General features: G+C 38.8%; 110 protein-coding genes, 15 tRNA genes and 7 rRNA genes (2 of these 132 cut by a window edge). 94 read left to right on the top strand and 38 right to left on the bottom strand.

Annotated elements, in window-relative coordinates; genetic code table 11:
* Nucleotides 1-82 carry the final stretch of a DUF5389 family protein gene (locus tag AC6H22_RS07290; RefSeq protein ID WP_497515586.1) on the top strand. It extends 230 nt beyond the left edge of the window, so the window shows 82 of its 312 coding nt (coding positions 231-312); its start codon lies beyond the left edge, outside the window; it ends in the stop codon at nt 80-82.
* Between the two features lie 36 nt (nt 83-118).
* Here AC6H22_RS07290 and glmU read toward each other — a convergent pair whose 3' ends face one another.
* The 5 genes from glmU to hflD all read right to left on the bottom strand — a co-directional run bounded on the left by glmU (nt 119) and on the right by hflD (nt 4,844).
* On the bottom strand, nt 119-1,489 hold the full coding sequence (glmU, locus tag AC6H22_RS07285; RefSeq protein ID WP_497515585.1) for a bifunctional UDP-N-acetylglucosamine diphosphorylase/glucosamine-1-phosphate N-acetyltransferase GlmU: 1,371 nt from the start codon (nt 1,487-1,489) through the stop codon (nt 119-121).
* Between the two features lie 155 nt (nt 1,490-1,644).
* Nucleotides 1,645-2,016, bottom strand: coding sequence for a 50S ribosomal protein L7/L12 (gene rplL, locus AC6H22_RS07280; protein ID WP_005626607.1), 372 nt, complete (start codon nt 2,014-2,016; stop codon nt 1,645-1,647).
* 54 nt (nt 2,017-2,070) lie between these two features.
* On the bottom strand, nt 2,071-2,562 hold the full coding sequence (rplJ, locus tag AC6H22_RS07275) for a 50S ribosomal protein L10 (RefSeq protein ID WP_497515584.1): 492 nt from the start codon (nt 2,560-2,562) through the stop codon (nt 2,071-2,073).
* A 271-nt stretch (nt 2,563-2,833) separates the two neighbouring features.
* Complete coding sequence (gene purB / locus AC6H22_RS07270) at nt 2,834-4,204, bottom strand: adenylosuccinate lyase (RefSeq protein ID WP_005626599.1); 1,371 nt, start codon at nt 4,202-4,204, stop codon at nt 2,834-2,836.
* A gap of 22 nt (nt 4,205-4,226) precedes the next feature.
* Nucleotides 4,227-4,844, bottom strand: a complete 618-nt coding sequence (gene hflD / locus AC6H22_RS07265) for a high frequency lysogenization protein HflD (RefSeq protein WP_118817511.1) — start codon at nt 4,842-4,844, stop codon at nt 4,227-4,229.
* A gap of 128 nt (nt 4,845-4,972) precedes the next feature.
* On the opposite strand from hflD, the gene trpS reads away from it, so the two are divergent.
* Both trpS and AC6H22_RS07255 read left to right on the top strand, forming a co-directional pair.
* Nucleotides 4,973-5,977, top strand: coding sequence for a tryptophan--tRNA ligase (trpS, locus tag AC6H22_RS07260; protein WP_005636075.1), 1,005 nt, complete (start codon nt 4,973-4,975; stop codon nt 5,975-5,977).
* Nucleotides 5,978-5,999: 22 nt separating this feature from the next.
* Entirely contained in the window at nt 6,000-6,290 is a 291-nt protein-coding gene (locus AC6H22_RS07255; protein ID WP_118806281.1) for a YfcZ/YiiS family protein, read from the top strand.
* A 48-nt stretch (nt 6,291-6,338) separates the two neighbouring features.
* Here AC6H22_RS07255 and dusA read toward each other — a convergent pair whose 3' ends face one another.
* Both dusA and AC6H22_RS07245 read right to left on the bottom strand, forming a co-directional pair.
* Nucleotides 6,339-7,328 carry a tRNA dihydrouridine(20/20a) synthase DusA gene (dusA, locus tag AC6H22_RS07250; protein WP_118817510.1) on the bottom strand — a complete coding sequence of 330 codons (990 nt, stop codon included), beginning with the start codon at nt 7,326-7,328 and terminating at the stop codon, nt 6,339-6,341.
* Between the two features lie 11 nt (nt 7,329-7,339).
* The gene (locus AC6H22_RS07245) at nt 7,340-8,716 is read right to left on the bottom strand and encodes a chloride channel protein (RefSeq protein WP_497515582.1); all 1,377 of its coding nucleotides are present in this window, start codon (nt 8,714-8,716) and stop codon (nt 7,340-7,342) included.
* 269 nt (nt 8,717-8,985) lie between these two features.
* On the opposite strand from AC6H22_RS07245, the gene rpsL reads away from it, so the two are divergent.
* The 9 genes from rpsL (at nt 8,986) to nusG (ending at nt 18,026) form a co-directional block, all read left to right on the top strand.
* Complete coding sequence (rpsL, locus tag AC6H22_RS07240; RefSeq protein ID WP_005543325.1) at nt 8,986-9,360, top strand: 30S ribosomal protein S12; 375 nt, start codon at nt 8,986-8,988, stop codon at nt 9,358-9,360.
* Nucleotides 9,361-9,517: 157 nt separating this feature from the next.
* Nucleotides 9,518-9,988, top strand: a complete 471-nt coding sequence (rpsG, locus tag AC6H22_RS07235; RefSeq protein WP_005626581.1) for a 30S ribosomal protein S7 — start codon at nt 9,518-9,520, stop codon at nt 9,986-9,988.
* A gap of 83 nt (nt 9,989-10,071) precedes the next feature.
* Nucleotides 10,072-12,174, top strand: coding sequence for an elongation factor G (gene fusA / locus AC6H22_RS07230; RefSeq protein WP_005638535.1), 2,103 nt, complete (start codon nt 10,072-10,074; stop codon nt 12,172-12,174).
* 63 nt (nt 12,175-12,237) lie between these two features.
* On the top strand, nt 12,238-13,422 hold the full coding sequence (gene tuf / locus AC6H22_RS07225; protein WP_005646706.1) for an elongation factor Tu: 1,185 nt from the start codon (nt 12,238-12,240) through the stop codon (nt 13,420-13,422).
* A 232-nt stretch (nt 13,423-13,654) separates the two neighbouring features.
* A complete protein-coding gene (gene tig / locus AC6H22_RS07220) occupies nt 13,655-14,953 on the top strand; it encodes a trigger factor (RefSeq protein WP_005639289.1) in 1,299 nt (432 codons plus the stop codon).
* 96 nt (nt 14,954-15,049) lie between these two features.
* On the top strand, nt 15,050-15,661 hold the full coding sequence (gene clpP / locus AC6H22_RS07215) for an ATP-dependent Clp endopeptidase proteolytic subunit ClpP (RefSeq protein WP_258182720.1): 612 nt from the start codon (nt 15,050-15,052) through the stop codon (nt 15,659-15,661).
* Between the two features lie 8 nt (nt 15,662-15,669).
* Entirely contained in the window at nt 15,670-16,911 is a 1,242-nt protein-coding gene (clpX, locus tag AC6H22_RS07210; RefSeq protein ID WP_005628067.1) for an ATP-dependent protease ATP-binding subunit ClpX, read from the top strand.
* Between the two features lie 139 nt (nt 16,912-17,050).
* A complete protein-coding gene (secE, locus tag AC6H22_RS07205) occupies nt 17,051-17,467 on the top strand; it encodes a preprotein translocase subunit SecE (protein ID WP_005639291.1) in 417 nt (138 codons plus the stop codon).
* 1 nt (nt 17,468) lies between these two features.
* The gene (gene nusG / locus AC6H22_RS07200; RefSeq protein ID WP_005628071.1) at nt 17,469-18,026 is read left to right on the top strand and encodes a transcription termination/antitermination protein NusG; all 558 of its coding nucleotides are present in this window, start codon (nt 17,469-17,471) and stop codon (nt 18,024-18,026) included.
* Nucleotides 18,027-18,214: 188 nt separating this feature from the next.
* On the opposite strand, the gene AC6H22_RS07195 is transcribed toward nusG, so the two are convergent.
* From AC6H22_RS07195 to metN, 3 genes are read right to left on the bottom strand one after another with little or no spacing between them, the layout of a single operon-like run.
* Nucleotides 18,215-19,036, bottom strand: a complete 822-nt coding sequence (locus tag AC6H22_RS07195; RefSeq protein WP_118817561.1) for a MetQ/NlpA family lipoprotein — start codon at nt 19,034-19,036, stop codon at nt 18,215-18,217.
* Between the two features lie 38 nt (nt 19,037-19,074).
* A complete protein-coding gene (locus tag AC6H22_RS07190) occupies nt 19,075-19,764 on the bottom strand; it encodes a methionine ABC transporter permease (RefSeq protein ID WP_118808878.1) in 690 nt (229 codons plus the stop codon).
* Nucleotides 19,754-20,791 carry a methionine ABC transporter ATP-binding protein MetN gene (gene metN, locus AC6H22_RS07185; protein ID WP_497515580.1) on the bottom strand — a complete coding sequence of 346 codons (1,038 nt, stop codon included), beginning with the start codon at nt 20,789-20,791 and terminating at the stop codon, nt 19,754-19,756. Before metN ends, AC6H22_RS07190 begins: the two co-directional genes overlap by 11 nt.
* A gap of 174 nt (nt 20,792-20,965) precedes the next feature.
* Between metN and gmhB the strand changes: the two genes are divergently transcribed.
* From gmhB to murQ, 10 genes are all read left to right on the top strand, one after another.
* Nucleotides 20,966-21,520 (top strand): D-glycero-beta-D-manno-heptose 1,7-bisphosphate 7-phosphatase, encoded by a 555-nt coding sequence (gene gmhB / locus AC6H22_RS07180; protein WP_497515579.1) that lies wholly within the window; start codon nt 20,966-20,968, stop codon nt 21,518-21,520.
* 329 nt (nt 21,521-21,849) lie between these two features.
* Nucleotides 21,850-23,389 (top strand): 16S ribosomal RNA (locus AC6H22_RS07175).
* Between the two features lie 117 nt (nt 23,390-23,506).
* Nucleotides 23,507-23,582 (top strand) — tRNA-Glu (locus AC6H22_RS07170).
* A gap of 269 nt (nt 23,583-23,851) precedes the next feature.
* Nucleotides 23,852-26,750: ribosomal RNA gene (locus tag AC6H22_RS07165) — 23S ribosomal RNA — on the top strand.
* 118 nt (nt 26,751-26,868) lie between these two features.
* Nucleotides 26,869-26,984, top strand: a 5S ribosomal RNA gene (gene rrf / locus AC6H22_RS07160).
* A gap of 46 nt (nt 26,985-27,030) precedes the next feature.
* Nucleotides 27,031-27,146, top strand: a 5S ribosomal RNA gene (rrf, locus tag AC6H22_RS07155).
* Together the 16S, 23S and 5S rRNA genes with 3 tRNA genes alongside form the textbook arrangement of a ribosomal RNA operon.
* 12 nt (nt 27,147-27,158) lie before the next feature.
* Nucleotides 27,159-27,235 (top strand) — tRNA-Asp (locus AC6H22_RS07150).
* A 16-nt stretch (nt 27,236-27,251) separates the two neighbouring features.
* Nucleotides 27,252-27,327: transfer RNA gene (locus AC6H22_RS07145), tRNA-Trp, on the top strand.
* Between the two features lie 134 nt (nt 27,328-27,461).
* Nucleotides 27,462-28,601: an anhydro-N-acetylmuramic acid kinase gene (locus tag AC6H22_RS07140; protein ID WP_046953239.1), complete on the top strand. Its 1,140-nt coding sequence runs from the start codon at nt 27,462-27,464 to the stop codon at nt 28,599-28,601.
* Nucleotides 28,602-28,610: 9 nt separating this feature from the next.
* Nucleotides 28,611-29,522 (top strand): N-acetylmuramic acid 6-phosphate etherase, encoded by a 912-nt coding sequence (murQ, locus tag AC6H22_RS07135; protein WP_005625824.1) that lies wholly within the window; start codon nt 28,611-28,613, stop codon nt 29,520-29,522.
* Between the two features lie 27 nt (nt 29,523-29,549).
* On the opposite strand, the gene AC6H22_RS07130 is transcribed toward murQ, so the two are convergent.
* Both AC6H22_RS07130 and envC read right to left on the bottom strand, forming a co-directional pair.
* Nucleotides 29,550-30,392: a divergent polysaccharide deacetylase family protein gene (locus AC6H22_RS07130; RefSeq protein WP_005625825.1), complete on the bottom strand. Its 843-nt coding sequence runs from the start codon at nt 30,390-30,392 to the stop codon at nt 29,550-29,552.
* Nucleotides 30,392-31,624 carry a murein hydrolase activator EnvC gene (envC, locus tag AC6H22_RS07125; RefSeq protein WP_118817477.1) on the bottom strand — a complete coding sequence of 411 codons (1,233 nt, stop codon included), beginning with the start codon at nt 31,622-31,624 and terminating at the stop codon, nt 30,392-30,394. Before envC ends, AC6H22_RS07130 begins: the two co-directional genes overlap by 1 nt.
* A 175-nt stretch (nt 31,625-31,799) precedes the next feature.
* Between envC and AC6H22_RS07120 the strand changes: the two genes are divergently transcribed.
* Together AC6H22_RS07120 and AC6H22_RS07115 are read left to right on the top strand one after the other, a co-directional pair.
* Complete coding sequence (locus tag AC6H22_RS07120; protein WP_118817478.1) at nt 31,800-32,483, top strand: 2,3-diphosphoglycerate-dependent phosphoglycerate mutase; 684 nt, start codon at nt 31,800-31,802, stop codon at nt 32,481-32,483.
* A 77-nt stretch (nt 32,484-32,560) separates the two neighbouring features.
* Nucleotides 32,561-33,163 carry a hypothetical protein gene (locus AC6H22_RS07115; protein ID WP_046953238.1) on the top strand — a complete coding sequence of 201 codons (603 nt, stop codon included), beginning with the start codon at nt 32,561-32,563 and terminating at the stop codon, nt 33,161-33,163.
* Nucleotides 33,164-33,248: 85 nt separating this feature from the next.
* On the opposite strand, the gene rpmE is transcribed toward AC6H22_RS07115, so the two are convergent.
* Complete coding sequence (gene rpmE / locus AC6H22_RS07110) at nt 33,249-33,461, bottom strand: 50S ribosomal protein L31 (protein ID WP_005625828.1); 213 nt, start codon at nt 33,459-33,461, stop codon at nt 33,249-33,251.
* 175 nt (nt 33,462-33,636) lie between these two features.
* Here rpmE and mutY point away from each other — a divergent pair, with 175 nt between their 5' ends.
* From mutY to AC6H22_RS06985, 25 genes are all read left to right on the top strand, one after another.
* Nucleotides 33,637-34,773 carry an A/G-specific adenine glycosylase gene (mutY, locus tag AC6H22_RS07105; RefSeq protein WP_046953237.1) on the top strand — a complete coding sequence of 379 codons (1,137 nt, stop codon included), beginning with the start codon at nt 33,637-33,639 and terminating at the stop codon, nt 34,771-34,773.
* Nucleotides 34,751-35,023, top strand: coding sequence for an oxidative damage protection protein (locus tag AC6H22_RS07100; RefSeq protein WP_005625838.1), 273 nt, complete (start codon nt 34,751-34,753; stop codon nt 35,021-35,023). Before mutY ends, AC6H22_RS07100 begins: the two co-directional genes overlap by 23 nt.
* A 14-nt stretch (nt 35,024-35,037) precedes the next feature.
* Nucleotides 35,038-36,114 (top strand): membrane-bound lytic murein transglycosylase MltC, encoded by a 1,077-nt coding sequence (mltC, locus tag AC6H22_RS07095; RefSeq protein ID WP_005625839.1) that lies wholly within the window; start codon nt 35,038-35,040, stop codon nt 36,112-36,114.
* A gap of 234 nt (nt 36,115-36,348) precedes the next feature.
* Nucleotides 36,349-36,424, top strand: a tRNA-Phe gene (locus tag AC6H22_RS07090).
* A gap of 2 nt (nt 36,425-36,426) precedes the next feature.
* Nucleotides 36,427-36,502, top strand: a tRNA-Asn gene (locus tag AC6H22_RS07085).
* Nucleotides 36,503-37,448: 946 nt separating this feature from the next.
* Nucleotides 37,449-37,847, top strand: a complete 399-nt coding sequence (gene gpU, locus AC6H22_RS07080; protein ID WP_497515577.1) for a phage tail terminator protein — start codon at nt 37,449-37,451, stop codon at nt 37,845-37,847.
* 9 nt (nt 37,848-37,856) lie between these two features.
* On the top strand, nt 37,857-39,047 hold the full coding sequence (locus AC6H22_RS07075; RefSeq protein ID WP_497515575.1) for a phage major capsid protein: 1,191 nt from the start codon (nt 37,857-37,859) through the stop codon (nt 39,045-39,047).
* Nucleotides 39,048-39,091: 44 nt separating this feature from the next.
* The gene (locus AC6H22_RS07070; RefSeq protein WP_140586271.1) at nt 39,092-39,658 is read left to right on the top strand and encodes an HK97 family phage prohead protease; all 567 of its coding nucleotides are present in this window, start codon (nt 39,092-39,094) and stop codon (nt 39,656-39,658) included.
* Nucleotide 39,659: 1 nt separating this feature from the next.
* Nucleotides 39,660-40,892 (top strand): phage portal protein, encoded by a 1,233-nt coding sequence (locus AC6H22_RS07065; RefSeq protein ID WP_497515574.1) that lies wholly within the window; start codon nt 39,660-39,662, stop codon nt 40,890-40,892.
* Nucleotides 40,876-41,232, top strand: a complete 357-nt coding sequence (locus AC6H22_RS07060; RefSeq protein WP_497515573.1) for a phage head closure protein — start codon at nt 40,876-40,878, stop codon at nt 41,230-41,232. The genes AC6H22_RS07065 and AC6H22_RS07060 overlap by 17 nt, the downstream gene beginning before the upstream one ends.
* Nucleotides 41,219-41,533 carry a head-tail connector protein gene (locus tag AC6H22_RS07055; protein WP_497515572.1) on the top strand — a complete coding sequence of 105 codons (315 nt, stop codon included), beginning with the start codon at nt 41,219-41,221 and terminating at the stop codon, nt 41,531-41,533. The genes AC6H22_RS07060 and AC6H22_RS07055 overlap by 14 nt, the downstream gene beginning before the upstream one ends.
* Before the next feature lie 10 nt (nt 41,534-41,543).
* The gene (locus AC6H22_RS07050; RefSeq protein WP_497515571.1) at nt 41,544-41,900 is read left to right on the top strand and encodes an HNH endonuclease signature motif containing protein; all 357 of its coding nucleotides are present in this window, start codon (nt 41,544-41,546) and stop codon (nt 41,898-41,900) included.
* Between the two features lie 320 nt (nt 41,901-42,220).
* Nucleotides 42,221-42,595 (top strand): phage terminase small subunit P27 family, encoded by a 375-nt coding sequence (locus AC6H22_RS07045; RefSeq protein ID WP_005626376.1) that lies wholly within the window; start codon nt 42,221-42,223, stop codon nt 42,593-42,595.
* A gap of 7 nt (nt 42,596-42,602) precedes the next feature.
* Nucleotides 42,603-44,270 carry a terminase large subunit gene (locus AC6H22_RS07040; RefSeq protein WP_497515570.1) on the top strand — a complete coding sequence of 556 codons (1,668 nt, stop codon included), beginning with the start codon at nt 42,603-42,605 and terminating at the stop codon, nt 44,268-44,270.
* 15 nt (nt 44,271-44,285) lie between these two features.
* Nucleotides 44,286-44,753, top strand: a complete 468-nt coding sequence (locus AC6H22_RS07035) for an HK97-gp10 family putative phage morphogenesis protein (RefSeq protein ID WP_049381870.1) — start codon at nt 44,286-44,288, stop codon at nt 44,751-44,753.
* 268 nt (nt 44,754-45,021) lie between these two features.
* Complete coding sequence (locus AC6H22_RS07030; protein ID WP_497515569.1) at nt 45,022-45,405, top strand: hypothetical protein; 384 nt, start codon at nt 45,022-45,024, stop codon at nt 45,403-45,405.
* A gap of 99 nt (nt 45,406-45,504) precedes the next feature.
* The gene (locus AC6H22_RS07025) at nt 45,505-46,503 is read left to right on the top strand and encodes a hypothetical protein (protein ID WP_497515568.1); all 999 of its coding nucleotides are present in this window, start codon (nt 45,505-45,507) and stop codon (nt 46,501-46,503) included.
* Nucleotides 46,504-46,690: 187 nt separating this feature from the next.
* Nucleotides 46,691-46,894: a helix-turn-helix transcriptional regulator gene (locus tag AC6H22_RS07020; RefSeq protein WP_497515567.1), complete on the top strand. Its 204-nt coding sequence runs from the start codon at nt 46,691-46,693 to the stop codon at nt 46,892-46,894.
* A 94-nt stretch (nt 46,895-46,988) separates the two neighbouring features.
* Nucleotides 46,989-47,576, top strand: coding sequence for a host cell division inhibitor Icd-like protein (locus AC6H22_RS07015; protein ID WP_497515566.1), 588 nt, complete (start codon nt 46,989-46,991; stop codon nt 47,574-47,576).
* Nucleotides 47,569-47,898, top strand: a complete 330-nt coding sequence (locus AC6H22_RS07010) for a hypothetical protein (protein WP_497515565.1) — start codon at nt 47,569-47,571, stop codon at nt 47,896-47,898. The genes AC6H22_RS07015 and AC6H22_RS07010 overlap by 8 nt, the downstream gene beginning before the upstream one ends.
* Nucleotides 47,895-48,095, top strand: a complete 201-nt coding sequence (locus tag AC6H22_RS07005; RefSeq protein WP_497515564.1) for a hypothetical protein — start codon at nt 47,895-47,897, stop codon at nt 48,093-48,095. The genes AC6H22_RS07010 and AC6H22_RS07005 overlap by 4 nt, the downstream gene beginning before the upstream one ends.
* Nucleotides 48,085-48,291 (top strand): hypothetical protein, encoded by a 207-nt coding sequence (locus AC6H22_RS07000; RefSeq protein ID WP_005629564.1) that lies wholly within the window; start codon nt 48,085-48,087, stop codon nt 48,289-48,291. The genes AC6H22_RS07005 and AC6H22_RS07000 overlap by 11 nt, the downstream gene beginning before the upstream one ends.
* Nucleotides 48,278-48,826 carry a hypothetical protein gene (locus tag AC6H22_RS06995; protein WP_497515563.1) on the top strand — a complete coding sequence of 183 codons (549 nt, stop codon included), beginning with the start codon at nt 48,278-48,280 and terminating at the stop codon, nt 48,824-48,826. The genes AC6H22_RS07000 and AC6H22_RS06995 overlap by 14 nt, the downstream gene beginning before the upstream one ends.
* A gap of 1 nt (nt 48,827) precedes the next feature.
* The gene (locus tag AC6H22_RS06990) at nt 48,828-49,271 is read left to right on the top strand and encodes a hypothetical protein (protein WP_497515562.1); all 444 of its coding nucleotides are present in this window, start codon (nt 48,828-48,830) and stop codon (nt 49,269-49,271) included.
* Nucleotides 49,255-51,030, top strand: coding sequence for a DNA primase family protein (locus tag AC6H22_RS06985; protein WP_497515561.1), 1,776 nt, complete (start codon nt 49,255-49,257; stop codon nt 51,028-51,030). Before AC6H22_RS06990 ends, AC6H22_RS06985 begins: the two co-directional genes overlap by 17 nt.
* 191 nt (nt 51,031-51,221) lie before the next feature.
* On the opposite strand, the gene AC6H22_RS06980 is transcribed toward AC6H22_RS06985, so the two are convergent.
* The 8 genes from AC6H22_RS06980 to AC6H22_RS06945 form a co-directional block, all read right to left on the bottom strand.
* Nucleotides 51,222-52,448 carry a tyrosine-type recombinase/integrase gene (locus AC6H22_RS06980; RefSeq protein WP_046953221.1) on the bottom strand — a complete coding sequence of 409 codons (1,227 nt, stop codon included), beginning with the start codon at nt 52,446-52,448 and terminating at the stop codon, nt 51,222-51,224.
* A gap of 187 nt (nt 52,449-52,635) precedes the next feature.
* Nucleotides 52,636-52,721, bottom strand: a tRNA-Leu gene (locus tag AC6H22_RS06975).
* A gap of 25 nt (nt 52,722-52,746) precedes the next feature.
* A complete protein-coding gene (gene secG, locus AC6H22_RS06970; protein ID WP_046939867.1) occupies nt 52,747-53,085 on the bottom strand; it encodes a preprotein translocase subunit SecG in 339 nt (112 codons plus the stop codon).
* Between the two features lie 108 nt (nt 53,086-53,193).
* Nucleotides 53,194-55,149: a DNA topoisomerase III gene (locus AC6H22_RS06965; protein ID WP_046953220.1), complete on the bottom strand. Its 1,956-nt coding sequence runs from the start codon at nt 55,147-55,149 to the stop codon at nt 53,194-53,196.
* 15 nt (nt 55,150-55,164) lie between these two features.
* Entirely contained in the window at nt 55,165-55,767 is a 603-nt protein-coding gene (gene recR / locus AC6H22_RS06960) for a recombination mediator RecR (RefSeq protein WP_005626527.1), read from the bottom strand.
* 62 nt (nt 55,768-55,829) lie between these two features.
* Nucleotides 55,830-56,159: a YbaB/EbfC family nucleoid-associated protein gene (locus AC6H22_RS06955; RefSeq protein ID WP_005629464.1), complete on the bottom strand. Its 330-nt coding sequence runs from the start codon at nt 56,157-56,159 to the stop codon at nt 55,830-55,832.
* Between the two features lie 167 nt (nt 56,160-56,326).
* The gene (locus AC6H22_RS06950; RefSeq protein ID WP_118817493.1) at nt 56,327-57,172 is read right to left on the bottom strand and encodes a 23S rRNA (adenine(2030)-N(6))-methyltransferase RlmJ; all 846 of its coding nucleotides are present in this window, start codon (nt 57,170-57,172) and stop codon (nt 56,327-56,329) included.
* A 73-nt stretch (nt 57,173-57,245) separates the two neighbouring features.
* Nucleotides 57,246-59,846, bottom strand: a complete 2,601-nt coding sequence (locus AC6H22_RS06945; RefSeq protein WP_005626534.1) for a penicillin-binding protein 1A — start codon at nt 59,844-59,846, stop codon at nt 57,246-57,248.
* Nucleotides 59,847-59,944: 98 nt separating this feature from the next.
* Here AC6H22_RS06945 and AC6H22_RS06940 point away from each other — a divergent pair, with 98 nt between their 5' ends.
* The 13 genes from AC6H22_RS06940 to glmS all read left to right on the top strand — a co-directional run bounded on the left by AC6H22_RS06940 (nt 59,945) and on the right by glmS (nt 70,233).
* A complete protein-coding gene (locus AC6H22_RS06940) occupies nt 59,945-60,742 on the top strand; it encodes a type IV pilus biogenesis protein PilM (RefSeq protein ID WP_005626536.1) in 798 nt (265 codons plus the stop codon).
* Nucleotides 60,743-61,252 carry a hypothetical protein gene (locus AC6H22_RS06935; RefSeq protein WP_005626538.1) on the top strand — a complete coding sequence of 170 codons (510 nt, stop codon included), beginning with the start codon at nt 60,743-60,745 and terminating at the stop codon, nt 61,250-61,252.
* Nucleotides 61,249-61,770 (top strand): competence protein ComC, encoded by a 522-nt coding sequence (comC, locus tag AC6H22_RS06930; protein ID WP_005626540.1) that lies wholly within the window; start codon nt 61,249-61,251, stop codon nt 61,768-61,770. The genes AC6H22_RS06935 and comC overlap by 4 nt, the downstream gene beginning before the upstream one ends.
* Nucleotides 61,767-62,180: a pilus assembly protein PilP gene (locus AC6H22_RS06925; protein ID WP_118817494.1), complete on the top strand. Its 414-nt coding sequence runs from the start codon at nt 61,767-61,769 to the stop codon at nt 62,178-62,180. Before comC ends, AC6H22_RS06925 begins: the two co-directional genes overlap by 4 nt.
* Nucleotides 62,181-62,189: 9 nt before the next feature.
* Nucleotides 62,190-63,533, top strand: coding sequence for a type IV pilus secretin PilQ family protein (locus tag AC6H22_RS06920; protein ID WP_005626544.1), 1,344 nt, complete (start codon nt 62,190-62,192; stop codon nt 63,531-63,533).
* Nucleotides 63,530-63,985, top strand: coding sequence for an IS200/IS605 family transposase (gene tnpA / locus AC6H22_RS06915; protein ID WP_497515560.1), 456 nt, complete (start codon nt 63,530-63,532; stop codon nt 63,983-63,985). Before AC6H22_RS06920 ends, tnpA begins: the two co-directional genes overlap by 4 nt.
* A 201-nt stretch (nt 63,986-64,186) precedes the next feature.
* Complete coding sequence (locus AC6H22_RS06910) at nt 64,187-64,873, top strand: ComF family protein (RefSeq protein WP_497515558.1); 687 nt, start codon at nt 64,187-64,189, stop codon at nt 64,871-64,873.
* A gap of 75 nt (nt 64,874-64,948) precedes the next feature.
* A complete protein-coding gene (nfuA, locus tag AC6H22_RS06905; protein WP_005639133.1) occupies nt 64,949-65,545 on the top strand; it encodes a Fe-S biogenesis protein NfuA in 597 nt (198 codons plus the stop codon).
* Nucleotides 65,546-65,613: 68 nt separating this feature from the next.
* Complete coding sequence (gene nudC, locus AC6H22_RS06900; protein ID WP_497515557.1) at nt 65,614-66,411, top strand: NAD(+) diphosphatase; 798 nt, start codon at nt 65,614-65,616, stop codon at nt 66,409-66,411.
* A gap of 32 nt (nt 66,412-66,443) precedes the next feature.
* Nucleotides 66,444-67,034 carry a YjaG family protein gene (locus tag AC6H22_RS06895; RefSeq protein ID WP_118817495.1) on the top strand — a complete coding sequence of 197 codons (591 nt, stop codon included), beginning with the start codon at nt 66,444-66,446 and terminating at the stop codon, nt 67,032-67,034.
* A gap of 137 nt (nt 67,035-67,171) precedes the next feature.
* Nucleotides 67,172-67,444, top strand: a complete 273-nt coding sequence (locus AC6H22_RS06890; protein ID WP_005626557.1) for an HU family DNA-binding protein — start codon at nt 67,172-67,174, stop codon at nt 67,442-67,444.
* Nucleotides 67,445-67,571: 127 nt separating this feature from the next.
* A complete protein-coding gene (locus AC6H22_RS06885) occupies nt 67,572-68,345 on the top strand; it encodes a DeoR/GlpR family DNA-binding transcription regulator (protein ID WP_005626560.1) in 774 nt (257 codons plus the stop codon).
* 55 nt (nt 68,346-68,400) lie between these two features.
* Nucleotides 68,401-70,233, top strand: a complete 1,833-nt coding sequence (gene glmS, locus AC6H22_RS06880; RefSeq protein WP_118817496.1) for a glutamine--fructose-6-phosphate transaminase (isomerizing) — start codon at nt 68,401-68,403, stop codon at nt 70,231-70,233.
* A 178-nt stretch (nt 70,234-70,411) separates the two neighbouring features.
* Here the strand turns inward: glmS and AC6H22_RS06875 are convergent, their stop codons facing one another.
* The gene (locus AC6H22_RS06875) at nt 70,412-71,416 is read right to left on the bottom strand and encodes a transferrin-binding protein-like solute binding protein (RefSeq protein ID WP_497515556.1); all 1,005 of its coding nucleotides are present in this window, start codon (nt 71,414-71,416) and stop codon (nt 70,412-70,414) included.
* Between the two features lie 78 nt (nt 71,417-71,494).
* Here AC6H22_RS06875 and AC6H22_RS06870 point away from each other — a divergent pair, with 78 nt between their 5' ends.
* The gene (locus tag AC6H22_RS06870; protein WP_162790467.1) at nt 71,495-71,644 is read left to right on the top strand and encodes a hypothetical protein; all 150 of its coding nucleotides are present in this window, start codon (nt 71,495-71,497) and stop codon (nt 71,642-71,644) included.
* 144 nt (nt 71,645-71,788) lie between these two features.
* Here AC6H22_RS06870 and lpt6 read toward each other — a convergent pair whose 3' ends face one another.
* The 5 genes from lpt6 to AC6H22_RS06845 all read right to left on the bottom strand — a co-directional run bounded on the left by lpt6 (nt 71,789) and on the right by AC6H22_RS06845 (nt 74,022).
* Nucleotides 71,789-73,444 (bottom strand): phosphoethanolamine transferase Lpt6, encoded by a 1,656-nt coding sequence (gene lpt6, locus AC6H22_RS06865; protein ID WP_118817497.1) that lies wholly within the window; start codon nt 73,442-73,444, stop codon nt 71,789-71,791.
* Between the two features lie 121 nt (nt 73,445-73,565).
* Nucleotides 73,566-73,641 (bottom strand) — tRNA-Val (locus AC6H22_RS06860).
* A gap of 52 nt (nt 73,642-73,693) precedes the next feature.
* A tRNA-Val gene (locus AC6H22_RS06855) sits at nt 73,694-73,769 on the bottom strand.
* Nucleotides 73,770-73,827: 58 nt separating this feature from the next.
* A tRNA-Val gene (locus tag AC6H22_RS06850) sits at nt 73,828-73,903 on the bottom strand.
* A 43-nt stretch (nt 73,904-73,946) separates the two neighbouring features.
* A tRNA-Val gene (locus AC6H22_RS06845) sits at nt 73,947-74,022 on the bottom strand.
* 170 nt (nt 74,023-74,192) lie between these two features.
* On the opposite strand from AC6H22_RS06845, the gene gltX reads away from it, so the two are divergent.
* The 3 genes from gltX (at nt 74,193) to AC6H22_RS06830 (ending at nt 77,229) form a co-directional block, all read left to right on the top strand.
* On the top strand, nt 74,193-75,635 hold the full coding sequence (gene gltX, locus AC6H22_RS06840; protein WP_497515555.1) for a glutamate--tRNA ligase: 1,443 nt from the start codon (nt 74,193-74,195) through the stop codon (nt 75,633-75,635).
* A gap of 80 nt (nt 75,636-75,715) precedes the next feature.
* Nucleotides 75,716-75,791: transfer RNA gene (locus AC6H22_RS06835), tRNA-Ala, on the top strand.
* Nucleotides 75,792-76,029: 238 nt separating this feature from the next.
* Nucleotides 76,030-77,229 (top strand): tyrosine-type recombinase/integrase, encoded by a 1,200-nt coding sequence (locus AC6H22_RS06830; protein ID WP_497515554.1) that lies wholly within the window; start codon nt 76,030-76,032, stop codon nt 77,227-77,229.
* 523 nt (nt 77,230-77,752) lie between these two features.
* Here AC6H22_RS06830 and AC6H22_RS06825 read toward each other — a convergent pair.
* The gene (locus tag AC6H22_RS06825; RefSeq protein ID WP_046949302.1) at nt 77,753-78,151 is read right to left on the bottom strand and encodes a helix-turn-helix domain-containing protein; all 399 of its coding nucleotides are present in this window, start codon (nt 78,149-78,151) and stop codon (nt 77,753-77,755) included.
* Between the two features lie 188 nt (nt 78,152-78,339).
* Between AC6H22_RS06825 and AC6H22_RS06820 the strand changes: the two genes are divergently transcribed.
* Nucleotides 78,340-78,948, top strand: a complete 609-nt coding sequence (locus AC6H22_RS06820) for a hypothetical protein (RefSeq protein WP_046949301.1) — start codon at nt 78,340-78,342, stop codon at nt 78,946-78,948.
* A 24-nt stretch (nt 78,949-78,972) separates the two neighbouring features.
* Nucleotides 78,973-79,896: a hypothetical protein gene (locus AC6H22_RS06815; protein ID WP_497515553.1), complete on the top strand. Its 924-nt coding sequence runs from the start codon at nt 78,973-78,975 to the stop codon at nt 79,894-79,896.
* A gap of 42 nt (nt 79,897-79,938) precedes the next feature.
* Here AC6H22_RS06815 and AC6H22_RS06810 read toward each other — a convergent pair whose 3' ends face one another.
* From AC6H22_RS06810 to AC6H22_RS06800, 3 genes are read right to left on the bottom strand one after another with little or no spacing between them, the layout of a single operon-like run.
* A complete protein-coding gene (locus AC6H22_RS06810) occupies nt 79,939-81,657 on the bottom strand; it encodes a hypothetical protein (RefSeq protein ID WP_497515552.1) in 1,719 nt (572 codons plus the stop codon).
* A 40-nt stretch (nt 81,658-81,697) separates the two neighbouring features.
* Nucleotides 81,698-81,976: a hypothetical protein gene (locus AC6H22_RS06805; RefSeq protein ID WP_010129410.1), complete on the bottom strand. Its 279-nt coding sequence runs from the start codon at nt 81,974-81,976 to the stop codon at nt 81,698-81,700.
* Nucleotides 81,969-82,181, bottom strand: a complete 213-nt coding sequence (locus AC6H22_RS06800; RefSeq protein ID WP_010129411.1) for a helix-turn-helix transcriptional regulator — start codon at nt 82,179-82,181, stop codon at nt 81,969-81,971. The genes AC6H22_RS06805 and AC6H22_RS06800 overlap by 8 nt, the downstream gene beginning before the upstream one ends.
* A 732-nt stretch (nt 82,182-82,913) precedes the next feature.
* On the opposite strand from AC6H22_RS06800, the gene AC6H22_RS06795 reads away from it, so the two are divergent.
* Nucleotides 82,914-84,443, top strand: coding sequence for a catalase (locus tag AC6H22_RS06795; RefSeq protein WP_180372922.1), 1,530 nt, complete (start codon nt 82,914-82,916; stop codon nt 84,441-84,443).
* A gap of 64 nt (nt 84,444-84,507) precedes the next feature.
* On the opposite strand, the gene pyrH is transcribed toward AC6H22_RS06795, so the two are convergent.
* Nucleotides 84,508-85,221, bottom strand: a complete 714-nt coding sequence (pyrH, locus tag AC6H22_RS06790; RefSeq protein WP_005628053.1) for a UMP kinase — start codon at nt 85,219-85,221, stop codon at nt 84,508-84,510.
* 130 nt (nt 85,222-85,351) lie between these two features.
* On the opposite strand from pyrH, the gene AC6H22_RS06785 reads away from it, so the two are divergent.
* From AC6H22_RS06785 to rnhB, 5 genes are all read left to right on the top strand, one after another.
* Nucleotides 85,352-86,911, top strand: coding sequence for a phosphoethanolamine transferase (locus AC6H22_RS06785; RefSeq protein ID WP_497515551.1), 1,560 nt, complete (start codon nt 85,352-85,354; stop codon nt 86,909-86,911).
* A 127-nt stretch (nt 86,912-87,038) separates the two neighbouring features.
* Nucleotides 87,039-87,443, top strand: coding sequence for a 3-hydroxyacyl-ACP dehydratase FabZ (gene fabZ / locus AC6H22_RS06780; protein WP_044233196.1), 405 nt, complete (start codon nt 87,039-87,041; stop codon nt 87,441-87,443).
* A gap of 13 nt (nt 87,444-87,456) precedes the next feature.
* Complete coding sequence (gene lpxA, locus AC6H22_RS06775) at nt 87,457-88,245, top strand: acyl-ACP--UDP-N-acetylglucosamine O-acyltransferase (protein ID WP_005629710.1); 789 nt, start codon at nt 87,457-87,459, stop codon at nt 88,243-88,245.
* 66 nt (nt 88,246-88,311) lie between these two features.
* Nucleotides 88,312-89,484, top strand: coding sequence for a lipid-A-disaccharide synthase (gene lpxB / locus AC6H22_RS06770; protein WP_497515550.1), 1,173 nt, complete (start codon nt 88,312-88,314; stop codon nt 89,482-89,484).
* Entirely contained in the window at nt 89,477-90,070 is a 594-nt protein-coding gene (rnhB, locus tag AC6H22_RS06765) for a ribonuclease HII (protein ID WP_497515549.1), read from the top strand. The genes lpxB and rnhB overlap by 8 nt, the downstream gene beginning before the upstream one ends.
* Nucleotides 90,071-90,293: 223 nt before the next feature.
* Here rnhB and AC6H22_RS06760 read toward each other — a convergent pair whose 3' ends face one another.
* The 4 genes from AC6H22_RS06760 to serB form a co-directional block, all read right to left on the bottom strand.
* Nucleotides 90,294-90,839, bottom strand: coding sequence for a YggT family protein (locus AC6H22_RS06760; RefSeq protein ID WP_118817505.1), 546 nt, complete (start codon nt 90,837-90,839; stop codon nt 90,294-90,296).
* Nucleotides 90,839-91,786, bottom strand: a complete 948-nt coding sequence (gene corA, locus AC6H22_RS06755; RefSeq protein ID WP_005629627.1) for a magnesium/cobalt transporter CorA — start codon at nt 91,784-91,786, stop codon at nt 90,839-90,841. The genes AC6H22_RS06760 and corA overlap by 1 nt, the downstream gene beginning before the upstream one ends.
* A 295-nt stretch (nt 91,787-92,081) precedes the next feature.
* Nucleotides 92,082-92,573, bottom strand: a complete 492-nt coding sequence (locus tag AC6H22_RS06750) for a YajQ family cyclic di-GMP-binding protein (protein WP_005629625.1) — start codon at nt 92,571-92,573, stop codon at nt 92,082-92,084.
* A gap of 17 nt (nt 92,574-92,590) precedes the next feature.
* Nucleotides 92,591-93,535, bottom strand: coding sequence for a phosphoserine phosphatase (gene serB, locus AC6H22_RS06745; RefSeq protein WP_005629623.1), 945 nt, complete (start codon nt 93,533-93,535; stop codon nt 92,591-92,593).
* Nucleotides 93,536-93,591: 56 nt separating this feature from the next.
* On the opposite strand from serB, the gene AC6H22_RS06740 reads away from it, so the two are divergent.
* From AC6H22_RS06740 to AC6H22_RS06730, 3 genes are all read left to right on the top strand, one after another.
* On the top strand, nt 93,592-94,230 hold the full coding sequence (locus AC6H22_RS06740; RefSeq protein ID WP_005629621.1) for a YtjB family periplasmic protein: 639 nt from the start codon (nt 93,592-93,594) through the stop codon (nt 94,228-94,230).
* A 111-nt stretch (nt 94,231-94,341) separates the two neighbouring features.
* Complete coding sequence (gene tkt / locus AC6H22_RS06735) at nt 94,342-96,339, top strand: transketolase (protein ID WP_497515548.1); 1,998 nt, start codon at nt 94,342-94,344, stop codon at nt 96,337-96,339.
* Between the two features lie 300 nt (nt 96,340-96,639).
* Nucleotides 96,640-98,025, top strand: a complete 1,386-nt coding sequence (locus AC6H22_RS06730) for a DASS family sodium-coupled anion symporter (RefSeq protein WP_005629617.1) — start codon at nt 96,640-96,642, stop codon at nt 98,023-98,025.
* Between the two features lie 105 nt (nt 98,026-98,130).
* Here the strand turns inward: AC6H22_RS06730 and folD are convergent, their stop codons facing one another.
* The gene (gene folD / locus AC6H22_RS06725) at nt 98,131-98,979 is read right to left on the bottom strand and encodes a bifunctional methylenetetrahydrofolate dehydrogenase/methenyltetrahydrofolate cyclohydrolase FolD (protein WP_005629614.1); all 849 of its coding nucleotides are present in this window, start codon (nt 98,977-98,979) and stop codon (nt 98,131-98,133) included.
* Between the two features lie 178 nt (nt 98,980-99,157).
* Between folD and AC6H22_RS06720 the strand changes: the two genes are divergently transcribed.
* The 9 genes from AC6H22_RS06720 to htpX all read left to right on the top strand — a co-directional run bounded on the left by AC6H22_RS06720 (nt 99,158) and on the right by htpX (nt 106,634).
* Nucleotides 99,158-99,234 (top strand) — tRNA-Pro (locus AC6H22_RS06720).
* Nucleotides 99,235-99,282: 48 nt separating this feature from the next.
* A tRNA-Arg gene (locus AC6H22_RS06715) sits at nt 99,283-99,359 on the top strand.
* A gap of 110 nt (nt 99,360-99,469) precedes the next feature.
* A complete protein-coding gene (gene rapA / locus AC6H22_RS06710) occupies nt 99,470-102,241 on the top strand; it encodes an RNA polymerase-associated protein RapA (RefSeq protein ID WP_118817507.1) in 2,772 nt (923 codons plus the stop codon).
* Nucleotides 102,242-102,243: 2 nt separating this feature from the next.
* Nucleotides 102,244-102,903, top strand: a complete 660-nt coding sequence (gene rluA, locus AC6H22_RS06705) for a bifunctional tRNA pseudouridine(32) synthase/23S rRNA pseudouridine(746) synthase RluA (protein ID WP_005629608.1) — start codon at nt 102,244-102,246, stop codon at nt 102,901-102,903.
* A gap of 26 nt (nt 102,904-102,929) precedes the next feature.
* A complete protein-coding gene (locus tag AC6H22_RS06700; RefSeq protein WP_005629606.1) occupies nt 102,930-103,508 on the top strand; it encodes a rhomboid family intramembrane serine protease in 579 nt (192 codons plus the stop codon).
* 29 nt (nt 103,509-103,537) lie between these two features.
* Entirely contained in the window at nt 103,538-104,290 is a 753-nt protein-coding gene (locus AC6H22_RS06695) for a DeoR/GlpR family transcriptional regulator (RefSeq protein ID WP_005643940.1), read from the top strand.
* A 127-nt stretch (nt 104,291-104,417) separates the two neighbouring features.
* On the top strand, nt 104,418-105,170 hold the full coding sequence (locus AC6H22_RS06690) for an MlaA family lipoprotein (RefSeq protein ID WP_005629599.1): 753 nt from the start codon (nt 104,418-104,420) through the stop codon (nt 105,168-105,170).
* A 56-nt stretch (nt 105,171-105,226) separates the two neighbouring features.
* Nucleotides 105,227-105,616, top strand: a complete 390-nt coding sequence (locus AC6H22_RS06685) for a RidA family protein (protein ID WP_005629596.1) — start codon at nt 105,227-105,229, stop codon at nt 105,614-105,616.
* Between the two features lie 163 nt (nt 105,617-105,779).
* Nucleotides 105,780-106,634, top strand: coding sequence for a protease HtpX (htpX, locus tag AC6H22_RS06680; protein WP_192885354.1), 855 nt, complete (start codon nt 105,780-105,782; stop codon nt 106,632-106,634).
* 41 nt (nt 106,635-106,675) lie between these two features.
* On the opposite strand, the gene tusA is transcribed toward htpX, so the two are convergent.
* Nucleotides 106,676-106,915 (bottom strand): sulfurtransferase TusA, encoded by a 240-nt coding sequence (gene tusA, locus AC6H22_RS06675; RefSeq protein ID WP_005630802.1) that lies wholly within the window; start codon nt 106,913-106,915, stop codon nt 106,676-106,678.
* Nucleotides 106,916-107,030: 115 nt separating this feature from the next.
* Here tusA and AC6H22_RS06670 point away from each other — a divergent pair, with 115 nt between their 5' ends.
* The 8 genes from AC6H22_RS06670 to def form a co-directional block, all read left to right on the top strand.
* On the top strand, nt 107,031-107,651 hold the full coding sequence (locus AC6H22_RS06670) for a YigZ family protein (protein WP_005629753.1): 621 nt from the start codon (nt 107,031-107,033) through the stop codon (nt 107,649-107,651).
* Nucleotides 107,652-107,653: 2 nt separating this feature from the next.
* Nucleotides 107,654-109,117, top strand: coding sequence for a TrkH family potassium uptake protein (locus tag AC6H22_RS06665; RefSeq protein WP_005629751.1), 1,464 nt, complete (start codon nt 107,654-107,656; stop codon nt 109,115-109,117).
* A gap of 359 nt (nt 109,118-109,476) precedes the next feature.
* Nucleotides 109,477-111,016: ribosomal RNA gene (locus tag AC6H22_RS06660) — 16S ribosomal RNA — on the top strand.
* A gap of 82 nt (nt 111,017-111,098) precedes the next feature.
* Nucleotides 111,099-111,175: transfer RNA gene (locus AC6H22_RS06655), tRNA-Ile, on the top strand.
* A gap of 53 nt (nt 111,176-111,228) precedes the next feature.
* Nucleotides 111,229-111,304: transfer RNA gene (locus AC6H22_RS06650), tRNA-Ala, on the top strand.
* A 307-nt stretch (nt 111,305-111,611) separates the two neighbouring features.
* A 23S ribosomal RNA gene (locus AC6H22_RS06645) occupies nt 111,612-114,510 on the top strand.
* 118 nt (nt 114,511-114,628) lie between these two features.
* A 5S ribosomal RNA gene (rrf, locus tag AC6H22_RS06640) occupies nt 114,629-114,744 on the top strand.
* Nucleotides 114,745-114,925: 181 nt separating this feature from the next.
* Nucleotides 114,926-115,343 carry the 5' portion of a peptide deformylase gene (gene def, locus AC6H22_RS06635; RefSeq protein WP_005627576.1) on the top strand. The gene runs 92 nt beyond the window's last position, so the window shows 418 of its 510 coding nt (coding positions 1-418); it begins with the start codon at nt 114,926-114,928; its stop codon lies off the right edge, out of view.

The following is a 115,343-nucleotide window of genomic DNA, read 5'->3' as shown; positions in this document are numbered from 1 at the left end:
CAAATTGGCTTTTAAATTATTGGTATTAAGTGCGGTCATTTTTTATATAGCTTTAATTACGATTTGTAAAATCGGTTTATAAAAAATCCTACGATAAAACGTAGGATTTTATGCTATTTTATTTTTTCTTTGTTGGTCGTTGCCAATCTTGAATATGGCGTTGAGGAACTCGTGTAATCACTAATTCATTTTCGCCAACATCACGTGTAATTGTTGTCCCAGCACCAATAGTTGCGCCACTTGCGACTTTCACTGGTGCGACTAACTGTGTATCAGATCCCACAAATACATCATCACCGATGATCGTTTTAAATTTATTTGCGCCATCGTAGTTACAGGTGATGACACCCGCACCAATATTACAATTTGAGCCGATTTCTGAATCGCCAACATAGGTTAGGTGATTTACTTTAGAACCTTTACCAACGGTAGATTTTTTAATTTCTACAAAGTTACCGACATGCGTTTCAGCTGCAAGTTCTGCACCTGGGCGTAAACGAGAAAATGGACCAATTGCGGCTTTTTCTCCCACTACAGAATCTTCTAGAACAGAATAGGGTTTTATTTCTACATCATTGCCAATAACAACATTTTTCAATACGCAACCTGCGCCAATTCTTACGCGATCACCGAGTTTTACACTACCTTCGATAATAACATTAACGTCGATTTCCACATCTTTTCCATGCTCTAATGTTCCACGTAGGTCAAAGCGAGCGGGATCGTAGATCATTACTCCTTCAAGTAATAACTTGGAGGCTTGTTTATTTTGGAAATAACGTTCAAGTGCGGCTAATTGTAAGCGATTATTTGCGCCTTCAACTTCCATGACATCTGTTGCTTGTACAGCAACAACTTGGCAATTATCCTGGTTTGCGAGAGCAATAAGATCCGTTAAGTAATATTCGCCTTGAGCATTATTATTGCCTACACGAGCTAGCCATTTTTTGAAACTTGCGCCATCGGATACCATAACGCCAGTATTTACTTCTTTAATATTTAGTTGATCTGCATTTGCATCTTTTTGTTCTACAATTGCCACAACATTCCCATTTTCACGGATAATTCGCCCATAGCCTGTTGGGTTATCTAAATTTACGGTAAGCAATGCAATGCCATTTTCTGGTTTTGTTTTAATTAACTTTTCTAATGTTTCTTTAGTTATTAATGGTGCATCGCCGTAAAGTACAACAATATTTTCGTTATCCTTAAAGAACGGTGCTGCTTGTTGAAGTGCATGTGCAGTACCAAGTTGTTCTGTTTGTAATACCCAATTTACTTGTTCATTTGTAAGATGGGTACGCATTAAGTCTCCACCGTGACCATAGATTAAATGAATATTTTCTGCGCCTAATTGATGAGCAGTATCAATTACATGTTTTACCATTGGTTTACCAGCGATTGTATGTAGAACTTTAGGTAAATCGGAATACATGCGTGTTCCTTTTCCGGCTGCTAAAATTACCGCACTTAATGCTTTTGTAGTCATAGATTTTCTCTTTATTTATCAATAATAGGAGATATTCTATCGTAGAAAGGAGAATATGATAAGTTTTTAAATTAAGGAAGTTGTGGCTTTGTAGATAGGAAAAAACCGATGGCTTCCCATCGGTTTTCTGAATTTTAAAGTGGTTAAAATAGAAATTATTTAACTTCTACTTGTGCACCAGCTTCTTCTAATTCTTTCTTAAGTGCTTCAGCTTCTTCTTTAGAAACACCTTCTTTTAATGCTGCTGGAGCAGATTCAACTAAATCTTTAGCTTCTTTTAAGCCTAAACCAGTTGCACCACGTACTGCTTTGATTACTGCTACTTTGTTAGCACCAGCTGCTGCAAGAATTACGTCGAATTCAGTTTTTTCTTCTGCTGCCGCTGCGCCGCCTGCTGCTGGAGCTGCTGCTACTGCTGCCGCTGCTGAAACACCGAATTTTTCTTCCATCGCTGCGATTAATTCAACGATTTCAGTTACAGTTTTTGAAGCAATCGCTTCAATGATTTGTTCGTTAGTTAATGACATAACAATCAATTCCTAAAATAAATAAAGTTAGATGAAGTAAGAAACGCTTAATGATTAAGCTGCTTCTTGTAATTTGTCGCGTAATGCCGCGAAGGTGCGAGCAAGTTTGCCTGCTGCAGCTTCTTTCATTGTGCCCATTAAACGTGCAATCGCTTCTTCGTAAGTTGGTAATGTTGCCAAGAATTCAACATCTTGGATTTTACCTTCAAAGGCTGCACCTTTAATTTCAAACTTATCGTTTGCTTTAGCAAACTCTTTGAACAAACGAGCAGCTGCGCCCGGGTGTTCGTTAGAGAACGCGATAAGTGTTGGACCTACAAACGTATCTTTTAAGCATTCGTAATCTGTGCCTTCAACTGCGCGACGTAATAAAGTATTACGAACTACACGCATTGTAACGCCAGCTTCACGTGCTGATTTACGTAATTCAGTCATTTTCTCAACAGTTACACCGCGAGAATCCGCGATTACTGCTGAAAGTGCACCTTTGGCTGCTTTATTTACTTCAGCAACAATTGCTTGTTTGTCTTGAAGATTTAATGCCATTGGCTTTTAGCTCCTGAATACACTCCGATTACTCGGAATTAATTTACCTAATCCTAAGACCAGGATGACTTCGGCGCCCAGAAGCAAGAAAAATTCTTATTCTGTTCACCATCTACGTAGGATAATTAAGATTACTCCCCTACGGTCTTGGATGGGGCTTGAATAGGTCAAGCACCAACCAGAAATTTGTTAGACTGACTAACACAGATGCAGAATTATAGAGAAAAGCTATGTTCTTGTAAAGAATATTGTTGGAAAAAGAGCCAAATTCCTATGATAGCTTTTCTACTAATTCCACTGCAGCTCCAATATAAGTAGCGGGCGTTAATTTTTGTAAACGTAATTTTTCTTCTTGTGGAATAGCCAACTTATCAATAAATTCACGCATAGCCTGTTCTGTCACTCGTTTACCTCGCGTTAATTCTTTTAATTTTTCGTAAGGTTTTTCTATTCCATAGCGGCGCATTACGGTTTGAATTGGTTCAGCTAAAACTTCCCAGTTTTGATTGAGTTCTTCTAATAAGTGCGGTTGATTTACTTCAAGTTTACTAATGCCTTTGCGTGTTGAAGCATAAGCGATCAAACAATAACCTAATCCTACGCCTAAATTACGTAATACGGTTGAATCCGTTAAGTCACGTTGCCAGCGAGAAATTGGTAACTTTTGACCTAAATGGGTCATCACTGCATTGGCTAAGCCTAGATTGCCCTCTGAGTTTTCAAAATCAATTGGATTGACTTTATGTGGCATGGTAGAAGAACCAATTTCGCCTGCAATAGTTCGTTGTTTAAAGTGATTTAATGCAATGTATCCCCATAAATCCCGATCAAAATCAATGATAATAGTATTAAAGCGTACTATAGCATCAAAAAATTCAGCGATGTAATCGTGTGGTTCAATTTGTGTGGTATAAGGATTCCATTGAATACCTAATGAAGTGACAAATTCTTCGCTGAATTTATGCCAATCAATATTAGGATATGCCGATAAATGCGCATTGTAGTTACCTACCGCGCCATTGATTTTACCTAAGATTTCCGCGTTTTGGAGTTGTTTAAATTGACGTTTTAGGCGGTAAACGACATTCGCCATTTCTTTGCCCACTGTGCTTGGTGAAGCTGGTTGGCCATGTGTGCGAGAAAGTAGTGGAATCATTTTATATTCTTCTGCAAGACGAGTGATTTCATCAATCAGTTTTTGCCATTCAGGTAAAATCACTTCGTCACGAGCAGTGCTTAACATTAATGCGTGAGAGAGGTTATTAATGTCTTCTGAGGTGCAAGCGAAGTGAATAAATTCGGAAACGTTTACTAGCTCCACTTCATTTTGAATTTTCTCTTTCAGAAAATACTCAACGGCTTTCACATCATGATTAGTTGTGCGTTCAATTTCTTTAATACGCGCCGCATCAGTTTCATTAAAATTAGCCACAATTCCATCTAAAAAAGCATTTGCTTGCGTAGAAAATGGCGGTACTTCGGTAATGTCTGCCTTTGAAGCTAATTTTTGTAACCAACGAACTTCCACAGCTACACGGAATTTCATTAACCCGAATTCGCTAAAAATAGCGCGTAATGGAGTTACTTTATCTTGATAACGACCATCAAGAGGGGAAAGTGCGGTCAGTGTAGAGAGTTGCATAAATGTTTGCTCCAGAATTGTATTAATAAATAGAAGAATAAATCTGTTTTGCGGTGGTAAGTAATTTTTTGCGGAAAAATAAAATTTGCCATTTGGTTCCGCCCATTTGTTTCCACAGCACAGCAGAGCGAATGCCTGCAAGTAAAACTGCACGAATTTTATTTTGTACGACTTCTTGTCGCAAATAATCAGGCGAGCCTAGAATGTGAATTTTTTTGCCCAATGGACTAATAACGTCGCTGTAAATATTTGCCATAATAGATAGCATTGTTCCACTATCGCGAGTGTAATGAATTTCCTGTTCTTTTAGGCGAGAAATTCGATTGCTTAATGTTTGTTTGGCATCAGGGTTTTTTGATAATTTTCCTTCTAATGCCAAAAGGCTTAACCAATAGCGAGTTAAATTTTGATCGCCTTGCGCGTTGAGCTGATGAATTAAGGTTTCTAGACCTAATTTTAAATGACGAACTTCGCCACCAAAAACATCTTCGATTCGTTGTGGTTGGGTAATGAAAAGGCTATTAAGTGCGGTTAAAAATATATCTGAATCAGCTCGGCTTTCTGTTGCAAGTTGATGAACCAATTTTGCTGATTGGCACACGCCAGCAAGGGCAAGAACAATATCGTGGTAGTTTTTCATTAGAAAATATTAGGAAAACGTTTTCGTTAAATATAGCATTTTTAACCTAGCTTTTGAACTCGAACATTAAAAAAGCCTGGAGTTTCTGTTATGATGTGCGAACAGTTTTAAGGTATTAAGGATTGATTATGGCAAAACCAATTGTTTTTAGTGGCGTGCAGCCTTCTGGTGAATTAACTATCGGAAATTATTTGGGCGCGTTGCGCAACTGGGTAAAAATGCAAGAAGATTATGAATGTATTTTCTGCGTAGTTGATTTACATGCGATCACTGTGCGTCAAGATCCTGTTGCCCTTCGCAAAGCAACGCTTGATGTGCTTGCTCTTTATTTGGCGTGTGGAATTGATCCAAATAAAAGTACTATTTTTGTTCAATCTCACGTTCCAGAACACACGCAATTAAGCTGGGTGTTAAACTGCTACACTTATTTTGGTGAAATGAGCCGAATGACTCAATTCAAAGATAAATCAGCGCGTTATGCAGAAAATATTAACGTGGGTTTGTTTGATTATCCTGTGTTAATGGCGGCGGATATTTTACTTTATCAAGCAAAAAGCGTGCCTGTTGGCGATGACCAAAAACAACACTTAGAAATTACGCGTGATATTGCAAACCGCTTTAATGCGCTCTATGGCAATATTTTCACCATTCCTGAAATTTTCATTGGAAAAGCAGGTGCACGTATTATGTCATTGCAAGATCCTGAAAAGAAAATGTCAAAATCAGATGATAACCGCAACAATGTAGTGACACTTTTAGAAGATCCAAAATCTGTGGCGAAGAAAATTAAACGTGCCGTAACGGATTCAGATGAGCCACCTGTTGTTCGTTATGATGTGCAAAATAAAGCGGGTGTATCCAACCTTTTAGATATTCTTTCTGCGGTTACGGATAAGCCTATTGCTGATCTTGAAAAAGAATTTGAAGGTAAAATGTACGGACATTTAAAAACAGCTGTAGCGGATGAAGTATCAACTTTACTTGCTGGTTTACAAGAACGTTTCCATCAATATCGTAATGATGAAGCTTTATTAGATAATATCTTACGACAAGGAGCGGAAAAAGCTCGTGCAAAAGCGCAAGAAACTTTGGCGAAAGTATATGAAGCAGTAGGTTTTGTTGCTGCAAAATAAGCTGAATAAAAGGGATAATATTATGGCGATTCAAACTGAAAAACCGATTGAATGTGTAGGTTGTAATACTTTTGATATGAAATCACTTTTCGATAATCGTGATTGTAGTCAGGTTATTGAATATGTTTATGACAGTGAGAAACAAGCGCAAGAAGCGCTCGTATTTTTTACTCAGAAAGCGCGTGATGTAGAAAGTGAACCTTGTGAAATTCAATCTGAAATTACAAAAGTGGATGATGGCTATTTATTAAAGGCAGATTTCACTTTCTGTTGCCAAGCTGAATTGGTGATTTTTCAAATGCGTATTGCGTAAGAAAAACAGCTGAAAAATAAGCCGCACTTTTGCGGCTTATTTTGTTTTTTAGGATTCGTTTTCTACAAAGCTTAAGGCGGTTTCAACTACTTCAACTCCCGCACCTTGTTTAAACGCATTTTCGCTTAAATAGCGTCGCCATTGACGAGCACCTTTGCAATTTTGGAATGCGCCTAACATATGGCGGACGATATGATTAAGGTGTATGCTTTGGCTAAGTTGTTGCTCAATATAAGGAAGCATTGACTGTACTGCTTCATGAGCGGTAACAATTGGTGCGTTAGGATCAAATAAGGCTTGGTCAATTTGCCCAAGTAAACTTGGATTTTGATAGGCCTCTCGCCCAACCATCACGCCGTCCACATATTGCAAATGTTGCTTCATTTCTTCAATGGTTTTAATCCCACCGTTAATTGCAATAGTTAGATGTGGAAAATCACGTTTTAGTTGATACACCCTAGCATAATCTAATGGCGGAATTTCTCGATTTTCTTTAGGGCTTAATCCTGAAAGCCAAGCTTTTCGTGCGTGGATAATAAATTCTTGGCAACCTTTTCCTTGAACCTTCTCAATAAAATCACATAAAAATTCATAGCTGTCTAATTCATCAATGCCAATACGCGTTTTCACAGTGACTGGAATTTTGACCGCACTTTGCATTTGTTCTACACAGTCTGCTACCAAATCTGCTTTCGCCATTAAGCAAGCGCCAAACATTCCATTTTGTACGCGATCAGAAGGGCATCCTACATTAAGATTAATTTCGTGATAACCTCGTTCCTCAGCAAGTTTTGCACAATATGTGAGTTGTTCAGGATCGCTTCCTCCCAGCTGTAACGCAACGGGATTTTCTTGTAAATCAAAATCCAAGTGGTCATATTTTGCGTGGATAATCGCAGGTGCTGTGACCATTTCAGTGTAAAGTAATGCGTGCTTTGAAAATTGGCGATGAAAATAACGACAATGGCGTGTTGTCCAATCTAACATTGGCGCAACCGAAAAACGGCCGCGGTAAAAGTGCGGTGAATTTTGAGGCATTTTTATTTCTCTTATTCAGCTTTGCTGCGTAATTCTTCGGTTTGGCGAGCTTGCATTTGCTGGCGAAAACGGCCTGCAGCAAAGTGGTAAAATGGTTTTGGGCTAAATTGGCGCGAGATTATGGATGCAATAATGCTGGAAATCAAGAGCCAAATGAGAACGGGTTGTGCGCCTGTCATTTCCATTACAACAACACTGGCAGTAACTGGCGATTGTGTGCCACCAGCTAGAAACGCCGCCATACATAAAATCACCAAAAAACGTTGATCAACCATACCGCCACTGAGATCCCACAGCATTGCACCAATGCCTGCGCCTGTTGTCAGTGAAGGGGTAAAAATACCACCGGCAATACCATTCCAATAAGTGGTCACCGTTGCCAAAAGTTTAAGGATGCCAATTTCAGGATCTATGGCTTGCCCTTCTAAAGCGTGCGCAACAACCTCATAGCCAGTACCATAAGTTTGTCCGTGAGTGTAACTGCCGAGAGCGGCAAGTACTAAACCCAATAATAAAGCAATATAAATAGGATGTTGGCGAACCCAGCTACGCCATTTTTCAGGTGATAATCCAGCGAGACCTTTTGCTAATAATCGTCCGAATATGCCACCTAGAATGCCACAAACCACCCCACAAATTGCAAGCCAAAGATAGAGATAAGAAACAGATGTTACCCCTTGATAACGTGGAAAATAAGGGCTGTTTCCTTGAATCGCGACAAGAATAAAACCAGCAGCTAATACCCCCATCAATACGCGTCGTTCCCAACGTAACATTACTCCACGTCCAAGTTCTTCAATCGCAAATATCACCCCAGCCAAAGGTGCATTAAAGGCAGCAGCAAGCCCACCTGCTGCACCTGTTGCAAGTAATTCATTGGTGCTTAATCCTCTAAACGCTAAATTATGTTTTCTACAATAATTTCCCCACGCAAGCATGACAGCTGCGCCAACTTGTACTGATGGACCTTCACGCCCAACTGATGCACCGATAAGCATAGCCAAAAAGGTAAGAGGAATTTTCCAAATAGTTTGGCTGAATTCAACTAATTTGGTTTTATAGCTACTATGAGGAAGATTAATTGATGCAATGACTTGCGGAATACCGCTTCCTCCTACATAGGGAGTATATTTTTTCGTAAACCAAGTCAGGCAAGCCATGCCTAGGGGTAACACAAACCAAACTGCAATAGGATATTGAGATGACCAATGAGCGTTTAATTCTAGGCCAAGATCAGATAATTTCGCAAAGCAAAATGAAAAGAGTGAGACAAATGTTGCACCTATAATTAGGCAGATAAATTCTAAACTTTTGTGGGAAATTCTGTGTGTTTGGCGTAGCTTTTTATGGAAGAAATAGCGTAAGTGAAATTTGAGCGAGCGTAACATAATGATTGTAATTTAATACTAATTAAGTAGAAATTATAAAACTGTCATTTCGCTGGGGCAATTGGTTTGGCATTTTGAATGAAAAAGTGCGGTGAATTTTGGAAGCGTTTTTTGTACACAACTAAAGATCCTTTCACGGATCTTTGGCGCTGTTTAATTATTGACAACAAACCTCAGAACGATTAGAATTCGCCATCTATTTCTGTATGGAAGTAGATTTTTTGAACAACATTCTATTATTGAATAACATTTAAACTGGAGCTTTTTTAATGGCAACTATCAACCAGCTAGTACGCAAACCGCGTGTGAAAAAGGTTGTAAAAAGCAACGTTCCTGCATTAGAGGCTTGTCCGCAGAAACGTGGTGTATGTACTCGTGTATATACTACAACTCCTAAAAAACCAAACTCAGCGTTACGTAAAGTATGTCGTATCCGCTTAACTAACGGTTTTGAAGTAACTTCTTATATCGGTGGTGAAGGTCACAACCTTCAAGAGCACAGTGTTGTATTAATCCGTGGTGGTCGTGTTAAAGACTTACCGGGTGTGCGTTACCACACAGTACGCGGTGCATTAGACTGCGCAGGCGTTAAAGATCGTAAACAAGGTCGTTCTAAATACGGCGTTAAACGTCCTAAAGCTTAATGGTTCTCCGTTAAGTAAGGCCAAACGTCTAAATTAGCAAAACAATTTAAACCATAAACTCCAGTCAAAAAGCGCTTTGCGCTGCAAATTTTCTCAATGAGAAATATTGCTGATGGGTTTTGGATATCCTGAAGATTAAAATACGGAGAAATTCGCAATGCCACGTCGTCGTAGTGTTGAAGCACGCAAGATTCTTCCAGATCCGAAGTTCGGTTCAGAATTACTTGCAAAATTTATTAATGTAATCATGGTAGACGGTAAAAAATCCGTTGCTGAATCAATCGTTTATGGTGCTTTAGAAACTTTAGCACAACGCACAGGTAAAGAGCCTTTAGAAGCGTTTGAAGTTGCACTTGAAAACGTACGTCCAACTGTTGAGGTTAAATCTCGTCGTGTTGGTGGTTCTACTTACCAAGTACCAGTTGAAGTGCGCCCTGTACGTCGTAACGCACTAGGTATGCGTTGGATCGTTGAAGCAGCACGTAAACGTGGTGATAAATCAATGGCTTTACGCCTTGCAAACGAATTATCTGATGCTTCAGATAATAAAGGGGCAGCAGTGAAAAAACGTGAAGACGTTCACCGCATGGCTGAAGCTAACAAAGCATTTGCTCACTACCGTTGGTAATAAGTTTTTGAATTTAAAGGGCTTCATCATTGATGAAGCCTTACCCTTATATAAACTGATATTAAATAAACAAGGTTATAATAATGGCTCGTACAACCCCTATTGAAAGATATCGTAATATCGGTATCAGTGCGCACATTGATGCGGGTAAAACCACTACTACTGAGCGTATCTTATTCTATACTGGTGTTAGCCACAAAATCGGTGAAGTGCACGATGGTGCAGCAACGATGGACTGGATGGAACAAGAACAAGAGCGTGGTATTACCATTACCTCTGCGGCAACAACTGCATTCTGGTCTGGTATGTCACAACAGTTCCAACAACACCGAATCAACGTTATCGATACTCCAGGACACGTAGACTTTACTGTTGAAGTAGAACGTTCCATGCGTGTTCTTGATGGTGCGGTAATGGTTTACTGTGCGGTTGGTGGTGTTCAACCACAATCTGAAACTGTATGGCGTCAAGCTAACAAATATCAAGTGCCACGTATTGCGTTCGTAAACAAGATGGACCGTACTGGTGCAAATTTCTTACGCGTAGTTGAGCAATTAAAAACTCGTTTAGGTGCTAACGCAGTTCCTCTTCAACTTCCAATTGGTGCAGAAGATAACTTCACAGGTGTCGTTGACCTAATCAAAATGAAAGCGATTAACTGGAATGAAGCAGACCAAGGTATGACTTTCACTTATGAAGATGTGCCTGCAAATATGCAAGCTGACTGTGAGGAATGGCGTCAAAACCTTGTAGAAGCAGCAGCTGAAGCGTCTGAGGAATTAATGGAGAAATACTTAGGCGGTGAAGACTTAACTGAAGAAGAAATTAAGTCTGCATTACGTCAGCGTGTATTAGCAAGTGAAATTATCTTAGTAACCTGTGGTTCTGCGTTCAAAAACAAAGGTGTTCAAGCTATGCTAGATGCCGTTGTTGAATATTTACCAGCGCCAACAGATATTCCAGCTATTAAAGGTATCAATCCAGATGAAACTGAAGGTGAACGTCATGCAAGTGATGAGGAACCATTCTCTTCATTAGCATTTAAAATTGCAACTGACCCGTTCGTAGGTAACTTAACCTTCTTCCGTGTATATTCTGGTGTTATTAATTCTGGTGATACAGTGTTAAACTCTGTACGTCAAAAACGTGAACGTTTTGGTCGTATTGTACAGATGCACGCTAACAAACGTGAAGAAATTAAAGAGGTTCGTGCAGGTGACATTGCAGCTGCTATTGGCTTAAAAGATGTAACTACTGGTGATACATTATGTGCAATTGAAGCACCAATCATCCTTGAGCGTATGGAATTCCCTGAGCCAGTAATTTCTGTAGCGGTAGAACCTAAAACTAAAGCTGACCAAGAAAAAATGGGTCTTGCATTAGGTCGTCTTGCTCAAGAAGACCCTTCATTCCGTGTTCACACTGATGAAGAATCTGGTGAAACCATTATTTCTGGTATGGGTGAGTTACACTTAGATATCATCGTTGACCGTATGAAACGTGAGTTTAAAGTGGAAGCTAACATCGGTAAACCACAAGTATCTTATCGTGAAACTATCCGCACTCGTGTTAATGATGTAGAAGGTAAACATGCAAAACAATCTGGTGGTCGCGGTCAATATGGTCACGTTGTTATTGACTTATATCCATTAGATCCAGAAGGCCCAGGTTACGAATTCGTGAACGAAATCAAAGGTGGTGTAATCCCTGGTGAATACATTCCTGCGGTTGATAAAGGTATCCAAGAACAGCTTAAATCTGGTCCATTAGCGGGCTACCCGGTAGTTGATCTTGGTGTACGTTTACACTTCGGTTCATACCATGATGTGGACTCATCTGAGTTAGCGTTTAAACTTGCTGCATCTTTAGCATTTAAAGCAGCATTCGCAAAAGCAAACCCAGTATTACTTGAGCCGATTATGAAAGTTGAAGTTGAAACTCCACCTGAATATGTTGGTGATGTAATTGGTGACTTAAGCCGTCGTCGTGCTATGGTGAACGGTCAAGAAGCGAATGAGTTCGTTGTTAAGATCGATGCTGAAGTTCCACTTTCAGAAATGTTCGGCTATGCAACAGACTTACGTTCACAAACTCAAGGTCGTGCATCATACTCAATGGAACCGTTAAAATATGCTGAAGCGCCAACAAGTGTTGCAGCTGCAGTAATTGAAGCGCGTAAAAAATAATTTTTGTAAACCAGCGGTATAAAACATGATTTTTTATACCGCACTTCTTAGGAAACATTAGCAATGTCTAAAGAAAAATTTGAACGTACAAAACCGCACGTAAACGTGGGTACAATCGGCCACGTTGACCACGGTAAAACAACTTTAACAGCAGCAATCACAACCGTATTATCTAAACACTACGGTGGTGCAGCTCGCGCATTTGACCAAATTGATAACGCGCCAGAAGAAAAAGCGCGTGGTATCACCATCAACACTTCACACGTTGAATACGATACAGCAACTCGTCACTACGCACACGTTGACTGTCCAGGACACGCCGACTATGTAAAAAACATGATTACTGGTGCGGCACAAATGGATGGTGCTATCTTAGTAGTAGCAGCAACTGATGGTCCAATGCCACAAACTCGTGAGCACATCTTATTAGGTCGCCAAGTAGGTGTTCCATACATCATCGTATTCTTAAACAAATGCGACATGGTAGATGACGAAGAGTTATTAGAATTAGTAGAAATGGAAGTTCGTGAACTTCTATCTCAATATGACTTCCCAGGTGACGATACGCCAATCGTACGTGGTTCTGCATTACAAGCATTAAACGGCGTAGCAGAATGGGAAGAAAAAATCCTTGAATTAGCAAACCACTTAGATACTTACATCCCAGAGCCAGAACGTGCGATTGACCAACCGTTCCTTCTTCCAATCGAAGACGTGTTCTCAATCTCAGGTCGTGGTACTGTAGTAACTGGTCGTGTAGAACGTGGTATCATCCGTACTGGTGATGAAGTAGAAATCGTAGGTATCAAAGATACAGCGAAAACTACTGTAACGGGTGTTGAAATGTTCCGTAAATTACTTGACGAAGGTCGTGCAGGTGAGAACATTGGTGCATTATTACGTGGTACAAAACGTGAAGAAATCGAACGTGGTCAAGTATTAGCGAAACCAGGTTCAATCACACCACACACTGACTTCGAATCAGAAGTGTACGTATTATCAAAAGAAGAAGGTGGTCGTCATACTCCATTCTTCAAAGGTTACCGTCCACAATTCTATTTCCGTACAACTGACGTAACCGGTACTATCGAATTACCAGAAGGCGTGGAAATGGTAATGCCTGGTGATAACATCAAGATGACAGTAAGCTTAATCCACCCAATCGCGATGGACCAAGGTTTACGTTTCGCTATCCGTGAAGGTGGCCGTACAGTAGGTGCTGGTGTTGTAGCGAAAATCATCAAATAATTGATGTATTCTTGAATGTCTTAAAGGCAGAAAGAAGACAAAAGAAAAGTGCGGGGAAAATTCTCCGCACTTTTTGTTTATAGGTGATATTTGAAAGTTATCAAAATGTGATTTTTTAATCAGTATTTTATCGACTGGTTACATTTCTTTCGTTATAATTGAGCGTCTTATTTTATTTAACAAACGTGTTCGGTGTGGATTTTTACCGAGTGCAAATTAATTGAGGTAACAAATGTCATTAAATATTGAAACAACTCAAGGTTTAGAACGCCGTGTAGCGATCACCGTTCCAGCTGAAACTGTATCTAAAGCAGTTCGTGAAGAATTTAAACGTGCATCAAAAAATGTGCGTGTAGATGGTTTCCGTAAAGGCCATGTTCCTGCTCATATTATCGAACAACGTTTCGGTGCATCAATCCGTCAAGATGTATTAAACGATTTATTACCACGTCATTTTTTTGATGCCGTGATTGCAGAAAAGATTAATATTGCAGGTCGTCCAACTTTTGGTATTGAGACTTTTGAAGAAGGTAAAGATTTAGTTTTCACCGCAACTTTTGAAGTTTATCCAGAAGTTAAATTACAAGGTTTAGAGAATATTAAGGTTGAAAAACCAACTGTTGAAATCACAGAAGCTGATATTGATAAAATGGTTGATGTGTTACGTAAACAACAAGCAACTTGGGCAGAAACTGACTCTGCAGCAAAAGCAGATGATCGCGTAACTATTGATTTTGTTGGTTCTGTAGATGGCGGAGAGTTTGAAGGCGGTAAAGCATCTGACTTCGTATTATTTATGGGACAAGGTCGTATGATTCCTGGTTTTGAAGATGGTATCGTAGGCCATAAAGCAGGTGAGCAATTTGATATTAATGTAACTTTCCCTGCTGAATACCATGCAGAAAACTTAAAAGGCAAGGCAGCAAAATTTGCAATCACCTTGAAAAAAGTAGAAAACATGGTGTTACCTGAATTAACAGATGAGTTTGTTGCTAAGTTTGGTCCGAATACTAAATCTGTTGCAGATTTACGTGTAGAAATTCGTAAGAATATGGAACGTGAATTGAAAAATGCATTAGTTTCACGTGTTAAACAACAAGTAATCAATGGATTAATTGATCAAAATCCAATTGAAGTTCCAGCTTCTGCAGTAGAAGAAGAAATTAATGTATTACGCAATCAAGCGGCTCAACGTTTTGGTGGCAATGCACAACAAGCAGCACAGTTACCACGTGAATTATTTGAAGCGGAAGCAACTCGTCGTGTTCAAGTAGGTTTATTATTCTCCGAAGTGATTAAATCTAATGAATTAAAAGCTGATGAAGAACGCGCTAAAGCAATGATTGCAGATATTGCATCAGCTTACGAGCAACCAGCTGAGGTTGTTGAATACTATAGTAAAAATGAAGAGTTAATGAACAATATTCGTAATGTAGTATTAGAAGAACAAGCGGTGGATGCAGTACTTGCTAAAGCACAAGTGACTGAAAAAGTTTCTTCATTTGATGAAATTATGAATCCACAGGCATAATGATTAATTAATATCGTTATGATTGAATAAAAGTGCGGTCGCTCTTTTTAATAAAAGCGACCGCATTTTTATTTGTAGATTATTTAGAGTAAAATAATTAGCAATTTTAGAGAAAAAGGTAAGAAAATGAGTGTAATTCCTATGGTTGTTGAACAGACTTCGCGTGGCGAGCGTTCATACGACATTTATTCCCGTTTATTAAAAGAGCGTGTGATCTTCCTTAGTGGTGAAGTGGAAGATCGTATGGCAAATCTCATTGTGGCACAGCTGCTTTTTTTAGAGTCAGAAGATCCAACTAAAGATATCAATATCTATATCAACTCTCCCGGTGGTTCTGTGACCGCAGGTATGGCTATTTACGACACAATGCAATTTATTAAGCCAGATATTCGTACACTTTGTATCGGTCAGGCATGCTCAATGGGTGCATTCTTGCTTGCTGGCGGAACCGCGGGCAAACGAGCCGCGTTACCAAATGCGCGAGTGATGATTCACCAACCTTTGGGAGGTTTCCGTGGTCAAGCATCCGATATTCAAATTCATGCACAAGAAATTTTGAAAATTAAACACACCTTAAACGATCGTCTAGCATTCCATACTGGGCAAAGTATCGAACGAATTGAGAAAGATACAGATCGTGATAACTTTATGTCAGCTGAAGAAGCAAAAGCGTATGGTTTAGTTGATGAAGTTTTAATTAAACGTTAAGGAAACACATGTCAGACAAAGATAAAGATTTACATTGCTCTTTTTGCGGAAAAGAAAAAAGCGAAGTAGATAAATTAATTGCTGGTACAGACGGCTATATTTGTAATGAGTGTATTGAACTTTGCCATTCAATGCTTGAAGAAAGTAATGATGAAAGTGTAGACGAAAGTGCGGCAGAAAATGAGGAGAAATTACCAACTCCTCACGAAATTCGCGCTCATCTAGATGATTATGTTATTGGCCAAGATTATGCGAAAAAAGTGCTTTCTGTCGCAGTTTACAATCATTATAAACGCTTACGAACTAATCATGAAAATAATGATGTTGAGCTCGGTAAAAGTAATATTTTGCTTATTGGACCAACTGGTAGTGGTAAAACATTGCTTGCTCAAACATTAGCTCGTCGCTTAAATGTGCCGTTTGCGATGGCTGACGCGACAACATTGACTGAGGCTGGCTACGTGGGTGAAGATGTAGAAAATGTCCTACAAAAGCTTTTACAAAACTGTGAGTATAATACTGAAAAAGCGGAGCAAGGCATTATCTATATTGATGAAATCGATAAAATTAGCCGTAAATCGGAAGGCGCATCAATTACTCGAGATGTATCTGGCGAAGGTGTACAACAAGCATTGTTAAAACTCATTGAAGGTACTGTAGCGTCTATTCCACCTCAAGGTGGGCGTAAACATCCGCAGCAAGAAATGGTGAAATTGGACACGTCAAAAATTCTCTTTATCTGCGGAGGTGCATTTGCGGGATTAGATAAAATTATCAGTAAACGTACACAAACAAGTACGAGTATTGGTTTTAGTGCGAAAGTAGAAAAGGATGAAGAAGAAAAGTCTCTTTCTGAATTATTCCGTCAAGTAGAACCAGATGATTTAATGAAGTTCGGTTTAATTCCAGAATTTATTGGGCGTTTACCCATGATTTCTCCACTAAGTGAATTAGATGAAGAGGCTCTTGTACAAATTCTTACACAGCCTAAAAATGCCTTAACTAAACAATATCAAGCTCTATTTGGACTTGAAAATGTGGAGTTAGAATTCACTCCAGAAGCTTTAAAAGCAATGGCGAAGAAAGCGCTTGAAAGAAAAACTGGCGCACGTGGTTTACGTTCTATTGTAGAGGCTGTATTGCTTGATACGATGTATGATTTACCATCTATCGAAAATTTACGTAAAGTAGTCGTGGATGAAAGTACCATTGTCGATAATACTGCTCCAAAATTAGAATATCATTCTTAATAGAAAAGTGCGGTTGTTTTTCCTTATGTTTTCTATTTTGGTTGATGATTTTCAATAGGCAAGGCGAAAAGAAAATGCTACAATCGCACGTTCTTATAACTTTATTCTTATTTTCCTAAGTAAATAACGGATTCAATTTATGGCAACTGAAATTGTTGATAAAAAGAAAAATGCACCAGAGACGGTGGTAGAAGGTAAATCTAAAGGATTAAATACCCTTCTTTGGATTTTAGTCGCGGTCTTTTTTGCGGCGGCTGCAATTGGTAATGTTTATTTCCAAAAAGTATATTCATTACCTATTCGTGTAGTAGGTGTCGTCATTGCGTTAGTGATTGCTTTTGCATTTGCAGCAATTACTAATCAAGGTACAAAAGCTCGTATATTCTTTAAAGATTCAAAAATAGAAGCGCAAAAAGTGGTATGGCCAAGTCGCCAAGAAGCGCGTCAAACTACATTAATCGTAATTGGGGTAACAATCATTGCATCCTTATTTTTTTGGGCGACAGATTCGATTATTGTCACAGTAATTAATTTCTTAACTGATTTGAGATTCTAAAATGACTGAAGAAACAACTGTATCAAAAAAACGTTGGTATGTATTACAGGCGTTTTCTGGTTTTGAAAGCCGAGTGGCTTTAACTTTGCGTGAATACATTAAACAGCAACAAATGGAAGACCAATTTGGTGAAGTGTTAGTTCCAACTGAAGAAGTCGTTGAGAATGTTGCAGGTAAACGCCGTAAAAGCGAACGTAAGTTTTTCCCAGGCTATGTGCTCGTAGAAATGGAAATGAATGATGAAACATGGCACTTGGTGAAAAGTGTTCCGCGTGTTATGGGGTTCATTGGTGGTACACCTGATAAACCAGCGCCAATTTCTAAACGAGAAGCCGATACTATTTTAAACCGTTTAGAACAAACCACAGATAAACCGCGTCACCGCAATGAGTATCATCCTGGTGAAGAAGTTCGTGTGGCTGAAGGTCCATTTGCAGACTTTAATGGTACAGTAGAAGAAGTAGATTATGAAAAAGGTCGCTTAAAAGTTTCTGTATCAATCTTTGGTCGTGCTACACCTGTTGAACTAGAATTTGGTCAAGTAGAAAAAATACATTAATCCTTGATTAAGGATAATTAAAAAAATTACCGCACTTCTATAGTGCGGTTTTTTCATGCCCTGAATTTATCAAGGTATTGTTACTTGTGTGATCTTTAATTTAGGAAATTAATTGGTCGTAGAAGATAAGATATAAAAAATCCCTTGCAGAGCAAGGGATTTAGTAATGAGTTAAAGTGCGATAGAAATTACCAACCTTTTACAACACCATCTTTGAAGTATTTTTTAGCTTCTTGGTAAACTTCTTCTGTTTGGTAAGATTTTACGAAATCTTGAACAGCTTTGCTGTCTTTGTTATCGGTACGAGAAACGATAATATTCACATACGGCGAATCTTTATCTTCTACAAATACACCGTTATCTTGTGCATTTAAGCCCACTTGACCAGCATAAGTATTGTTTACTACAGCTAAATCAACATCGTCTAAAGCGCGTGCCGCAACAGAAGTATCTACTTCAGTGATGTTTAATTTTTTCGGATTTTCAACAATATCTAATACAGTTGAAAGAAGGTTATTTGCATCTTTTAATTTGATTAAACCTTGTTTTTCAAGAAGAATTAATGCACGGCCACGGTTTGTTGGATCGTTAGGAACAACAACTTTAGCACCTTCTTGTAATTCATTCACATTTTTTATTTTTTTAGAATAACCCGCTAATGGATAGACGAAAGTATTACCCACGATGACTAAGTTATTTAAATTTTTCGCTTTTGTATCTTCATCTAAATAAGGTTTATGTTGCATTGCGTTTGCATCTAAATCACCTTTAGATACCGCTTCATTTGGTAATGCGTAGTCATTGAATTCAACGAATTGAACGTCTAAACCATATTTTTCTTTAGCGACTTTTGCTGCAATTTCTGCAACTTGGTGCTCAGGGCCAGACATTACACCGACTTTGATTTTAAGTGGTGCAGCTGCAGCTTCAGGTTTTTTGTCTTCTTTACAGCCTGTTAAAACGAGAGCTGATGCGATTGCAGTGATTGCAAAAAGTTGTTTTAATTTCATAGGATTTCCTTCCTGTTTAAGTTAAGAGTTGTGTTTAATTAACGATGATCCACTTTTTTAGCCAGTGTATCGCCGAGTTTTTGGCTAATCATAACGAATAGCACAATAATAATGGTTGCCACCCAAGTGACATAAGGCATATTGCGATATACGCCGTAGTTGATAGCGAGGCTACCTAAGCCACCGCCGCCTTGCGTCCCCGCCATTGCAGAGTAACCAACTAAAGTGACCAGCGTAAGCGTGATACCATTAATGAGTGTAGGTAGTGCTTCTGGCAAATAGAATTTACATACAATTTGCCATTTGGTTGCCCCCATTGCTTGAGCAGCTTCGGTTAAACCATTTGGAATTTCCATTAATGCATTAGCAGTTAAGCGAGCTACGAATGGCATCGCACAAATACTCAATGGAATAATTGCTGCTGTTGTACCTAATACTGTTCCCACGATGAAACGTGTTACAGGTAATAAGATTAAGAGCAAAATAATAAATGGAATAGAACGCCCAATATTAATAATCGTGTTTAACACAAAATGAGTGCGGTTATTTTGTAAAATCTCATTTTTTCCAGTTAAGAAAGTCCATACGCCAACAGGCACGCCGACTACTACGGCAAGTAAAGTAGATGCAAAGCTGATATAAATAGTTTCATAAGTTGCTGTTGCAACAACACCCCACATTTGAGGTGTTAATTGCTGGCTGAATGTTGCCAAGAAATCATTGAACATAACCAAGCACCTCCACGCGCACGTTGTTTTCCATTAAATAAACTTTGGTTTGCGTAATGGCATCTTCATCGCCTTCTACTTCAGCAATGGTATAACCAAATTTCACGCCTCCAGCATAGTCAATTTGTGAGGTTAAGATACTGAGCTCCACGCCAAATTTTTTTGATGCCTGAGAAAGTAACGGTGCATCGACTGAGCGACCGGTAAACTCAAATTTGATAATTGGATACGCTTTGCTATGTTTCGGCGTATCAGTAAGATTTTCTAAATATTCATCAGGTAGACTGATGTGGAAGGTCGAACGAATAAACTCTTGTGCTAATTCTGTTTTAGGATTTGCAAAAATTTCACCGACAGTACCTTGTTCAACTAGGCGACCTTGATCAATAACAGCAACTTGATCACAAATCTGTTTAACAACTTCCATTTCATGAGTAATCAACAAAATCGTAATACCTAAAGTGCGGTTAATTTCTTTTAATAATTTCAGAATAGATTGCGTAGTAGCAGGATCTAATGCGCTAGTTGCTTCATCACATAATAAAACTTTAGGATCGCTCGCTAAGGCGCGTGCAATGGCTACACGTTGTTTTTGCCCACCAGAAAGATTACTTGGGTAAGCATCACGTTTTTCACTTAAACCAACAAGATCTAAAAGTGCGGTAATTTTTTCTTGGATTTTTGCTTTTGAGTCGCCTTCCAATTCTAAGGGTAATGCCACGTTTTCAAATACGGTACGAGAACTTAGTAAATTGAAATGCTGAAAAATCATTCCGATTTGACGACGAGCACGTACTAACTCGTGATCAGAAAGTCCTGTTAATTCTACGTCATCAACAATAACGGAACCGCTAGTTGGTTTTTCTAATAAATTCACACAGCGAATTAATGTACTTTTTCCTGCACCAGATGCACCAATTACGCCACAAATTTGACCTTTTTCGATGTTTAATGAGACATTATCCAGCGCAGTCAATTTCTTGCTAGGCAGTTCAAAAATCTTCGTTATATTACTTAGCTTAATCATATAAGCCCTTTTTCTTTACTGTTTTAAATCTATTTCGGTATTCTAGACGTCTAGATTGCTATGTCAATATGTCAGATTATCTTTTTTAGACAGATTGGTTATGAGTTATATTTGCTAATTGCTTGGATTAAATAGATAATTTTCGTCAATTTGATACGTATGAAAGGTAAGAGAATGAACAAAGCTATTTTTTTAGATCGCGATGGTACGTTAAATATTGATTACGGTTATGTACACGAAATTGATAACTTTAAATTTGTTGATGGTGCGATTGATGCATTGCGTGAATTAAAGAAAATGGGATATATGTTGGTGTTGGTTACCAATCAATCTGGAATTGCGCGTGGTTATTTTTCTGAGGACCAGTTTTTACAGTTAACAGAATGGATGGATTGGTCATTGGCTGAACAAGATGTGGATTTGGATGGTATTTACTATTGCCCACATCATCCTGAGGGAAAAGGTGAATATAAAGAAGACTGTGATTGCCGAAAACCTAAATCTGGAATGTTATTGCAAGCGATCAAAGAATTAAAGATCGATCCTACGCAATCTATTATGGTTGGAGATAAAGTTGAAGATCTAAAAGCGGGAATTGGCGCAAAGGTGAAAATGAACGTATTAGTTCGTACAGGTAAACCAGTAACAGAGGAAGGCGAGAAAGTAGCTGATTATGTGTTAGATTCTATTGTTGATCTTCCTAGAATTTTAAAACGATTAAAAAAATAGCTCAAAATATCTATATTTTGCTCTAATCGCTTGCGCTTTAATCAAAAGATCATTTTTTTAAATATTTTTACAAAAAGTACTTGCAAGGGTTTTGAAAATCCCTATAATGCACCGCACACAATGACGCACTGTTGTGAAGTATTTAAGTTTCCACGTGCGTCGTTGTTTTTTGCTCTTTAACAATGTATCAGACAATCTGTGTGGGCACTTGTTGATTGACTTGTTTTAAAATATTTTTAATTTTGAAGTCTTAATAGGTGCTAACTAGAAATTCATTATACTTTTTAAGTAGTGACATTTTATGTCAGCAGTATTGAGCGATTGAACTTGAATTGAAGAGTTTGATCATGGCTCAGATTGAACGCTGGCGGCAGGCTTAACACATGCAAGTCGAACGGTAGCAGGAGAAAGCTTGCTTTCTTGCTGACGAGTGGCGGACGGGTGAGTAATGCTTGGGAATCTGGCTTATGGAGGGGGATAACTACGGGAAACTGTAGCTAATACCGCGTAATATCGAAAGATTAAAGTGTGGGACCTTCGGGCCACATGCCATAAGATGAGCCCAAGTGGGATTAGGTAGTTGGTGGGGTAAAGGCCTACCAAGCCGACGATCTCTAGCTGGTCTGAGAGGATGACCAGCCACACTGGAACTGAGACACGGTCCAGACTCCTACGGGAGGCAGCAGTGGGGAATATTGCGCAATGGGGGGAACCCTGACGCAGCCATGCCGCGTGAATGAAGAAGGCCTTCGGGTTGTAAAGTTCTTTCGGTATTGAGGAAGGGATGTGTGCTAATAGTAGACATCATTGACGTTAAATACAGAAGAAGCACCGGCTAACTCCGTGCCAGCAGCCGCGGTAATACGGAGGGTGCGAGCGTTAATCGGAATAACTGGGCGTAAAGGGCACGCAGGCGGTTATTTAAGTGAGGTGTGAAAGCCCCGGGCTTAACCTGGGAATTGCATTTCAGACTGGGTAACTAGAGTACTTTAGGGAGGGGTAGAATTCCACGTGTAGCGGTGAAATGCGTAGAGATGTGGAGGAATACCGAAGGCGAAGGCAGCCCCTTGGGAATGTACTGACGCTCATGTGCGAAAGCGTGGGGAGCAAACAGGATTAGATACCCTGGTAGTCCACGCTGTAAACGCTGTCGATTTGGGGATTGGGCTTAAAGCTTGGTGCCCGTAGCTAACGTGATAAATCGACCGCCTGGGGAGTACGGCCGCAAGGTTAAAACTCAAATGAATTGACGGGGGCCCGCACAAGCGGTGGAGCATGTGGTTTAATTCGATGCAACGCGAAGAACCTTACCTACTCTTGACATCCATGGAATCCTGTAGAGATACGGGAGTGCCTTCGGGAACCATGAGACAGGTGCTGCATGGCTGTCGTCAGCTCGTGTTGTGAAATGTTGGGTTAAGTCCCGCAACGAGCGCAACCCTTATCCTTTGTTGCCAGCGATTTGGTCGGGAACTCAAAGGAGACTGCCAGTGATAAACTGGAGGAAGGTGGGGATGACGTCAAGTCATCATGGCCCTTACGAGTAGGGCTACACACGTGCTACAATGGCGTATACAGAGGGTGGCGAAACTGCGAGGTGGAGCGAATCTCAGAAAGTACGTCTAAGTCCGGATTGGAGTCTGCAACTCGACTCCATGAAGTCGGAATCGCTAGTAATCGCGAATCAGAATGTCGCGGTGAATACGTTCCCGGGCCTTGTACACACCGCCCGTCACACCATGGGAGTGGGTTGTACCAGAAGTAGATAGCTTAACCTTTTGGAGGGCGTTTACCACGGTATGATTCATGACTGGGGTGAAGTCGTAACAAGGTAACCGTAGGGGAACCTGCGGTTGGATCACCTCCTTACCAAAGACGAGAGACAGCGAGTGCTCACACAGATTGGCTGATTGTTGTAGACAAGATTTGAAACGAAGCGAAAGCAACGTTGAAAGATAAGAATAAGATAGAGTATCTTTAATTGATGTCCCCATCGTCTAGAGGCCTAGGACATCGCCCTTTCACGGCGGTAACCGGGGTTCGAATCCCCGTGGGGACGCCAATTAAAGATAACTTTGTTAGATTATCTTACTGTTCTTTAAAAAATTGGAAACAAGCTGAAAACAAGAGATTTTCGAGAGAAAGTCTGAGTAGGCAAGGCAGGAAAGTGAAAGAGGGAACTGAAAAGGGAAATCTAAAAATAAAACCTGTTTTGCATAAAATCTTGATTGAACAAAAGCAATCAAGTGTTTAGTTGAATGAAGATACGCATCAAATTGACCGCACTTTCAAGTGAAAACTTAAAGTGATTGAAAACATTTGAGGTTGTATAGTTAAGTGACTAAGCGTACAAGGTGGATGCCTTGGCAATCAGAGGCGAAGAAGGACGTGCTAATCTGCGAAAAGCTTGGATGAGTCGATAAGAGGCGTTTAATCCAAGATATCCGAATGGGGAAACCCAGTAGATGAAGAATCTACTATCACTTACTGAATACATAGGTAGGTGAGGCAAACCGGGAGAACTGAAACATCTAAGTACCCCGAGGAAAAGAAATCAACCGAGATTTCGTCAGTAGCGGCGAGCGAAAGCGAAAGAGCCTGTTAATGATAGCAGCAGAGATAGAGGAATAAGCTGGGAAGCTTAGCGACACAGGGTGATAGCCCCGTACTCGACATCCAGGCTGTGGTACTAAGTTAACGATAAGTAGGGCGGGACACGTGATATCCTGTTTGAAGATGGGGGGACCATCCTCCAAGGCTAAATACTCCTGATTGACCGATAGTGAACCAGTACTGTGAAGGAAAGGCGAAAAGAACCCCGGTGAGGGGAGTGAAATAGAACCTGAAACCTTGTACGTACAAGCAGTGGGAGCCTGAAAGGGTGACTGCGTACCTTTTGTATAATGGGTCAGCGACTTATATTTTGTAGCGAGGTTAACCGAATAGGGGAGCCGAAGGGAAACCGAGTCTTAACTGGGCGTCTAGTTGCAAGGTATAGACCCGAAACCCGGTGATCTAGCCATGGGCAGGTTGAAGGTTGGGTAACACTAACTGGAGGACCGAACCGACTAATGTTGAAAAATTAGCGGATGACTTGTGGCTGGGGGTGAAAGGCCAATCAAACCGGGAGATAGCTGGTTCTCCCCGAAATCTATTTAGGTAGAGCCTTGAGCGGACACCTTTGGGGGTAGAGCACTGTTTCGGCTAGGGGTCCATCCCGGATTACCAACCCGATGCAAACTACGAATACCAAAGAGTGATACTCAGGAGACACACGGCGGGTGCTAACGTCCGTCGTGGAGAGGGAAACAACCCAGACCGCCAGCTAAGGTCCCAAAGTCTATATTAAGTGGGAAACGAAGTGGGAAGGCTTAGACAGCTAGGATGTTGGCTTAGAAGCAGCCATCATTTAAAGAAAGCGTAATAGCTCACTAGTCGAGTCGGCCTGCGCGGAAGATGTAACGGGGCTCAAATATAGCACCGAAGCTGCGGCATCAGACGTAAGTCTGTTGGGTAGGGGAGCGTTCTGTAAGCGGATGAAGGTGGCTCGAGAGGGCTGCTGGACGTATCAGAAGTGCGAATGCTGACATAAGTAACGATAAAACGGGTGAAAAACCCGTTCGCCGGAAGACCAAGGGTTCCTGTCCAACGTTAATCGGGGCAGGGTGAGTCGGCCCCTAAGGCGAGGCTGAAAAGCGTAGTCGATGGGAAACAGGTTAATATTCCTGTACTTGGATAAACTGCGATGTGGGGACGGAGCAGGTTAGGTTATCGCACTGTTGGATATGTGCGTTTAAGTTGGTAGGTGGGAAGTTTAGGCAAATCCGGACTTCTATTAAACACTGAGAGATGATGACGAGGCTCTACGGAGCTGAAGTAACCGATACCACACTTCCAGGAAAAGCCACTAAGCTTCAGGTTTATCTAAACCGTACTGAAAACCGACACAGGTGGTCAGGTAGAGAATACTCAGGCGCTTGAGAGAACTCGGGTGAAGGAACTAGGCAAAATAGCACCGTAACTTCGGGAGAAGGTGCGCCGGCGTAGATTGTAGTCCCTCGCGGGCGAAGGTTGAACCGGTCGAAGATACCAGCTGGCTGCAACTGTTTATTAAAAACACAGCACTCTGCAAACACGAAAGTGGACGTATAGGGTGTGATGCCTGCCCGGTGCTGGAAGGTTAATTGATGGTGTAATCGAAAGAGAAGCTCCTGATCGAAGCCCCAGTAAACGGCGGCCGTAACTATAACGGTCCTAAGGTAGCGAAATTCCTTGTCGGGTAAGTTCCGACCTGCACGAATGGCATAATGATGGCCAGGCTGTCTCCACCCGAGACTCAGTGAAATTGAAATCGCCGTGAAGATGCGGTGTACCCGCGGCTAGACGGAAAGACCCCGTGAACCTTTACTATAGCTTGACACTGAACATTGAATTTTGATGTGTAGGATAGGTGGGAGACTTAGAAGTAGTCACGCCAGTGATTATGGAGTCGTCCTTGAAATACCACCCTTTAACGTTTGATGTTCTAACGAAGATTGCGGAACGCGGTCTCGGACAGTGTCTGGTGGGTAGTTTGACTGGGGCGGTCTCCTCCCAAAGAGTAACGGAGGAGCACGAAGGTTTGCTAATCACGGTCGGACATCGTGAGGTTAGTGCAATGGTATAAGCAAGCTTAACTGCGAGACAGACAAGTCGAGCAGGTACGAAAGTAGGTCATAGTGATCCGGTGGTTCTGAATGGAAGGGCCATCGCTCAACGGATAAAAGGTACTCCGGGGATAACAGGCTGATACCGCCCAAGAGTTCATATCGACGGCGGTGTTTGGCACCTCGATGTCGGCTCATCACATCCTGGGGCTGAAGTAGGTCCCAAGGGTATGGCTGTTCGCCATTTAAAGTGGTACGCGAGCTGGGTTTAGAACGTCGTGAGACAGTTCGGTCCCTATCTGCCGTGGGCGTTGGAGAATTGGTTGGGGCTGCTCCTAGTACGAGAGGACCGGAGTGGACGCACCACTGGTGTTCCGGTTGTGTCGCCAGACGCATTGCCGGGTAGCTAAGTGCGGAAGAGATAAGTGCTGAAAGCATCTAAGCACGAAACTTGCCAAGAGATGAGTTCTCCCAGATTATAAATCTGTAAGGGTTGTTTAAGACTAAGACGTAGATAGGTGCGGTGTGTAAGTGTAGTGATACATTGAGCTAACGCATACTAATTGCCCGAGAGGCTTAACTATACAACGCTCAAGTGTTTTTGGAAAACAGAGTGAAAGAAAAAGAAATTAACTAAACGTTCAGCTTGTGGCCAATGAAGAACATAGATAGAATTTAAAATAAACGTTATCAAAGAATTATCCTGGCGGCGATAGTGCGGTGGAACCACCTGACACCATACCGAACTCAGAAGTGAAACGCTGTAATGCCGATGGTAGTGTGGGGCTTCCCCATGTGAGAGTAGGGCACCGCCAGGTTTATTTTTTTAGTTTATTCATTGAGTAAATTAAAAAAATAAAAATTTTTGGCAGAGATAGTGCAATAGATCCACCTGATACCATACCGAACTCAGAAGTGAAATGTTGTAACGCTGATGGTAGTGTGGGGTATCCCCATGTGAGAGTAAGGCACTGCCAATTACTACATTTAGCGGAGTGGTAGTTCAGCTGGTTAGAATACCTGCCTGTCACGCAGGGGGTCGCGGGTTCGAGTCCCGTCCATTCCGCCAATTTATTCATACCAATAGGGGCGTAGTTCAATTGGTAGAGCACCGGTCTCCAAAACCGGGTGTTGGGAGTTCGAGCCTCTCCGCCCCTGCCATTAAAATATTCTTTTCGATTAATCATAAAATATCTTTATACTCATACCTTTTTCATATTATTTAATAATTCTTTTTATTTTTCTTTTTGAATTAGATATATAATTATCAAATTTTAAATATAAAAATAATTAGTATGAAACCTCAATATTATCTTGGCATGATGTCTGGAACTAGTCTAGATGGAGTAGATATTGTTCTCGCTGATTTTTCTCTAGAGCCTCGACTTATCTTATCTGATTTTTTTCCCATGCCAGAAAATTTACGTCATAAATTAACCAAACTCATTCAAGCTGGTGAAACAACTCTACAAAATTTAGGCGAACTCGATCATGAGCTTGCTTTATTGTATTGCGATTGTGTAAATACTTTTCTACAAAAATATAATCTTATTCCAAGCCAAATTGAAGCTATTGGTTGTCATGGGCAGACTGTATGGCATTCTCCTGCTTCAGCATTTCCTTTCACGATGCAACTAGGCGATATGAATTTATTGGCAGCGAAAACGGGAATATCTGTTATTGGTGATTTTCGTCGTAAAGATATGGCTTTAGGCGGACAAGGGGCTCCTCTTGTACCCGCTTTCCACAAAGCTGTATTCTCAAATCCTAATTTTGCCACAGTTGTTTTAAATATTGGTGGGATTAGTAATGTTTCCATATTGTTTCCTAATCAACCTGTAATTGGCTTTGATACGGGGCCAGGTAATACATTATTAGATCAATGGATAGAAAAACACCAAGGTCTTCGCTATGACAAAAATGGTGATTGGGCTTCAAAAGGTAAAGTGAATCAAGTTCTGCTTAATGAATTATTAAATGAACCTTTTTTCTCTTTATCAGCCCCAAAAAGTACAGGGAGAGAATTATTTAATTTTGATTGGTTAATTGGCAAAATAGAAAAAACATCTGAAAAACTTACCGAGCTTTGCTCCAAAATCACATTATCCCCAGAAGATGTGCAAGCGACGCTTGTTGAATTGACGGTAACAAGCATTGTTAATGCACTAAATCAACTTCAAACAGATTTACCAAAACGTTTACTAGTATGTGGCGGCGGTGCAAAGAATAGCTTAATTATGCGTGGATTGCATGATAATTTACTCGATTGGCAGGTTGGTACAACGACAGAGCAAGGTTTTAATATTGATTATGTAGAGGCCGCTGCTTTTGCTTGGTTGGCTTATTGTCGAATGAACAATTTACCAGCAAACCTGCCTAGCGTAACTGGCGCAAAAAGTGCGGTTAGTTTGGGGGCTATTTTTCCTAAAGACTAAGGTCAAAATATGAATGACATTATATTAAAAAGTTTATCCACGTTAATTACGGAACAACGAAATCCGAACTCAGTTGATATTGATCGTCAAAGTGCTTTAGATATTGTTCGATTAATGAATAAGGAAGATAAACAAGTTCCTTTAGCTATTGAAGCATGTTTGCCAGAGATTTCGTTAGCGGTAGATAAAATCGTTCATGCTTTTAAACAGGGCGGGCGTCTAGTATATATTGGGGCTGGGACGAGCGGTCGTCTCGGCGTATTGGATGCGTCAGAATGCCCCCCGACATTTGGTGTGTCTTCGGAAATGGTCAAAGGTATTATTGCGGGGGGCGGACATGCTATCCGCCATCCCGTAGAAGGGGCGGAAGACAATACGAAAGCTGTACTTGAGGATCTACAAAGCATAAATTTTTCAAAAAATGATGTATTAGTAGGCATCGCTGCAAGTGGCCGGACACCCTATGTTATTGCAGGTCTTCGGTACGCTAAATCTATTGGTGCTTTGACAATTTCTATTGCGAGCAATCCAAAATCAGCGATGGCTGAGATAGCCAATATTGCGATAGAGACTATTGTTGGTCCTGAAATATTGACGGGTTCTAGCCGCTTAAAATCTGGCACAGCACAAAAAATGGTACTGAATATGCTGACTACGGCAAGTATGATTTTATTGGGTAAATGTTACGAAAATTTGATGGTCGATGTACAAGCCAGTAATGAAAAGCTTAAAGCACGCGCTGTGCGTATTGTGATGCAAGCAACAGATTGCGATAAAGTGCTCGCTGAGCAGACATTAATTGAAGCAGAGCAAAATGCCAAGCTTGCAATTATGATGATTTTAAGTAATTTATCAAAATTAGAGGCGAAGGCATTATTAGAAAGACATCAAGGTAAATTAAGAAATGCACTTTCTAAATAACAATCCGCACGTTTTACGTGCGGATTGTTATTTTGGAATTCCACGTAGTAATCCTACGGGCTTAAAAGGTTCCATTGAAGTTGGCGCAGGCATTTCTGTAAATAATAAAATAAATGGTTTAGGCGGGATTACTTTTTCATTACGCCATAAATTGCCCATTCCGACAAGTTGGATATCTGCTGGTAAATTGTTAAGACCTGCTTGTAACACCGCTATTGTATTTGGACGAGGATGTCCTATCGCAATCGCGGTACCATGTTTCCTTGCATATTGAATTGCAGCTTGAAATTGATGTTGAACGTCAGCTAGTTCGTTACTATCATCTAAAAATACGTGGCGATCTAATGAACGAACCCCTTGTTCTTTTGCTATTTTTCCAGCTACAGATTTTCCTATTGTTCGACTATCTAAAAAGAATAAATGTTTTTCTTGAAGTGCGGTCATTAAATAAGTCATTAATTGGGGATCGGCTGTAGCTGCACTACCCATATGATTATTCATGCCAATTGCATCATTCACGATATTTTTGGCTGTATTTACCCGATCATTGACCTGTGCTGAAGACATTCCTAAATGTAGTCCTCCATCCTCTATTTTCACCGCACTCATAGGTTGCATCGGCATATGAATTAAAATGTCTCGGCCTTGAGATTTGGCTTCTTGATTACGTGCTCGAGCATGAGGCGCAGCAGGAATAATGGCGACGGAAATTTCACGCGGCATTGCAAAAATAGCAGCATCTTCTTTGAGATGATAGCCGACATCATCAATAACAATAGCAAGTTTATTTTGCGCAAGGGAGATGGAAGTATAAAGTGCGATAGAAAAAACGATGAAATTTTTCACCGCACTTTTTATGAGAAGTTTCATTAACGAATCCATCCAGTTGGATTCACTGGTGTGCCTTTTCGGCTAATTCCAAAATAGAGTGCGGAACGCGAAATTTCACCAGTATTGCCCACTTGAGCAATAGTTTGTCCCGCAGAAACAAGTTGACCAACTTTTACCAATACGGCTTGATTAAAACCATATAAACTTAAGTCGGTTTCACCATGTTTGACGATGACCATATAACCGTAGCCATTCAAATACCCAGCTAAAATGACACGTCCAGCTGCAATGGCTTTGACTGCAGTTCCAGATGAGGCACCAATAACCATACCTTTCCAACGAACTTCACCTGCCTGAATAGTTCCAAAATTATGTAAAGTTGGCCCTGAAACTGGTGCTGAATATTGTTTTTTGGCAATCCCTAAACCACTTGTACTGTTAAGCAATTGACGTTCTTGTGCTGTCGGTTGATAAGGTTTTGAAGTCCGTTTTTCTTCAGCTTGTTGTCGCTGTGAAAGCGCGTCACGCTCTCTTTTTTCTTGTTCTAAAGCCGCTTTTTCTGCACGTTGAATTTCTTGACGGAGCACTTGTTCATTAGCCTTTAGGCTATCCAATTTATTTTGATCTCTCGCCAAATTCTTATTAAGTTCATTTAGCATAGATTGACGTTCTTGTTGTGATTTTTGTAATTCTTGTTGCTGTTTTTTTTGCGTTAAAAGTTGATCTCGATGATTTTTTTGCTGACCTAAAATTGATTCTTTTTGGGATACAATTTGAGCTTGTGTTGCTTTTAAACTATCAATTATTTCTATTCGAACTTGGTTTAAATGTTGATAGTACACTTTCATGCGTTCTGCTTTTTCCGCATTTTTAGAAAACATTCTTTCAATGACGGAAGGATTTAAACCTGATCGATAAATCATATCCATTTGTTTCGCTAAGCGTGATTTTTGTTCAGATTCTTGTTTTTCCAATTGTTTGAGTTGTTTATCTGAGTCAGAAATTTGCTTACGAATTTCTTTCAAGCTTATTTCTGTTTCATGCAGTTCACCCACGACAGCATTAATTTTACTTTCATGGTTTTTCAAATTAGCTTGTAACTTAGCTTGCACGCGTTTTTGTTCAGCAATTTTAGATTCTTGTTGCTTAATTTGCTTTTGAATCTGGTTAAGATCGGAGGCATGGCTTATTGGGGAAAAAATCAACAAACCGCAGCTAAAAAGTGCGGTGAAAAATGGCGATATTTTTTTGTTTAATCCCGAATACAGCATAATTTTTCCTAAATTCTTAAAATCGCACAAATCTTATCATATTTGTTAAAAGGCGAAAAAGTTTAGCCTCTATTTTTTGCTAAAGATCAGGAAAACTCGCCTTTCTGCTTTTAAACATACTCAATTTTTGCTATAAAGTGTGAGTTATCTTTTACTTAAATTTTAGGAGATTCTTATGGAATTAGTATTTATCCGTCACGGTTTTAGTGAATGGAATGCGAAAAACTTGTTCACTGGCTGGCGTGATGTAAATTTAACAGAACGTGGTGTAGAAGAAGCAAAAGTAGCGGGCAAAAAATTATTAGATGCTGGCTATGAGTTTGATATCGCATTTACATCTGTGCTAACTCGTGCAATCAAAACTTGTAACATCGTATTAGAAGAATCCCATCAATTATGGATTCCTCAAGTGAAAAACTGGCGTTTAAATGAACGTCATTATGGTGCTTTACAAGGTTTAGATAAAAAAGCGACTGCGGAACAATACGGTGACGAACAAGTTCATATTTGGCGTCGTTCTTATGACATTTCTCCACCAGATCTAGATCCACAAGATCCAAATTCTGCACACAATGACCGTCGTTACGCAAATATTCCATCCGACGTAGTGCCAAATGCAGAAAACTTAAAAATTACTTTAGAGCGTGCACTTCCATTCTGGGAAGACCAAATTGCACCAGCAATGCTTTCTGGCAAACGTGTTTTAGTTGTTGCTCACGGTAACTCACTCCGTGCGTTGGCAAAACATATTATCGGTATTTCTGATGCTGAAATTATGGATTTTGAAATTCCAACAGGTCAACCTTTAGTATTAAAACTAGATGATAAATTAAATTACGTAGAACATTACTACCTTTAATTTATCGCTTTACTTTTTTAATTTAACATTCAAAGTGCGGTTAATTTTAACCGCACTTTACGTTTAAGGAGACATGAATGAGAAAATTGATAACGTTCATTTTGGTGTGGTTGCCATTTTTTACAACATCAGTTACTGCAGCACCAGTACATAAAAATCAAATAAATAAAAAAATTGTAGTAACCAAATCTTTAGATAAAAAACAACAAACTAAAAAAACAAAAGAAACTAAATTAGTTCTAACCAAGAAAATGAGTACTAAAAATAAAAAACAAGCTGTGAAATTGACAGACAAAAAGCCTAAAGCTTTGGTAAAGGAAATTAGTTCGAAACCTAAGACATCTATTGAGAAAAAACCGACAACAGTTGTTTCAGCAAAACATAAAAAAGCTATAAAGGAGAAATCAGTTTATAAGCCCGTGATCGTACCACAGTGTAATGATTTTTCTGTGTCAAAAGTGCTATCTGATGCATTTAAGCAGCAAGGCGATTCAACCAAAACCAGCATGATGGTGAAACAAATTCTTCAAGCAAGAGAAACGCAATTTTATCCACAAAAAGGCATTCGAAGCTGCCATGCTTTAGTAGTGACGGATGGAAAAAGTTATCAAACAGATTACAGCATTATTTTGAATGATAAAGGCTTTTTCGTTCAGGTTGAGAATGCGATGAGTTTGTAAACTAGTTTGTTGAAATGAGCAACATTTTATCTTATTGATAAAACAAAACCCCGCAAATTGGCGGGGTTTTTTAAACAAGTCCAAATTATTTTGTGCTTGGAATTTTGAAACGGCTGTTGAAACGCTCAACACGACCACCAGTATCAACAACACGTTGTTTACCAGTGTAGAATGGGTGGCAGTTACCACATACATCAAGATTGATGTCTTTACCTAAAGTTGAACGAGTTTTGATCACATTACCACAAGAACAGGTTGCTGTGATTTCTTTATATTCAGGATGAATACCTTGTTTCATAGAAAACCTCAAAATGAAGCCACGCCGCTATAAGAACTTTCTCCTCACACCGCGTGAGTTAATAATACGCCATAATTGGCACCAAATAGATCGCGGATTATACTGAAAAAATACAGATAAACAAGCCCTATTTTCGTGTAAAATCATTCGGATTTTTAATCCGCACTTTTCTTTTATGTTAGCAAAATCTTCAAGTAACGCACCTTTTGCACAATCGGTGCTGAAATGGTATGACAAATTTGGCCGCAAACATTTGCCGTGGCAACAAGATAAAACGCTTTATGGTGTGTGGCTTTCTGAGGTGATGTTACAACAAACACAAGTCGCGACAGTCATTCCTTATTTTGAGCGATTTATTAAAACATTTCCAAATATCACCGCACTTGCCAATGCTTCGCAAGACGAAGTTTTGCATTTATGGTCTGGTTTAGGCTATTACGCTCGGGCGCGTAATTTGCATAAGGCTGCTCAGAAAGTGCGGGATGAATTTAATGGAAATTTCCCAACAAATTTTGACCAGGTTTGGGCGTTACCAGGCGTGGGGCGCTCGACAGCTGGGGCCGTTTTATCTTCCGTATTAAATCAGCCTTATCCAATTTTAGACGGCAACGTAAAGCGAGTGTTAGCTCGCTATTTTACTGTTGAAGGGTGGCCTGGTGAGAAAAAAGTAGAAAATCATTTGTGGACGTTGACGGAACAGGTTACACCCATAGATCGTGTGGCGGATTTTAATCAAGCTATGATGGATATTGGCGCGATGGTATGTACGCGAACCAAACCAAAATGTGAGCTTTGCCCATTAAATTTGGAGTGCTTAGCTTATCAAAATCATAGTTGGGAAACGTTTCCTGCCAAAAAGCCTAAAAAAGATATGCCTGAAAAAGACACTTATTTTTTGATTTTATCTAAAAATGGCAAAGTGTGCTTAGAGCAGCGAGAAAACTCGGGGTTATGGGGCGGATTATTTTGTTTTCCACAATTTGAAGATAAAGCTTCGTTACTTAATTTTTTAGCGCAAGAAAAAGTCAGCTATTATCAAGAATGGCCAGCTTTTCGTCATACCTTTAGCCATTTTCATTTAGATATCCATCCTATTTATGCAGAAATGGACGGTGGAATTAATATTGAGCAAGTGAATTTAGATTGGCGCAAAATCATGGAAAGCCCAAAAGAATATCAATCAAATCTATCAAGTGTGGTCAAATATTGGTATGATCCGCAAAATCCTGAACAGATCGGGCTGGCTCAGCCTGTGAAGAATCTTTTAATACAATTTGCAAGGAATTATTATGGCAAGAATGGTCTTTTGTGAGTATCTCAAACAAGAAGCGGAAGGTTTAGATTTCCAACTTTATCCTGGAGAACTAGGTAAACGAATTTTTGATTCAGTGAGTAAGAAAGCTTGGGGCGAATGGATTAAGAAACAGACAATGTTAGTGAATGAGAAAAAACTTAATATGATGAATGCGGAACACCGTAAATTATTAGAACAAGAAATGGTAAATTTTTTGTTTGAGGGTAAAGATGTTCATATTGAAGGTTATGTTCCTCCATCAAATTAATTGGCTGTTATACAATGAAAAAGTATTTAGTATTAGCGTTATTACCGCTTTTGTATGCTTGTAGCGATTCGTTGAATCGTGGAGGCATGAATTATGATGAGTCCTTTGCAAAAGACACGCAAGGCTTAGATATTCTCACAGGGCAATTCTCGCATAATATTGACCGCATTTGGGGCGTCAATGAATTGTTAGTAGCTAGTCGAAAAGATTACGTGAAATATACAGATTCTTTTTATACGCGTAGCCACGTGAGTTTTGATGAAGGTAATATCGTTATTGAAACCCAGCAAGATCTAAATCGTTTACATAATGCTATTGTCCATACCTTATTAATGGGGGCGGATGCAAAAGGTATCGATTTATTTGCATCTGGCGATGTGCCGATTAGCTCTCGCCCATTCCTTTTAGGACAGGTTGTGGATCATCAAGGGCAACAAATTGCGAATCAAGTTATTGCAAGTAATTTCGCCACTTACTTGATTCAAAATAAATTACAAACTCGTCGATTACAAAACGGGCATACTGTGCAATTTGTTGCGATTCCAATGATTGCCAATCACGTAGAAGTTCGTGCACAGAAATATTTACCATTAGTTCGTAAAGCGGCTGAACGTTATGGTATTGATGAAAGTTTGATCTTAGGTATTATGCAAACAGAATCGAGTTTTAACCCATATGCGATTAGCTATGCAAATGCTATTGGATTAATGCAAGTCGTGCCTAATACGGCAGGTCGAGATGTGTTTGCAATGAAAGGAAAGGGCGGTCAACCATCAACTCGTTATTTATATGACCCTGCGAATAATATTGATGCTGGCGTATCTTATTTATGGATTTTACAAAATCAATATTTAGATGGAATTACGAATCCAACCTCAAAACGTTTTGCAATGATTTCTGCTTATAATAGCGGTGCGGGTGCTGTATTACGTGTTTTTGATAATGATAAGGATATGGCGATTTACAAAATAAACCAAATGTATCCAGAGCAAGTTTATCGCATTCTAACGACAGCTCACCCATCATCACAGGCTCGCAATTATTTGTTGAAAGTTGATAAGGCACAGAAAAAATTCCGTGTCAGACGATAATTGAATTTTTCAGATAATCAAAAATGCTCGTTGGGAAATACCATCGAGCATTTTTTATAATAAGTGCGGTTTATTTTAAAATAATTTTATTATTTCGTTGTTTTAATAAACATATTGATGATTAACTATTCAAACGCAACGTTTTTTTGTATTTTTTTAAATTTAGGTGTTGACCGAATCCCGAAAAAATAGTTTAATACGCTCCGTTGTCAGGCAGTAGCCAATAACGATAACGCCTCGATAGCTCAGTCGGTAGAGCAGGGGATTGAAAATCCCCGTGTCGGTGGTTCGATTCCGCCTCGAGGCACCATTTCCTCCTTAGTTCAGTCGGTAGAACGGTGGACTGTTAATCCATATGTCGCAGGTTCGAGTCCCGCAGGAGGAGCCAAATTCAGAAAAGTCGCTAAAGAAATTTAGCGGCTTTTTGCTATCTCTTGTTACAGCACATAAATCATTTTCCCATTTAAAACGGAAGTTATTAAGCATTAGAATTAATTCTCTTTCTTCCCATCCCTTTGTTTTTTATCTTCTTTCTTTTGTATTTACATTGATGATTTAAATTAATAAAGAAAAACGTTCATATGGACCTTGTGTACATTTATAAGGATTAGATCTTGTTATAGCAGGGACAATTTCTTCGATACGTTGTACTGCTTGTAATAATGAAATAAGGCCTTTGGATGGCATTCAAGGAAAACTCTTTGCTATATCTAATAATACAGGTTTTATCTTCTATAGTTTGTCGTTCTTGATATTGAATCCTGGAGAGCGTATTGTGATGGAATATGAGACGGGAAATAAGATAAATCCAATAATAGTAGATAAAACAAAACCCAGCGATTAGTCGCGGGGTTACGTTCAGTCAAATGGTGCCTGGGCGAGAAGTGAATTTGTTATATAAGATATTGATTTAAAATAAGTTTATTTTGGTTCATTTATTTTTGGTTACTATTTTGGTTACTAAGGCAAAATCTGATAAATCACAGTATATTAAAAAAACTTTTTATATTTTAGTCTCCACTTCTCCACTTCTCTTAAAAAATATTAAAAAAAAACTTATTTATTATATATTTATAAAAGTGGACACTATTTTTTTAAGTCTCCACTAGTATCCACTAGTCTCCACTTATAAAAAAATAGATAAATTCCTATCTTAAATTATCTTTTCAAACCCAAAATTACCTAAAAAATCACTGAATAAAATATTTTACTCAACGCATCTAAACGCATCTAAACTATTGAAATTTAAGGTGTTTACTTTATATTTTTTGTATATATATTGTTCTATGGGCTTTTTATAAGCCCTCTTAATTAAGAACAAATAAGGGTAAAAAATGCTTATACATGAAAAAATTAGAGATGAAGTAATTGAAAGATTAAAACCTGCTCTTTCAAGCCAAGTTAAACGTTTTTATAGCGGCCGCATCCTTGGGTTAAATCCTTCTGAACAATGTCCTGCTATTTCCGTTTATTTAGAAGATATTAGTTTAGATCAAACTTGCCTTTGTGATAGTGAATTAAATGCAACACTCAATATTGCTATTTATTTAAAACCTCACTCTGGCGAAGATGAATTAGATAATATTGCAGAGTTAATTCGAAATACTATTTATAACAGCGAATTAAAATCTGTTCTTAATATTTCATTAAAGAGTTATGACTATAACTATGATGAAGAGCAAGCTGCATGGATTTCATCAGTTCTTCAGTTTGCTATCAACTATAATGAATAAGGATTAATTATGTTTAAAAAATTGATCGAGTTACGCCAACAAAAGGCAGAAAAAGTCGCAGAAATGCGTGCAATGCTTGATAAAGCAGAAAAAGAAAATCGTTCATTGGATGAAACTGAATCAGTAGATTTTGATAAATTGAAAGATTTAGTGAAACAATTGAGTGATGAAATCAGTAAATACGAAACCGTAGCAGATGAAGAACGTAATCTTGGTGCGCAATCTAACCCATTAGAAACCCGCAGCACGAAACAATTTTCAAATGATGAATTGCGCCATTACATTAAAACTGGTGAACTTCGCAATTTAACTACGGCTAATGGTGAAGATGGCGGCTATTCAGTCATTCCTCAATTAGATAAAGAGGTCATGAAACGCTTAACTGACGATAGCGTCATGCGCCAGCTTTGTAATGTCGTTCGCTTGCCTATCGGTGCGAAAGAATACAAAAAATTAGTATCTGCTGGCGGTGCAACCGTTGAACATGGCACAGAAGGCACAGCACGCAACGGCACAGCAACCCCGAAACTGCATGAAGTAACCATTGCTTTAAATTCAATCTATGCTTATCCAAAAACTACTCAAGAGATTTTGGACTTCTCAAGCGTTGATGTTTTAGGTTGGCTCACTGATGAAATTTCTGAAACCTTCACTGAAACAGAAGAGGTAGATTTAACCTCTGGTGATGGTAACAAAAAATCAAAAGGTTTATTAACCTACGAACGCACAACTGAAAATGATAAAGTGCGCCCATTCGGCAAACTTCAAAAAATCGAAGTGGCGGGTGCGGCAAACATTGAGGCAGACACTTTAATCGATGCGTTCTATACCCTTCACAGTAAATACCGCAAAAATGCCGTATGGGTGATGTCATCAACCATTGCAGCAGCATTACAAAAACTCAAAAACAAAAACGGCGATTACATTTGGCGCGATGGTTTAACAACCGATGCCCCCGCTACATTATTAGGCCGTCCAGTTTACTTCTTAGAGACAATGCCGACTGGTGGTGCAAATCAAGCGGTGATTGCTTTTGGTGATTTCAAACGAGGTTACTTCATTGTCGATCATGAAACAGGCGTGCGAACTCGACCAGACAACTTAACCGAGCCAGGATTCTATAAAGTCCACACCGATAAATATTTGGGTGGTGGCGTGGTAGATTTCAACGCAATTAAAGTGATTGAGACAACGGCATAAATCATAGAGGGGCGAAAGCCCCTTTTTTGCTTAATAGGTGAAAAATGAAGAAAGAATTTGAAATCCGCTCTGCAACCATTGCGACCGATGAAGAGAATCAAAAGCTCGTGGGTTATGCGGTCAAATGGAACAGCCCTTCACAAGTGCTTTACTGTGATTTTGTAGAATCCTTTGCGCCTAAAGCATTCAGTGAAAGTTTAGCCAGTGGCGAAGATGTTCGAGCCCTCTTTGAACACGACTACACCAAGTTACTCGGTCGCACCAGTGCGGGAACATTAAAGCTAGAAGAAGATTCAATCGGCTTGCGCTTTGAACTCACCCCGCCCAATACAACCATTGGGAAAGATTTATTGGTGAGCGTCTCGCGTGGTGATATTACAGGCATGTCCTTTGGATTTAGAGCCAGTCAAGAAGAATGGGATTTTGATGTAGAGCCTTGCCAACGAACCGTACAAAAAGCCGAACTCTTTGAAGTTACCGTAACAAGCATTCCCGCCTATCCTGAAAGTAGCGTAGAAATTGCTAAGCGTTCGATGGTCGCGGCCAAAGAAAAAACACAAGATAACACTACCGCACTTTTGAAACAGTGGCTTGATGTGATGGAGGCTTAATATGTGGAATCCTTTTAGACGAAAAGAGCAACGTAGCGAGCCAACCACAATCGAAGAGCTTTTATCTTACATGGGCGTAAACAATACAGGTGCGGGCGAATTTGTCAGTCCACAAACTGCAGAATCGTTACCCGCAGTAATGAATGCCGTTACCGTCATTTCGGAGGCGGTCGCATCAATGCCTTGTTATCTATACGCACTAAAAGAAGATGGCCGAGAAAGAATCTATCGTCATCCTGTTGAATATCTTCTTAATGAAATGCCAAACCGCAGCCAAACACCGTATCAATTCAAAAATACGATGATGCGCCATTGTTTGCTAAATGGTAACGCTTATGCCGTGATTGAGTGGAATAACAAAGGCGAACCAATAAGCCTTACTCCCTATCAACCCAGTGCGGTAAATATCTTCCGTAAAGTAACGGGTGAATATATTTATCAAATCACTGACTTAAACGGGATAACAAAAAACTATCTTCAAGATGAGATTTTGCATTTACGCCATAGTTCTATTGATGGATTTATGGGGCGTTCTCCGATAACAGTTTGCCGTGAAACGGTCGGATTAGGTTTAGCTCAACAACGCCATGGCGCAGCCATTATGAAAAATGGATTGATGGCAAGCGGGCTTATTTCAACAGCAGAATGGTTAGATGATGCAAAAGCACAGAAAGCCGTGAAAGCTCTTGAGCGTTACAAGGGGGCAAAGAATGCAGGTAAAACCCCTATTCTTGAAGGCTCAATGGAATATAAACAATTAGGCATGACAAACCAAGATGCAGAATGGTTAGCCAGTCGCACGTTCACCATTTCCGATATAGCCAGAATCTACAATATTAGCCCAATTTTCTTACAAGATTATTCGAATAGTAGCTATGCGAATTTCAGTGAGGCAAGCCGCGCATTTCTTTCTCAAACCTTGCGCCCTTGGCTTACTAACTTTGAGCAACAACTCAAAGATGCTTTGATGATTGATTTAGGCAGCAACACCAATAAACGTTACTTAATCGAATTTGATACAAGCGACTTATTGCGCACCAGTCAAAGCGAACGTTTCAGTAGTTATGATGTAGCAATCAAAGCGGGTGTAATGTCTCCAAATGAAGTTCGCCGCCGTGAAGGTTTACCGCCTTATGAAGGTGGAGATGAATTTAGCCAGGCTTGGAAACAAACCGTAGAAGTTAAACACGGTGATGAACAAGAACAGGGGGCAAACAATGGTAATGATGCTTAAAGCGGGGAAATATAACAAGGTCATCACCATTGAGGCGAGAAACTATCCCCGAGAGCGAGAAATTAATCTACACGGTGAACACAAAGCATTTTGGAAACATATTGCAACCGTCCGCGCCAGTGTAGAGCCATTGCAAGGGCGAGAGTATTTTAGCGGCCCATTTCAAATGGGTGAAAGCATCATCCGCATTCGTATTCGCTACATTGAGGGCATTACAAACAAAATGCGGATTAAATACGGTAAACGACTATTTGATATTTATTCGGTGATTGACAGTATGGAATCACACCGAGAATTGCAGTTAATGTGTAAAGAGGGCGAGGCTTATGGCGAATATTAATTTAACCCTAGATGACATCAAAGCGCATTTAAATCTCGATCATGATTTAGATGATGAGTTACTAGAAACTTATAAGGTCGCGACATTGGAAGTATGCCAAAAGCATATAGGCAAAACCTTTGGTGATGAAGAAACAGAAAATACCATTCCGTTTACGCCATCAATTAAAGTCGGCTGCTTAATGTATATCGCCTACCTTTACACAAACAGAGAGGCTATAACAGATTTAGCCAATCTTAAACAAGCACCCATGACGATTTCCGCATTATGGGAAGTCTATAGAGAGCCTTGCGCTTACTAAGGGTATAGCTATGCCATATCAACCATTAAAACGTTGTAGTTATCCAGGATGCAGAAACAAAGTGAAGTCGGGCAGATGTGAAGAGCATAAGCCAAAAGACAACCGACCAAGCAGTTGCTCACGCGGTTACGACCATAAGTGGAGCAAATACCGAGCGCAATACTTAAAGCATCACCCTCTTTGTGTGATGTGCTTAGAGAAAGGCATCTACACGCCCGCTACAGTGATAGACCATATCAAGCCAGTTGAGAACGGACAAGCCGACCCGCTATTTTGGGTTGAATCTAACCATCAATCTTTATGCCGTGATTGCCATAGCTATAAAACACGAGTGATAGACCAACGCGGATTTGGTGCGAAGAAGTAAACCGTTTTGATATCGAAACAATTGAAGTATGAACATATGTACACAGTTGAGGCGTTTCGATATCGCAACACCTGAATTATGGTGATATATCCACAGTTGAGTTATGGTCATATGGTAACAACTGAGCTAACCAATCCAAATTTGGATTGGTATAAATTTTGAACAAAATCCAACTTTGGACTTTGCTTTAAATTAAATGATTACAAAAAGACAATTTGAACAGGTGGGGGGAGTTTTTGAAAGAAAGTGGCAAGCCTAAAGAACCGCCCGCCCCCTTTAATTTTTATGCACAGCAATTTTTTTGAAAATAAGGAAACACAATGACAGCCAAAAAGAAGAATTTACACACCCCGCCAAGTTTTTTAGATCCGATTGCTAAATCAGTATGGAAAGAGCGCATCCCTCAACTTCTTGAACGTGGCGATATTCAAGATGCCGATTTAATTCACCTTGAGTTATATTGCGTGAACTATTCTCTTTTCCGTGCAGCCGTTGAAGATATTCACAAAAATGGCTTTTCAATCGTCAATAGCCAAGGCACACAGTCAAGAAATCCCGCATTATCCGCGAAAGCTGATGCAGAAAAAGTGATGGTGAAAATGTCCTCACTGTTAGGCTTTGATCCAGTTAGCCGTAGAAAAAATCCTGTTGAAGTTGATTCAACCGATATGATTGATGAAATCCTCACAATGTAGGCTAAATATGGCAATCTGGCACGAATACGCAGAGAAAATTCAATCAGGTGAAATAGTGGCTTGTAAGAAGATAAAACAAGCCGTAGCGCGTTATTTTAACGATTTAAACAACCCCGATTATTTCTTTGATCAAAGTGCGGTAGAAAAATTTATCGCTTTCTCGAAACTATGCCCACACGTTAAAGGACACTTGCGCGGCGAGTCTATTATTCTTTCAGATTGGCAAGTTTTTCTCTTTGCTAACATTCTCGGCTTTAAACGAAAAGATACAGGATTAAGAAAATATCGCTCTGCTTACGTTCAAGTGGCAAGAAAAAATGCAAAATCAACGGTAGCAGCCGTTTTAGCCAATTGGTTTTTAGTGATGGAAGGCGGCCAACAAGATATATACACGGCAGCCGTGAGCCGAGACCAAGCCCGAATCGTTTTTGATGATGCACGTCAAATGTGCTTACTTTCGCCTTTACTGAAAAAACGGCTCAATATTCAACAGCACAAACTTATCAACCCGAAGAACAACAGTATCATGCGACCATTGGCCGCTAAATCTTCAACCATTGAAGGCACAAACCCTAGTTTAGCGATTGTTGATGAATATCACCTACACACAGATAACAGCGTATATAGCGCGTTAGAGCTAGGACAAGGCGCACGCCCAGAAGGTTTACTCTTTGCCATAACAACGGCTGGCAGTAACGTGATTTCGGCTTGCAAACAGCATTATGATTATTGCGCTCAAATCCTTGAAGGGAATGAGCAGAACGATAGCTTGTTCGTATTGATTTTTGAACTAGACGAAGAAAACGAAATCGACAAGCAAGAGAACTGGATAAAAGCCAATCCCAATATTGGTAAATCCATTCCTTACCTTGATTTTGAGAACACTATCAAGAAAGCGAGGGGAATTCCTTCCGAATGGGTGGAAATGCTCACTAAGCGATTCAATGTATGGTGCCAAGGCACAACCCCGTGGCTAGGCGAAGGAAACTGGGCGCAATGCGAACGGCAGTACACGGAAAGCGATTTACTTCACCAAGATTGCTATTTAGGGCTGGATTTATCTAGCACCAATGACTTAACCAGCCTTTGCTATACCTTTCCACAAGGGAAGAAAGTGCGGTTGGTTACTCGACATTATATCCCCGAATTTCAACTTAATAACGTGGCAAATAAAAACCGTGCAATGTATCGAAACTGGGTGCGTAGTGGCTGGCTGATTGCAACAGAAGGCGACTGTATCGACTATGACAAAATCAGAGATGATATTTTGAAAGATGCGCAACGTTTTAATATTAAGATGATTGGCTTTGACGTATGGAATGCCACTCACCTACGCACACAATTACAAACGGCAGGTCTTGAGGTTGAACCATTCCCGCAAACCTATCAACGATTTAGCCCAGTGGCGAAAAGTGCAGAAGTGCTAATCAATAGACAGATGATAGAACATCATGGCGATCCAGTGCTTACCTGGGCGCTATCCAATGTGGTGATGGAAACCGATGCCAACGCCAACATTAAACCGAACAAGAAGAAAGCCGCAAACAAAATCGACCCAGCCGTAGCCTTTCTGATGTCTTTCGGCACTTATCAACTTGAATATGGTGATTTGATTTTCGAGCTTTCAGATGAACACAAACACGCATTAGAACAATTTAATGGTATTGATTTATAACTACAGAGGGAAACTATGGCAGTTCAAATAAAAGGCTTAAAAGAACTTGAGCAAAACTTAAAAAAACTAAATAAGGATATAAATAAAGTCGCTGCAAAAGCAATTAGAAAAGGACTAAATAGCGCGGCCAAATCGATTGAAAAAACAATCAAGCCGAATGTTCCAACATTGAAGAGTAGCACTAATTTCCGACAAAAAGGAACAATTAAAAACAACGTTCGACATAAAACAAGGGTAGCCAAAGATGGCCTAAGCGGCATCACTGCAATTCGAGTTATGCGAACAAACGGCCGTAGAATGGCGAAAATTGGGGAAAATACAAAAGATAAATCAGATCCGTTTTACTGGTGGATGGTTGAATATGGCACAGTAAAAATGAAAGGTCGCCATTATATGGAAAAAGGTTTTAAATCTGGTGAGGCACAGGCTCTAAGAATCGCAAAAGAAGTTGCAGAAGAAGAATTAAAAAAAGCGTTCAAATAATAGAAAAGCCCGACATTTCACAATGTTGGGCTATTTTGTCTAAAAACTTACATGCAGGACGATGATTAGGCATTCCACTCCTTAAAGTTTGCGGCAAACTTCCGAAAAAGTAAGCCGCTCACGTTTAGAAGACTTTGAAAATATTTCTAAATTCAAAGCGAGACTATTATAAAATTTTTCTGATGAACAAAAAATAGCCGTAGCTTAACGCATCTAAACTTTGATAAAATAGAACAAGAAATAAACAGAGAAACAAGGGGGGAAAAGTATGATTAAATCCGTTTTATCCGCATTTGGTTCATTTGTATTTTCTGCTTTAGATTTTTTGTTATTTTTGGCTATATTGCTTTTTGTTGGCTTGTTGGTTTTCATCTTTTGGCCAATATTAAAATGGCCTTTACTGGCTTTTCTAATAGGCGCTATCGCCTTCTTTTGTTATCTAATATACAAGATAAAAGAGAAACCAAAACCGCTAGAACAAGACGAAATATTATCCAGCTGGGCGGAACAGGAATTGCAACGCCCTATCATCCAACGGATTTTACAAAAACAAGAGGAAAATAAACCGTTCATTAGCGGAACAATAACGCATATTGGAAATGACGGAAAAGAAACTCGATTAGGCAATATCACTATCAATTTAAAGGAATAATTAATCAAATAAAGCGCATCTAGGCTGATCCCCGAAAGCAAAGCACCTTACTTTGTTGATGCGCTCCTACCACTAAGGGCAAATGCGAAAGGGGCGTTTATGCTAAATTTACCACCAAGAAAAGAATATACACTAAATCAAGCCTTAGAGTATCTAAGAAAATTTCATAATGAGGATAGAATAGATAAGGAAGATTTGCTTTATCACGCTAAGGAAGGAAATTTAAAAACTGTAGTTTTTATAAATGGTGGACGGGATTTTTACAATTCTGTCAGGGGAGACTATTTCACTATTTCAAGGATAAATAAAAAAGAATTAACTGAATTATGGTTATTAGATAACGATGTAAAAATTATAGAAAATAACAATTTAAATGTAGAAAAAGAGATTCATCTTAGCACCGTTTATGCTCTGGTAAATGAATATTTAGTTACTTGGTTTGCTATACCTAAAACTAAAAGAATGACAAAATATCCACTACAAAATATTTTAATAGGTAAAAATGTAGATGATGATTTAAGAAAACTAAATCCTATTAATGAGTTTGAGTTTGGTGGGTATTTTAGAGTTGATCCAAGTGATTATGGAGAAGATTTACAAGAGATCTTGGATTCTAACGTTATTTATAAGAAGGGATATAATGAATTTGAAATAACCGAGCATAGTAATGTTTATTTTAGTTTTATGTTGTCTCCGGAAAATACGTATTGTGAACTACCTATAAGTATTGATGACATTTTAATTTTACATGATGACTTAATGGATTTCGTTGGATTAGATAGTAGATTAACTAATGATCCTAAAAAAGAAATTGAAAAATTAAAAAAAGAGATTGAAGAAAAGCAAAAGATAATAGACTCTCTTAGCTTAATAAACCCAAAAGGTAGAATAAGTTCTCCTCAAAAGCAACTATTCGCTTTATTGGTGAAAAGATGTTATTCAGACATAAAAAGTAGAAATAAATTGTTTGATGTAATTAATGCAGATCTAAAATCCTTAGAAATTAGAAATGACGATATTTCTGCTGATACTTTTTACAAGTTAATTGATGAATCAAACGATATTATAAAAGCAATTTTCCCGCCTAAAAAGTCATAATTTTCTATAAAAGCCTCTTAATCTTTCGATTTAAGAAGCTTTTTCTTTCGATTTAAGCCATTTTTTCTTATTAAGAATCTAATCAATTGAATTAAAACACAAATTTTCAAAAAATACCTATCGTTCGAACAACCCAATGGAATAGGACGCTATTCCACAGTGTTAAACAAACGATAGGTATTTTTTTATGAATCTAAATTTAAATCCAAACCAAAAACTAATCTCTGGTGAAATCGCTTGCAATATTGTTGGCTTTGGTCGCACCAAGCTCAACTTGCTTGTAAAAGCCAAGAAATTCCCTCAACCAATCCGCTTTTCACAAAACTTTGTTCGTTGGGATTTAGAAGAAGTGAATCAATGGATTGAAGAACAGAAGGCTGCACGTGCTTAATCATTGGTTAATAGAAAAGAAAAACGCCATAGCAAGGAAAAAAGAACTATGGCGTAACAATTTAGAAACGATTCTAATTTAAGGAGGTAACCATATGGGTGGTTACAAAACTATTTTATCAGAAATCTTTATAAAAAACACTTTACAAAGTGCGGTGAAATTTGGCATTATTTTCTCGCAATCAGAAAAAGTGATTGCCAGCCGTGGAAAGCTGAACTATTTACTACTGGCGAACGATAGCACGCCATTAAACCGTGCTTTTTTTGTTCGTGACATTCGCACACCAAAAGAATATGCGGATTTTGTTTTCAATCTAAATCCGATCATTCTCTCAATGGTAGAGCGTAATGAGCCGTCTTTGACGGGCTGTTTTCCAGTAGAAACAGTTTTCCACCTTGTTACGTTCTACCGCCCGACCGTGGAAAGTCTAGCGGTAGTTCCTGAAAATTTACTACTGGAACTTACGCAAATGTATCAATTCATTTTTGCGCTTATTCGCGCACCTCAAATCAAAATCAGACTTCTTGCCGATAATGAACAACAAGCACGCTCACGTTTTACCGATGGCGACACCTTGTTATTCGTTGGCAGAATCAACCAAAACCCACTCAAAAACAACCGCACTTTAGCGGTACTTCCTACCCTTTCTGTATCTACTGAAATGGAGGTGGCACATGCTTAGTTATGGCACTATTCAAATGGCATTAAATGACGTAGTTGCTCGTGATGATATTGATGAAATGGAGCTTATAAAGTTACGTACAGAAAGCGAAACGCTTTGCGAAACTATTGAGTTAGGACTAATGGAATTAGGCGATATGGTAAGCCGTTTAGGGTATTTTGCTGATTCTAAGCAGGATTTTGATAATCAAGCGATGAGCAATGACAATGTAAAACATATCGGAGCATTAATTCAAGCCAACGCATATTTTCTAAACACATTGCGCAATGTATCAACAGAAGCCACCTATCACCTTAACGGTGGAAATAAGGGGGCGAAATGATGAGTAACACTAAATTCCCTTACACCCTTGTTTTCACCTATGACAATGGCGACCAATTCATAGCGGGCGAATATGGCACGCTTAGAGAGGCGTTACAGGCAAAAATCAGATGTAAGCACGAAATAGGCCAAGCCGATATTTTAGGTCGAGTGTTAGAAGTTATCTCGGTTTTGAAAGGGGAAGACAATGAAAGCTAAAAAAATCAAAGCATTCAAAGCACCATATACACCGACACCCGAGCAGTTAGAGAAATCTTATAAACGGATTAAACAATTCTTAGCCTTTGCAGAAGATTATCTACACTCTGGACACTACAAAGGATTGGCGGCATCAATCGAACAAATCAAGAAAGCAGCAACAATTAGAAAGGTGGCACAACATGAAACCAAGTAACCCAATGCAACAACTTCAACAATGGAAAGCGAACAACGGCAAAAGTAACAAGCTCAAAAATGAGCTCGTTAAAAGTGCGGTTAAAAGTGCCAACCAGCCCAATTCTGGACTGGTTAAAAATCTGCAAGGCGAGACCAAAAACAAATATCAAGGGAAACTCTACGCGAATCCATTAGCCTTTAACTTCGCCCAGCTTACGCGCCAATTCAAGCTGATTTTAGATAGCAACCGTAAATGTTTAGAAGTCTATCCTGATGACTTCCATCACAAAATCAAGTTTAGAGATGAACTTACTGATTTAGTGGTGAGATTAAAAACAGGCGGAAAGTTATTTAATGAAATGGTTAAGTCGCAAGGTGCAAAACTTAGCTCAAATAACCAAGAAACAATCAGAAACTTTAATCAAGCTAATGACTACTTAATCCATAAGTTCGGTGAAGTGATAAAACAGATTGAGCAGTTACAAGCTGAACATGTTAATTCTGTGGTTTTACTCAAAAATGAGAAAAACTTAATCGTTAGCGAGGGTAAATAAGATGGATATGAATCAAAAACTAGACTATTCGAAATTAAGTGCTCTCGAATTAAAATCGATCGCAATGAGTTATCGAAATATGCTTGAAAATAAAGGTGAAACCTTTCATTCGTCTTTACCTTATTTAAGTGGAGCAATAGAAGTATTAGCTGAGGAATTGGCTGATTGTCCAGCAATGAATATTGATGAATTAAAGATTCTTCATGATGAACTCTTAATGGTCAATAAGCATTTATTACAAATGGCACCGAAACCACCTTCATCTAATCCAGAAGAAAAAGTAGCAACTTTAACTAATGATGAGATTATTGATGGATTGCTGAAAAATAGCATAGCGCTCTCTTTAGTTAAAACCTTTAAATACTTTCAAGAGGTGATTGCTGACCGTATCAATGCTATTGAAAACGGAGTGATTAAAGGGGTGAATAATGGCACGATTAATTAATGCACCGCACCTTGCGGATCAAATTCATGAACCTTACTCTGATATTTTTATTCTTGCTGGGCGTAAAGCCTGGCGAGCATGGGATAACGGAAAGGGTGAAGAATGGCTCTTGTTATGTTCTTTAATTTACGGATTAGATAGAAATATAAAACCAGTTATTCTTGGAGAAGACCAGTTAGAGAGTATTTCATCTATCCGCATAGTCAAAGAAGATCAACAATTAGTAAACCTTGTTCAATATGGTGAGCTGTCAAAAGCTGAAATAACGGCTATTTGTAAAAACTTAGCTAAAAACTCTGATGCGATAGAAGTCAAACTTCTTGATGCTGCAGCGCAGACTAAAGAAGATTTAAGTGGTTATATTCAACTCTTACGTAATGATCAAGAGACTGCAGACTTCGCAGAGAAAATAGTACCGCCAGAGAAAGTGAAAGATAGCGATTGGGCAGATAAAAAAGCACGCGCACTTTCTAAATATCTAGGCTTTGATTTTGGATATATACCGCTCACAAAAGAAACGCTAACTTATAATGGCATAAGTTGGGATCGATACGATGAGGGCAACTTAATCAGTGGTGCAGTTCGTTTTTTTGAAGAAAACAATCTTAGATATAACGCCAATTCAATTGAATTGACAGTAAAGACGTTGAAGATTCAATCTACGATACTAGGCTCACCAAAACAAGGTTTATTAGCCTTTAAGAATGGGGTTCTAGATAGAAAAACGTTGGAATTTTCAGAACATTCTAAAGAAAACTGGCTTTTATCGCATATTCCTCATGATTATATTAATGAGAGACAACCAACACCCAATTTTGATAAGTGGCTTGACTGGGTAAGTGATGGTAACCAATCAAAACAAAATGCAATTTTGGCCGCGTTCTATATGATTCTCACCAATCGTTATAACTGGCAAATGTATCTAGAAGTTACAGGGCATGGCGGAAGTGGGAAATCAGTCTTTGCTAAATTAGCTAAAATGTTAGTTGGTGAACAAAATATTAGTGCTGCATCTTTAGAAGATTTTGAAGACCCTAAAGAAATGGATGGATTCGAGGATAAACTACTATTAATTTGTTCTGAACAACAAGCATATGGCGGAAAAGGTTCTGGATTAAAACGCGTAACAGGTGGCGATGATGTTCGAATAGATAAAAAATATATATCTAGATTCACCACCGTCATTCCCGCGGTTATCTTGGTAGTGAATAATGAGCCAACAAAATTTACTGATAGAACTGGTGCGATAGAGAGACGGAGAGTTATTTTTTCTTTTGATAAAATCATCCCAGAAAAAGATAGAGATCCTGATTTGATGGACAAAATAGCAAGTGAAATCAGTGCTATCATTTACAAGATAATCCACTCCTTTAAGCATCCATTAGATGCAAAGCAACTTCTAGAGCAGCAACAAAAAAGTGATGAGGCGTTAAAGATTAAAATCAATTCCGACCATATCACTTTATTTTGTAGTTATTTCTACACTACAGAAGAAGAGAATGGGCTTGGGATCGGTAACGCAAAGATGCGCAACCGTTTTAGAACTCACCTTTATCCTGCTTATTTAGAATTTGTCGATGCGATAAACCATGAATACCCGATAAGTTATAACAACTTTACGAGTGCAATCAAACAAGGGTTGATTCAAAATAGAAACCCGATTGCTTTCAAGAGTAAAAAGTCTACAGGTGGAGTATTTAAAACAAATGTTCACTTCAAAAACTTTGATGAGTTTTTTAATGAATATTTACAAAAATAATAAAATTGAGGGCGAAAGCCCTCTTTTTGGTTAATTAAAGAGGGGAAGCAGTGGAGAGGTGGATACGTGGAGACACACTGATTTTCAAGTATCCACTCACCCAACTATATGATTTAAAACAATAAAATGTGAAAAAATGGATAGTGGAGGCAAAAAATCAAAAAATAAACTTTTTTTTAAAAAAATACTAATTATAAATTCAAGTTCATTCCGCAAGATTCACAATAATCACCGATAAGCTGCATTATGGGTTTTCTTTCTTCTAAATAATTATATCGGTTGTAAGTATTTTCTAAGTCGTCCCCACCTTCTAATAAATGAGAGAGAATAGTTTCAGATACATTGCGTTCAACTTTATGAGAGGCTAAGAATGTTTTAATAAACGCACGGATGCCGTGAGCAGTTAATTTATCTTTATAGCCGATACGTTTTAGAGCAACATTTACGGTTGCTTTATTCATGGGTTGATTTTTTGATGAGCGGCCAGCAAAAACAAAAGAGCTATTTTCTGAAAACAGTTTCATCACTTCTAAAAGCTGAATTGCTTGTGAAGATAAAGGCACGGTATGCGGTCGTTTTTTATCTGCTTGTCCTTTCATTTTTTCTTTGGGGATATTCCATAACTTGTTATCAAAATCAATTTCTGACCATTCCGCATTTACCGCCTCTTTTGGTCGTAATGCCGTTAAGAATGACCAACAAATTAATAAATAGGTTTTTTTCCCTATACGAGCATTTTCTAAGTCTTGGAATAATTTTGAGAGTTCATCAAGTTTAATAGTGGGATGTGGCGTAGATGATTTTATATAGAAGTTTTTCACGGCCAATCTGCAGTTATGGCTTTCGATGATACCTTTTGTTATCGCATGATCCATAATTGCTCCGACAAGCTGGTGGATTTTTTTGAGTGTGTTACTTCTATCTGCTATTTTTTCATAAATGCTAACTAACTCTTTTACTTTTATTTCTGATACATGCTTATCGCCAATATAAGGGAAGATATGATTTTTCAATCGTTCCCAATTCTTTTCTCGTGTTTCTGGATTTTTAGCTTTTTCTTTGTAGATACCATTAAAGTAACTTTCTGCAACAGAATGGAACGTATCTTTTAAACGGTTTTCATATTCTTGTTGGATGCGTATTTTTTCTTCTTGTGGATCGATACCTTTAGCAAGTAACGCACGATATTCTTCACGTTTAGCACGGGCATCTGCTAACGATAATTCTGGATAACCGCCTAAGGCCATTTTTGTTCTTTTCCCGGTGAGTGGTCTAGCGTAGTTAAATCGCCAGCTTTTAGAACCACTAGGTAAGATTAGCAGCAATAAGCCCTCACCATCAGATAGGGTATATTCTTTCTCTTTTGGTTTAGCATTTTTGATTTCAGTCGGAGATAAAGGTTTTACTATTCTGGCCATCTTGTAATTTCACTGATAAGGTTTTAGTAACCATTATAAGTTTTGGTTACTATTTTGGTTACTAAAATTTGCGATTAAAGACAATTAGAAACGATTAGATATGAGGGGTGAAAGTGCTATAAACCCTTGTGAAACCTGGATAAAACAAAACCCCGCGATTAGTTTCGCGGGGCTTTGTTTAGTCAAATGGTGCTCTGGGCGAGACTTGAACTCGCACGACCTGTGGTCACTACCCCCTCAAGATAGCGTGTCTACCAATTCCACCACCAGAGCGTTAATTTTTTATGCTAATCCTATTTTATTGTGGGATGTCGCTATTTTTATTGTCTTTCGCTGGAGCTGCTTGTTGTTGAACTTGCTCGGCAGCTTGTGATAAATCGTCAAAAGCACCTTTTTGAATATTGCCTTTATGTGAATTCATGTTACCTAAAACAAGAGCAATAACAAAAAATGCGGTTGCTAAAATCGCGCTAGTACGTGTTAAAAAGTTACCTGCACCAGCAGAGCCAAACATTGTACCTGATGCGCCACCACCAAAAGATGCGCCAGCGTTCGCTCCTTTACCTTGTTGAACGAGAATAAACCCGATCAAGGCAATCGCGACAACAACATAAATAAATAAAAGAACTTGATACATTTTTTCTCTCTAATTTGCAATTTTGCAAGAAAACTGGTCGTGAATGTTATAGAAAATTCAATTTTCTCGCAAGTGCTTTGCATAAAAAAAATATTAATTGGTTTAACTTTAATCAGTTTGACCGTTTGATTTACTCGATTTTTTTACCGCACTTTTAGGTTTCGCTCTATCGGATTTAATCATTTTAATGCGGCTTAATTGTCTTAATGCATTAAGATCTACAAAACGGACTAAATCAGGCAACATTTGATTCAAGTTATGCATAAATTGCTGATAGGTTGCTTGTTTTTGACTAATGTCTGTGAGTTGCGATTCCCAATGAGCCGTCATGTCTGGTTGGGTGGCAATATCTGGTAATGCCTGAATTAAAATTCTTCCTGTTTCCGTGCTATGAATATTTCGCCCTTTTTTCGTTAAAAAACCGCGTTTAAAAAGTAATTCAATGATGCCAGCGCGAGTAGCCTCTGTGCCCAATCCATCGGTTTCTCGCAGGATTTTTTTTAGATCTTTATCCTGTACAAACCGTGCAATCCCCGTCATTGCTGAAAGTAAGGTTGCATCGGTGAAAGGCTTTGGTGGCTGAGTTTTTTTACTCATCACTTCTCCTCGTTCACAATGCAAAATTTGTCCTTTCTTTACTATTGGTAATAAGGGTTCTTGATTTTCTGTTTCGTCTTCTTTGCCTAACAATTCTTTCCACCCAGCCGTTTGTAAATTTCGCGCTTGAGCTATAAAAGTACCTCCGGAGATATTTAATGTGATTTTGCTTTTACGATATTCTGCGTCAGGACAAAATTGCATTAAATATTGGCGAGCGATAAGGTTGTAAATATTACGTTCTTCTTGTGTTAGATTTACTGGGCGATTTTTGGCAGTCGGAATGATTGCATGGTGAGCCTCTACTTTTTTATCATTCCAACAGCGATTTTTTTGTTCTGTTGAAATAACATTTGGTAAGCGTTGATAAGCTTCACAATGGGTTGAAATTGCATTTAGTACATTGTGTCGTTCGGCAAAATGTTCTTCGGGCAAATAGCGACAATCAGAACGCGGATAAGTAATTAAACGATGAGTTTCATATAGGCGTTGGCACGTATCTAATACGGCTTGAGCGGACATGCCGAATCGCTTTGCTGCATCAATTTGTAACGCAGAAAGGGAATAAGGCAAGGGCGCCGTTTCTTTTTCACGAACGTCTTTGTATTCGGTTACTTCTGCAGGTTGATTTGTAATACGTTTTACAACGTTTTCTGCTAATCCTTTAGAGAGCACCCTGCCGTCATCATCTTGGTAATCTTCACAAGCTTTGCTAGGTTGCCATAAGGCACTAAAAAGTGCGGTTGATTTCTCCTGAGTTTTTTCTTCTTTATTCTCTGGATTAATCCAAGCTAGTACTTCAAAAAAGTCTTTGGGTTGGAAGTGTTCAATTTCCAAATCTCGACGTACAATTAAGCCTAACACTGGGGTTTGCACTCGCCCAACCGAAAGCACGCCATCATAGCCAGTTTGTCTGCCACGAATGGTATAGGCTCTGGTCATATTAATGCCATAAAGCCAATCGGCGCGAGCTCGTGCGAGTGCTGAGGTAGCAAGAGGAATAAAGTTACGGTTGGATTGTAATTTTTTAACCGCTTTTTCTACCGCACTTGGATTTAGGTCGCTAATCAAGCAGCGTAAAATTTTATCGCGTTTTTCGGCAGATAAATTGGCATAACTGAACACTTCATCTACAAGTAATTGTCCTTCTCTATCAGGGTCTCCTGCATTAATGAGTGTATCAGCTTGATGGATTAGTTTTTCTACCACGGAAAGTTGTTTTTTTACTTCTTTTCGCGGTAAAAGTTGCCATTTTTCTGGAATGATTGGGAGATGTTCTAAACGCCATTGTTTGAATTTAGGATCATAGGCATCGGGTTCTGCTTGCTCGAGCAAATGCCCTACACACCAAGTTACCACATCATTATCGCCACATTTAATAAAACCATCCCCACGTTGATGGGGCTTTGGGAGCACGTCAGCAATAGCGCGGGCTAAGCTTGGTTTTTCGGCGATAAATAAACGCATAATGGTATGAGAAGATTAGTCGATTTGACGACGACCAAGAAAAGAGTGAGTAAGCGTTGTGCCGTCCACAGTTTCCAGTTCACCACCGACAGGAATACCATGAGCGATACGACTCACTTTGATATTATGTTGGCGGCACATCTCAGCGATGTAGTTTGCTGTTGCGTCGCCTTCCACTGTTGGGTTTGTAGCAAGAATCACTTCGTGGAAAGATTCTTCTACTAAACGTTTTTGCAGTAAATCTAAGCCAATTTCACGAGGTCCAATGCCATCAAGTGGTGATAAGTGTCCCATTAAAACAAAATAACGTCCTGAAAATTGCCCCGTTTGCTCAATCGCTTGAATATCTGCTGGCATTTCAACGACACAAAGCAAACCTGAGTTTTGACGGCGTGGATTATTGCAAATGTTGCAAGTGTCTTCTTCCGTAAAGTCTCGACATTGTGAACAATGGCCAATTTTAGACATGGCTTCTGTGAGTGCTCGCGCTAAATTCATTCCACCGCTACGATTACGCTGTAAAAGATGATAAGCCATACGTTGCGCAGATTTAGGCCCTACGCCAGGAAGACAACGTAAGTTTTCAATAAGATGTTCTAAAAGTGGGCTGCTTTGCATAGTGATTTAATGAGAGGAAACTGAGAGATGACGCGAGAATCTTATATTCACGCGCCTAATAATTAAAACGGAAACTTCATTCCCGGAGGTAATGGCATTCCAGCGGTAACCGATGCCATTTTTTCTTTTTGTAATTCTTCTGCACGACGTACCGCATCGTTAAAAGCGGCCGCGATTAAATCTTCTAACATTTCTTTATCGTCTTCCATTAAAGACGGATCAATGTCAATGCGACGGCAGTTATGTGCACCATTAATTGTGATTTTCACTAAACCTGCACCAGATTCACCCGTTACTTCTAGTTGCGCGATTTCTTCCTGCATTTTTTGCATTTTTTCTTGCATTTGTTGGGCTTGTTTCATTAAGCCGCCTAAACCGCCTTTTCCAAACATAATGTTATCCTTTATTAAGTCAAAATTGCGTGCATTCTAGCGAAAAAATGGGCTTTTGGGAACAGTGGGGTTAATGATTTGGGGTATTTAAAATCTCAGAAAATTTCACCGCACTTTTGAAGTAAAGTGCGGTGAAATTTAGTAGGGTTTAGAATGGGAAGAGATGGTTATTCTGGTGTAATCCATTCGACAATCCAGCTTCCTGTACCTTCTGGAACTAATGTTTTTGTGAGATAAGGCAAAATTTCTTTCATTTGGGTTTCTAATGTCCAAGGTGGATTAATTACCACCATACCGCTTGCCGTCATACCTCGTTGATCGCTATCAGGGCGAACAGCGAGCTCAATTTTTAGAATTTTTCTAATCCCCGTTGCTTCTAATCCCTTAAAAATACGTTTAGTTTGTTGACGTAATACAACAGGATACCAAATCGCGTAGGTACCAGTGGCAAAACGCTTATAGCCTTCTTCAACGGCTTTGACAACAAGATCATAATCTTCTTTTAATTCATAGGGCGGATCGATTAGCACCAAGCCACGGCGTTCTTTTGGAGGTAGCGTTGCTTTGACTTGTTGAAAGCCATTGTCACATTTTACGGTGACATTTTTGTAGTCGCTAAAATTATTTCGAAGGATTGGATAATCGCTAGGATGAAGTTCAGTCAATAGTGCGCGATCTTGTGGGCGCAACAATTCAGCAGTAATTAACGGTGAGCCAGCGTAATAACGTAGTTCTTTGCCACCATAATTGAGTTTTTTGATTATTTCTACATAACGTGCAACATCTTCGGGTAAGTCTGTTTGATCCCACAGACGTCCAATACCTTCTTTATATTCCCCTGTTTTTTCTGATTCGTTTGAGGATAAACGATAACGACCTACACCAGAGTGTGTATCCAAATAAAAAAAGCCTTTTTCTTTAAGTTTAAGGTTTTCCAAAATAAGCATTAAGACGATATGTTTTAAGACATCAGCATGATTGCCCGCATGGAATGAGTGACGATAACTCAGCATAATATATCCTTTGTTTAATAGCGAAGGCGAGCCAATTGACTCGCCTGATTATGCACTTAAAGTGCGGTCATTTTTAGAAGAGTTCTTCTGGTTGTGCAGCAGGCGTTGGCGTATTACCTTCATTATTTAAGCGTTGCTGTAACTCTGTAGGAACATAATAACCACGCTCTTGCATTTCCGAAAGATAGGTACGTGTCGGTTCAGTACCTATAATAAAATATTCTTTGCGCCCACCAGCTGGAGAAAGCAAACCAGTCATAGTATCAATACTTTTTTCCATAATTTTGGGTGGTAACGGTAATTTACGTTCTGGTTTGTCGCTCAATGCTGTTTTCATATAAGCGACCCAAGCTGGCATTGCAGTTTTTGCACCTGCTTCTCCACGCCCAAGTACACGTTTGTTATCATCAAACCCGACATAAGTTGTGGTTACTAAGTTTGCACCAAATCCTGCATACCAGGCTACTTTTGAACTGTTGGTGGTACCGGTTTTACCGCCTATATCGCTACGTTTAATGGTTTGTGCGATACGCCAGCTAGTTCCTTTCCAGTCTAAACCTTGTTCACCATAAATCGCAGTATTTAAGGCACTACGAATTAAAAATGCTAATTCTCCACTGATTACTCGAGGGGCATATTCAGTTTTAGATGAACCATTTTTTGCATCCGCCATTAAATCAATCGCATCTTCTTTAAGTGCTGTGACATTTGACTGTAATTCTGGCAGTTCAGGTACAGTTTCAGGTTGTTGATCAACTTCTTCACCGTTTGTACTGTCATCTGATGGTTTTAAGGCATTTTCGCCTAAAGGAATATTCGCAAAGCCGTTGATTTTGTCTTTCGTTTCACCATAAACAACAGGGAGATCATTACACTCAATACAAGCAATTTTAGGGTTTGCAACAAATAGATCTTTACCCGTGTTATCTTGAATTTTTTCAATGATATAAGGTTCAATGAGGAAGCCTCCATTATCAAACACCGCATAAGCTCTAGCCATTTCTAATGGTGTGAAAGAGGCTGCGCCAAGCGCTAAGGCTTCACTTGCAAAATATTGATCACGTTTAAAACCAAAACGTTGTAAAAATTCTGCTGTGAAATCAATACCTGCCGTCTGGATAGCACGAATAGCAATCATATTTTTGGATTGACCTAATCCTACGCGTAACCGCATTGGACCATCGTAACGATCAGGTGAGTTTTTTGGTTGCCACAATTTTTGTCCTGGTTTTTGAATAGAAATTGGGCTGTCTTGTAATACGCTAGAAAGCGTTAAGCCTTTTTCTAATGCTGCAGCGTAAATAAATGGTTTGATAGAAGAACCCACTTGAACTAAGGATTGTGTCGCACGGTTGAACTTACTTTGTTCATAGCTAAAGCCACCAACAATGGCTTCAATCGCACCATTATCTGAGTTAAGAGATACTAACGCAGAGTTAGCTGCTGGAATTTGTCCTAATTGCCATTCACCATTAGTGCGTTGACGAATCCAAATTTGCTCACCTACTTTTACGGGATTACTTCTACCAGTCCAACGCATTGCATTAGTGGAGAGCGTTATTTTTTCACCTGATGCTAATAATAGATCCGCATCACCTTTTGCCATTCCAACCACTGCTGCTGGAATAAATGGGTTAGAATCTGGCAATTTACGTAAAAACGCTAGAATACGCTCATCATCCCAAGCAGCTTCATTTTTTTGCCATAAAGGCGCCCCACCACGATACCCACGACGCATATCGTAATCAATTAAGTTGTTACGTACGGCTTTTTGAGCTTCCGCTTGGTCTTTTGAAAGTACAGTGGTAAATACTTTATAACCACTGGTGTAGGCATTTTCTTCACCAAAACGGCGAACCATTTCTTGGCGTACCATTTCAGTGACATAATCCGCACGAAATTCAAATTTTGCACCATGATAACTCGCGATGATTGGCTCTTTTAATGCGGCATCATATTCTTCTTTGCTGATGTATTTTTCATCTAACATTCGGCCTAGCACCACATTGCGGCGTTCTTCAGAACGTTTTAAAGAATAAAGCGGATTCATGGTTGAAGGTGCTTTTGGTAAGCCTGCGATAATGGCCATTTCTGATAAGGTCAATTCATTTAATGATTTACCGAAATAGGTTTGCGCAGCCGCTGCAACACCATAAGAACGATAGCCTAAAAAGATTTTATTTAAATAAAGCTCTAAGATTTCTTGTTTGGTGAGGGTATTTTCAATTTCCACCGCAAGTACTGCTTCACGAGCTTTACGAATTATAGTTTTTTCTGGAGTTAAGAAAAAGTTACGCGCTAATTGTTGGGTGATCGTACTTGCACCTTGTGATGCGCCACCATTATTCACTGCAACAAATAACGCACGTGCAATGCCGATAGGGTCTAATCCGTGATGATCGTAAAAACGACTGTCTTCCGTCGCTAAAAATGCATCAATTAAGCGTTGTGGCACATCGGCTAATTTTACTGGAATACGGCGTTGCTCACCCACTTCACCAATTAATTTACCGTCGGCCGTATAAATCTGCATTGGCTGTTGTAATTCAACGGTTTTTAATGCTTCGACTGAGGGCAATTCAGATTTTAGGTGGAAATACAGCATTCCGCCTGCTACTAAACCTAAAATACATAAAGTTAATAGGGTGCTAAATATTAATTTTGCGATCCGCATCGTAAAATTCTCGCTTCGTTAATGAATATTCTTGTCAAGAGACCTATGATTTGGCTGCTAAGTATAAAAGATTCAGCCTTTAAAGAATAGGAAAGAATATGCAATTCTCTCGGAAAAATCACCGCACTTTACAAATTGGTATTCACCGTAAACAAGGTAATTTTGATTTTGTGTGGCTTGATGAACTTGAAGAGCCACAATGTTATCAAGCCTCTATCAATGATAGTGATTTAAAAAATCGTTTTTTGCAACATTTAAAAACTCAATCTCAAGGGAAAACCTTTTCTTTGCAGTTTGTGGCAAGTATTTCTGCTCACTTGACTTGGTCGAAAGTATTAATGTTGCCGCAAATATTAAATGCACAAGAATGTCATCAACAATGTAAATTTGTGATTGAGAAAGAGCTGCCTATTCCTTTGGATGAATTGTGGTTTGATTATATTTCTACTTCGTTAAAACAAGGTTTTCGTTTAGAGATTACGGCAATTCGAGAGGCAAATGCTCAAACTTATTTACAAGATTTTCAGCCATTTAAAATTAATGTGTTAGATGTTGTTCCTCATAGTATCCTGCGTGCATTTCAGTATTTGTTGAATGAACAAGTGCGGTCAGAAAATACCTTATTTTTATTTCAAGAAGATGACTATTGTTTGGCGATTTGTGAAAGATCTCAGCAATCGCAAATTTTACAATCTCACGAAAATTTGACCGCACTTTATGAGCAATTTACCGAACGTTTTGAAGGGCAAATTGAACGAATTTTAGTTTATCAAATTCCTTCAAGTCATACGCCAGTACCAGAAAACTGGCAGCGAGTGGAAACGGATTTACCTTTTATCGCGCTTGGCAATGCGCTGTGGCAAAAAGATTTACATCAACAAAAAGTGAGTAGCTAAATGTCGATGAATTTATTGCCTTGGCGTACTTATCAACATCAAAAGCGTTTACGTCGTTTAGCTTTTTATATCGCTTTATTTATCTTGCTTGCTATTAATTTAATGTTGGCTTTTAGCAATTTGATTGAACAACAGCAACAAAATTTGCAGGCGCAGCAAAAGTCTTTTGAACAACTTAATCAACAGCTTCATAAAACTACCATACAAATTGAACAGTTACGCAGTGCGGTGCAAGTTGGTGAAGTTTTGCAATCTCTCACGAATGGGCAAGTTCAACATAGTTTGCAACGATTAAGTGAATTGCCTCTTCAGAAAGGAGAGTTAAACCGATTTAAACAAGATGGTCATAACTTAAGTTTGGAAGGTCGAGCGCAAGATCAAATGGAATTTGAGTCGGTACATCAATTTTTAAAGAAACATTTCCCCAATGTGAAATTAAGTCAAGTTCAGCCTGAGCAACATACATTGTTTTTTCGCTTTGATGTGGAAGAAGTTGGAGAAGATAAGTGAAAGCCTTTTTTAACGATCCTTTTACTCCTTTTGGAAAATGGCTAAGTCAGCCTTTTTATGTGCATGGTTTAACCTTTTTATTGCTATTAAGTGCGGTGACTTTTCGCCCCATTTTAGATTATATCGAGGGGAGCTCACGTTTCCATGAAACCGAAAATGAGCTAGCGGGGAAACGTTCAGAATTGTTGCATCAACAGAAAATTTTAACTTCTTTACAGCAGCAGTCGGAAAGTCGAAAACTGTCTCCAGAACTGGCTGCACAAATTATGCCGTTGAATAAACAAATTCAACGTTTAGCTGCGCGTAACGGTTTATCTCAGCATTTACGTTGGGAAATGGGGCTGCAGCCTATTTTGCATTTACAGCTTACTGGGCATTTTGAAAAAACGAAGATATTTTTAACCGCACTTTTAGCTAATACGTCACAGCTTTCTGTAAGCCAGTTGCAATTTATGAAACCCGAAGACAGCCCATTGCAAACCGAGATCATTTTTCAGCTAGATAAGGAGGCAAAATGAAGTATTGGTTTTACCTAATTACATTATTTTTTATGAATTGCAGTTGGGGACAAGATCCTTTTGATAAAACACAGCGTAACCGTTCTCAGTTTGATAACGCACAAACAGTAATGGAGCAGACAGAAATAATTTCCTCAGATGTACCTAATAATCTATGCGGAGCGGATGAAAATCGCCAAGCATCTGAAATTCCTTTGAACGCTTTAAAATTAGTGGGGGTAGTGATTTCTAAAGATAAAGCGTTTGCGTTATTTCAGGATCAGGATTTGCAAATTTACAGCGTTTTAGAGGGCGTTGATGTAGCTCAAGAAGGATATGTTGTAACAAAAATTAATCAAAATAAAGTTCAATTTATGCGTAAGTCTGGTGCTCAATGTGATAGCACAGAACAGAAAGAATTAAGTTTTTAAAGGAATATTATGAAGAAATATCTTTTAAAGTGCGGTTGTTTTTTAGTGTATTTTTGTTTGCCATTAATCGTTTTTGCTAATCCTAAAACAGATAACGAACGTTTTTTTATTCGTTTATCGCAAGCGCCTTTAGCCCAAACACTGGAGCAATTAGCTTTTCAACATGATGTCAATTTAGTGATGGATGAGACGCTAGAAGGCAATATTTCGTTGAAATTAGATAATATTGATATGCCACGTTTGCTACAAATAATCGCTAAAAGTAAGAAGCTTACTTTGAATAAAGATGAGGGTATTTACTATCTGAATGGAGGATTATCAGGCAAAGGTCAAGTTGCAGGAAATCTTACTACAAATGAACCGCACTTAGTGAGTCACACGGTTAAACTCCATTTTGCTAAAGCCTCTGAGTTAATGAAATCTTTAACCACAGGAAGTGGCTCTTTGCTTTCTCCTGCGGGGAGCATTACCTTTGATGATCGCAGTAATTTACTCGTTATTCAGGATGAGCCTCGTTCTGTGCAAAATATCAAAAAACTAATTTCTGAAATGGATAAACCTATTGAGCAGATCGCTATTGAAGCGCGCATTGTGACAATTACGGATGAAAGTTTGAAAGAACTTGGCGTTCGGTGGGGGATTTTTAATCCAACGGAAAATGCGGGGCGTGTAGCTGGTAGTTTAGCCGGTAATGGTTTTGAAAATATTGCGGATAATCTTAATGTAAATTTTGCGACAACGACAACACCTGCTGGCTCGATAGCATTACAAGTCGCGAAAATTAATGGTCGATTGCTTGATTTAGAATTAAGCGCTTTAGAGCGTGAAAATAATGTAGAAATTATCGCTAGTCCTCGCTTACTCACTACCAATAAGAAAAGTGCGAGCATTAAACAGGGGACAGAAATTCCTTATGTTGTGAGTAATACTCGTAACGATACGCAATCTGTCGAATTTCGTGAGGCAGTGCTTGGTTTGGAAGTGACACCACATATTTCTAAAGATAACAATATTTTGCTTGATTTATTAGTGAGCCAAAACTCACCAGGTTCTCGTGTCGCTTATGGACAAAATGAGGTGGTTTCTATTGATAAGCAAGAAATTAATACTCAGGTTTTTGCCAAAGATGGGGAAACCATTGTGCTTGGAGGTGTGTTCCACGATACGATCACAAAAAGCGAAGATAAAGTGCCAGTACTTGGCGATATACCAGGCATTAAACGATTGTTTAGTAAAGAAAGTGAACGACATCAAAAACGTGAGCTCGTGATTTTCGTGACGCCGCATATTTTAAAAGCTGGAGAAACGTTAGAGGCGTTGAAACAAAAAAGTGAGGGGAAAAAGTTACAATGAGTTACTGCCGTTTGTTTTATCACATTGTTTTTAGGACAAAAGGCAGTGTTTATGCCATTAATGAAGAAAATGAGAGAATTCTCTATGATTACATTTGGGGATTTGTTAAAGCGCACCAATCTATACTTCATCGAATTAATGGTATGCCAGATCATCTACATTTATTTGTTGAATTACATCAAACGATTTCAGTAGCTGAATTTGTTCGTAAATTAAAAAAATCGACACACCGTTTTTTAGATGAAAATAAATCATTATTTCCAGAATTTACGGCTTGGTCAGTAGGATTTTGTGCATTAACTTATAGTGACAGGGATAAATATCAACTTATTAATTATATTAAGAATCAAAAACAGCATCACAAAGAAACCCATTTCAATGATGAAATGAGGAGCCTATTTCAACGTGAAGGAATTGATTTTAACGTAGAATGGTTTGAGAGAAATGTTTAGCTGTTTTGGGAAACACTTACATCTACCCTAGGTTTGTAAGCCGTGGGTAAGTATACCCACGGTTAGTGATAGTAATCGTAGTTCCCCTTTGGGGAACACCTATACCTACCCCAACGGGGTAGTATTGTAATTAGCCTAGGGTATACCTATCCTAGGTTACTAAACCGACCCTAAGTCGCCGTAATCACTAATAAGGATCAAATGAACTTCTTCAATTTTCGCTGTATCCACTGTCGTGGCAATCTTCATATCGCAAAAAATGGACTATGTTCATGTTGCCAAAAACAAATTAAATCTTTTCCTTATTGTGGTCATTGTGGTGCAGAATTGCAATATTATGCGCAGCATTGTGGTAATTGCCTTAAACAAGAACCTAGTTGGGATAAGATAGTCATTATTGGGCATTATATTGAACCACTTTCTGTATTGATTCACCGTTTTAAATTTCAAAATCAATTTTGGATTGACCGCACTTTGGCTCGGCTTTTATATCTTGCGGTGCGTGATGCTAAGCGAACACATCAACTTAAATTGCCAGAAGCAATCATTCCAGTGCCTTTATATCATTTTCGTCAGTGGCGACGAGGTTATAATCAGGCAGATTTATTATCTCGGCAATTAAGTCGTTGGCTAGATATTCCTAATTTGAACAATACCGTAAAGCGCGTGAGACATACCCATACTCAACGTGGTTTGAGTGCAAAAGATCGTCGTCAGAATTTAAAAAATGCCTTTTCTCTTGCTGTTTCAAAAAATGAATTTCCTTATCGTCGTGTCGCGCTGGTGGATGATGTGATTACTACCGGCTCTACACTCAATGAAATCTCGAAATTGTTGCGAAAATTAGGTGTGGAGGAGATACAAGTGTGGGGGCTGGCGCGTGCTTAATATAAAGCACTGGAAAAAAAAGCGCGATGGGCGTATTATTCCTGATACTTTCTCTCAAGTATTTAGGACATAATTATGGAACAAGCAACCCAGCAAATCGCTATTTCTGATGCCGCACAAGCACATTTTCGAAAACTTTTAGACACGCAAGAAGAAGGAACGAATATTCGTATTTTCGTGGTTAATCCAGGCACGCCTAACGCGGAATGTGGCGTATCTTATTGCCCACCGAATGCCGTAGAAGAAAGTGATTTTGAAATGAAATATGACACTTTTTCTGCATTTATTGATGAGGTCAGCCTGCCTTTCTTAGAAGAAGCAGAAATTGATTATGTTACCGAAGAACTTGGTGCGCAACTTACCTTAAAAGCACCAAATGCCAAAATGCGTAAGGTGGCTGATGATGCGCCATTAATTGAACGTGTTGAATATGTGATACAAACTCAAATTAATCCACAGCTTGCAAATCATGGTGGACGCATAACCTTAATTGAAATTACTGAAGATGGTTACGCAATTTTACAATTTGGTGGTGGCTGTAATGGTTGCTCAATGGTGGACGTTACGTTAAAAGATGGCGTAGAAAAACAACTTATTAGCCTATTCCCTAATGAATTAAAAGGTGCAAAAGATGTAACCGAACATCAGCGTGGAGAGCACTCTTATTATTAGTGAGTGGTAAAAAGAAGATTTATAATAACCGCACTTTTGAAAGTGCGGTTATTTTTATGGAGTAAAAAATGAAAACACTTCATCCAGATGATTTTGGTTATTGGTTGCTTACTCAAGGTTCGAATCTTTATTTGCTGAATAATGAGTTGCCTTGTGATACGGCTAAAACCCTTGGAATAGAAGAATTGCAGGCAATGCAAATCGGTGAATGGAAAAATCATCCGTTATGGCTTGTGGCTGAGCAAGAAAGTGATGAACGAGAATATGTAAGTTTGCGTGGATTACTTTCACTGCCAGAGGATGAATTCCATGTATTAAGCCGAGGTGTGGAAATTAATCATTTCCTAAAAACTCATAAATTCTGTGGAAAGTGCGGCCATAAAACACAACAAATTCAAGAAGAACTCGCTGTGCAATGTACTCACTGTGGGTATCGCACTTATCCTGTAATTTGCCCATCCATTATTGTTGCAGTTCGACGTGGCAAAGAAATATTGCTTGCTAATCACAAGCGTCATTATCACCCGAACGGAGGAATGTATACCACTCTTGCAGGCTTTGTAGAGGTTGGTGAAACATTTGAACAAGCAGTGCGGAGAGAGGTTTTTGAAGAAACTGGGATTTCGATAAAAAACATTCGTTATTTGGGTAGCCAACCTTGGGCATTTCCGAATTCTCAAATGGTCGGTTTTCTGGCTGATTATGATAGCGGTGAAATTACTTTGCAGGAAAATGAAATTCATGATGCGCAGTGGTTTTCTTATGATCAACCCTTGCCAGAATTACCGCCAACAGGTACTATCGCTCGCAAATTAATTTATGTGACGCTTGAACTCTGTAAAGCGGAACATAAATGCGATTCATAAATATTCCAACTCTTACGAATTAAGGAAATAAGATGCGAAACCCGATTCATAAACGTTTAGAAAACTTAGAAAGTTGGCAACATCTTACTTTTATGGTTACTTTATGTGAACGTATGGCACCAAATTTTAAATTGTTCTGTCAAATGAACGAGCTTAGCGCTGAAACCAAAACGTATCAAAATATTCTTAATTTGGTGTGGGAATATTTAACGGTTAAAGATGCGAAGATCAACTTTGAAAATCAGTTAGAGAAATTGGAAACGATTATTCCTGATGTGAATGATTTCGAGAGTTTTGGTGTTGTGCCAGCGTTAGATGCTTGTCAGGCTTTAGCTGAAATTTTACATGCTATTATCGCGGGTGAAACATTAGAAAGAGCGGTGGAAATTAGCTTAATTTCTTTAGGAACGGTAACGAGTTTATTGGAAACTGAAACGGGGCGAGATTGGTCGGAAAGTGAACTTAAAGAAAGTGAAGATATTCAAGCTGAACTCGATGTGCAATGGCAGATTTATCGTTTACTTAAAGAATGTGAAAAACGTGATATTGAATTAATTTTAGATTTAAAAAATGAGATCCGATCCGAGGGGATATCTAATATTGGTATAGAATTTCATCAATAACGTGAGATTCGTCACAAATTTTATAAATCTTTCTTTTAATTAAGAGAAAGTTAGATTATCCTTTGCACAGCTTTTGCGGCTGGTCCGCTGGCGTATTTTAAAGAGTCAAATTTTTATTTAACAGAAGGTACAAATTTATGAACAAAACAGATTTAATTGATGCAATTGCAAGTGCTGCAGAATTAAACAAGAAACAAGCTAAAGCTGCGTTAGAAGCTACTTTAGACGCGATTACTGCAAGCCTCAAAAAAGGTGAACCTGTACAATTAATCGGTTTCGGTACATTCAAAGTAAATGCACGTGCTGCGCGTACTGGTCGTAACCCACAAACTGGTGCTGAAATCCAAATCGCAGCATCTAAAGTACCAGCATTTGTATCTGGTAAAGCATTAAAAGATGCAATCAAATAATTAATATTTGAATGATTTTAAACCCTGCCAATAAGCAGGGTTTTTTGTTACCTAAAATTTACTTTACAAAATAATATTATTTACATAAACTTTCGAATCGAAATTTATTGCATTTAAGGATAGCTTTATGAAAAAAAGTAGCCAGCCTCGTAATACTAAACAACGTCGCCATACAATTATGCAACTTTTGCAAGAACAAGGTGAGGTGAGTGTAGAACAGCTCGTGCAGCTTTTTGATATATCTGAAGTGACTATTCGTAAAGACTTAAGTGCGCTAGAAACAAATGGTTTTTTATTGCGTAAATACGGTGGCGCAATTTTAATGCCGAAAGAAATTATTGATGAAAACGAAAATTATGAACTTACGAAGCGAAAGTTTGTCATAGCGAAAGCCGCCGCCGAACGTATTCGTGATCATAACCGTATTATCGTAGATAGTGGAAGTACTACGGCGGCTCTGATTAAGCAACTTAACTTAAAACAAGGCTTAGTTGTAATGACGAATTCACTTTCGGTAGCAACAGAATTGAGAGCATTAGAAAATGAGCCAACGTTGCTGATGACTGGTGGAACTTGGGATACTCGTTCGGAATCGTTTCAAGGAAAAGTAGCTGAACAGGTGCTACGTTCTTACGATTTCGATCAACTTTTTATTGGTGCCGATGGCATTGATTTAGCGCGAGGTTCTACGACTTTTAATGAACTTGTAGGATTAAGCCAGGTGATGGCGGAAGTTTCTCGCGAAGTCGTTGTGATGGTGGAATCTCAGAAAATTGGTCGAAAAATGCCAAATTTAGAATTAACTTGGCAACAAATTGATGTGCTTATTACTGATACAGGATTGTCAGAACAAGATAAACAAGCCATTTTAGCTCATGGCGTAGAAGTAATTTGCGTATAAAGTGCGGTTAAAAAAGTAGACGTATTTTTTATTTAATTAACAATAAGGAAAACTTATGTGTGGTATTGTCGGCGCGGTAGCGCAACGTGATGTAGCGGAAATCTTAATTAATGGTTTACATCGTTTGGAATATCGTGGTTATGATTCTGCAGGCGTTGCAGTGGTAAATGAACATCATGAATTACAACGCGTGCGCTGCTTAGGTAAAGTTAAAGCATTAGATGAGGCTGTATCGGAGAAACCATTGATTGGTGGTACAGGCATTGCGCATACGCGTTGGGCGACGCATGGTGAACCATCAGAAACCAATGCTCACCCCCATGCGTCAGGCACTTTTGCTGTAGTACATAACGGTATTATTGAAAATCATGAGGAACTTCGAGAATTATTAAAATCTCGTGGTTATGTATTTTTATCGCAAACCGATACTGAAGTGATTGCTCACCTCGTTGAGTGGGAAATGCGTAGCACAGATTCACTTTTAGAAGCTGTGAAAAAAGCAGTAAAGCAACTTACTGGCGCATATGGTATGGTGGTAATGGACAGCCGTCATCCTGAACATTTAGTGGCGGCTCGTTCTGGTAGTCCGCTAGTGATTGGCTTAGGTATTGGTGAAAATTTCTTAGCTTCAGATCAACTTGCGCTTTTAAGTGTTACCCGCCGTTTTATCTTTTTAGAAGAAGGGGATATTGCAGAAATTACACGTCGTACAGTTGATATTTATGATACTTACGGCAATAAAGTTGAGCGTGAAATTCACGAATCTAATCTTGAAAATGACGCGACAGAGAAAGGTAAATTCCGCCATTTTATGCAGAAAGAAATTTACGAACAGCCAACCGCACTTATCAATACAATGGAAGGACGTATCAATCATGAAAATGTGATTGTCGATTCAATTGGCAATGGTGCAAAAGGCATTTTAGAAAAAGTTGAGCATATTCAAATTGTTGCTTGTGGTACATCTTATAATGCAGGTATGGTGGCGCGTTATTGGTTTGAATCTTTGGCTGGCGTGAGCTGTGATGTTGAAATTGCATCAGAGTTTCGTTATCGCAAATTTGTTACCCGTCCAAATAGCTTATTGATTACACTTTCTCAATCTGGCGAAACAGCCGATACTTTAGCTGCACTTCGTTTAGCGAAAGAAAAGGGCTACATGGCGGCATTAACAATTTGTAATGTTGCTGGCTCTTCGCTAGTACGCGAATCAGATCTTGCATTTATGACTCGTGCCGGTGTTGAAGTTGGGGTGGCATCAACAAAAGCATTTACGACACAGCTCGCTGCGTTATTAATGTTGGTGACGGCACTTGGTAAAGTTAAAGATCATATTTCTGCAGAAAAAGAGCAAGAGATTATCAAAGCAATGCAATCTTTACCTGCGGAAATCGAAAAAGCGTTAGCATTTGATACCGAAATTGAAGCATTAGCTGAGGATTTTGCTGAAAAACATCATGCACTTTTCTTAGGTCGTGGTGCATTTTATCCAATTGCAGTAGAGGCCTCTTTGAAATTGAAAGAGATTTCTTATATTCATGCGGAAGCGTATGCGGCGGGAGAATTGAAGCATGGTCCATTAGCGTTGATTGATGCCGACATGCCAGTAATTGTTGTGGCGCCAAATAATGAATTATTAGAGAAAGTAAAATCGAACATTGAAGAGGTTCGTGCTCGTGGCGGTCAATTATACGTATTTGCCGATAAAGAAGCAGGCTTTACACCAAGTGAAGGAATGAAAATCATCACGATGCCAAAAGTCAATGATATCGTTGCACCGATTTTTTATACCATCCCAATGCAGTTGCTTTCTTATCATGTGGCTTTAATTAAAGGTACTGACGTAGATCAACCTCGTAACTTAGCGAAGTCTGTTACCGTAGAATAAAGTGCGGTTGATTTTAAGATAAGTTTAAAGCACGGACTTAACGCCCGTGCTTTGCTATTTTAGTTAAACAAAAAGGATTAGGTTTGTAAACTATAAAACCTAATCCTTGAATTGAATGGATATAACCTTGTTGGGGCAAGGTTATATTTCCTTTTTATGATTTATAAATTACTGACTGTTATTTTTTAATCCCACCAAATGCACCACGGGATTTATCTGCTTCATTAGTAAATAAACCTGTCATTTCTTGGGCATTTTCACCGAAGAAACCGCCTTGAGTTTTAATACCATTCACTTCACCCGCAAAACTGTTTCCAGTGATTTTACCACCAAAGTTCATTTCTGGTACGAAATTAGGTTTTTCTTTGATATTAATATCAATAACTTTGTTAGCAAAATCTGCTGTAGCAGTCATTCCAGTTCTTTGACTATCATCCCCATCTTTCTTATAAGCAGCACCGCCATCGTACTCTACTTTGCCTGCTGTCGGGATTTGTGCTAGTGCTGTTGGATTTCCTTGAGCGTAGAAATATTGATTATCAGTTAAATTATGAAAATATGTACCAAATGCACTAGACTGAAAATCAGAATTACTTAAAATACTCTGCCCCTCTTTTACCATATGATATGGGTCACGGTATTCATCGTCCCAGCCATCTGGATCTATATTAGCTCTTCTAACAACAGGCACATACACAAATCTACCGTCTTTATCTCTAATTGCTAGATCACGAATGTCATTTGTTAATGCAGAATTTAACTCATTTTTCTCAAGATTTATTGTACCACCAGAAATAGTATCTTTCATTTCCCCACTAATACCACCGAAAACTTTATCACTTAGAGGAATACGGGCTTTTTCATCAGCTTGTAAATTTTCAAGTTTTTTTAATCTCTCTTCGGCAGCTTTTAGAGCCTCTTCAGCGGCTTTTTTCTCTGCTTCAGCCGCTTTTTTCTCTTCTTCAGTTTGCTGACCGTTTGCCTTTGCTGTATTAATTGCGGTTTCAGCCTTCTTAACCGCCTCTTCAGCTTTCTTATTAGCAGCAGAAATTCTTTGATTTAATTCATTCTCTGTTTGACGAATTTGATCCGAATTATCTGAACCACCTTTTGAACTAGAAGAACAAGCACTTAATGCGAGAGCACAAGAAAGTGCAATGATTGAAAGTTTGATTTTACTCATAGGGAAAGCTCCTCACTATTTTATTTGCTATACTAAATTAACGTACGATATATAAAATAAGGCGCTGGCGTTTATAATATGCTTAATCGTAAATACCATACTTGGGATACTTTACGCGGTATTAATAAAATCAGTACAACTGACTCTGTAGATACAGAAGGAAAAGGATTAGAGCGTTTTTATGCCCCTGGCCGTAATTTTGCAGGCTCTGTTGAAATTCGTTTTTAATCACTTTTACATGTGATAATAAGAGGATGTTATATATGCTCTGACTTCTAAAAAGTTAGACTATTAAATTAAGGACTAAGCTATGAAGATTAAAGAGCTTAGTCCTTTATTTTAGGGATAGATCAACATTAGCCTTTTATTTAGCTATTTTGCAATTTTTAAGGTTTGATAGAGATAATGACGATAGTCGTTCACGAATTCAGGATTAGAAGAATCTTCCAATTTTCCGTGACTTAATTTACACATTGCTATATTCGCTTTCATAAATTCATCTTCTGCTGATAATCCAGCTACATTCATCAAGACGCCTCCAGCAAAAGCGAGATCTAAAAAACGTTGCTCTTGCTTAAATTGACTCGCACAATTACTTCTTACAACAAATTGGGTCACATAATCAGGCTGTGCATAATCCCCTTTCTTCGGAGGGATAACATTATCAAATGCCACTTGGTGATCACCGAAATAACCTAGAACAAAAGGCTTTTTACGTTCATGTAAATAGTTATTCATTCCTTCAATCGCATCATTCAATGCGACAATACGTTGAGTATAGTCATTCAATGCAGAAATACTTTTAGCCCCTAAATTAGGCATTTGAAGATTAAATGTATTTTCCATGCCCAATTCATATGGACCATGTTCTCGCATAGTCAACACATAAACAAACATCGGCTGATCTACATTTTCTAACGCTGGATGCTGTTTTTCCAAAATCATTCGGGTGTACTTCATCATTTCTTCACTACTAATATCCCAAAGATTTTTACTGATAGGCGCAGGATAACCAAGATCTTGCGGCTGTAACATCAAATCAAAACCGAAATGATCATAAGCGGATTTCGCATTGTAATTACCTTTTGTAAAAGGAGATAAGGCAACACAAAAATATCCTTGTGCTTTTAGATTTTTCACTAAACCTGATTGTAAATGCGGCACAACAGAATAAAAAACGCCACTTGCTAACGCGCCAAAATCAGTCGAAGGCACACCAGCTAAAAAAGCAAATTCTGATTTCCACGTTGCGCCAGCAAAAGTATGTACACGCAACGGTGAAGCAAATACCGTATCATTTTGGGGTTCAAACATGGAAAGTGGTGGAATAGATTGCTGACTAAAAGCAAATTGATGAGGGTTCAGCGTAGATTCCATTAATGTCACTACAATATCGGGTTTTGTTTCAGATAGGTTGTTTGTATCAGATGAAAGTGCGGTCATTTTTTCAATAAAATTTTGGCTATTACCTTCAAAATTTGGCACTTTGAAAAAAATACCGCGGCAAGACATTGGTAAATTTAAAAATACATCACGACCATCATCAGGCAAAGAATCTAACCAAACTTGCACCGCACTTGGCTTTTTAGAATAATGCCACATCAAGCTAAAGCTAACGATAAATAATAACGCCCCAATGGTATTACCTAATCCCCCTAAAGACTCTACATCATTAAAACCAAAAATCGCATAACCTAATAACGCAAGTAGTCCAATAACGCCAAATAACGCACCTTTATAATGAATTAAGGTTTCCCAATTTCGCCAATCTACCACAAGAAAGAAATCTGAAATTAGCAAAGGCTGTTTGTAATAATGAATTTTTAAACGGTGAAACAACATCAGCACCACAAAAAGCACAGATGAAAAATTTAAAGCACGTTGCCATTGGCTGGAAACCATAAGCATGCTGCCAAATAAAAAAGTAAAAAGCGTAATAGCAAAGAAATAAGTCCAACGATAATGGGAGTTTACAATAAAAATTACTGCCGCAATCGTGAATAAAGCTAAGAAAATATAAGCGATCATGAATTTTCCCTATGATGCATAACAGACTAAAATGAGACATGACAATGTCTGCGCACTTTATCACGTAAACGTAATAGATTGAACGGTAAAAGAAAATTATTTGGATAATTTGAAAATAAAGTGGTGGGCGATACCGGTCTCGAACCAGTGACCCCCTCCTTGTAAGGGAGGTGCTCTCCCAACTGAGCTAATCGCCCGATAATATTAAGGTAAAACCCTAAATTTTCGGTTTATTTAAACACTTTTAAGTGGTGGGCGATACCGGTCTCGAACCAGTGACCCCCTCCTTGTAAGGGAGGTGCTCTCCCAACTGAGCTAATCGCCCACTAGAAAGCGTTTAAATGTAAAGGGAAAGTTTGAGCGGAAAGGACACTTTAGAAAAGTGGTGGGCGATACCGGTCTCGAACCAGTGACCCCCTCCTTGTAAGGGAGGTGCTCTCCCAACTGAGCTAATCGCCCGCTTGGTCAAACTTAGCAACATCAAGAACACTTTTTAGAGAAGTGGTGGGCGATACCGGTCTCGAACCAGTGACCCCCTCCTTGTAAGGGAGGTGCTCTCCCAACTGAGCTAATCGCCCTTAATGTTGTGGGTTGGCATTATAGGGAGAATGCATTTTCAGTCAATACCTTTTTATTAAATTTTGTTTAATTGTCGTAAAAATAAGCATAAAATCCGCTTTTTTATTTAGAAGTAAAACAAGTCGTAGTAGAATAACGACTAATATTTTATTGAAGATAGGTTATAAAAATGAAACTAGATGCTCCTTTTAATTTAGACCCAAATGTAAAAGTGCGTACTCGTTTTGCTCCTAGTCCTACAGGTTATTTACATGTAGGTGGCGCACGTACCGCACTTTATTCTTGGTTATACGCAAAACATAATAACGGCGAATTTGTATTACGAATTGAAGACACTGATTTAGAGCGTTCAACACCAGAAGCAACGGCTGCCATTATTGAAGGCATGGAATGGTTAAATCTTCCGTGGGAACATGGCCCTTATTACCAAACTAAACGCTTTGATCGTTACAACCAAGTGATCGATGAAATGATTGAACAAGGCTTAGCATATCGTTGCTACTGTACTAAAGATCGCTTAGAAGAACTTCGTCATACTCAAGAACAAAATAAAGAAAAACCACGTTATGACCGTCACTGCTTACACGATCACAGCCATTCACCTGATGAACCCCACGTTGTACGTTTTAAAAATCCAACTGAAGGATCTGTAGTATTCGATGATGCCGTACGTGGCCGTATTGAAATCAGCAACAATGAGCTTGATGATCTTATTATTCGTCGCACAGACGGTTCACCAACTTATAACTTCTGTGTAGTCGTGGATGACTGGGACATGGGCATCACTCATGTGGTACGTGGCGAAGATCATATCAATAACACGCCACGTCAAATCAATATTTTAAAAGCGATTGGTGCTCCAATTCCAACCTACGCACACGTTTCCATGATTAATGGAGATGATGGTCAAAAACTCTCTAAACGACATGGTGCAGTGAGCGTAATGCAATATCGTGATGATGGTTACTTACCGGAAGCTTTAATCAACTATCTTGTGCGTTTAGGCTGGGGACATGGCGACCAAGAAATTTTCAGTCGCGAAGAAATGATCAACTATTTCGAATTAGATCACGTTAGCAAATCAGCTAGCGCATTTAATACCGAAAAATTACAGTGGTTAAATCAACATTATATCCGTGAATTACCGCCAGAATATGTGGCTAAACACCTCGAATGGCATTACAAAGATCAAGGCATTGATATAACTAATGGTCCAGTATTAACTGAAATTGTCTCCATGCTTGCGGAACGTTGCAAAACTTTAAAAGAAATGGCTAGTTCAAGCCGCTACTTCTTTGAAGAATTTGAAACCTTTGATGAAGCCGCAGCAAAAAAACATTTCAAAGGCAATGCTGCTGAAGCGCTTGCAAAAGTGAAAGAAAAATTAACCGCACTTTCTAGCTGGGATTTACATTCTACTCACGAAGCGATTGAGCAAACGGCTGCTGAACTAGAAGTGGGCATGGGTAAAGTTGGCATGCCATTACGTGTCGCTGTGACAGGTTCTGGTCAATCTCCATCAATGGATGTTACCCTAGTCGGTATCGGCAGAGATCGTGTACTTACACGTATTCAGCGCGCTATTGATTTTATTAATGCACAAAATGCTTAATATTTAATCGGATAACAAACACATAATAAAATCGTATTGACAGCCACATAGTCAAATTTTATCATGTCGCTGTCTTTTATGGGGATATAGCTCAGTTGGGAGAGCGCTTGAATGGCATTCAAGAGGTCGTCGGTTCGATCCCGATTATCTCCACCAAATTCTAATTCTATATAGTATGATATAGTCCGATAAAGCCTTGATATATAATGTATCAAGGCTTTTTTGTTGTTCTAATAAGTCCGATAGAAACTGACCAAATCCACAAATTTTAGTAACACTAATAGTAACACCATGGTATGATAGACTCATATAGTGTTACTAAATTACTTATAACTCAATGATTTATAAAATAAATTTCTAATATTTTAGTGTTACTTCATTTTGGAGGTATCTAATGGCAAGAAGAGCTTCTCCCTTAACAGATACGGAGATAAAAAAAGCTAAGCCAAAAGAAAAAGAGTATAGCTTATGTGATGGTTATGGGCTTTTATTAAGAATTAAGCCTAACGGCTCTAAATTATGGCTATTTAATTATATACGACCTATTCTTGGTACAAGGACTAATTTAGGGCTAGGTACATATCCGATAGTTAGCTTAGCTGAAGCTAGAATGTTAAGAGATGACTGTCGTAAATTATTAGCTCAACAAATTGATCCTAAAAAACATAGAGAAGAACTAGAAAGAAAGCAGCTTATGGATACTCAAAGTTCCTTTGAGAAAGTTGCAGAACTTTGGAAAGAGAAAAAAAGTTCAGAAGTTGAAGAGAAAACGATCAATAAATATTGGCGAAACTTAGAGCTTCATCTTTTTCCTTTGATAGGTCGATATTCTATTAAAGAAATTAAGCCTTCTTTAGTAGTCCAAATGTTAAAGAAAGTGGAGGAAAATGGATCTCCAGATATGGTTCATAGACTATGCGGTCATCTAAATGAAATCTTAAATTTTGCGGTTAATAGTGGGTTAATTGAAAGTAATACTTGCCTAAAAATTAGCTCTACATTCAAGTCTGTTCGTCAAAGAAATAACCCTAGAATAAGTATTGAAGAAATTCCTACCCTTATAAAATCAATACATAGTGCTAAGATTGAAAAGAAAACTCAATTATTAATCTTATTTCAATTATTAACAATGGTTAGACCTAATGAAGCAAGTAACGCTTCATGGAGCGAATTTGATTTTGATAAAAAAGAATGGAATATTCCTGCTGAAAGAATGAAAGTGAGGTTTCCACATACAGTACCATTATCATCCCAAGTAATGGCTTTGATAGAACAGCTAAGACCAATGACGGGTCATAATAAATATTTGTTTACTCATAGAAGTGATTTAAAGAAAACAATGAGTTCATCTACTGTTAATATGGCACTAAAAAGGATGGGTTACAAAGATAAACAGACTGCACACGGATTAAGGGGATTGGCTAGAACTTTTTTAGCAGAACAAGGCGTTCAACATGAGCATGCTGAAGCTTGTCTAGCACATAAAACAGGAAGCCAAGTTAGCCTAGCTTATAATCATGCTAATTATTTGGAGAAAAGAAGGGATATTATGCAAATGTGGGGAGATTATATTGAGAAATGTTCTCAATCTTAAATTTTTTAGGAGAAATTACCATTAAACGGAGTTGTTTTTTTTTGACCTGCCTCTATTAATAATAAAAAAAACAACTAAATTTATTTATAAATTAGTTAAAAACACTTAATGAGTATCTATCTTGATAGATATGATTACTTACCTATGTAAAAGCTACAAATACAAATTGTAGCTTTTACTATATATTAAGATCTCTTATCTACGTTTATTTTTGAAGAAGATTATCATTATAGATCTATATAGAGAGCTAAGGCTGATGATGAGAATCATCAGCCCTTGATCTATAATTTTTATTAATTAATAGAATTCTAATAATATGGGATCTTAAAAATAGGAAATCACTTAGATATAGAATATATAGTCAATATAATGCGAGAGACGCTTATAGCAGCAAAGATAAAAAAACTCGTAGGGTAACTCATCTTGTCAGAAATAATGCTGATAGCAGTGATTTAGATAGGTTATACAGCGTTTTTTGATACTTAAATAAATTTAGATAAAATAAGTATATTATAGATAGTGTCTATTTTGATTTAAGCAAAGAAATAATCTCTTTCAATGCTGAAATCTCGCTATCTTTTTGTTCAATCACTAGATCTCTTTGTTTCAATAGCTCATCTTTATGTGAAATAGTTAGCTTTAATAGATCGATTTCTGATGTCAAATTCTCATTTGAACCGTAGTAGTTAGTATTATGATCATTCATAAAGAACAGTACATTCTTATCATCATTTTTGATTAGTTCTAAAACATCAATATTAAAGATATTGGCAATTTGCTCCAATTTATGAAGATTGAGCTTAGTTTCTCCACGTTCAATTTTTGCATAGCCGTTCTTAGACATGTTCATTTTCTCAGCCATATCTTCTTGAGACCAATTTCTCGTTTCTCTAATTGTTCTAATTTTGTCATTTACACTCATAAAAAAACCTTTTACTCCACCAACAAAAAGTGGCTCGCTTATACCCTATTTGTTGGTGGAATGCAACAAATTATAAAATAGAATGCTGAAAATTAGCATAACTTCATGCAAAATCAAGTGTTTTTCTTCATATAGGTAGAACTACTTAAATTTTATCAAATTAATATTATCTAATTTTGGGAGAAAGAATGAAAGATTTTAATATTCCTAAGACTATTTTGTCTATATTTATTCCTTTCTTATTTTTTAACCGTGCATATGCAGAAAATAAATATGATGGTTATACTACTCAAGAATGCATAGCTTCTAATTTAAGTAAGGTTGAAGAAGAAAAATGTTTTAATCAAGCAAGTTATTCATCGAGTGAAGAAAATAGTTCAAGTATTGAGATGCAAACTACTGGGAATATGGCTCAAGATTCCGCTTTATTTGAAAAGTCAGATTACCTTACTAAAGGTGCAAATATTGTAAGATTATATGAATTAGCCAAACTGATTTATATAGAACAATTAGTAAATGGAAATACATTAGTTACTCTAACAAATACAGGTTATGTTTCAAATGGAGACAAAGCATTCAAATATTTAGAACAGCATGGAGTAAAAAATAAATGGATAGCTCAACTAGTTGTAGTAATTATGTTTAATGCTATTAAAATCTCAGAGCAATATCAGCAAGATCCATTATGGTCTAAACGAGAGTTTTATTATAATTTGATTCTTCCAATTTTAGATAAGTTAATGTTTAATGAATTACAAGATAGAGGATTTGAACCCTCTGATTATATTAATCAATAATTCTTTTAATAAAAGGTGTTAAATATGAAAAAAGCATATACTATCCCACTATTATTATCTGCACTGATAATTAGTGCTTGTAAACAAGAGACTCCAAATTGTTCTAGTAATGATGCTAAAAAAGTTGTTTTTGATATTGTTAAGGAAGAATTAAGTAATCCAAATACATCTTCTTGGGTAAGAGTTTATGATAAAATCTCCTTCAAGTTAAATGATATTAGAACAAATAAGCATGATAAAGAGTTAGATAACTATCTATGTGTAGCTAATTTGGAAGGAAAGATAAGTGAGCAAGATATTCAATCTGTTTTAAATGATATAAGAAATGAGCAACAAGCTGAATATGAAAAAACAGAAATAATGCTAAAAAATGCATTTAATGAATTTTCATTAAAAATGGATAAAAGAGAAAAAGAACAGCTATCTAAATTAGAAAATGAGTATTCTAGTAAAAAGAACAGTCTTTCTTCAGATAAAAATAAAGCTATTTCTGATTCAGAACAAAAATTACTAGAAAATGAAAATCATTATAAAAGAATGTCTAGCCAAATCGAATTAGATGCTAAAAACTATAAAAGAGCAGGAGCAAGTGATAAAGAAGTGTCTGAGTCTTTAGAACGTAACAAAAAGGAACTTTCTAATAATTACAATCATCATAAAAATAGATTCAATCAAGAAAGGGATGATAAGGTTAAGAATATTGAAGATAATCTTAGTATTTTAGAAGAATCTTACCCTCAAGATATTAATAGAGTAAAAATTTATTATCAACAAGAAAGGGATAAATATTTATCTGAAACTAAAGAACATTTAGATAAAATGGTTAGAGAACATGAACAAGCAATAGAAGCTTATAGAAATCAATATAACAGTGGTATAAAAGCACCTATACGTTATAAAATTGAAAGTAGTGATAATGGAAAAGATTTTTATGTAACTATTCAATAAAAAATAAAGCCTAATAGATAAACTCCCTATTAGGCTTTTATTTTATAAAGTTAAATGTATATTAAGGTATTCCATGAGGGCATTTTGAAGTGGTATAACATCTCTCCTAGATTTAAATTTATGATCAACAATATCATTTAATTCTTTAAGGCTAGTTTTAATTTCCATAATTTCATTTTTTAAATCTAAAATATTCATTTTACAAATGAAGTTTTTTACTTTTTTTAGTGTATTTTTATTCAATTCAGTTTCCATTATACTTAAGATTCTTCTCATTGTAGCCATCCTTTTAAAATCACTATCTTCTATATTCAATATACTATTAATACTTTCTTCAAATGAATCGTATCCATATAATAATTTCTCATTATAATTGTAGAAAAATGCTATAGATACTGACTTTCCTATTCTTGCTTGAGTTCTAAAAATTGCTTGAACTATTTCTGATTTTACTAGATCTTTAGATTCTATTTTAGTATTTAATACTTCAGAAAGTCTCTCTGCATGAAATGAATTATTAAACCACTCACCAAAAAATATTATTGAATCATATTTTATATACTCATTTGTAGCTCTACACTTTCCTGAATTATAATGAATAACCTCATATTTATCTCGCAAATCTTTACTAATATTTTCTTTAATGAAGTTAGGTAGATTCTCTATATGAAATGTATTATTCCATGTAATAACAAGATGTTTATTTCCATTATTCATAGAAATATATTTCTCAAGTTTTCTTATGTCTTCAATAATATCTTTTTTATGTTTCTCATTACTTTTTCTTGTCCTTCGTGTTGATAACAATGTATCATAATAAATATTATTATTTATAACTACTTTACTTTGATTGTATCTTTCTACATTCCAATTATTACCACCTTCAAATAAAAATTCTGCTGTGGCATCTAAAATAATTAATTTTGTATCTTCATCTATAAAGTCATTAATATCTTGGTGTATGATAATATCTGATGATATATCTGTATTAGATAGATCTCCTAAAGATACTATAAGTTTATTGAATAGCCAGCTAACTCTTTCATGATATAGTTTTTCATTTTTTATATCAGGTAAATCATTAAATAATTCATTAAATATATTTTTGTCAAAATTTATTATATTCTTAATTGTCTCCTTATTTAGCCTTATCTCTTTTCCGTATATCAACTCTCTCTTATAAAGTTCTACTAATAATTTCTCATGTTTTACTACTATATCCGTATAAGGGGTCTGGAATTCATCAAAGATAACTAATTCTCTCTTTGTTATCTCTTTCTTTATGGGATCATCATAGTTAATAAATATATTGCTTGATTCATATAAAGCCCTCCAGTTATTAGTTACTACTATTCTATATTTTGACAAAGCATAAATATTACATTCTAATTCTTTTAATGTATCGCTTCCTTTATAAATTCCACAAATGGACTGTTTAGGATTTAATGCTTTAACATCAAATACAAGCCTTTTAATTTCTTCATTTGTTTTTACAATAATCAAAGTAGACTTATCAGTATTAGCACAAAGAACCTTTAAATTTGTGGTTTTCCCTGAGCCGCAACCCCAAGCTAAGACTTGCCTATTTGAATAGCTATCTATGCTATTCTTAAGTTTGTAACTGCTATCATCTACTTTATCTAGTAAATAGTTACGCCTAGAAAGTAGATAATTATTATCATCTACATTGTAATCAATCTCATTATTTTTTAATCTCCATCCCTTCCATTTATCTGGAAAACTTACATTTTCTTTCTTCATAATAATCTCCATAAAAAAGCCACTAAATAGTGGCTTGGATTTAAATTTTTAGCATATAGATATTATCTATTTCAGTTCTTTTTAAATAATCTACTTTTATCAATTCATTTATAGCTTTAATGAATAAATCTCTTTTTAAGTTAAAAACAGATTCCGAATTGAAAGTAGTTAATGTTATTTCTTTATTTTCATTTTTACTTTTTATGATTAATGTGTATAAGACATTTCTAGCATTGCTAGTTAACTTCTTAAAACGTTTCTCTAATGGCAATTTCCTATTAATAATTGAAAAAATCTTATCATCTACTGTTTTAAGCATAGATCACCTCATTTAGGTTTTTAATGTTGTTTAAGTACCGATTTACATCAGATTCAAAGTAGCCTACGGAGTTAGCTCCTAGGCTAACTTTTTTGGGAAAATTAGGCTTATAATAAGCAGAACTTTTATCCTGCCAAGTGTAGAATGTACTTTTAGATATTCCTAATATCGTTAAAAATTCTTTTACCCTGATTATTCTATCCATGGTAAACCCCCTATATATAAAAAGGGTATTACTCTTTAGTTAGTAATACCCTTATATTATTGCGTTTAAAAAAATGATCTGTAATATCACTTTTGATAAGGCGTATAGCCTCTATTTCATATATTAATGAGAAATCCTTACTGTTGTATGGTCTAACTAAAATCAACTTGAGACCATCCTATACTTCCTCCAGATTGCTTGCAAGCATTTTTTGAACAAATTTTCTGCTTTCCAACATAGGAAACTTATCTTATTCATTCTCATATATAACTAATGTTTTCATTAAGAAAATTTTTAAAAATTTCTGTCTAAAAAATAGTCGAATAATACTATTTTACTTTTTTAGATATTTTCCTATTGTTGTGCTACCATTAACTCACAAGGTAGCATACCAGTGCTTTAATTATTATAGATAATCTATCACTTCATTTTTTAGTAACACTAATAGTAACACTGAACACAAGCTCAACAAATAAAGTTATTATAAATAAAAGACTTATATTACTAGTTCAAGTGAGATTATCACCAGCTTATAAGAAAGCCTTGGAATTTTAAATTTCAAGGCTTTTTTGTTGCATAATAAAACCAATAAAAATACATCTAATCTCAAAACCTTGTTACCTTGCATAGTTTTTTTTGATTGATTTGATAGATTTCAATCGTTAAAACCTTTCTGTATTATGTTTACGAAATTTATTTCAACCCTACTTATTTCATACATACAAGGAGTTAATAATGAGTTCTCAATGCCCTTTTTCGCATTTATCGTCTACTAACCTAACTATGGGAAATGGCGCCCCTGTTGCAGACAATCAAAACAGTTTAACTGCAGGTCCGCGTGGTCCATTACTTTCACAAGATTTATGGCTTAACGAAAAATTAGCTGATTTCGTACGCGAAGTTATTCCAGAGCGCCGTATGCACGCAAAAGGTTCTGGTGCATTTGGTACCTTTACTGTCACACACGATATTACGAAATATACGCGTGCAAAAATCTTCAGTGAAGTGGGCAAAAAAACAGAAATGTTCGCACGCTTTACCACTGTTGCAGGTGAACGTGGTGCAGCTGATGCTGAACGTGATATTCGCGGTTTTGCATTAAAATTCTATACCGAAGAAGGTAACTGGGACTTAGTGGGTAACAATACCCCAGTGTTCTTCTTACGTGATCCACGTAAATTCCCAGACTTAAACAAAGCGGTAAAACGTGATCCTCGCACTAATATGCGTTCAGCCACTAACAACTGGGATTTTTGGACATTATTACCTGAGGCATTACACCAAGTAACCGTTGTAATGAGTGATCGTGGTATTCCTGCAAGCTATCGTCATATGCATGGCTATGGTTCACATACTTACAGTTTCTGGAATGAAGCGGGCGAACGTTTCTGGGTAAAATTCCATTTCCATACTCAACAAGGTATTAAAAACTTAACCGATGCGGAAGCGGCAGCAGTTATCGCAAATGATCGTGAAAGCCATCAACGCGATTTATATGAAGCAATCGAGCGTGGTGATTTCCCTAAATGGACATTATATGTACAAATTATGCCTGAAGCAGATGCAGAAAAAGTACCTTATCATCCATTCGACTTAACCAAAGTATGGCCGAAAAAAGATTATCCGTTAATTGAAGTGGGTGAATTTGAACTTAACCGTAACCCAGAAAACTTCTTTGCTGATGTAGAACAATCTGCATTTGCACCAAGTAATTTAGTTCCAGGTATCGGCGCAAGCCCAGATAAAATGTTACAAGCTCGTTTATTCAACTATGCGGATGCACAACGTTACCGTTTAGGCGTGAACTATCGTCAAATTCCAGTAAACCGTCCACGTTGCCCAGTTCATAGTAACCAACGTGATGGCCAAGGCCGTGTAGATGGCAACTACGGCAGTTTACCGCACTACGAGCCAAACAGCTTCAGCCAATGGCAACAACAACCAGATTTTGCTGAGCCACCACTTCGTATCAATGGCGATGCGGCACATTGGGATTATCGCAACGACGATAACGATTACTTCAGCCAACCGCGTGCATTATTTAACTTAATGAATCCAGAGCAAAAACAAGCATTGTTCAACAATACTGCAGCTGCAATGGGTGATGCACCGGAATTCATCAAATACCGTCATATCCGTAACTGTCACTGGTGTGATCCTGCATATGGTGAAGGCGTTGCAAAAGCATTGGGCTTAACAGTTGAAGATGCATTAAAAGCACGTGAAACTGACCCAGCATTAGGTCAAGGCGGATTGTTATAATCTCTAGGCTGTAGCCAAACAAAAACGGTAGGAATTTTCCTACCGTTTTACTTTTCAACATTCACTAACAAATAGTGGTGCCTTCCTCGGTGCCTGTCACTACTTGACGTAATGCACCAGGTTTACCCATATTGAATACTCGGATCGGCATGCCATGATCGCGAGCTAAAGTAAACGCCGCTAAGTCCATCACTTGTAATTCTTTATCGATCACTTCTGCATAACTTAAATTTTTATAAAGTTTTGCATCAGGATTTTTCGCAGGATCACAATCATATACACCATCAACTTTAGTCGCTTTCAACACAACATCAGCTTCAATTTCAATACCACGCAAACAAGCAGCAGAATCAGTGGTAAAGAATGGACTTCCTGTTCCCGCAGAGAAAATGACTACGCGTTTTTCACGTAACATTTTGATTGCTTCAGACCAGTTATAAGTATCGCAAATACCATTTAATTGGAAAGCGGACATTAATTTTGCATTCACATCAGCACGGAATAAAGAATCACGCATTGCCAAACCATTCATCACCGTAGCAAGCATTCCCATATGGTCGCCCACCACGCGATTCATCCCAGCTTTTGCTAGTTTTGCGCCACGGAATAAGTTTCCACCACCAAGAACGACACCTACTTCCACGCCCATTTCCACTAATTCTTTAATTTCAACAGCCATACGATCGAGAATCGCAGGATCGATACCAAAACCATCTTCTCCTTGTAATGCTTCACCGCTTAATTTCAATAAAATACGTTTATAAATTGGTTGGCTCATTGTTTTTTCCTTCTGGCTTAAAAAATTGGCTTATTCTATAAAATAACCACTCAAGAGTGAAGAAGTTAAATATGGAAATTCTGAGTGAAAGGTGGATAATAGCGACATTTTCTTTTCAGGGAAGACAATTATGAACACGAAAAAAACAAGCCAAATTTTGCCCGCACTTTTTGCGGTGATTTGTGCCGCATTAGCAGGTTATTTTATTTTAATCGGTTCTGGAATGTTTACAGAACCAAGTGTGGCCCTTATTCTGCTTGCGACAACAACTATTCTCTTATTAAGCAGCAGTAAAAAATCCTTCTATTTTATTTTGCTACCGCTTGCATTACTGCATGCTTTTTATACGCCTACAGGGCTAAATTTTGGCCCTCCAAGCTACCAATATATCGCCTCGCTTTTCGCGACAGATATGTTGGAAACGAAGGAATTTCTATTGCAAATCCCAGTGAGTAGTTACTTAATTGCTTTCGCTATTCCTATTTTGATTTTTCTTCAATACAAAAGTGCGGTGAAATTTGACATAAAATTTTATCGTAATAAAACATTTATTGCCTTGGCGACATTGCTCTTTGCCTACAACATGCCGCTTGCTGAACCGATTAAAGAAACCGTAAGTTCCACATTAAAAATTGTGGATGAAGTGCAAAAACTAAAACAAATGTCCCAATCTGATAACTGGGGAAAATCAACATTAGAAAATTCACGCTATGATGATTATGTGATTGTTCTTGGTGAGAGTGCGCGGAAAGATTATCACAATGCCTATGGGTATCCGATTGAAAATACGCCATTTATGTCTAGCGCTAAAGGCACATTGATTGATGGTTTTCGTTCTGCAGGTACCAATACAGTCGCCTCACTTCGACTTATGTTAACCCTTCCTAACAAAGAAAAATGGGAACCCAATTACAGCTTGAGTTTAGTGGATCTCATCAAATCTGCAGGCGTGAAAACTTATTGGCTTTCTAATCAAGGTATGCTCGGTGAATTCGATACGCCAGTTTCATCTCTTGCCTCAAAATCTGATGAAACCTTTTTCTTAAAAAAAGGCGGAAGCTTTAATTCTACTAACTTTAGTGATTTTGATTTATTACCCAAATTCACCCAAGTACTAGAAGATCCTGTTCAAGGAAAACGTTTTATTGTGTTGCATATTTATGGCTCACATCCAATGGCTTGCGACCGTGTCGAAGATTATCCAAAAATCTTTGACGATAAAGATCTTAATCCGAGATATGGTTACTTAAATTGCTATGTGTCGTCTATTAAGAAAACTGATGAATTTTTAAAACGTGTATATGATCAGCTTGCAGAAAACGCGAAGAAAAATCACCGCACTTTCTCAATGATTTATTTCTCAGATCACGGCTTGTGCCACCAACAAGATGAAAAAAACAATATACTCTTGTTCAATCAAAACTGTTTCAGTCGAGAACACCATAATATTCCGTTATTCAAAATTTCGTCGGATGACACCGAACGCAAAGAATATAAGGTGTTTAAATCTGGGTTGAATTTCTTAGAAGGAATCGCAAATTGGATAGGAATTAAAAATCCTCAATTAACGCAAACAGAAGATTTATTTTCTAACGAATCGGATAAAAATGACTTTGGATTGCAAAAACGAATTGATGAAAAATATCGTAAAGATGACGATCCTGCCATTGATATTCGTCCTAAACACTAGGCTATATTGAGTGCGTTTTATTTTTAGCCGTAAATATCGTATAATCCGAGAGATTTTATTTGTTTATTTTTTGTAAGGTGTCAACGTGTCAGAACAACAACCAAGAGTGATCGAATCAAAAGAAATTATGACTTTATTACCACATCGCTATCCATTTTTATTAGTAGATCGCGTATTGGATTTTAAAGAAGGCGAATGGTTAAAAGCGATTAAAAATATTAGCGTCAATGAGCCTTGTTTCACAGGTCACTTCCCTGGCGAACCTATTTTACCGGGCGTTTTAATTTTAGAAGCTTTGGCACAGGCAATGGGCATTTTAGCCTTTAAAACTCACGAATTAAAAGGCGGTGAACTATTCTATTTCGCAGGTATTGATGAAGCGCGCTTTAAACGCCCGGTGTTACCTGGAGATCAAATGGAATTAAACGTTCAAGTGATTAAAGAACGCCGCGGCATCACTGCATTTACTGGTGTTGCAACTGTAAACGGTGAAATTGCTTGTGAAGCAAAACTAATGTGCGCTCGTCGTTAATTAAGGGGTAAATATGATCCACCCAAATGCAAAAATCCATCCTACAGCCTTAGTTGAAGAAGGCGCAGTTATTGGTGACGGTGTTGTTATCGGGCCTTTCTGTATTGTTGAAGGCACCGTTGAAATTAAAGCTCGCACTGTATTGAAATCTCATGTTGTTGTACGTGGCGATACGGTTATTGGCGAAGATAACGAAATTTATCAATTCGCTAGCATTGGTGAAGTGAACCAAGATTTAAAATATAACGGCGAAGCAACCAAAACGATTATTGGTAATGGCAACCGAATCCGTGAACATGTGACAATCCATCGTGGAACCATCCAAGGCGGTGGCGTAACCTCTATTGGCAATAACAATTTATTAATGGTGAATGTTCACGTTGCACATGATTGCCAAATTAAAAACAACTGTATTTTGGCAAACAATGCAACGCTTGCAGGTCACGTAGAATTAGATGATTTCGTCATTGTTGGTGGCATGTCAGCCATTCACCAATTTGTGATCGTTGGCGCACACGTCATGTTAGGAGGCGGTTCTATGGTAAGCCAAGATGTACCTCCTTACGTTATGGCACAAGGCAACCACGCCCGTCCATTTGGTGTAAACTTAGAAGGTTTAAAACGTCGTGGTTTTGATAAACCAACCATGCACGCAATCCGTAACGTTTATAAAATGATCTATCGTAGTGGCAAAACGCTCGAAGAAGTGTTACCAGAAATTGAGCAAATTGCAGAAACCGATTCAGCGATCAGTTTCTTCGTTGAATTTTTCAAACGTTCAACTCGCGGTATTATTCGTTAATAAAGTATCTCTGTATCCAACCGCACTTTGCACGCCAAAGTGCGGTTATTTTTTAGGATAAATTTGATGAACAAAACAAATCCAACCATTGCTCTTGTTGCAGGAGAAGTATCTGGTGATATTCTCGGTGCTGGTTTAATTCGCCAGCTCAAAGCTCATTATCCTAATGCTCGCTTTATTGGCATTGCAGGTCCAAGAATGTTAGCTGAAGGTTGTGAGACGCTTGTCGATATGGAAGAACTTTCAGTCATGGGCTTGGCTGAAGTTTTGAAACATCTCCCACGTCTGTTGAAAATTCGCAAAAATGTCATTCAAACTATGTTGCAAGAAAAACCTGATGTTTACATCGGCATTGATGCGCCTGATTTTAATTTGGATGTAGAACTCAAGCTCAAAGCAAACGGAATTAAAACTATTCATTACGTGAGCCCCTCTGTATGGGCATGGCGTCAAAATCGCATTCACAAAATTGCCAAAGCGACTCACCAAGTTCTTGCCTTTTTGCCTTTTGAGAAAGCTTTTTACGATAAATTTAACGTACCTTGCCGCTTTATTGGACACACAATGGCAGATGCTATTCCGCTCAAACCAAACCGTGCCGAAGCCTGCCAAATGCTACAGATTGATCCCGCACAACGCTATTTAGCTATCCTAGTTGGAAGCCGTGGTTCAGAAGTGGAATTTCTGGCTGAGCCTTTCTTGAAAACTGCTTTATTGTTAAAAGAACAATTTCCTGATTTACAATTCCTCGTGCCTTTAGTGAACGAAAAACGACGAATTCAATTTGAAGCCATTAAAGCTAAAATTGCGCCAAATCTAGATATGCATTTAATTGATGGCAATGCACGACAAGCAATGATCGTAGCTGATGCAACATTGCTTGCTTCAGGAACAGCAGCACTTGAAGCAATGCTTTGTAAATCACCCATGGTGGTTGGCTATCGAATGAAACCACTGACCTATTTCTTAGCAAAACGTTTAGTGAAAACCGATTATATTTCTTTACCAAACTTGCTTGCGAATGAAATGCTCGTTCCTGAAATGATTCAAGAAGAATGCACGCCAGAATTGCTCGCTGAAAAACTATCTGCTTATCTTTCTAATGATGAAAGTGCGGTAAAAAATCGCCATGTTTTAATTCAGCACTTCACGGATTTACACCAAAAAATTCAATGCAATGCCGATAAGCAAGCGGCCCAAGCAGTCATTGATTTATTAGAAGGAAAAGAAAATGTTTGAATATCCACAAGGCTATGAATTGATCGCTGGCGTTGATGAAGTTGGGCGAGGTCCTCTAGTTGGGGCGGTTGTCACGGCTGCTGTCATTTTAGATCCGAATAACCCAATTGAAGGCCTCGCTGATTCTAAAAAACTTTCTGAGAAAAAACGTTTAGCCCTTTCTGAAGAAATTAAAGAAAAAGCCCTTGCTTGGGCATTAGGACGAGCAGAAGCTAACGAAATTGACGAGATCAATATTCTACAAGCCTCCTTGCTGGCAATGACTCGAGCAGTAAAATCTTTAAAAATTCAACCGCACTTTGTGTTGGTTGATGGCAATAAGATCCCAAAAGATTTAGATATTCCAGCGCAAGCCGTCGTAAAAGGTGATAGCCTTGTAGCGGAAATCAGTGCAGCCTCTATTTTGGCGAAAGTAGCACGAGACCAAGAAATGGAAGAATTAGACAAGCAATATCCAGAATACGCTTTTGCCCATCATAAAGGCTATCCGACCAAATTACATTTGGAAAAATTAGCTGAACTTGGCGCGTTACCGCAACATCGTCGTAGCTTTGCCCCAGTGAAAAAAGCGCTAGAAAATCGTTAGAATTTTAATCGAGAAATTCTTTTATTTTATTAGGCTATAAACGAAATATTGTTCTCTTTTTATTAGGTTGATCCACCGTAACGTCTTGTTTTAGTAAATTATCGGTAATACTATGAGTTAAACTAAACGATATCAGAAATGGAAAGCTAATCTTTAATGCTCTTACGATTTTCACTATTTTGAGGATAAAATTGATAACCTATTATTTACAGCCTATTAATCTCTAACCAGCAATCATCCAAAGTCCACCTAACATATCAAGCATTAGGTTATTTAAGAACAATAAGATAAATACGATGACCATAGGGGAAAAATCAATCATCCCTAATGTTGGTAAGAATCGACGGATAGGTTTTAAAAGAGGTTCTGAGAGTTGATAAAACGCATAAATCACAGGACTATTTCCACGATTAAACCAACTTAAAACCGCCCCAATAAAAAGCACATAAAAAATTGCTAAACCAATGCTTTTCAATACAGTTAACACACCCAATACTAAGAGTACATTTACTGATAAACCAAAATAAATAATACCTTTCAACATACCGATAATAAATACTAACAGTAAAGCAGAAGTATCGATATTTTTAACAGTAGGCGCAATTTTACGTAGAGGTTTTAATACTGGATCAGTCATTTTTACTGCAAATGTTGAAACAGGGTTGTAATAATCCACTCGAGCAAACTGTAACCAAGCTCGTAAGATCAATACAAGTGCGTAAAGATTAATAATTGACCCGATAAATAATGCGGTTTGGGATAATTCCATCATAGCCATCCTTTTCTTCTGAAATAAATATATGGTGTCAATGCGGCTGCGATCATTAATCCAATTGCCATTGGATAACCATATTTAAAATGTAATTCAGGCATAAAATCAAAGTTCATACCATAAGTGGATGCAACTAATGTTGCAGGAAGGAACATCACAGAAACAACTGAGAAAAATTTCATAATTTTGTTCTGTTCAATATTGATGTAACCCATTGCAGCTTGCATTAAAAAGTTTACTTTTTGGAACAAGGATTCATTATGCGGCTGTAAAGATTCAATATCTCGTAAGATTTCTCGTGCTTGTTCTAATTGATTAGTTGGTAAGCGCGTTTTGCGAACCAAGAAACCTAGTGCGCGTTGAGTATCCATCAAGCACAAACGAACTTTTGAGCTCGTATCTTCTTGTTCCGTGAGTGTATTTAATGCCTCATCAAAGGCTTCATCTTGTTTCCCGTTTAAAATAACGCGACTCAACTCTTCCAAATCTGCATAAACGTTTTCAATCACGTCCGCTAATTGCTCAATTTTCGTTTCAAATAAATCCAGTAAAACTTCATAAGAATTACATTCTAACAAGCGCTGGCTACGTGAACGCATACGATATAAACGGAATGCTGGTAGCTCGCGATCACGCAACGTAAATAAACGGCCATCACGAATAGTAAAAGCGACGCTCGCTAAATCAGCATAATTGTCTTCATCTTCGCAATAAAAAAATGAGTGAAGGTGTAAACCATCTTCGTCTTCAAAGAAACGGGCGGAAGCTTCAATATCTTCCAATTCTAGAAAAGATGCTAAGCTTTGACCTAAGCCTTCTTGTAGCATTTCACGTTCTTCGCCTGTTGGCTCAAGTAAATCAAGCCAAATGGCAGTATTGAGATCAGTTTGGTCTTCGTCAATGCGAACCAAGCGGGAATCATTGATAGCAAACGCGTTGATCATTTCATACTCCTTATAGGATTATGAACAGCTAACAGTGAACAAATTAAAGAAGAAACGAAAGTGCGGTGAAAAATCGCAAAGTTTTCGTTAAGAGATGCCGAAACAACGGTAAATTTACCGGCGAACGCGCGCCGATAATAAAAAGGCGGGCGTCTAGAGCGATATTCGGTATCGACTATGACTGTCCAAAGTGTGTGTCCTTCTCGTTAAAAAATCGGGCGAATGTTACGCTTGAAAGCGGTGTTCGTCAAGTTTTATCAAAAAACTATGGCAACATTTCGCCCTTATTTGAAAACTAATCTCTAAAATTATTAAATTGGAATGGTTGGCCTAATTCAGCGCCTTTAACAAGTTGAATGACTGCCTGTAAGTCATCGCGTGACTTACCTGTCACACGCACTTGCTCACCTTGAATTTGAGTTTGAACTTTGATTTTAGAATCTTTTACTAATTTAGTAATTTTCTTCGCCATCTCCGTTTCAATACCCTGTTTAAGTTTAATCTCTTTACTATAAAGTTTACCATGGTGTTCGCTTTCTGCTGGAATATCTAAAGAACTGTGCTCAATACCACGTTTAATACAAGATCCAATTAAAATCTCAATTAATTGTTCAAGTTGGAAATCAGATTCTGTGGTGATTTTAATCGTTTCATTTTTTTCATTTAATTCAATTACCGCTTCTACACCACGAAAATCATAACGCGTGCTAAGTACACGGTTGGCATTTTCCACTGCATTACGGACTTCGTGTAAAGTGATTTCAGAAACAATATCAAAAGATGGCATAGTCTTCTCCCATTTTATTAAATTCGATCATTGGCACTTAAAAGGCATAAAAGTGCGGTTAAGTCGGCGAAGTTTACCACAATTTGCGCTTGTTGTTGCACTTTAGGTTTAGCATGGAACGCAACACCTAGCCCAGCCACATTCATCATTGCCAAGTCATTTGCCCCGTCACCAATAGCAATAGAATATTGTGAATCAATACTGTATTCCTCTAACAAATGTTGTAATGTTTTAGCTTTGTATTGGGCATCAACCACATCACCTTTAACTAAGCCTGTGAGTTTTCCATCTTCAATATCAAATTGATTTGATGCAGCAAAATCAAGCTGTAATAAGGCTTTCAAATAATCCGCAAAATAAGTAAATCCGCCTGAAGCAATTGCGGTTTTCCAACCATATTTCTGTAAGGTTTGGATCGTTTCAACTAATCCAGGCATTAGCGGTAAATTCTCTCTAACTTGCTGTAAGATACTTTCTGGCGCACCTTTTAATGTACCCACTCGACGACGCAAACTTTGTTCGAAATCTAATTCACCTCTCATTGCACTTTCCGTAATCGCAGAAACAAGTTCGCCTACTCCCGCTAATTTCGCAATTTCATCAATACACTCAATTTGAATAGCGGTAGAATCCATATCCATCACCAACAACCCAGCTTGAGACAATTTAGGGCTAAAACCTAATTTAGCTATATCTACTTCAACGTCATGAGCAAAGTTAACAAACTCAGCAAACCATTGACCTTTCAATAAAACAACAATATTTTGCTCTACCATCCAAACATCAAAAATCTGAAAATTTTGACCGCACTTTTGTTGAAATTTTTCCAGATTAGTTATGTCCAACTTTGTGCCGTATAAGATAAAAGGCTCTCCGTTCTGTATAGGTTCCTCATTAACTAAAAGTGCGGTAGGAAATTGTGGGTATTTTTGAGTAATGCTTTCGAAACGTTGAATTTGCATAAAAATCCTGTAAATTGTGGCGACTGAAAAGATTTTAACCGATGTGAGTTGAAAAAGTGCAAATAATTAAAGAAAAACTAATCAAATCAACCATGCTTGCAACGATTATTGTGCTAATCCTAACTGCACTTGGCGTTATCTTATTTGGTGTAAAACAATTTAAGCTGAGTTCACAATTTGCTAGCGTAAACCAAGTGGCAAACATCTCACATATTTTGGTTCGTCAACAAGCCAATTTATTTTCAGTTTTACTGACAAACAATGCCAAAACAGAGCAATTAACGGACAATCTTGATCAAATAGTCAAAGAAGACTTTATTTTAGATGCCAGCTTATATGATGGCGAAGGAAAATTACTGGCTCAAAGTCGCGAGACTCGTAATTCACCCGATGAAAATAACCAACAAATTGTAGAGCCACTTTACGCCCAAAGTGGCATTAAAGGATTTTTACGTGTCACCATTGATGCGCAATATACGCAATCTAACCAATCAAAAATTAATCAAATCTTTCACCAATTATATGGTGAGCTCATTATTATCTTTTTACTTGGCGCGGTGATGGCAAGCTCTATTCATTATTTTTTAAGTCACTATCGACGGGCTTATCGCAAACACAAAGAGAAAAAAAGTGCGGTAAATTTGAAAGTAAAATCGAGTAGCACGCGTTTTCACCAGCGTCGCCGTAGAATTTGATTATTGTCACAAACTATTAAATTGAGTGCGGATTTTTGCTAAATTTCCTTCAGAAATAAGGTAGAATGCGCAAGATTATTTTTTCAAAGCGAATTATAACAGGAGAACAAAATGGCAACTCGTAGACAATTAGCCAATGCAATTCGTTTCTTATCAATGGATGCAGTACAAAAAGCAAAATCAGGCCACCCAGGTGCACCAATGGGAATGGCGGATATCGCTGAAGTATTATGGCGTGATTTCTTAAAACATAACCCAAACAATCCTAAATGGGCTGATCGCGACCGTTTTGTGCTTTCTAACGGCCACGGTTCAATGTTGATTTATAGCTTATTACATTTAACAGGCTACGATCTTTCTATCGAAGATTTAAAACAATTCCGTCAATTACATTCTAAAACGCCTGGCCATCCAGAATATGGTTATGCACCAGGTGTTGAAACCACAACTGGTCCGTTAGGTCAAGGTATCACCAATGCTGTAGGTATGGCGATTGCTGAGAAAACCTTAGCGGGTCAATTTAACCGTGAAGGCCATGAAATCGTAGACCACCACACTTATGTGTTCTTAGGTGATGGCTGTTTAATGGAAGGGATTTCTCACGAAGCTTGCTCTTTAGCCGGCACATTAGGCCTTGGTAAATTAATCGCATTCTACGATGACAATAACATTTCGATTGATGGTCATGTAGATGGTTGGTTCAGCGATGATACCGCAGCTCGTTTTGAAGCTTATGGCTGGCAAGTGATCCGCAATGTGGATGGTCACGATGCAGAACAAATTCGTGCAGCGACTATTCTTGCTCAAGCAGAAAAAGAAAAACCAACGTTGATTATTTGTAAAACGATCATTGGTTTTGGTTCACCAAATAAATCTGGCTCTCACGATTGTCACGGTGCACCATTAGGTGATGAAGAAATCGCATTAACCCGTAAAGCACTAGGCTGGGAATATGGTCCATTTGAAATTCCGGCTGAATACTATGCTGAATGGTCTGCGAAAGAAAAAGGCGCTGCAGCAGAAAAATCTTGGGAAGAAAAATTTGCCGCTTATGCTAAAGCATATCCAGAACTTGCGGCAGAATTTACACGTCGTGTAAACGGTGAATTACCAGCAAATTGGGCAGCAGAATCTAAAGAGTTCATTGAAAAATTACAAGCAAATCCTGCAAGCATTGCAAGCCGTAAAGCATCACAAAATGCCATTGAAGCTTATGCACATGTGTTACCTGAATTTTTAGGTGGCTCAGCAGACTTAGCAAGCTCTAACTTAACGTTATGGAGCGGTTCTAAACCAATTCGTGCACACGAAAACGTAGGTGGTAACTACCTTAACTATGGTGTGCGTGAGTTCGGTATGTCAGCGATCATGAATGGTATTGCTTTACATGGTGGTTTCATTCCTTACGGTGCAACCTTCTTAATGTTCTACGAATATGCACACAATGCGGTGCGTATGGCAGCATTAATGAAGCAACGCGCTTTATTCGTTTATACTCATGACTCTATCGGCTTAGGTGAAGATGGTCCAACTCACCAACCCGTTGAGCAAACCGCATCATTACGCTTAATTCCAAATCTTGAAACATGGCGTCCGTGTGACCAGGTGGAATCAGCTATCGCATGGCAACAAGCTGTTGAACGCCAAGATGGTCCAAGTGCGTTGATCTTTACCCGTCAAAACTTAGCCCAAATGGACCGCACTTCTGCACAATTAGATGCGGTTAAACGTGGTGCTTATGTGTTAAAAGACTGTGATGGCACACCTGAGTTAATCTTCATTGCAACAGGTTCTGAAGTAGAATTAGCGGTGAAAGCGGCTGAAGCATTAAGTGCAGAAGGTAAAAAAGTACGTGTCGTCTCTATGCCAAGCACTAACCGTTTCGATAAACAAGATGCAGCGTACCGCGAAAGTGTATTACCAGCAGCTGTAACCAAACGTGTTGCGATTGAAGCGGGTATTGCCGACTTCTGGTATAAATACGTTGGCTTTGAAGGTCGCGTGGTAGGTATGAATAGCTTCGGTGAATCAGCACCTGCGGATCAATTATTCAAACTCTTTGGTTTCACCGTGGATAACGTGGTAGCAAAAGCAAAAGAGATTTTATAATTCTCTCATGATCAAAAGCGGTTAGCTAAAACTGAGCTGCCCCTAAAAAGTTAGATTGTTGAATTAAGGACTGAGTTCTGTAAGCCACAGAGCTTAGTCCTTTTAGTTTAGTCATAAAGAATCTGAACTCTAATCAGTAGGTCGCTTTGTCAAACTTTTAGGAGGTATAAAAAATAACCGCACTTTTTTTATCGAAATTTATTGCACTAGATCACATTTCTGAAAATTGAGCATTGCAACTTATTAACATTCATTTAACATTGTAGTCCGTTCGAGTTAGAACACTAACGGAGGAGCTTTATGACTGAGATGAAATCTTTCAAAAATCATAAAAATGGCATTATTTTTATTTTAGATATAGTGCTGTTTTTTGTGTTATTAAACGTGCTACCTTATGAGCCAAAGGCTAGTGCTGGTTTAGCGTTATTGGCTTTTGTCGCAGTGCTTTGGTTAACCGAGGCATTACATGTTACGGTTACCGCATTATTGGTGCCATTATTAGCGATTGCGCTAGATTTAGTGAGTACTAAGCAAGCTTTAGTGGCTTTTGCTGATCCTACGATCTTTTTATTCTTTGGTGGCTTTTCTTTGGCTACAGCCTTGCATATTCAAAAACTTGATAAAATGATTGCTAATAAGATTATGGCATTAGCGCGTGGTAATTTATTTATTGCCATTATTTATCTCTTTTTGATTACAGCCTTCCTTTCTATGTGGATGAGTAACACGGCAACTGCAGCCATGATGTTACCCCTCGCAATGGGAATTTTAAGCCAACTTGATCGTGAGAAAGAACATAATACTTATGTATTTGTGTTGTTAGGGATAGCTTATAGTGCATCAATTGGTGGTATGGGAACCTTGGTGGGCAGTCCACCGAATGCGATTGTAGCAAGTAACTTGCATTTAACTTTTGCAGATTGGTTATGGTATGGTTTACCAATAATGATTATTTTGTTACCACTGATGATTGGTACACTTTACATTATTTTTAAGCCAAAACTTCATATTAATTTTGAGCAATCTTTTGAAAGCATTGAAATGAATTCAGTGCGTGTATTAACGCTTGTTATTTTTGTTGTAATTGCTTTAACTTGGGTATTTAGTGGGCAAATTAATCCGCTTATTTCAGGCTTACTTGGTTTGCAGAAAAATATTGCGAGCTTCGATAGTGTTGTCGCTTTATTAGCAGCTATTGTGATTTGTTCTACGGGCATTGCAAGCTGGAAACAAATTCAAGAAAGTACCGATTGGGGCGTATTAATGCTTTTCGGTGGTGGATTAACATTAAGTGCAGTATTGAAGGATTCCGGAGCAAGCAAGATTTTAGCTGATAGCATTGTCTTTATGATTGAAGGACAACATTTCTATCTTATTGGCTTGTTAGTTGCTACATTCATTATTTTCTTAACTGAATTTACCTCTAATACAGCAAGTGCGGCACTACTCGTACCAATCTTTATTTCTATCGCCCAATCATTGGGTATGCCAGAAATTGGTTTAGCATTAATTATTGGTCTTGGTGCATCTTGTGCTTTCATGCTACCAGTTGCAACGCCACCAAATGCTATTGTATTCGGTTCTGGTCAAGTGAAACAAAGTGAAATGGTAAAAGCTGGTTTCGTATTGAATTTGGTGTGTATTATTGTGATTTCGACTGTAGGCTATATGTTCTGGTTGAACTAATTTAGATTTGATTATTTACAGAATTCTTTAGTGATTAAAATAAATGGGTTAAAGCTAATCAGGCTTTAACCCATTTTTCTTGTGATAGGATTCTTTTATACAAAGCTATTTGTTGTGTTCATAAGCGTAAAGCGTATTGCTCATTAACATTGCAACGGTCATTGGCCCAACACCGCCAGGAACGGGGGTAATATATGCCGCTTTTTCGGCTGCTTTGTCAAACTCTACATCGCCTACTAATTTTCCATCTAGGCGGTTAATTCCGACATCAATGACTACCGCACTTTCTTTGATCCAATCTCCGGGGATCAAATTCGGCTTACCTACCGCGACGACAAGTATATCTGCTTGGCGAACATGGCTTTCTAAATCGTTGGTAAATCGATGAGTTACTGTGACGGTTGCGCCTGCCAATAATAATTCTAAAGACATTGGGCGGCCGACAATATTGGATGCGCCTACAATTACTGCGTGTTTGCCATGTAAGTCAATGCCCGTTGTTTCTAATAGTTTCATTATGCCATAAGGGGTGCAGGCACGTAAAGTTGGAATGCGTTGGCATAAAAGCCCAACATTGTAAGGATGGAAACCATCTACATCTTTTGTTGGGTCGATGCGTTCAATTATTGCTTCCGTGTTAATTTGTTTGGGTAACGGTAGCTGTACCAAAATACCATCAATATTTTTATCTGCATTAAGCTGGTCAATAACTGCTAACAATTTCTCTTGCGTGGTGGTATCTGGCAGATCATAAGATTTAGAGATAATGCCAATTTCTTCACAGCTTTTACGTTTATTACCGACATAGATTTGCGAAGCAGGATCGGCACCCACGAGAATGACTGCAAGCCCAGGCGCGCGTTTTCCTTGCTTAATGTAATGGGTGATTTTATCTGCCACATCGGCTTTAATTTTTTTTGAAAGTGCGGTACCAGAGATGATTTGTGCGGTCATTGGGCTGTCCTTTTGAATGATGGGAAAGAAAGCGTTTGCTATTTTAGCGGACAATGATTTTTTTACAACGAAAAAGGGGGCATTTTTCCTAAAGTGGAATAATTTTGAACAATTAAATTAAAAAATCAAAAAATTAATTGACTGAGATAAAAACAAACCTATAATTGACTGCACTCGTCGGCGAGTAGCGCAGCTTGGTAGCGCAACTGGTTTGGGACCAGTGGGTCGTAGGTTCAAATCCTATCTCGCCGACCACTTCTTTTATATTGTCTTGAAATTCCGTACAAAAGAAATCCTTTGAATGCGCCCTTAGCTCAGCTGGATAGAGCAACGCCCTTCTAAGGCGTGGGTCAAAGGTTCGAATCCTTTAGGGCGTGCCATTTATTTCTTCAATCCATTTTTTATTCTCTTTTATTAATTTCTTTTGCTATTTAAGCAAGCTACAATACGCCCCCAAATTTTATCAATAAAAATCAGAAAGAGAATTATTATGCCCTTTGCTATTGGTCAGCGCTGGTTGAGTGAAAGTGAAAACGCTTTAGGATTAGGTATCATTACCGCATTAGATCAAAGAACTGTCACGATTTATTTCCCTGCGGCGGATGAAACGCGTATATATGCTGCTGCACAAGCGCCTTTAAGCCGAATTGTATTTAGCAAAGGTGAAACATTATCCCATCAAGCAGGCTGGCAAGGTAAGATTTTAGACGTTCAAAATATGAACGGTTTGCTATTTTATTTAGTTAAAAATCCACAAGGTGAAGATGTCATTGTGCAAGAACGCGATATTTCATCGATTATTTCTTTTAGCCAAGCGAAAGAGCGTCTGTTTTCAGCGCAAATTGATCGTAGCAGTCATTTTGCATTGCGTTATCGCACGCTTTGTCATCAACAAGCACAATTTAAATCGTCATTGCGTGGTCTACGCGGAACGCGTGCGGGTTTAATTCCTCATCAGCTTCATATTGCCGCTGAAGTCGGTAATCGAGTTAATCCTCGCGTGTTGTTGGCGGATGAGGTTGGTTTAGGGAAAACCATTGAAGCAGGAATGATTTTGCAGAATCAACTTTTTGCTGAGAAAGTGCAACGTGTTCTTATTATCGTGCCAGAAACGTTGCAACATCAATGGCTGGTAGAAATGCTTCGTCGTTTTAATTTGCATTTTGCACTTTTTGATGAAGAACGTTGCAACGATTTTGATCTTGATGCCGTTAATCCGTTTACAACTGAAAGCTTAATTATTTGTTCGCTGAATTGGTTAGAAATTCATCTAAACCGAGTGGAGCAGGCGCTCAATGCTCAATTTGATTGCTTAATTGTGGACGAAGCACATCATTTGGTGTGGTCTGAAACCTCGCCAAGTACTGCTTATTTATTAGTTGAACAGCTTGCTCGTATCATTCCATCCGTCTTGTTACTCACTGCAACTCCAGAACAACTTGGGCAAGAAAGTCATTTTGCTCGTTTGCGCTTACTGGATCCAGAACGTTTCTTTGATTATCAAACCTTTGTGAAAGAGCAGGAACACTACCAACCTGTGGTTAATGCCGTTGAATCTTTGCTGGCAAATAAGGTATTAAGTGCGGTAGAAAAAAATCATATTTCTGATTTGTTGCTTGAACAAGATGTTGAGCCACTTTTTAAAGCGATTGCATCAAATAATGATGAAGAACAACATCGTGCCCGCCAGGAACTGATCCAAGCCTTAATTGATCGTCATGGCACGGGGCGAATGTTATTCCGCAATACACGTCAAGGCGTGAAAGGTTTTCCGCAACGTGTTTACCACCAAATTACACTCTCTGAAGAGAATGATAAAATTGATTGGCTGATTGATTTCCTCAAACTACATCGCGATGAAAAAATTTTTGTGATTTGTCAGACTGCGGCCATGGCGATTCAGTTAGAACAAATTTTACGTGAACGTGAGGCGATTCGTGCCGCAGTGTTCCACGAAAAAATGTCGATTATTGAACGAGATAGAGCTGCGGCTTATTTTGCGGATTTAGAAACCGGCGCGCAGGTTTTACTCAGTTCGAGTATCGGCTCGGAAGGGCGTAACTTCCAATTCGCAGCAAATTTAGTGTTATTTGATTTACCGACAAATCCTGATTTATTGGAACAATGTATTGGCCGATTAGATCGTATTGGACAAAAACGTGATGTACAAATTTATGTGCCTTGTGCGAAAGATTCGCCTCAAAGTCGTTTGGCTCGTTGGTACAATGAGGGATTGAATGCTTTTGAACAAACTTGTCCAATGGGAATGGCATTATTTTCTCAGTTTGCCGATGAGTTGGAAAAAGTGCGGTCAAATTTTACCGCACTTTCAGAGAATGAATTTTTTGAATTATTAAAACAAACTAAAACAGCACGGGAAAAACTCAAGATTGAGTTAGAAAAAGGTCGCGATCGTTTATTAGAGCTAAATTCTCATGGCGGTGAGCAAGCACAAGCGTTAGCGGATCAAATTGCTGATGAAGATAATTCGCCTGAGCTTGTAAATTTTGCCTTAAAATTGTTTGATATTATTGGCGTAGAGCAAGAAGATCTTGGGGCTAATAGTATTGTAATTAGTCCAACTGGGACAATGCTTGTGCCTGATTTTCCGGGTTTAAAAGAAGAAGGTGTGACGGTTACCTTTGATCGAGAACTTGCCCTTGCTCGTGAAGAAATGGAATTCTTGACTTGGGATCATCCTATGATTCGTCAGGGTATTGATCTTGTTGCTTCTGGTGATATTGGCAAAGCCGCAATGGCATTGCTTGTAAATAAACAACTGCCCGCTGGAACCTTATTAATTGAATTGATTTACGTGGTGGAAAGCCAATCGCCAAAAGGGTTACAGCTTAATCGTTTCTTGCCGCCAACGCCTATTCGTCTGCTGCTTGATAACAAAGGAAATAACATTGGTGAGCAAGTTGCTTTTGAAACATTGCATAGCAAATTGAAACCACTTGGTAAAAATATTGCTAATCAAATGGTGAAAATGGCACGGGCCAATATTGAAGCCTTGATCACGCGAGGCGATCAACTCGTAAAATCTTTAGCTGAACTGATTATTTCTGAGGCTAAAAATCAAGCAGATCAACAATTAAGCGCAGAAATTAACCGTTTACAGGCTTTGCGAGCCGTGAATAAAAATATTCGCCAAAGCGAAATTGATATTTTGGAACAACAACGAACACAATCACTGGATGAGCTTTCTAAAGCAAATTGGCGTTTGGATTGCTTGCGTGTCATTGTGACGAACAAGGAATAAAAATGGCATTGATTGAATACAATCCGCCTCTTGAACCTTATTTAGATATTATTTATCAAGATAATCATTTGTGCGTGGTGAACAAACCTAGCGGTTTGCTTTCCGTGCCGGGCAATCAACCACAATATTACGATAGTACAATGAGTCGAGTGAAAGAAAAATTCGGTTTTTGTGAGCCAGCTCATCGTTTGGATATGGCAACGAGCGGTATTATTGTGTTTGCTTTAAGTAAGGCGGCGGATCGTGAATTAAAACGTCAATTTCGCGAACGTGAACCAAAAAAACATTATCAAGCGATTGTTTGGGGACATTTGGAGAAAGATTATGGCGAGGTAAATTTGCCAATGATTTGTGATTGGGAAAATCGACCTCGCCAACGTTTGGATTTCGTTTTAGGAAAAAGAGCGGTCACAAAATTCGAAGTTTTAGCACGTTTGCCCAATAACAGTACTCGCGTGAAACTGACGCCCGTGACAGGCAGATCTCATCAATTACGCTTGCACATGTTAGCATTGGGGCATCCAATTCTAGGCGATAAATTTTACTCTCATCCTCAGGCTAAAGCTATGTCGCCAAGATTATGTTTGCACGCAGAAGAATTGACGATTACCCACCCCATTACTGGGGAAATAATGACCTTTAATGCAAAGTCAGATTTTTAAATTTGCGTAGAAACTTGAGATCACGAATGAAAAACTTTTTAGCTCAACAGGGAAAAATCACGCTAATTCTCACCGCACTTTGCGCGCTTATTTATATTGCTCAACAGCTGGGTTTTGAAGACGATATTATGTATTTGATGCATTACCCCGCTTACGAAGAGCAAGATAGCGAAGCGTGGCGTTATATCTCACATACACTGGTACATTTATCTAATTTGCATATTTTGTTTAATTTGTCTTGGTTTTTTATTTTCGGTGGAATGATTGAGCGCACTTTTGGTTCGGTCAAATTATTGATGTTGTATGTTGTAGCTTCCGCTATAACAGGGTATGTGCAAAATTATGTGTCTGGCCCCGGTTTCTTTGGGCTTTCTGGTGTTGTATATGCGGTTCTAGGTTATGTATTTATACGTGATAAATTGAATCATCATTTATTTGATTTGCCAGAAGGTTTTTTCACAATGTTATTAGTGGGGATCGCATTAGGTTTTGTTAGCCCATTATTTGGTGTTGAAATGGGAAATGCAGCGCATATTTCAGGCTTGATTGTCGGCTTGATTTGGGGATTTATCGATAGCAAATTACGTAAAAATTCGCTACAGTAGGTGTATTCAATTTGGATAAAGGGTTTTCTATGAAGCAGTCGTTACGGCATCAACAAATTATTAAACTGGTGGAACAATCCGGCTATTTAAGCACGGAAGAATTGGTTGCTGCCTTAGATGTTAGCCCTCAAACAATTCGCCGTGATTTGAATATTTTGGCAGAGTTAGATTTAATTCGTCGCCATCATGGTGGCGCGGCATCGCCATCTTCTGCAGAAAATTCTGATTATGTGGATCGTAAACAATTCTTTTCATTACAAAAAAATAATATTGCACAGGAAGTTGCGAAGTTGATTCCTAACGGCGCATCGTTGTTTATTGATATTGGTACCACGCCTGAGGCTGTCGCCAATGCATTGCTTGGCCACGAAAAACTCCGAATTGTGACGAACAATCTGAATGCCGCTCATCTTTTACGCCAAAATGAAAGTTTTGATATTGTCATGGCGGGCGGATCATTACGAATGGATGGTGGAATTATCGGCGAAGCTACAGTGAATTTTATTTCTCAATTTCGCCTAGATTTCGGGATTTTAGGGATTAGCGCGATTGATGCTGATGGTTCATTATTGGATTATGATTACCACGAAGTACAAGTCAAGAGAGCGATTATTGAAAGTTCACGTCAGACCTTATTAGTGACCGATCACTCTAAATTTACGCGCCAAGCGATTGTTCGATTGGGTGAATTAAGTGATGTGGAATATTTGTTTACGGATGATGTTCCTGAAGGAATTGTTAATTATCTGAAAGGTCAGAAAACGAAATTAGTTTTATGTTAGGAATGAGAAAGTGCGGTAAAAATAATGGTTTTTTACCGCACTTTTTATATGTTTTATAGGCAATATTTATTTTGTTGTTACTTGGCAAATTAGGTAGAATAAGCCCACATTTATATAAGGATTCAAAATGAAAATAAAGACGATTTTGACCGCACTTTTCGGCGTAATTGTGCTGACAGGTTGTGCAAATAAGAACGACACAAAACAAGCGAGTGAGCGTAATGATACCCTTGAAGGGTTCAATCGAACCATGTGGAAATTTAACTATAACGTTATGGATCGCTATGTGTTAGAACCCGCTGCAAAAGGTTGGAATAACTATGTGCCTAAGCCTATTTCTTCAGGTCTTGCTGGCATTGCAAATAACCTTGATGAGCCAGTAAGCTTTGTGAACCGCTTAATTGAAGGTGAACCGAAAAAAGCATTTGTTCACTTTAATCGCTTTTGGATTAACACTGTATTTGGTCTAGGTGGCTTTATTGATTTTGCGAGCGCAAGCAAAGAGCTGCGCGTAGATAATCAACGTGGATTTGGGGAAACTTTAGGTAGCTACGGCGTAGATGCTGGGACTTATATTGTGCTACCGATTTATAATGCAACAACGCCACGCCAATTAACGGGCGCGGTGGTTGATGCGGCTTATATGTATCCATTCTGGGAATGGGTGGGTGGTCCGTGGTCGTTAGTGAAATATGGTGTGCAAGCGGTGGATGCCCGTGCGAAAAATATCGATAACGCGGAGTTGTTACGCCAAGCACAAGATCCATATGTAACCTTTAGAGAAGCGTATTACCAAAATTTACAATTTAAAGTGAGTGATGGCAAATCAACAGAAAATAAAGAATCGCTTTCTGATGACGTGCTAAAAGAAATTGATTAATAAACGAAAAAGTGCTGTGAAAAATAACCGCACTTTTATCAACCAAGGAGAAAATGATGACTCAAATTATTCATACTGAAAAAGCACCGTCAGCTATCGGCCCTTATGTTCAAGCGGTTGATCTTGGCAATTTAGTTTTAACCTCAGGGCAAATTCCCGTGAATCCTGCAACAGGCGAAGTGCCCGCTGACATCGTTGCACAAGCACGTCAATCTTTAGAAAATGTGAAAGCGATTATTGAGAAAGCGGGTTTAACCGCTGCAGATATTGTAAAAACGACTGTTTTTGTGAAAGATCTTAATGATTTTGCAGCGGTTAATGCAGAATACGAACGTTTCTTTAAAGAAAATAATCACCCTAACTTCCCTGCTCGTTCTTGCGTAGAAGTTGCACGTTTACCAAAAGATGTAGGATTAGAAATTGAAGCGATTGCTGTAAGAAAATAATTTTCTGTTTGGTAATTTCTGCTTAAAAGTGCGGTCATAAACTCGCATGTTTTTGACCGCGCTTTTTGTTTGTATGCTGATAACAAAAATTTTACATTACACCTTGAATTTTTTGTGAATTTTCCCCACTAAGGAAATACTAACCCTAACTTTGAGAGAACACATTATGATGCGTATTCTTCTTTTCTTGGCAACCAATATGGCTGTAATGCTGGTATTAGGTATTATTTTAAGTGTGACTGGTATTGCTGGAAATAGCACCGGCGGCATTTTAATTATGGCGTTGCTATTTGGTTTTGTTGGTTCATTAATTTCATTATTCCTGTCTAAAACGATGGCATTACGTTCTGTAGATGGAGAAGTGATTACTCAACCTCGTAATCAAACTGAACATTGGTTAATTGATACCGTTAGTCGCCAAGCACAGAAAGCAGGTATTCCCATGCCAGACGTGGCAATTTATCATTCACCCGATGTGAATGCTTTTGCGACAGGCGCGACGAAAAGCAATTCTTTGGTGGCAGTAAGCACTGGATTATTAAACAACATGACTGAGGCTGAAGCTGAAGCTGTTTTAGCGCACGAAATTTCCCATATTTCCAATGGGGATATGGTGACTATGGCGTTATTACAAGGCGTATTGAATACTTTCGTGATTTTCTTATCGCGCGTTATTGCAACAGCGGTAGCAAGTTCGCGTAACAATAATGGAGAGGAAACGCGCAGTTCAGGTATTTATTTCTTGGTTTCGATGGTATTGGAAATGCTCTTTGGTGTGCTTGCGAGTATTATCGCAATGTGGTTCTCCCGTTACCGCGAATTCCGTGCAGATGCTGGTTCAGCAAGTTTAGTAGGCAAAGAAAAAATGATTATGGCACTGCAACGTTTGCAACAACTTCACGAACCACAAAATCTCGAAGGGTCTTTAAATGCCTTTATGATTAATGGAAAACGAAGTGAACTCTTTATGAGCCATCCGCCACTCGAAAAGCGTATTGAAGCCTTACGCAATCTTTAATAATTACAAAAAATCGGCCGCACTTTAATGCGGCCGATTTTTTATTTTCCTTTTTTCACCCAATATTTGAACGGCGGTTTTTCCACCTCACTTTGCAGTAATGTGTGATCCATAAATTGACAGAAACTTGGAATATCTCTTGTTGTTGCAGGATCGTCAGCAATAATCAAAAGTATTTCTCCATCGTTAAGATGACGAATATTTTTACGAACAAGCATGACAGGTTCTGGGCAACGTAATCCTAAAGTATCTAGGGTTTGTGTGACGGAAATTTCAGACATATTCTTTTTTCTTTTGAAAAACAGAGCCATATCATACCGCACTTACGGCAAAATTTCGACAAATCCCAGTCATCAGTGATAGACTAGTGCTATTGAAATTACCTTGAAAAAATAAATGGCGGAATACCTCGTTCCTAAAAGAGCGGTTGTTTTTGAAGAAGAAATTAAGAAAAGCCGTTTTATTACTTATTTACAGCATACCGAAGGTTTAGAAGATGCAAGAGCTTTTTGGGCAAAGATTAAACAAGAACATCCAAATGCTCGGCATCATTGTTGGGCTGCCGTAGCAGGCAAGCCAACAGATTCTCTACAACTTGGTTTTTCTGATGATGGCGAACCTGCTGGAACGGCAGGAAAGCCAATGTTGAGTGCATTGCAAGGTAGTCAATTAGGTGAAATTAGTGCGGTGGTAGTTCGCTATTATGGTGGTATTTTGCTTGGAACAGGCGGATTAGTTCGTGCTTACGGTAATGGCGTACAACAAGCGTTAAAGCTGATTGAAAGCGAAATTAAAGTTGAACGAACCCCTTTCAAACTTGATTGTGATTATGGCCAGCTAAATTTAGTCCAACAACTTTGTGAAAAATATCAGGTTGAGATTTTATCTCAAGATTTTCAGGCAAATATTCATTTGATTTTAGGTATTAGTGAAAAAACAGTCGATGTTTTTTCTTCAGAATTAACGGAAAAGTCTGCGGGCAGATTAGTCATCCAACTTTTAGAAACAGGCGAATAATAGTGCATATTTTATCGATTATCCGAATTATTGGTATTCTTGTGATGTGTTTTTCTGGCACGATGCTGATTCCAGCATTTGTCGCACTGATTTATGGCGATGGTGGCGGTAAGGCATTTATGCAGGCTTTTATGTTGAGTTTGACGGCGGGCACATTGCTTTGGTGGCCATGCCATCACCATAAACAAGAATTACGATCCCGTGATGGTTTTTTGATTGTTGTGGCTTTTTGGTTTGTACTTGGCGGCTTGGCTACTTTGCCGCTTCTATTGTTTGATGCACCACACTTAACGGTGGCGTCCGCTGTATTTGAGGCTTTTTCGGGCCTAACGACGACAGGTGCCACCGTGATGACTGGATTGGATAATTTACCAAAAGCAATTTTGTTTTACCGACAGTTTTTACAATGGCTTGGTGGGATGGGGATCATTGTATTAGCGATTGCGATCATTCCCCTTTTAGGCATTGGCGGAATGCAACTTTACCGTGCAGAAATGTCTGGTCCAATGAAGGAACAAAAAATTCGCCCTCGGATTACTGAAACCGCAAAAGTTTTGTGGATGATTTACCTTTCTTTAACCTTGTCATGCGCTTTAGCTTATTGGTTGGCAGGAATGAGTGTTTTTGATGCGATTACCCACAGTTTCTCGACTGTTTCTATTGGCGGTTTTTCAACGCATGATGCCAGTATCGGTTATTTCAATAGCCCATTGATTAACGGAATTACGGTTTTATTTTTATTAGTTTCTGCTTGTAACTTTGGTCTACATTTCCGTGCTTTTTCAACGATTGGACGTGAAAATTTCTTCAAAATTTATTTACGTGATCCTGAATTTCGTTTTTTTATCAGTATCCAAGTTATTTTAGTTGGGGTTTGTACTTCAGTAATGTGGGGATACAGTTACTTTAAGACTTCATGGCAAGATTTTGAGCAGGTATTGTTTCAGGCTGTCTCTATCTCTACCACAACAGGTTACACAACGTCTGATTTTTCCGCTTGGCCCTCATTTGTGCCCGTATTGTTAATCTCTGCATCTTTTATGGGGGGATGTGCTGGATCTGTTGGTGGTGGTTTAAGAGTTGCGCGTGTATTAGTGCTTTACCTACAAGGAAAACGAGAACTCAAACGCGTAGTCCATCCTAATTTGGTTTATCCAATTAAATGGGGAAAAAATGTATTAGATGAAAGAGTGATTGGTAGTATTTGGGCATTCTTTTCGGCTTATATTTTAGTATTTTTAATTTGTTTACTCGGTGTCATTGCTTGTGGCGTTGAACCTTTCAATGCCTTTAATGCTGTGTTGGCGAGTATAAATAATTTAGGGCCAGGATTAGGTGCTGTTAGTAGTAATATGATCGCCATTCCAGATAGTGCGAAATGGATTTTAACTATCGCAATGGTATGTGGGCGCTTAGAAATTTTTACTCTTTTAGCATTATTTACACCTGCATTCTGGAGATCTTAGCTGAGGTTTAATTTTTAATAAATATTTCGAATTTTGACCGCACTTTTGAGGGAACCGTTTATATTTCCATCAAAAGATCATTTTTTTAAATATTTTTACAAAAAGTACTTGCAAGGGTTTTGAAAATCCCTATAATGCACCGCACACAACGACGCACTGTTGTGAAATATTTAAGTTTGCACGTGCGTCGTTGTTTTTTGCTCTTTAACAATATATCAGACAATCTGTGTGGGCACTTGTTGATTGACTTGTTTTAAAAATATTTTTTAATTTTGAAGTCTTAATAGGTGCTAACTAGAAATTCATTATACTTTTTAAGTAGTGACATTTTATGTCAGCAGTATTGAGCGATTGAACTTGAATTGAAGAGTTTGATCATGGCTCAGATTGAACGCTGGCGGCAGGCTTAACACATGCAAGTCGAACGGTAGCAGGAGAAAGCTTGCTTTCTTGCTGACGAGTGGCGGACGGGTGAGTAATGCTTGGGAATCTGGCTTATGGAGGGGGATAACTACGGGAAACTGTAGCTAATACCGCGTAATATCGAAAGATTAAAGTGTGGGACCTTCGGGCCACATGCCATAAGATGAGCCCAAGTGGGATTAGGTAGTTGGTGGGGTAAAGGCCTACCAAGCCGACGATCTCTAGCTGGTCTGAGAGGATGACCAGCCACACTGGAACTGAGACACGGTCCAGACTCCTACGGGAGGCAGCAGTGGGGAATATTGCGCAATGGGGGGAACCCTGACGCAGCCATGCCGCGTGAATGAAGAAGGCCTTCGGGTTGTAAAGTTCTTTCGGTATTGAGGAAGGGATGTGTGCTAATAGTAGACATCATTGACGTTAAATACAGAAGAAGCACCGGCTAACTCCGTGCCAGCAGCCGCGGTAATACGGAGGGTGCGAGCGTTAATCGGAATAACTGGGCGTAAAGGGCACGCAGGCGGTTATTTAAGTGAGGTGTGAAAGCCCCGGGCTTAACCTGGGAATTGCATTTCAGACTGGGTAACTAGAGTACTTTAGGGAGGGGTAGAATTCCACGTGTAGCGGTGAAATGCGTAGAGATGTGGAGGAATACCGAAGGCGAAGGCAGCCCCTTGGGAATGTACTGACGCTCATGTGCGAAAGCGTGGGGAGCAAACAGGATTAGATACCCTGGTAGTCCACGCTGTAAACGCTGTCGATTTGGGGATTGGGCTTAAAGCTTGGTGCCCGTAGCTAACGTGATAAATCGACCGCCTGGGGAGTACGGCCGCAAGGTTAAAACTCAAATGAATTGACGGGGGCCCGCACAAGCGGTGGAGCATGTGGTTTAATTCGATGCAACGCGAAGAACCTTACCTACTCTTGACATCCATGGAATCCTGTAGAGATACGGGAGTGCCTTCGGGAACCATGAGACAGGTGCTGCATGGCTGTCGTCAGCTCGTGTTGTGAAATGTTGGGTTAAGTCCCGCAACGAGCGCAACCCTTATCCTTTGTTGCCAGCGATTTGGTCGGGAACTCAAAGGAGACTGCCAGTGATAAACTGGAGGAAGGTGGGGATGACGTCAAGTCATCATGGCCCTTACGAGTAGGGCTACACACGTGCTACAATGGCGTATACAGAGGGTGGCGAAACTGCGAGGTGGAGCGAATCTCAGAAAGTACGTCTAAGTCCGGATTGGAGTCTGCAACTCGACTCCATGAAGTCGGAATCGCTAGTAATCGCGAATCAGAATGTCGCGGTGAATACGTTCCCGGGCCTTGTACACACCGCCCGTCACACCATGGGAGTGGGTTGTACCAGAAGTAGATAGCTTAACCTTTTGGAGGGCGTTTACCACGGTATGATTCATGACTGGGGTGAAGTCGTAACAAGGTAACCGTAGGGGAACCTGCGGTTGGATCACCTCCTTACTGAAAACGAGAGACAATAAGTGTCCACACAGATTGATTGATATATTGTAGACAATATCGAGCAGAAAGCCGTTATTCCCTTGGGTCTGTAGCTCAGGTGGTTAGAGCGCACCCCTGATAAGGGTGAGGTCGGTGGTTCAAGTCCACTCAGACCCACCACTCAAACTGAGTGAGTGATGAAGGTGAATAAGGTGATAAATAAACGATGACATGGGGATATAGCTCAGCTGGGAGAGCGCCTGCCTTGCACGCAGGAGGTCAGCGGTTCGATCCCGCTTATCTCCACCACTTATCATCGTTAAGTAAATTTATTTATTTAGTTTATTTAACGATGATAACTGAAAAGTTTTATCAACTGTTCTTTAAAAAATTGGAAACAAGCTGAAAACAAGAGATTTTCGAGAGAAAGTCTGAGTAGGCAAGGCAGGAAAGTGAAAGAGGGAACTGAAAAGGGAAATCTAAAAATAAAACCTGTTTTGCATAAAATCTTGATTGAACAAAAGCAATCAAGTGTTTAGTTGAATGAAGATACGCATCAAATTGACCGCACTTTCAAGTGAAAACTTAAAGTGATTGAAAACATTTGAGGTTGTATAGTTAAGTGACTAAGCGTACAAGGTGGATGCCTTGGCAATCAGAGGCGAAGAAGGACGTGCTAATCTGCGAAAAGCTTGGATGAGTCGATAAGAGGCGTTTAATCCAAGATATCCGAATGGGGAAACCCAGTAGATGAAGAATCTACTATCACTTACTGAATACATAGGTAGGTGAGGCAAACCGGGAGAACTGAAACATCTAAGTACCCCGAGGAAAAGAAATCAACCGAGATTTCGTCAGTAGCGGCGAGCGAAAGCGAAAGAGCCTGTTAATGATAGCAGCAGAGATAGAGGAATAAGCTGGGAAGCTTAGCGACACAGGGTGATAGCCCCGTACTCGACATCCAGGCTGTGGTACTAAGTTAACGATAAGTAGGGCGGGACACGTGATATCCTGTTTGAAGATGGGGGGACCATCCTCCAAGGCTAAATACTCCTGATTGACCGATAGTGAACCAGTACTGTGAAGGAAAGGCGAAAAGAACCCCGGTGAGGGGAGTGAAATAGAACCTGAAACCTTGTACGTACAAGCAGTGGGAGCCTGAAAGGGTGACTGCGTACCTTTTGTATAATGGGTCAGCGACTTATATTTTGTAGCGAGGTTAACCGAATAGGGGAGCCGAAGGGAAACCGAGTCTTAACTGGGCGAATAGTTGCAAGGTATAGACCCGAAACCCGGTGATCTAGCCATGGGCAGGTTGAAGGTTGGGTAACACTAACTGGAGGACCGAACCGACTAATGTTGAAAAATTAGCGGATGACTTGTGGCTGGGGGTGAAAGGCCAATCAAACCGGGAGATAGCTGGTTCTCCCCGAAATCTATTTAGGTAGAGCCTTGAGCGGACACCTTTGGGGGTAGAGCACTGTTTCGGCTAGGGGTCCATCCCGGATTACCAACCCGATGCAAACTACGAATACCAAAGAGTGATACTCAGGAGACACACGGCGGGTGCTAACGTCCGTCGTGGAGAGGGAAACAACCCAGACCGCCAGCTAAGGTCCCAAAGTCTATATTAAGTGGGAAACGAAGTGGGAAGGCTTAGACAGCTAGGATGTTGGCTTAGAAGCAGCCATCATTTAAAGAAAGCGTAATAGCTCACTAGTCGAGTCGGCCTGCGCGGAAGATGTAACGGGGCTCAAATATAGCACCGAAGCTGCGGCATCAGACGTAAGTCTGTTGGGTAGGGGAGCGTTCTGTAAGCGGATGAAGGTGGCTCGAGAGGGCTGCTGGACGTATCAGAAGTGCGAATGCTGACATAAGTAACGATAAAACGGGTGAAAAACCCGTTCGCCGGAAGACCAAGGGTTCCTGTCCAACGTTAATCGGGGCAGGGTGAGTCGGCCCCTAAGGCGAGGCTGAAAAGCGTAGTCGATGGGAAACAGGTTAATATTCCTGTACTTGGATAAACTGCGATGTGGGGACGGAGCAGGTTAGGTTATCGCACTGTTGGATATGTGCGTTTAAGTTGGTAGGTGGGAAGTTTAGGCAAATCCGGACTTCTATTAAACACTGAGAGATGATGACGAGGCTCTACGGAGCTGAAGTAACCGATACCACACTTCCAGGAAAAGCCACTAAGCTTCAGGTTTATCTAAACCGTACTGAAAACCGACACAGGTGGTCAGGTAGAGAATACTCAGGCGCTTGAGAGAACTCGGGTGAAGGAACTAGGCAAAATAGCACCGTAACTTCGGGAGAAGGTGCGCCGGCGTAGATTGTAGTCCCTCGCGGGCGAAGGTTGAACCGGTCGAAGATACCAGCTGGCTGCAACTGTTTATTAAAAACACAGCACTCTGCAAACACGAAAGTGGACGTATAGGGTGTGATGCCTGCCCGGTGCTGGAAGGTTAATTGATGGTGTAATCGAAAGAGAAGCTCCTGATCGAAGCCCCAGTAAACGGCGGCCGTAACTATAACGGTCCTAAGGTAGCGAAATTCCTTGTCGGGTAAGTTCCGACCTGCACGAATGGCATAATGATGGCCAGGCTGTCTCCACCCGAGACTCAGTGAAATTGAAATCGCCGTGAAGATGCGGTGTACCCGCGGCTAGACGGAAAGACCCCGTGAACCTTTACTATAGCTTGACACTGAACATTGAATTTTGATGTGTAGGATAGGTGGGAGACTTAGAAGTAGTCACGCCAGTGATTATGGAGTCGTCCTTGAAATACCACCCTTTAACGTTTGATGTTCTAACGAAGATTGCGGAACGCGGTCTCGGACAGTGTCTGGTGGGTAGTTTGACTGGGGCGGTCTCCTCCCAAAGAGTAACGGAGGAGCACGAAGGTTTGCTAATCACGGTCGGACATCGTGAGGTTAGTGCAATGGTATAAGCAAGCTTAACTGCGAGACAGACAAGTCGAGCAGGTACGAAAGTAGGTCATAGTGATCCGGTGGTTCTGAATGGAAGGGCCATCGCTCAACGGATAAAAGGTACTCCGGGGATAACAGGCTGATACCGCCCAAGAGTTCATATCGACGGCGGTGTTTGGCACCTCGATGTCGGCTCATCACATCCTGGGGCTGAAGTAGGTCCCAAGGGTATGGCTGTTCGCCATTTAAAGTGGTACGCGAGCTGGGTTTAGAACGTCGTGAGACAGTTCGGTCCCTATCTGCCGTGGGCGTTGGAGAATTGGTTGGGGCTGCTCCTAGTACGAGAGGACCGGAGTGGACGCACCACTGGTGTTCCGGTTGTGTCGCCAGACGCATTGCCGGGTAGCTAAGTGCGGAAGAGATAAGTGCTGAAAGCATCTAAGCACGAAACTTGCCAAGAGATGAGTTCTCCCAGATTATAAATCTGTAAGGGTTGTTTAAGACTAAGACGTAGATAGGTGCGGTGTGTAAGTGTAGTGATACATTGAGCTAACGCATACTAATTGCCCGAGAGGCTTAACTATACAACGCTCAAGTGTTTTTGGAAAACAGAGTGAAAGAAAAAGAAATTAACTAAACGTTCAGCTTGTGGCCAATGAAGAACATAGATAGAATTTAAAATAAACGTTATCAAAGAATTATCCTGGCGGCGATAGTGCGGTGGAACCACCTGACACCATACCGAACTCAGAAGTGAAACGCTGTAATGCCGATGGTAGTGTGGGGCTTCCCCATGTGAGAGTAGGGCACCGCCAGGTTACCAAATACTTATCTAAGTTAAATTAAATAAAAAAGAAGAACCCCGTGTCGAAAGATATGGGGTTTTTGTTTTTTGGTTTAACAAAATCAGTTTAGATAAAGTTTATATTTATTAGTGAGAAAAATACGCACTAGTGCTACAATCCCGCTAAAATTCTACCATTAAAAACAAGAGAAATTATGACCGCACTTAATGTATTAATTTATCCTGATGATCACTTAAAGGTTGTTTGTGAGCCTGTTAGTGAAGTTAATGATGCAATTCGTAAGATTGTTGATGATATGTTTGATACGATGTATCAAGAGGAAGGTATTGGTTTAGCTGCACCTCAAGTAGATATTTTGCAACGTATTATTACTATTGATGTTGAAGGTGATAAAAAAAATCAGCTTGTCTTGATTAATCCTGAAATTTTGGCTTCTGAAGGAGAAACGGGAATTGAAGAGGGGTGTTTATCCATTCCAGGGTTCCGTGCGTTGGTTCCTCGTAAAGAAAAAGTGAAAGTGAGAGCGTTAGATCGTGATGGTAAAGAATTTACTTTAGATGCGGATGGCTTGCTTGCGATCTGTATTCAACACGAGATCGATCACCTTAACG

The organism is Haemophilus sp. THUN1690, from assembly GCF_059704375.1.
Note: the sequence above shows the minus strand (reverse complement) of the source record. Positions and strands in the feature narration are given on the sequence as shown.

Coding starts and splice junctions, on each gene's coding strand:
- glmU (WP_497515585.1), bottom strand. CDS start 1,489: ATGACTACAAAAGCATTAAGTGCGGTAATTTTAGCAGCCGGAAAAGGA.
- rplL (WP_005626607.1), bottom strand. CDS start 2,016: ATGTCATTAACTAACGAACAAATCATTGAAGCGATTGCTTCAAAAACT.
- rplJ (WP_497515584.1), bottom strand. CDS start 2,562: ATGGCATTAAATCTTCAAGACAAACAAGCAATTGTTGCTGAAGTAAAT.
- purB (WP_005626599.1), bottom strand. CDS start 4,204: ATGCAACTCTCTACACTGACCGCACTTTCCCCTCTTGATGGTCGTTAT.
- hflD (WP_118817511.1), bottom strand. CDS start 4,844: ATGAAAAACTACCACGATATTGTTCTTGCCCTTGCTGGCGTGTGCCAA.
- trpS (WP_005636075.1), top strand. CDS start 4,973: ATGGCAAAACCAATTGTTTTTAGTGGCGTGCAGCCTTCTGGTGAATTA.
- AC6H22_RS07255 (WP_118806281.1), top strand. CDS start 6,000: ATGGCGATTCAAACTGAAAAACCGATTGAATGTGTAGGTTGTAATACT.
- dusA (WP_118817510.1), bottom strand. CDS start 7,328: ATGCCTCAAAATTCACCGCACTTTTACCGCGGCCGTTTTTCGGTTGCG.
- AC6H22_RS07245 (WP_497515582.1), bottom strand. CDS start 8,716: ATGTTACGCTCGCTCAAATTTCACTTACGCTATTTCTTCCATAAAAAG.
- rpsL (WP_005543325.1), top strand. CDS start 8,986: ATGGCAACTATCAACCAGCTAGTACGCAAACCGCGTGTGAAAAAGGTT.
- rpsG (WP_005626581.1), top strand. CDS start 9,518: ATGCCACGTCGTCGTAGTGTTGAAGCACGCAAGATTCTTCCAGATCCG.
- fusA (WP_005638535.1), top strand. CDS start 10,072: ATGGCTCGTACAACCCCTATTGAAAGATATCGTAATATCGGTATCAGT.
- tuf (WP_005646706.1), top strand. CDS start 12,238: ATGTCTAAAGAAAAATTTGAACGTACAAAACCGCACGTAAACGTGGGT.
- tig (WP_005639289.1), top strand. CDS start 13,655: ATGTCATTAAATATTGAAACAACTCAAGGTTTAGAACGCCGTGTAGCG.
- clpX (WP_005628067.1), top strand. CDS start 15,670: ATGTCAGACAAAGATAAAGATTTACATTGCTCTTTTTGCGGAAAAGAA.
- secE (WP_005639291.1), top strand. CDS start 17,051: ATGGCAACTGAAATTGTTGATAAAAAGAAAAATGCACCAGAGACGGTG.
- nusG (WP_005628071.1), top strand. CDS start 17,469: ATGACTGAAGAAACAACTGTATCAAAAAAACGTTGGTATGTATTACAG.
- AC6H22_RS07195 (WP_118817561.1), bottom strand. CDS start 19,036: ATGAAATTAAAACAACTTTTTGCAATCACTGCAATCGCATCAGCTCTC.
- AC6H22_RS07190 (WP_118808878.1), bottom strand. CDS start 19,764: ATGTTCAATGATTTCTTGGCAACATTCAGCCAGCAATTAACACCTCAA.
- metN (WP_497515580.1), bottom strand. CDS start 20,791: ATGATTAAGCTAAGTAATATAACGAAGATTTTTGAACTGCCTAGCAAG.
- gmhB (WP_497515579.1), top strand. CDS start 20,966: ATGAACAAAGCTATTTTTTTAGATCGCGATGGTACGTTAAATATTGAT.
- AC6H22_RS07140 (WP_046953239.1), top strand. CDS start 27,462: ATGAAACCTCAATATTATCTTGGCATGATGTCTGGAACTAGTCTAGAT.
- murQ (WP_005625824.1), top strand. CDS start 28,611: ATGAATGACATTATATTAAAAAGTTTATCCACGTTAATTACGGAACAA.
- AC6H22_RS07130 (WP_005625825.1), bottom strand. CDS start 30,392: ATGAAACTTCTCATAAAAAGTGCGGTGAAAAATTTCATCGTTTTTTCT.
- envC (WP_118817477.1), bottom strand. CDS start 31,624: ATGCTGTATTCGGGATTAAACAAAAAAATATCGCCATTTTTCACCGCA.
- AC6H22_RS07120 (WP_118817478.1), top strand. CDS start 31,800: ATGGAATTAGTATTTATCCGTCACGGTTTTAGTGAATGGAATGCGAAA.
- AC6H22_RS07115 (WP_046953238.1), top strand. CDS start 32,561: ATGAGAAAATTGATAACGTTCATTTTGGTGTGGTTGCCATTTTTTACA.
- rpmE (WP_005625828.1), bottom strand. CDS start 33,461: ATGAAACAAGGTATTCATCCTGAATATAAAGAAATCACAGCAACCTGT.
- mutY (WP_046953237.1), top strand. CDS start 33,637: ATGTTAGCAAAATCTTCAAGTAACGCACCTTTTGCACAATCGGTGCTG.
- AC6H22_RS07100 (WP_005625838.1), top strand. CDS start 34,751: ATGGCAAGAATGGTCTTTTGTGAGTATCTCAAACAAGAAGCGGAAGGT.
- mltC (WP_005625839.1), top strand. CDS start 35,038: ATGAAAAAGTATTTAGTATTAGCGTTATTACCGCTTTTGTATGCTTGT.
- gpU (WP_497515577.1), top strand. CDS start 37,449: ATGCTTATACATGAAAAAATTAGAGATGAAGTAATTGAAAGATTAAAA.
- AC6H22_RS07075 (WP_497515575.1), top strand. CDS start 37,857: ATGTTTAAAAAATTGATCGAGTTACGCCAACAAAAGGCAGAAAAAGTC.
- AC6H22_RS07070 (WP_140586271.1), top strand. CDS start 39,092: ATGAAGAAAGAATTTGAAATCCGCTCTGCAACCATTGCGACCGATGAA.
- AC6H22_RS07065 (WP_497515574.1), top strand. CDS start 39,660: ATGTGGAATCCTTTTAGACGAAAAGAGCAACGTAGCGAGCCAACCACA.
- AC6H22_RS07060 (WP_497515573.1), top strand. CDS start 40,876: ATGGTAATGATGCTTAAAGCGGGGAAATATAACAAGGTCATCACCATT.
- AC6H22_RS07055 (WP_497515572.1), top strand. CDS start 41,219: ATGGCGAATATTAATTTAACCCTAGATGACATCAAAGCGCATTTAAAT.
- AC6H22_RS07050 (WP_497515571.1), top strand. CDS start 41,544: ATGCCATATCAACCATTAAAACGTTGTAGTTATCCAGGATGCAGAAAC.
- AC6H22_RS07045 (WP_005626376.1), top strand. CDS start 42,221: ATGACAGCCAAAAAGAAGAATTTACACACCCCGCCAAGTTTTTTAGAT.
- AC6H22_RS07040 (WP_497515570.1), top strand. CDS start 42,603: ATGGCAATCTGGCACGAATACGCAGAGAAAATTCAATCAGGTGAAATA.
- AC6H22_RS07035 (WP_049381870.1), top strand. CDS start 44,286: ATGGCAGTTCAAATAAAAGGCTTAAAAGAACTTGAGCAAAACTTAAAA.
- AC6H22_RS07030 (WP_497515569.1), top strand. CDS start 45,022: ATGATTAAATCCGTTTTATCCGCATTTGGTTCATTTGTATTTTCTGCT.
- AC6H22_RS07025 (WP_497515568.1), top strand. CDS start 45,505: ATGCTAAATTTACCACCAAGAAAAGAATATACACTAAATCAAGCCTTA.
- AC6H22_RS07020 (WP_497515567.1), top strand. CDS start 46,691: ATGAATCTAAATTTAAATCCAAACCAAAAACTAATCTCTGGTGAAATC.
- AC6H22_RS07015 (WP_497515566.1), top strand. CDS start 46,989: ATGGGTGGTTACAAAACTATTTTATCAGAAATCTTTATAAAAAACACT.
- AC6H22_RS07010 (WP_497515565.1), top strand. CDS start 47,569: ATGCTTAGTTATGGCACTATTCAAATGGCATTAAATGACGTAGTTGCT.
- AC6H22_RS07005 (WP_497515564.1), top strand. CDS start 47,895: ATGATGAGTAACACTAAATTCCCTTACACCCTTGTTTTCACCTATGAC.
- AC6H22_RS07000 (WP_005629564.1), top strand. CDS start 48,085: ATGAAAGCTAAAAAAATCAAAGCATTCAAAGCACCATATACACCGACA.
- AC6H22_RS06995 (WP_497515563.1), top strand. CDS start 48,278: ATGAAACCAAGTAACCCAATGCAACAACTTCAACAATGGAAAGCGAAC.
- AC6H22_RS06990 (WP_497515562.1), top strand. CDS start 48,828: ATGGATATGAATCAAAAACTAGACTATTCGAAATTAAGTGCTCTCGAA.
- AC6H22_RS06985 (WP_497515561.1), top strand. CDS start 49,255: ATGGCACGATTAATTAATGCACCGCACCTTGCGGATCAAATTCATGAA.
- AC6H22_RS06980 (WP_046953221.1), bottom strand. CDS start 52,448: ATGGCCAGAATAGTAAAACCTTTATCTCCGACTGAAATCAAAAATGCT.
- secG (WP_046939867.1), bottom strand. CDS start 53,085: ATGTATCAAGTTCTTTTATTTATTTATGTTGTTGTCGCGATTGCCTTG.
- AC6H22_RS06965 (WP_046953220.1), bottom strand. CDS start 55,149: ATGCGTTTATTTATCGCCGAAAAACCAAGCTTAGCCCGCGCTATTGCT.
- recR (WP_005626527.1), bottom strand. CDS start 55,767: ATGCAAAGCAGCCCACTTTTAGAACATCTTATTGAAAACTTACGTTGT.
- AC6H22_RS06955 (WP_005629464.1), bottom strand. CDS start 56,159: ATGTTTGGAAAAGGCGGTTTAGGCGGCTTAATGAAACAAGCCCAACAA.
- AC6H22_RS06950 (WP_118817493.1), bottom strand. CDS start 57,172: ATGCTGAGTTATCGTCACTCATTCCATGCGGGCAATCATGCTGATGTC.
- AC6H22_RS06945 (WP_005626534.1), bottom strand. CDS start 59,846: ATGCGGATCGCAAAATTAATATTTAGCACCCTATTAACTTTATGTATT.
- AC6H22_RS06940 (WP_005626536.1), top strand. CDS start 59,945: ATGCAATTCTCTCGGAAAAATCACCGCACTTTACAAATTGGTATTCAC.
- AC6H22_RS06935 (WP_005626538.1), top strand. CDS start 60,743: ATGTCGATGAATTTATTGCCTTGGCGTACTTATCAACATCAAAAGCGT.
- AC6H22_RS06925 (WP_118817494.1), top strand. CDS start 61,767: ATGAAGTATTGGTTTTACCTAATTACATTATTTTTTATGAATTGCAGT.
- AC6H22_RS06920 (WP_005626544.1), top strand. CDS start 62,190: ATGAAGAAATATCTTTTAAAGTGCGGTTGTTTTTTAGTGTATTTTTGT.
- tnpA (WP_497515560.1), top strand. CDS start 63,530: ATGAGTTACTGCCGTTTGTTTTATCACATTGTTTTTAGGACAAAAGGC.
- AC6H22_RS06910 (WP_497515558.1), top strand. CDS start 64,187: ATGAACTTCTTCAATTTTCGCTGTATCCACTGTCGTGGCAATCTTCAT.
- nfuA (WP_005639133.1), top strand. CDS start 64,949: ATGGAACAAGCAACCCAGCAAATCGCTATTTCTGATGCCGCACAAGCA.
- nudC (WP_497515557.1), top strand. CDS start 65,614: ATGAAAACACTTCATCCAGATGATTTTGGTTATTGGTTGCTTACTCAA.
- AC6H22_RS06895 (WP_118817495.1), top strand. CDS start 66,444: ATGCGAAACCCGATTCATAAACGTTTAGAAAACTTAGAAAGTTGGCAA.
- AC6H22_RS06890 (WP_005626557.1), top strand. CDS start 67,172: ATGAACAAAACAGATTTAATTGATGCAATTGCAAGTGCTGCAGAATTA.
- AC6H22_RS06885 (WP_005626560.1), top strand. CDS start 67,572: ATGAAAAAAAGTAGCCAGCCTCGTAATACTAAACAACGTCGCCATACA.
- glmS (WP_118817496.1), top strand. CDS start 68,401: ATGTGTGGTATTGTCGGCGCGGTAGCGCAACGTGATGTAGCGGAAATC.
- AC6H22_RS06875 (WP_497515556.1), bottom strand. CDS start 71,416: ATGAGTAAAATCAAACTTTCAATCATTGCACTTTCTTGTGCTCTCGCA.
- AC6H22_RS06870 (WP_162790467.1), top strand. CDS start 71,495: ATGCTTAATCGTAAATACCATACTTGGGATACTTTACGCGGTATTAAT.
- lpt6 (WP_118817497.1), bottom strand. CDS start 73,444: ATGATCGCTTATATTTTCTTAGCTTTATTCACGATTGCGGCAGTAATT.
- gltX (WP_497515555.1), top strand. CDS start 74,193: ATGAAACTAGATGCTCCTTTTAATTTAGACCCAAATGTAAAAGTGCGT.
- AC6H22_RS06830 (WP_497515554.1), top strand. CDS start 76,030: ATGGCAAGAAGAGCTTCTCCCTTAACAGATACGGAGATAAAAAAAGCT.
- AC6H22_RS06825 (WP_046949302.1), bottom strand. CDS start 78,151: ATGAGTGTAAATGACAAAATTAGAACAATTAGAGAAACGAGAAATTGG.
- AC6H22_RS06820 (WP_046949301.1), top strand. CDS start 78,340: ATGAAAGATTTTAATATTCCTAAGACTATTTTGTCTATATTTATTCCT.
- AC6H22_RS06815 (WP_497515553.1), top strand. CDS start 78,973: ATGAAAAAAGCATATACTATCCCACTATTATTATCTGCACTGATAATT.
- AC6H22_RS06810 (WP_497515552.1), bottom strand. CDS start 81,657: ATGAAGAAAGAAAATGTAAGTTTTCCAGATAAATGGAAGGGATGGAGA.
- AC6H22_RS06805 (WP_010129410.1), bottom strand. CDS start 81,976: ATGCTTAAAACAGTAGATGATAAGATTTTTTCAATTATTAATAGGAAA.
- AC6H22_RS06800 (WP_010129411.1), bottom strand. CDS start 82,181: ATGGATAGAATAATCAGGGTAAAAGAATTTTTAACGATATTAGGAATA.
- pyrH (WP_005628053.1), bottom strand. CDS start 85,221: ATGAGCCAACCAATTTATAAACGTATTTTATTGAAATTAAGCGGTGAA.
- AC6H22_RS06785 (WP_497515551.1), top strand. CDS start 85,352: ATGAACACGAAAAAAACAAGCCAAATTTTGCCCGCACTTTTTGCGGTG.
- fabZ (WP_044233196.1), top strand. CDS start 87,039: ATGACTTTATTACCACATCGCTATCCATTTTTATTAGTAGATCGCGTA.
- lpxA (WP_005629710.1), top strand. CDS start 87,457: ATGATCCACCCAAATGCAAAAATCCATCCTACAGCCTTAGTTGAAGAA.
- lpxB (WP_497515550.1), top strand. CDS start 88,312: ATGAACAAAACAAATCCAACCATTGCTCTTGTTGCAGGAGAAGTATCT.
- rnhB (WP_497515549.1), top strand. CDS start 89,477: ATGTTTGAATATCCACAAGGCTATGAATTGATCGCTGGCGTTGATGAA.
- AC6H22_RS06760 (WP_118817505.1), bottom strand. CDS start 90,839: ATGGAATTATCCCAAACCGCATTATTTATCGGGTCAATTATTAATCTT.
- corA (WP_005629627.1), bottom strand. CDS start 91,786: ATGATCAACGCGTTTGCTATCAATGATTCCCGCTTGGTTCGCATTGAC.
- AC6H22_RS06750 (WP_005629625.1), bottom strand. CDS start 92,573: ATGCCATCTTTTGATATTGTTTCTGAAATCACTTTACACGAAGTCCGT.
- serB (WP_005629623.1), bottom strand. CDS start 93,535: ATGCAAATTCAACGTTTCGAAAGCATTACTCAAAAATACCCACAATTT.
- tkt (WP_497515548.1), top strand. CDS start 94,342: ATGGCAACTCGTAGACAATTAGCCAATGCAATTCGTTTCTTATCAATG.
- AC6H22_RS06730 (WP_005629617.1), top strand. CDS start 96,640: ATGACTGAGATGAAATCTTTCAAAAATCATAAAAATGGCATTATTTTT.
- folD (WP_005629614.1), bottom strand. CDS start 98,979: ATGACCGCACAAATCATCTCTGGTACCGCACTTTCAAAAAAAATTAAA.
- rapA (WP_118817507.1), top strand. CDS start 99,470: ATGCCCTTTGCTATTGGTCAGCGCTGGTTGAGTGAAAGTGAAAACGCT.
- rluA (WP_005629608.1), top strand. CDS start 102,244: ATGGCATTGATTGAATACAATCCGCCTCTTGAACCTTATTTAGATATT.
- AC6H22_RS06700 (WP_005629606.1), top strand. CDS start 102,930: ATGAAAAACTTTTTAGCTCAACAGGGAAAAATCACGCTAATTCTCACC.
- AC6H22_RS06695 (WP_005643940.1), top strand. CDS start 103,538: ATGAAGCAGTCGTTACGGCATCAACAAATTATTAAACTGGTGGAACAA.
- AC6H22_RS06690 (WP_005629599.1), top strand. CDS start 104,418: ATGAAAATAAAGACGATTTTGACCGCACTTTTCGGCGTAATTGTGCTG.
- AC6H22_RS06685 (WP_005629596.1), top strand. CDS start 105,227: ATGACTCAAATTATTCATACTGAAAAAGCACCGTCAGCTATCGGCCCT.
- tusA (WP_005630802.1), bottom strand. CDS start 106,915: ATGTCTGAAATTTCCGTCACACAAACCCTAGATACTTTAGGATTACGT.
- AC6H22_RS06670 (WP_005629753.1), top strand. CDS start 107,031: ATGGCGGAATACCTCGTTCCTAAAAGAGCGGTTGTTTTTGAAGAAGAA.